Below are 87,636 nucleotides of genomic sequence, written 5' to 3'. Positions count from 1 at the left end.
TACAAGGAAGAAGTGGCGCCGGCTCTGATGAAGAAGTTCGGCTACACCAATCCGATGGAAGTGCCGAAGATCACCAAGATCACCATCAACATGGGTGTGGGTGAAGCGGCGACCAACAAGAAGATCCTGGAAAACGCCGTGGCCGACCTGGCCAAGATCAGCGGCCAGAAGCCGATCACGACCAAGTCCCGCATCTCGGTGGCTTCGTTCAAGATCCGCGACGGCTGGCCGATCGGCTGCAAGGTGACCCTGCGTCGCGCCAAGATGTATGAATTCCTGGACCGCCTGATCAACATCTCGCTGCCGCGCGTGCGTGACTTCCGCGGCGTGTCGGGCCGTTCGTTCGACGGCCGCGGCAACTACAACATGGGCGTGAAGGAACAGATCATCTTCCCGGAAATCGACTTCGACCAGGTCGACGCGCTCCGCGGCATGGATATCGCCATCACCACCACCGCCAAGAGCGACGCCGAAGCCAAGGCGCTGCTGGAAGCGTTCAAGTTCCCGTTCCGTAACTGAGTCGCAGGAAAACCACACATGGCAAAGACCTCAATGGTGAACCGCGATATCAAGCGGGCCAAGCTGGCGAAGAAGTACGCCGCCAAGCGCGAAGCACTGAAGAAGATCATCTCGGGCGTCAACGCGTCCTACGAAGAGAAGATGGAAGCAGTGACCAAGCTGCAGAAGCTGCCGCGCGATTCCTCGCCGTGCCGCGAGCGCAACCGTTGCGAGCTGTCGGGTCGTTCGCGCGGTGTCTACCGCAAGTTCGGCCTGGGTCGCAACAAGCTGCGCGAAGCCACCATGCGTGGTGACGTGCCCGGCCTGCGCAAGGCCAGCTGGTAAGAAATCCGGCCTCCCGGGCCCGTCCCGGGACGGTCAGAGACCAAGTCCGGCACATGCCGGACTTGTTGCTGTACAATTACCGGTTCCCGCGGTCCGCCGTGGAACCTGGCCCCGCTGGGGCCGCCACCTGGGGCTTCCAGGCACAACCCAAGATTTTCGCGAAAGCGGATATCGGTGCTACTCAAAAGGCAACCACTTATGAGCATGACTGATCCCATCGCCGACATGCTGGTCCGCATCAAGAATGCGGCCGCCGTCGGCAAGCAGACGGTGAAGATGCCGTCCTCCAAGATCAAGGCCTCCATCGCCAACGTCCTGAAGTCCGAAGGCTACATCGCCGACGCGCGCGTGACGAAGACCGAGAACAACAAGGCCGAGCTGGAAATCGTCCTGAAGTACTTCGAAGGCAAGCCGGTCATCGAGAAGCTGTCGCGCGTGTCCCGTTCGGGCCTGCGCCAGTACCGTGGCAAGGCTGAACTGCCGAAGGTCCTCGGCGGCCTGGGCGTCGCCATCATTTCCACCTCCAAGGGCATCATGACCGATGCGCAGGCGCGCCAGCAGGGCGTCGGCGGTGAAGTCCTGTGCTTCGTGGCCTAACGGAGTAAGCCAATGTCCCGTGTAGCCAAAAAGCCGATTGCCCTGCCCAAGGGCGTTGAAATCACCTCCCAGGCCGATGCGCTGAACGTCAAGGGCCCGAAGGGCACCCTGTCGATCGCCAAGCCGGCCGGCGTCCAGATCTCGATCGAGAATGGCGTTGCCAATCTTTCTCCGGAGACCCTGGAGCACGACGCGATCACCGGTACCATCCGCGCCATCCTCGCCAACATGGTGAAGGGCGTGTCCGAAGGGTTCGAGCGCAAGCTGGAACTGGTCGGCGTGGGTTATCGCGCCGCGATGCAGGGCAAGGACCTGAGCCTGTCGCTCGGCTTCTCGCACCCGGTCGTGTTCAAGGCGCCGGAAGGCATCACCCTCGCCACCCCGACCCAGACCGAAATCCTGGTGCAGGGCGCCGACAAGCAGCGCGTGGGCGAAGTCGCCGCCAAGATCCGCGGTTTCCGTCCGCCGGAGCCCTACAAGGGCAAGGGCGTGAAGTACTCCGACGAGACCATCATCCGTAAGGAAGCGAAGAAGGCGTAAACACGCCTTCGGCTTCGAGGAACCAGATCATGAGCATCAAGAACACCGCCCGCCTGCGCCGCGCCAAGTCGACCCGTTCGCACATCCGCGACCTGGGCGTGCCGCGCCTGTCCGTCCTGCGTACCGGCCAGCACATCTACGCCCAGCTGTTCACGTCCGATGGCGCCAGGGTCATCGCTTCGGCGAACACCCTGCAGGCCGATGTGAAGGACGGCCTGAAGAATGGCAAGAACAGCGATGCCGCTGCCCGTGTGGGCAAGATCATCGCCGAGCGCGCCAAGGCCGCAGGCATCGAGAAGGTGGCCTTCGACCGTTCCGGTTACCGCTTCCATGGCCGCATCAAGGCCCTGGCCGACGCGGCCCGCGAAGGCGGCCTGCAGTTCTAATCTTGAAAGGCATGGGGGCAACCCCATGCCTTGACCTGCCGGCGCGGGCTGCGTCGGGCGTCCCGGTCCTTATGCGACCGTCGACCGCGGTACCGAAGTACTCCACAACCATAAGTGGCCAAGCCACAAATCCACATCAACCAAGGATTCAAACATGGCAGAACAACGTGAACCGCGGGGTCGTGATCGCGACCGCAACCGCGAAGAGAAAGTCGACGACGGCATGATCGAGAAGCTGGTCGCGGTCAACCGCGTCAGCAAGACCGTCAAGGGCGGTCGCCAGTTCACCTTCACCGCGCTGACGGTGGTGGGCGACGGCGCCGGCAAGATCGGTTTCGGCTACGGCAAGGCGCGCGAAGTGCCGGTCGCCATCCAGAAGTCGATGGAGTACGCCCGCAAGAACATGGCCAATGTCGAGCTGAACAACGGCACCCTGTGGCATCCGGTCAAGGCCGGCCACGGCGCGGCGCGCGTGTTCATGCAGCCGGCCTCGGAAGGTACCGGCGTGATCGCCGGCGGCGCGATGCGCGCCGTGCTGGAAGCGGTCGGCGTCAAGAACGTGCTGGCCAAGGCCGTTGGCTCGCGCAACCCGATCAACCTGGTGCGCGCCACCCTGAAGGGCCTGAGCGACATGCAGTCGCCTTCGCGCATCGCTGCCAAGCGCGGCAAGAAGGTGGAGGAACTCCTCAATGGCTAACGAGTCCAACAAGACCGTCAAGGTGCGCCTGGTGCGTGGCCTGCGTGGTTCCCAGTCCCGCCACCGCCTGTCGGTGAAGGCGCTGGGCCTGAACAAGCTGAACGATGTGCGTGAACTCAAGGACAGCCCGCAGGTTCGCGGCCTGATCGCCAAGGTCCACTACCTCGTCAAGGTCGAGGAGTAATCAACATGCGTCTGAATACGTTGAAGCCCGCCGAGGGCGCCCGCACCGAACGCACCCGCGTCGGCCGCGGTATCGGTTCCGGCCTGGGCAAGACCGCGGGTCGCGGTCACAAGGGTTCGTTCGCCCGCGCGGGCAAGGGCAAGATCAAGGCGAAGTTCGAAGGCGGCCAGATGCCGCTGATCAAGCGTCTGCCGAAGGTCGGTTTCCGCTCCAAGCTCAAGCAGGACACCGCCGAAGTGCTGTCCTACCAGCTGGACAAGCTGGAGGCCGGTGAGATCGATTTCGCCGCGCTGCGCGCCGCCAAGCTGGTTCCCAGCACCGCCAAGCGCGCCAAGATCGTCAAGAAGGGCGAACTGACCAAGAAGTTCGTGCTGAAGGGCGTGCTGGCCACCGCAGGTGCCAAGGCGGCTATCGAAGCCGCCGGCGGCAGCGTGCAGGAGTAAGTGACGCATGGCGCAGGGTAATGCCGCCAGCGCGCTGGCAGGCGCAGGCAAGTTCACCGAACTCCGCCAGCGCCTGCTGTTCGTGCTGGGTGCCTTGATCGTCTATCGCATCGGCTGCTATGTGCCGGTGCCGGGCGTCAATCCCGACGCCATGCTGGCGCTGATGCAGAACCAGGGCGGCATCGTGGACATGTTCAACATGTTCTCCGGTGGCGCCCTGCATCGCTTCAGCATCTTCGCGCTGAACGTCATGCCGTACATCTCGGCATCGATCGTGATGCAGCTGGGCGTGCACATCTTCCCCAGCCTGAAGGCGCTGCAGAAAGAAGGCGAATCCGGTCGTCGCAAGATCACCCAGTACTCGCGCATCGGCGCGGTGCTGCTGGCGGTGGTGCAGGGCGGCAGCATCGCCGTCGCGCTGCAGAACCAGGTGGCTCCGGGTGGCCTGCCGGTGGTGTATTCGCCCGGCGTCGGCTTCGTCCTGACCGCCGTGGTCGCACTGACCGCGGGCACCATCTTCCTGATGTGGCTGGGCGAGCAGGTGACCGAGCGCGGTGTCGGCAACGGTGTGTCGCTGATCATCTTCGCGGGTATCGTCGCGGGCCTGCCGGGCGCCGTGCTGACCACCCTGGAAGCCTTCAACGCCGGTACGCTCAACGCCATCTCGCTGATCATCATCGTGCTGGTGGTGTTCGGTTTCACCTTCTTCGTGGTGTTCGTGGAACGCGGCCAGCGCCGCATTACCGTGAACTACGCACGTCGCCAGGGTGGCCGCAGCGCGTACATGAACCAGACCTCGTTCCTGCCGCTGAAGCTCAACATGTCGGGCGTCATCCCGCCGATCTTCGCGTCCAGCATCCTGGCCTTCCCGGCCACGCTGGCGATGTGGTCGGGCCAGAACGGTGCGACGACCTGGCTGCAGCGCATCACCCAGGCGCTGGCTCCGGGCGAGCCGCTGCACATGATCGTGTTCGCGGCGATGATCATCGGCTTCGCGTTCTTCTACACGGCGCTGGTGTTCAACTCGCAGGAAACCGCCGAGAACCTGAAGAAGTCGGGCGCGCTGATTCCGGGCATCCGTCCGGGCAAGGCCACGGCCGACTATGTCGACGGCGTGCTGACCCGCCTGACCGCGGCCGGCTCGCTGTACCTGGTGGCGGTCTGCCTGCTGCCGGAAGTGATGCGGACGCAGCTGGGTACCTCGTTCTACTTCGGCGGCACCTCGCTGCTGATCGTGGTGGTGGTGGTCATGGACTTCATCGCGCAGGTCCAGGCGCACCTGATGTCCCACCAGTACGAGAGCCTGTTGAAGAAGGCCAATCTGAAGGGTGGTTCCCGCGGCGGCCTTTCGCGCGGATAATCACCTCCCTCGCGCGGAAGCCTTCCGCGCGGCCGGCCCTACCGGGCCGGACCAACCAAAAGGGCGGCCCGGGCGGCGATCTCGCGCACGGGTGTGAAGCAGCCGGTCCTGCGCCAGAGTAGCGCGGGCGGGGCAGGGCGCCGGGGGAAACCCCGAGGCCCGGCACCAGGCGGCTTCCGGCGCCGGAGCATGGGCACACTCCCCATGCCGGGCTTCGTGCCGACCCCAGGGTCGTCGCGGGCTTCCCAGTAACCCGAGATCTTGCTAAAATTTCCAGTTCACTCCGTCCGTCTGCCCGTTTTCCCAGCCGGGAAGCGGCCTGCCGGGCCATCAAACACAGTTGGAGACCGCGTCATGGCGCGTATTGCAGGTGTCAACCTGCCTGCCCAGAAGCATGTCTGGGTCGGTTTGCAAAGCATCTACGGCATTGGCCGTACCCGTTCCAAAAAGGTCTGCGAAGCCGCTGGCGTCGCCGTGACCACCAAGATCCGCGACCTGTCGGAGCCGGAAGTCGAGCGTCTGCGCGCCGAAGTCGGCAAGTACGTGGTCGAGGGCGACCTGCGCCGTGAAGTCGGCATCGCGATCAAGCGCCTGATGGACCTGGGCTGCTATCGCGGCCTGCGCCATCGCCGCGGTCTGCCGCTGCGCGGCCAGCGCACCCGCACCAACGCCCGTACCCGCAAGGGTCCGCGCAAAGCCATCAAGAAGTAAGGGGCGACCATCATGGCCAAGCCAGCTGCTGCCAAAGTCAAGAAGAAGATCAAGCGCGTCATCACCGACGGCGTCGCCCACGTCCACGCTTCTTTCAACAACACCATCGTCACCATCACCGATCGCCAGGGCAATGCGCTTTCCTGGGCGACCTCCGGTGGTGCCGGTTTCCGCGGCTCGCGCAAGTCGACGCCGTTCGCCGCGCAGGTCGCCGCCGAAAAGGCCGGTCGTGCTGCGCTGGACTACGGCGTGAAGTCGCTGGAAGTCCGCATCAAGGGCCCGGGTCCGGGCCGTGAGTCTGCCGTTCGTTCGTTGAACAACGTCGGCTACAAGATCACCAACATCATCGACGTGACGCCTATCCCGCACAACGGGTGCCGTCCGCCGAAGAAGCGTCGCGTCTAAGGGGGCGATAAGAAATGGCTCGTTATATCGGTCCTACCTGTAAGCTCGCGCGCCGCGAAGGCGCCGACCTGTCCCTGAAGAGCCCGGCCCGCGCGCTGGACTCCAAGTGCAAGCTGGAGCAGAAGCCCGGCCAGCACGGTGCCGCCCGCAAGGGCAAGCTGTCCGACTACGCCACCCAGCTGCGCGAGAAGCAGAAGGTCAAGCGTATCTACGGTCTACTGGAGCGCCAGTTCCGCAACTACTACAAGAAGGCCTCGACCAAGAAGGGCAACACCGGCGAGAACCTGCTGCAGTTGCTGGAAACCCGCCTGGACAACGTGATCTACCGCATGGGCTTCGCCGTGACCCGTCCGGCCGCCCGCCAGCTGGTCTCGCACCGTGGCGTGCTGGTCAATGGCAAGCCGGTCAACCTGCCGTCATACCAGGTCAAGGCCGGTGACGCGATTGCCCTGTCCGAGCGTGCCCAGAAGCAGCTGCGCGTGCAGGAGTCGCTGACCCTGTCTGAACAGCTCGACCTGAGCCCGTCCTGGATCGAAGTCGACGCGAAGAAGTTCAGCGGCGTGTTCAAGGCCGTGCCGGAACGTTCCGACCTGCCTGCGGACATCAACGAAGCGCTGATCGTCGAGTTGTACTCGAAGTAATTCATTCACGCACCCCCGATGCCCCCGTCGGGGGTTTGCAGGAGACAAAGCAACATGACGGGTATCACTCAGCAAGTGCTGCGCCCCCGCGGCCCGCAGATCGAGCGTCTGACCGAAAACCGCGCCAAAGTGGTCATCGAACCGCTGGAGCGTGGTTACGGCCATACGCTTGGAAATGCGCTGCGCCGCGTGCTGCTCTCGTCCATCCCGGGCTTCGCGATCACCGAAGTCGAGATCGACGGCGTGCTGCACGAATACAGCACCATCGAAGGTCTGCAGGAGGACGTGCTGGAAGTCCTGCTGAACCTCAAGGATGTGGCCATCCGCATCCACACCGGTGACTCCTCGACCCTGACCCTGAGCAAGCAGGGCCCGGGCGTGGTGACCGCCGCGGACATCAAGACCGATCACAACGTCGAGATCCTCAATCCGGACCTGGTCATCTGCAATCTGACCAAGGACACCGCGATCAACATGCGCCTGAAGATCGAGCGTGGTTTCGGCTATCAGCCGGCCGCGGCCCGTCGCCGTCCGGATGAAGAAACCCGCAGCATCGGCCGCCTGGTGCTGGACGCTTCGTTCTCGCCGGTCCGCCGTGTCGCCTACGCCGTGGAAGCCGCGCGCGTGGAGCAGCGTACCGACCTGGACAAGCTGGTCCTGGACATCGAAACCAACGGCACGATCGACGCCGAGGAAGCCGTGCGCACCGCCGCCGACATCCTGAGCGATCAGCTGTCGGTGTTCGGTGACTTCACCCACCGCGACCGCGGCGCGGCCAAGCCGGCCAGCAGCGGCGTGGATCCGGTGCTGCTGCGCCCGATCGACGATCTGGAGCTGACCGTGCGTTCGGCCAACTGCCTGAAGGCCGAGAGCATCTACTACATCGGCGACCTGATCCAGAAGACCGAAGTCGAACTGCTCAAGACCCCGAACCTCGGCAAAAAGTCGCTGACCGAGATCAAGGAAGTTCTGGCGCAGCGCGGCCTGTCCCTGGGCATGAAGCTGGAGAACTGGCCGCCGGCCGGCGTCGCCCAGCACGGCATGCTCGGCTGATACGCCACACGCAGGATCGCAGTACCCCGCGCTTCCGGGCGCGGGGCGCAACAAGGCAGCAACGTCGACGGGCCTGAAGGCCCGCGACGGTTTCCGGCCAGGGAGCACAGGCCGGTTCGGACCATCCGCAGTCCAAGTTTCAACGCCAGGATGGCGACAACGACGTCCAACAGTTTCAACATTCATCAGGAATCAGACCCATGCGCCACCAGAAATCCGGCCGCAAGTTCAGCCGCACCAGTGCCCATCGCGAAGCGATGTTCAGCAACATGGCTGCCTCGCTGATCAAGCACGGCCTCATCCGCACCACCCTGCCGAAAGCCAAGGAACTGCGCCGCGTCGCCGAGCCGCTGATCACCCTGGCCAAGGTCGATGGCGTCGCCAACCGCCGCCTCGCCTTCTCGCGCCTGCGCGACAAGGAAGCCGTGGGCACGCTGTTCACCACCCTCGGCCCGCGTTACCAGTCCCGTCCGGGCGGCTACCTGCGCATCCTCAAGTGCGGTTTCCGCGCTGGCGACAACGCGCCGATGGCCTACGTCGAACTCGTGGACCGTCCGGAAGCCGCCGAGTAATCAGGCGCCTCCGACGAATCGCAGAAAACCCCGGCCTCGCCGGGGTTTTTTGTTTTCCGGACATCCGCCACGCCACAGGACGAACCGGGAAGGGCGCGGCACACGCCAGGGGGAAGGTGGAGCCGCGCCTGCGCCGCTCCGCGCCGAACCCGTCGCGGAATGCGCCGGCCCGCGGACATGCTCCTCCCGTCGGCGGTCGAGAGAATCCGGAATTTGTTTTTGCCCTTCACACGGTGATAATGCGGCCTGCCCCTTCGCCGTGAGCCTTCATGAACCCGTTCCGCTGGTCGTTCCGTGCGCAGTTCCTCCTCGGCTTCGCTATTTGCGCGGGCCTGCTCGCTTACGCGCTGTACCTGGAGCACGTCCAGGGGCTGATTCCCTGTCCGCTGTGCACCTTCCAGCGCGGCGCCTTCGCCCTGCTGGGACTGGTGTTCCTGCTGGGTGGCCTGCATTCGCCGAAGGCCTCCGGCGGCCGGGGCTTCTACGGCATCCTGGGACTGGCGGCCGCCGGCCTGGGCATCGGCATCGCCGGCCGGCACGTCTGGCTGCAGCATCTGCCGCCGGACCAGGTGCCCGCCTGCGGCCCCGACCTGGCCTACATGATGGAAGCCTTCCCGATGGGCGACGTGCTCCGGCAGGTGCTGACCGGCTCCGGAGAATGCGCCAAGGTCGACTGGTCCTTCCTTGGCCTGTCGATGCCGGGCTGGGCGCTGGTGTGGTTCGTGCTGCTGGCCCTATGGGCGCTGCTGGCCGCCTTCAAGCGTCGCAAGTCGCGCTATTACTGAGATTTGACGCGGCGCATCATTCTGTCACCATGGTGGGCCGCACGAGGAATCCCCCATGAGTACCGATCGCAATCTCCGCGCCGTCAGCCTGCCCGCGAACTGGGCGCCGGACAGCTGGCGCGACAGGCCGGCGGTGCAGATGCCGACCTACCCGGACTCGGCGGGCCTGGCGTCCGCGCTGGCGGAACTTCGCCAGTTGCCGCCGTTGGTGACCTCATGGGAAATCTTCGCGCTCAAGAAGCAACTGGCGGAGGCGCAGGAGGGCAAGCGCTTCCTGCTGCAGGGCGGTGATTGCGCGGAAAGCTTCAGCGACTGCGAATCCGGGTTGATTTCCAACCGCCTGAAAGTGCTGCTGCAGATGAGTCTGGTGCTGGTTCATGGGCTGCGCCTGCCGGTGGTGCGGGTGGGCCGTTTCGCCGGCCAGTACGCCAAGCCGCGTTCGGCCGACACCGAGACCCGCGATGGCGTGACCCTGCCCAGCTACCGGGGCGATCTGGTCAACCAGCCCGAGTTCACCGCCGAGGCGCGGGTGCCGGATCCTCGCCGCATGATCAAGGCGCACGCGCGCTCGGCGATGACCATGAATTTCGTGCGCGCGCTGATCGACGGCGGTTTCGCCGACCTGCATCACCCGGAGTACTGGAACCTGAGCTGGGTCGGGTATTCGCCGCTGTCGGCGGAGTACCAGGACATGGTGCGCTCGATCGGCGATGCGGTGCGCTTCATGGAAACCCTGTCCGGTTCCGAGGTGCACAACCTCAATCGCATCGATTTCTATACGTCGCATGAGGCCCTCCTGCTGCCCTACGAAGAGGCGCTGACCCGCGAAGTGCCGCGCCAGTGGGGCTGGTTCAACCTGAGCACCCATTTCCCGTGGATCGGCATGCGCACCGCCGCCGTCGATGGCGCGCACGTGGAGTATCTGCGCGGAGTACGCAATCCCATCGCGATCAAGGTCGGTCCTTCGGTTTCGCCGGATCAACTGCTGCGCCTGATCGACGTGCTGAATCCGGAAGACGAGCCGGGCCGGCTGACCTTCATCCATCGCATGGGCGCGGCCCAGATCGCCGACAAGCTGCCGGCCTTGCTGGAAGCGGTGCGCCGGGATGGCAGGCGCGTGCTGTGGGTCTGCGACCCCATGCACGGCAACACCGAAAGCACCTCCAACGGTTACAAGACCCGCCGCTTCGACAACATCCGCAGCGAGGTCGAGCAATCGTTCGATCTGCATGCCGCGGCCGGCACCCGCCTGGGGGGCGTGCATCTGGAGCTGACCGGCGAGGATGTCACCGAATGCACCGGAGGCGCGCGTGAACTCACCGACGCCGATCTGGAGCGCGCTTACCGGTCCACCGTGGACCCGCGCTTGAACTACGAGCAGTCGCTGGAAATCGCGATGTCGATCGTGCGCAAGCAGAACCAGCTGGCGTCGCCGGCGGGACGCTGAGCCCGGGGGGTCCTCAGGACCAGTGCGCGTGCATGCCACGCGCCGGTTGCGGGATGAACCATGAAGGCTCGCCCGCGAACATGCGGGCGAATTCGGAAGCGGGAATGGGCGGACTGAACAGGTTGCCCTGCAGTTCATCGCAGCCATTGGCGACCAGCCAGGCCAATTGCGCCTGGGTCTCCACGCCTTCGGCCACCGTGCGGCACTGCAGCTGGCCGGCAAGTCCAATGATGGCGCGGGTGATGGCGCCCTGGTTCGGCTCGGTGACGTCGCGCACGAACGACTGATCGATCTTGAGCACGTTGAAGCCGTAGTTGCCCAGGTAGCTCAGGCTGGAGAAGCCGGTCCCGAAATCGTCGATGGCGATGCGCACACCCAGCGCCTTGAGCGCGCGCAGGATGCGATCGGTGCGCTGCACGTCGCGCATCAGGGTGGTTTCGGTGACTTCCAGTTCCAGCAGTTCGGCGGCCAGCCCGCTTTCCTCCAGCGCCGAGACGACGGTGTCCAGCAGCGTGTCGGTGTCGAAGTTGGCGGCGGCCACGTTCACCGACACCCGGATCGGCGGCAGCCCGGCCTGCTGCCACTGCCGGCTCTGGCGGCAGGCGGCGCGGATGGCCCATTGATCGAGGTCGACGATGAGGTTGGTTTCCTCGGCGATGGGCAGGAACTCGCCAGGCAGCATCAGGCGATCACCACGCTTCCAGCGCACCAGTCCTTCCACGCCGACGATGCGCCCGCTCAGGCGATCGATCTGCGGCTGGTAGTAGAGCGTCAGGTCGCCGTTGCGCAGGCTGCGGCGCAGGCTGCTTTCCAGTTCAATCCGCGCGTCCACGCTCGACGCCAGTTCGCGGGTATAGAAGCGGAACGCGTTGCGGCCGTTGCGCTTGGCCAGGTACATGGCCGCATCGGAGCGCATCATCAGCGTGGGCGCGTCGTAGCCGTCCTCGGGGAACAGGCTGACGCCGATGCTGAAGGCCTGGTGCAGTTCGTGCGATGCGACCGTGTAGGGCGTACCGCCAATGGCCAGCAGCCGCTCGGCCACCAGGGCGACGCCGTCGCGGGTGACCACGTTGTCCAGCAGCACCACGAACTCGTCGCCGCCGGTCCGGTAGACCGTGCCGAGGTTGCCGATGTTGCGCTGGATGCGCTTGGCGACCTGCTGCAGCAGCTGATCGCCGATGTGATGGCCGAGGGCGTCATTGACGTGCTTGAACAGGTCCAGGTCGATGAACAGGACGGCGACGCTGGTGCCGCGATGGGTCGCGTTGGCGATCGACTGCGCCAGCGCTTCGTTGAGCTGCAGACGGTTGGGCAGGGTGGTGAGGGAATCGTGGTGGGCCAGATAGGCCATGCGCGCGTTGAGCGTGCGTTCCTCGGTGATGTCGCGCAGCACCATGACCGAGCCCATGACGTTGTCGTCGTGGTCGTACAACGGCGAGTGCGAGCGCTTCACCAGCATCCTGCGGCCATCGCGGCGCACCAGTTCCAGATCGCCGGGCATCGAGGCCGAGGGAGCGGAGCCGTCGGTTTCGTCGGATTCGACGGCCTGTTGCAACGGCAGCACCTTTGCCAGCGGCAGGCCGATGGCTTCGGACAGCGTCCAGCCACTGATCGCTTCGGCCGCCGGATTCGCGTAGGTGACGCGCCCGTCGGTGTCGGTGGTGACGACCGCTTCGCTGATCGAGGACAGGGTGACTTCGGCGCGTTCGGTGGCGTCGTGCAGCGCGTTCTCCAGCCGGACCTTGTCGGAGATGTCGATCGCCATCACCAGGAAGCCATTCACATCGCCGTCGTTGCCGATGTCGGGCTTGTAGTAGACATGCATCCGGCGCGGGCCGGAGGGCAGGGTGAACGAGGTTTCGAAGTCGACGTCGCGCCCCGACAGCACCGCGTCGATGTAGGGCCTGCGCCGCGCGTAGTGCTCTTCGCCCAGCATTTCGCGGATCGGTATGCCCGGTGAATAAGCGCGATGCCAGAACGGCAGTTCCTGGCAGGCGCGGTTGAAGAACACCGTGCGTTCCTCGCGATCGTACTGGGCGATCATCGCCGGCAGCTTGTCGGTGATGCGCTGGAGGTGATCGCGTGCCAGCGAGATCTCGCGCTGCGCGCGTTTCTGTTCGCTGGTGTCGGTGGCCATCAGGTACCAGCCGGCGATGGCGCCGTCCGGACCCGCGTCCGGGACCAGATAGGCCTGGACCGGGCGTTCCGGATGACCGAGCCGGGTCTCCCACACGGCGCCGTGATCGGGCGTGCTTTCGTCCATCGCCCGACGCAGATCGTCCAGGAACGCGGGATTGCCGGCGTGCACGTCCTCGACCGAGCGGTCCGTCCACGGCGCGCCGCCGCCGAACCAGTCCCGGGTGGCACGATTGGTGAAGCCATAGCGGCGATCGCGGCCGACGTAGGCGATGAGCGCGGGCAGGTGATCGGCCACCGCGTCGAGCAGGGCGCGGCTGCGGTGTTCGGCCCGCGCGAGGCTGCGCAGCAGGAAGAACATCAGCACGCCGAAGGCCAGCCCGCACAGGGTCAGCGCGGCGATGGGAACCAGGCCGGGGATGGCGACTCGCGCGGGAGGCGAGATGAGGGTCAGTTCCCAGCCGCCGCCGAGGAAATCCAGGTTGCGCACGTACCGGAATGCCGGCCGCATGCCCGCGCCGTAGCGCTCGCGCAGGCCGCTGCGCTCGAACACCACCACCGGAGCCGCGCCACCCCCGCGCGCCAGCAGGCGCAGGTCGATGGGATCATCGCCGGCCTCGCCGGCCACTTCCTGCATGACCTGCGCCCAACCGAAGCCCGCGGTTGCGAATCCGCGCAGATGGCGGTGTCGCAATCCCGCGTCGGCGATCAGCGGCATGGCGGTGTCGTAGACCGGCGAGTACAGCAGGAAGCCGGACAGGCCGCTGTCGCCGCGCGAGGTATCGGTCAGCGAGACCAGCGGCGCGATGCTGAGCTGGCCGGTGTCGCCGGCGCGCTGCATGGCGGCGCGTCGCGCGGGTTCGACGAACACATCCTTGCCCAGGAGAAGCCGCATGCCCTCCTGTTCCGGATAGATCAGGTCGATCACGACGTGTTCGTCGCGCGCGCCACCCGGATGCAGTTGGAAACCGGCGCCGTGGATTTCGCGCTGGCGGGCGAGATAGGCGGGCAGGTCGGCGGCGGTGACCCGGCGGGCGAAACCGAGGCCATGCACGCCGGCCGGCTGGTTGGGAATGCGCAAGCGGCGCGCGAACGTCTGGAAGCCGGCCGGATCGAGGCCGGGCTGTGCCTCCAGCACCGCCGCGGCCGCGCGCACGGTGTCCTCGTAGGCGTTCATGTGGGTGGCCAGGGCGGTGGCCACGGCGTCGGCGCGGGCATTGAAACGGGCGCTCGCGCCGGCTTCGGCCTGGCGCCAGGCCATGACGCCGAACCACAGCGACAGCAGGAAGGACAGGACCAGGACGCCCCAGGCCAGCGAGTCCAGGCGCCGCCGGCGTTCGGCGGCGGCGAAGCGTGAACTGCCCAGGGCGCGCAGTTCCGAGGCGCGTTGCGGATCAAGCTCCATCAGCGGTCTGGCCTGGTGGCGGCGCGAGCGGGTCCGGCGGCCATGCTACGCCGCACCCATGGCGCCCGCCAGAACCCTGGAAATGCGCACGGCCCGGTCAGCGCCGCGCCGCGCCGGACTTGCGGGTGTCCAGGGTCGGCCAGTATTCGGGAGGATTGCGGGCGCGGGTCAGCTGCTCGTAGGCGTAGCCCAGTTCGATCAGGCGCCCCTCGCTCCACGCGGTGCCCATGAAGACGATGCCCAGCGGCAGGCCGTCGCTGTGTCCCATGGGCACGGTCAGGCTCGGATAGCCCGCCACCGCGGCGGCCCCGTAGCCACCTCCGGGGAAGTGATCGCCGGCCTTGTGATCGGTCAACCAGGCCGGGCCGGTCGCGGGCGCGATCAGCGCGTCCAGCTGCTGCGCCTTCAGCGCGGCGTCGATGCCTTCGGGACCGGCCAGGCGGCGGGCGAGGCTGCGCGCGCGGATGTAGGCGCTGTCGCCCAAGCCACCCTTGGCGTTGGCCATCTCGAACAGCTCCTGGCCGAAGTAGGGCATTTCCGAGACGCGGTACTGCTGGTTGTAGCCAATCAGCTGGGTCAGGGTCTTCACCGGCGCGTCGTGACGGGCCAGATAGCGTTCCAGCCCGGCCTTGAACTCATACAGCATGAGTTCCAGCTCGGCCTCGTCCCACTGGCCGTCGGTGGGAATCTCGGCATCGACGATCGTGGCGCCGGCTTCGCGCATCACCTTGATCGCGCCTTCCATCGCGGCGGCGGCGTCCGGGTGGATGGCGAGCTTGCTGCGCAGCACGCCGATGCGCGCACCCTTCAGGCCATCGGGCTTGAGGCGCGCGTGATAGTCGAGGGTGACGTTCCAGGCCGCATTGGCGGTGGCGGGATCCGCGCTGTCGCGGCCGGCCAGGGCGGTCAGCAGCAGGGCCGCGTCGGACACGCTGCGGGTCATCGGGCCGGCCGTGTCCTGGCTGAACGAAATCGGGATGATGCCGTCGCGGCTGACCAGGCCCACCGTGGGCTTCAGGCCGACCAGGCCGCTGACCGCGGCCGGGCAGATGATGCTGCCGTCGGTTTCGGTGCCGATGCCGGCGGCGGCGAGATTGGCCGATACCGCGACCGCGCTGCCGGAACTGGAGCCGCAGGGATTGCGATCCAGCACGTAGGGATTGCGGGTCTGGCCGCCGCGCGCGCTCCAGCCGGAGGACGAACGGGTGGAACGGAAGTTCGCCCATTCGCTCAGGTTGGTCTTGCCAAGGATGACCGCGCCGGCTTCGCGCAGGCGCCGCACCAGGAAGGCGTCGGTGGCCGGCCGGAAATCCTTCAGCGCCAGCGAGCCGGCCGAGTTCACCATCGGGGTGGCGTCGATGTTGTCCTTGAGCAGGATCGGGATGCCGTGCAGCGCGCCGCGCACGGCGTTGTTCTTGCGCTCCACGTCGCGCAGGGCGGCTTCCTTCATCGCGTCGGGATTGATTTCGATGACCGAATTCAGTTGCGGTCCGGCCTTGTCGATCGCGGCGATGCGGTCCAGGTAGGCGCGGGTCAGGGTGCGGCTGTCGAGCTCGCCGCGCTGCATGCGCCCCTGCAGATCGTCGATGTCCAGTTCGGCGTAGGCGAAATCCGTCGGGGCGTCGGCGGGCGCGTTGGTGACGGCGGCGGGCTGGCGCTGGCAGGCGGCCAGCATCAGGGCGGCTGAAAGCAGCAGCGTTCGCGAACGCATGTGTTGGATTCCCCCGGTGAGCTTGCGTGAGGCTAGCAGGCCGGGAGGTGCTTTCAAACCCTGCGACGCCTGCGCAGGTCGCGACCGAGAATGTAGACCACGGCCAGATTGACCAGCAGCACCGCCCAGGTGTGCCAGCCGGGATGGTGGTACAGCGCGTACAGATCCAGCGGCAGGTACAGGGCCGAGCCGATGCAGCCCAGCCAGGAGGCCCAGGCGCGCGCGCGCCACAGGCCCCAGGCCTCGGCCAGCCGCATGATCGCGTACAGCACGACCACCAGGACCGCGAGGTGGACCGCTTCGGGATTGATCGCGTTGAGCACGGACGGCAGCGCGCCGTGCCGGGTGTCCAGGTGGAAGCGGGCGATCATCGCTTCCACCCAGTGACGCAGCGGCTGCGGACCCAGCAGCACCAGCCCGGTCGCGGCGGCCAGGGCCAGCACACCCTTCAATCCCTCGAACAGGGCGATGATGTGCAGGCCCGGATGCGCCTTGGGATCCGGGTTATAGGCAGCGTCGGTCATCCGTCGCCGATCAGGCGGCGCGCGAGGCGCGCTTGCGATCGCTTTCGGTCAGCATCTTCTTGCGCAGGCGGATTTCCTTCGGGGTGACTTCGACCAGCTCGTCGTCCTCGATGAAATCCAGTGCCTGCTCAAGCGTGTACTTGATGGCCGGGGTCAGCTTGATCGCGTCGTCCTTGCCCGAGGCGCGCATGTTGGTCAGCGGCTTGGGCTTGATCACGTTGACGGTCAGATCGTTGTCCTTGGAATGGATGCCGACCAGCTGGCCTTCGTAGACGTTGTCGCCTTCGGCGGCGAACAGGCGGCCACGCTCTTCCAGCGGTCCCAGCGAATAGGCCGGGGTGACGCCGGGGGCGTTGGCGATCATCACGCCGTTCTGGCGCTTGGCGATCGGGCCGGTTTCCTTCGGGCCGTAGTGGTCGAACACGTGGAACAGCAGGCCCGAACCCTGGGTCAGGGTGCGGAACTCGTTCTGGAAGCCGATCAGGCCACGCGCCGGAATCATGTAGTCCAGGCGCACGCGGCCCTTGCCGTCCGATTCCATGTTCTTCAGCTGCGCCTTGCGGGTGCCCAGCTTTTCCATCACGCCACCCTGGTGCACTTCCTCGATGTCCACCACCAGTTGCTCGACCGGCTCCATCAGCTGGCCGTCGATTTCCTTGATGATGACTTCCGGACGCGACACGGCAAGTTCGAAGCCCTCGCGGCGCATCGTCTCGATCAGCACGGACAGGTGCAGTTCGCCACGGCCGGAGACCAGGAACTTGTCGGCGTCGCCGGTCTCCTCGACCTTCAGGGCGACGTTGTGCAGGGTCTCGCGCTCCAGGCGCTCGCGGATCTGGCGGCTGGTGATGAACTTGCCGCCGCTGTGTTCCTTGCTGCCGGCGAACGGCGAGTTGTTGACCTGAAAGGTCATGCTGATGGTCGGCTCGTCCACGGTCAGCGCGGGCAGCGCTTCCGGGGTGTCCAGCGCGCACACGGTGTCGGAAATGCTCAGGTCCTGGATGCCGGCGATGGCGACGATGTCACCGGCCTCGGCCTCCTCGACCTCGATGCGCTCCAGGCCCATGAAGCCCAGCACCTGCACGATCTTGCCCTGGCGCTTCTTGCCTTCGCGATCGACCACGCTGACCGGCTGGTTCTTCTTGACCTTGCCGCGCTGGATGCGGCCGATGCCGATCAGGCCGACGAAATTGTTGTAGTCCAGCTGGCTGATGCGCATCTGGAACGCGCCTTCCGGATCCACGGACGGGGCGGGAACGTGCTTCATGATCGCTTCGTACAGCGGGGTCATGTCGCCGTCGCGCGCGGCATCGTCCAGGCTGGCGTAGCCATGCAGCGCCGAGGCGTAGACGATCGGGAAGTCCAGCTGCTCGTTGGTGGCGCCGAGCTTGTCGAACAGGTCGAACACCTGGTCGATGACCCAGTCCGGACGCGCGCCGGGACGGTCGATCTTGTTGACCACCACGATCGGCTTGAAGCCCATCGCGAACGCCTTCTGGGTGACGAAGCGGGTCTGCGGCATCGGGCCGTCCATCGCGTCGACCAGGATCAGCACCGAGTCGACCATCGACAGCACGCGCTCGACCTCGCCGCCGAAGTCGGCGTGTCCGGGGGTGTCGACGATGTTGATGCGGTTGCCCTGCCAGGTGATGGCGGTGTTCTTGGCCAGGATGGTGATGCCGCGTTCCTTTTCCTGGTCGTTGCTGTCCATCACCCGCTCGGCAAGCACCGTGCGCTCGGACAGGGTGCCGGACTGCTTCAGCAGGCAGTCGACGAGGGTGGTCTTGCCGTGGTCGACGTGGGCAACGATGGCGATATTGCGGAGATTCTGGATGGACATGCGGAAAAGCGCGCCAGGGCGCGCACGAAGTCTGTGGAGGAATGAGGCGTATTATAACGGGTTACGTCCTCACAATTTACGTCCGGGGGGCGTCCTGGCTGAATGCCGCCGGGGCTGGAAACGGTGCCGACGGCCCCCAGATCCGGGGCCGACCCGGTTTTCCAACCTCCGGACCCCCCTCAACCCCTGTCCTGCACCTGGAGTTTCCGATGTCCCTCATCGCCACCTTCGACACCTCCCGCGGCCCGATCAAGGTCGAGCTGTACCCCGACAAGGCCCCGCTGACGGTCGCCAATTTCGTCAACCTGGCCAAGCGCGGCTTCTATGACGGCCTGAATTTCCACCGGGTCATCGCCGATTTCATGATCCAGGGCGGTTGCCCGGAGGGCTCCGGCCGCGGCGGCCCGGGCTACCGGTTCGAGGACGAGACCAACAACGGCGTGCGCCATGAGCGCGGCGTGCTGTCGATGGCCAACGCCGGCCCCAACACCAACGGCAGCCAGTTCTTCATCACCCATGTCCCGACCCCCTGGCTGGACGGCAAGCACACCGTGTTCGGCAAGGTCCTGGAAGGCCTGGACGTGGTCGACGCGGTCCAGCAGGGCGACCTGATCAACCGCCTGACCATCGAGGGCGACGCCGAGGCCGTGCTGGCCGCCAAGGCCGACCGCGTGGCCGAGTGGAACCGTTACCTGAGCGCCTGAACCGTGCGCCATCGCGTGTCTCCCCCGTCGGGGGAGCACGCGGCTACGACCATTGGCGGAGGCCGGGCCGTCCGGATCACCCCGGCCGCGCCGGGACGGCGTGGTAAAATTCCGCGCCGCAAAAAACGGCGCACGCACGTTCCCCTGCGATACGTCTCCTGCGAGGTAATGCAATGCCCCAGCTTGCCCGGCGCACCGGTCGCGCCAAGCCCAGCGCGATCATGGCGGTCGCGGAGAAGGCGAAGAAGCTCAAGGCCGAAGGCCGCGACATCATCAGTTTCTCGATCGGCGTTCCCAACTTCCTGCCCGGCGAGCACGTCTACGAGGCCGCCCGCAAATCGCTGGACAAGGACTCGGGCCAGTACGGTTCCAACCGGGGCACCGACGCCCTGCTGGATGCCTTCCTGCATCACCTGGAAGGCAATGGCCTGAGCGGATACACCCGCCGCAACATCGTCGCCGGCGTCGGCGCCAAGCACGTGCTGTACAACCTGGCCGAGGCGCTGCTGGACGAGGGCGACACCATCGCCTATCCGACCCCGTACTGGACCACCTACCAGGACATCGCCGACATCGTCGGCGCGGTGTCGCTGAAGCTGCCGTGCCCGCCGGAGCAGAACTACAAGCTCACCCCGGAACAACTGGACGCGGCGCTGGCGCGCAAGCCCAAGGTGTTCCTGTTCAACAATCCGTCCAACCCGACGGGCATGGTCTACTCGAAGGACGAGGTGGCCGCGCTGGCCGAGGTGGTGGCGCGCCATCCGGACACCTGGATCCTGCTCGACGACATCTACAACCGGCTGGTGTTCGACGGTGTGGGCTACCACAACTTCCTGCATTTCCGTCCGGAACTGCGCGAGCGCACCGTCGTCATCGACTCGCTGTCCAAGACCTACGGCATGCCGGGCTGGCGCGTGGGCCTGATCGCCGCGCCGGAGAACGTGGCCCAGGCGTTGGTGGCGCTCAACTCCAACCACATCACCAACCTGCCTGAAGTGGTCACCGCCGCGGCGGTGGCCGCGCTGACCGGTCCGCAGGACATCCCGGAACGCAAGCGCGTCGAGTTCGCCGCCAAGCGGGACCGCGTGCTGGCCGCGCTGGCGAAGATTCCCGGCGTCGTCTGCCCGCGTCCGGAAGGCGCGTTCTACGCGTTCCCGGACATCTCGGTCGCGTTCGGGAAAACCCATGACGGCGTGGTCATCCACAACGACGTGGATGTCTGCAACGCCCTGCTGGAAGCCAAGGGCGTGGCCTGCGTGCCGGGCTCGGCGTTCGGCGAGCCGCGCGCGCTGCGCATTTCCTACACCTGTGCCGACGACCAGCTGGATGAAGGCCTGTCGCGCATCCAGGCCTTCTTCGCCGAGCTCGCCTGAGCCCCGGCTTTCCTTTCCCTCGGAGACAACCCCATGAAGACCCCCGTCCGTGTTGCAGTCACCGGCGCCGCCGGCCAGATCGGTTACGCCCTGCTGTTCCGCATCGCCTCCGGCGAAATGCTCGGCAAGGATCAGCCGGTCATCCTGCAGCTGCTGGAACTGCCGATCGACAAGGCCCAGGCCGCGCTGAAGGGCGTGATGATGGAGCTGGAAGACTGCGCGTTCCCGCTGCTGGCCGGCATGGTCGGCACCGATGACCCGGAAGTGGCGTTCAAGGATGCCGACGTCGCCCTGCTGGTCGGCGCGCGTCCGCGCGGACCCGGCATGGAGCGCAAGGACCTGCTGCTGGAGAACGCCAAGATCTTCACCGCCCAGGGCGCCGCGCTGAACAAGGTCGCCAGCCGCGACGTCAAGGTGCTGGTGGTCGGCAACCCGGCCAACACCAACGCCTACATCGCCATGAAGTCGGCTCCGGATCTGCCGGCGAAGAATTTCACCGCGATGCTGCGCCTGGATCACAACCGCGCGCTGAGCCAGCTCGCCAACAAGGCCGGCGTGGCCGTGGGCGACATCGAGAAGCTGGTGGTGTGGGGCAACCACAGCCCGACCATGTATCCGGACTACCGCTTCGCCACCGCCAACGGCGTGTCGCTGAAGGACAAGATCAACGACGCCGACTGGAACGCCAACACCTTCATCCCGCAGGTCGGCAAGCGCGGCGCCGCCATCATCGAGGCGCGCGGCCTGTCCTCGGCCGCTTCCGCCGCCAACGCCGCCATCGACCATATCCGTGACTGGGTGCTGGGCAGCAACGGCAAGTGGGTGACCATGGGCGTGCCGTCCGACGGCAGCTACGGCATCCCGGAAGGCGTCATCTACGGCGTGCCGGTGATCACCGCCAACGGGGAATACACCCGCGTGGAAGGGCTGGAAGTGGACGCGTTCAGCCGCGCCGCGATGGACAAGACCCTGGCCGAGCTCGAAGAAGAGCGCGCCGGTGTGGCGCACCTGCTGGGCTGAGTCTTTCCGCCCCAGGTCTGCAACGGAAACGCCGGGCCATGCCCGGCGTTTTTCGTTTGGCCTGCGACCAAGGTCGGAAGGCCCGCGTGCCGCGAGCGGACTATGCTGGCGACAGCCAATCGCGAAGCCGGGAGGGCGGCATGGGATACGAAGACGTCTATCGCCGGTCGGTCGACGAACCGGAAGCGTTCTGGGGGGAAGAGGCGAAGGCGATCCACTGGCATGTGCCGCCCCGGCAGGTGCTCGATTATTCGCGACCGCCGTTCCGGCGCTGGTTCGTCGGCGGGCAGACCAATCTCTGCTACAACGCGGTGGATCGGCACCTGGCCGAACGCGCCGATCAGCTGGCGCTGGTGGCGGTGTCGACCGAAACCAACGTCACCCGCGAAATCAGCTACCGCGAACTGCATCGCGAGGTGAATGCCTTCGCCGCCATTCTCCAGCGCCTCGGGGTTGGGCGCGGCGATCGGGTGGTCATCTACATGCCGAACATGGCCGAAGCGGTGTTCGCGATGCTCGCCTGCGCGCGCATCGGTGCGATTCACTCGGTGGTGTTCGGCGGTTTCGCCGCGCACAACCTGGCGCTGCGCATCGATGACGCCAAACCCGGACTGCTGATCACCGCCGACGCCGGCATGCGCGGCGGCAAGGTCATTCCGTACAAGCCGCTGGTCGACGAGGCCTGCGCCAAGGCCAGCACGCCGCCGCCGAAAGTGCTGATCGTCTCGCGCGGACTGGATCCGGCCGAGCCGAAAGTGGCCGGACGCGACGAGGATTACGCGATGCTGCGCGAGGCCGTCGGCGAGGCGCAGGTGGACGTGGCATGGCTGGAATCCAACGAGCCCAGCTACCTGCTTTACACCTCCGGCACCACCGGCAAGCCCAAGGGCGTGCAGCGCGACGTCGGCGGCTACGCGGTCGCGCTGGCGCTGTCGATGCGCACCGTGTTCGATGTCGCGCCGGGGCAAGTGATGTTCTCCACCTCCGACGTGGGCTGGGCGGTCGGCCATTCGTACAACGTGTACGGACCGCTGATCGTCGGCGCCACCTCGGTGCTGTACGAGGGCCTGCCGTTCCATCCGGACGCCGGCATCTGGTGGTCGCTGTGCGAGAAGTACGGCGTGCGCACCCTGTTCTCCTCGCCGACCGCGATCCGCGTGCTGAAGAAGCACGATGTGGATTTCATCCGCCGCCACGATCTGTCGAAGCTGCATTACCTGTTTCTCGCGGGCGAGCCGCTGGACGAGCCCACCGCGCACTGGATCAACGATGCGCTGGGCAAGCCGGTCATCGACAACTACTGGCAGACCGAAACCGGCTGGCCCGCGTTGACGCTGCTGCCGGGCCTGGACATGAAGCCGGTGAAGTTCGGTTCTCCCGGCTTTCCCAACCTCGGCTACCGGATGAAGGTGATCGACGAGAACACCGGCGCGGAGGTCGGACCGGGCGAGAAGGGCGTGCTGGTCATCCAGCCGCCGCTGCCGCCCGGCTGCATGACCACACTCTGGAACGACGACGCCCGCTTCCTGTCCAGCTATTTCAGCCACTTCAAGGAACTGCTGTACAGCTCGCTGGACTGGGCCATCCGCGACGAGCAGGGCTACACCTTCATCCTCGGCCGCACCGACGATGTCATCAACGTCGCCGGCCATCGCCTGGGCACCCGCGAGATCGAGGAATCGGTGTCCGGCTTCCCCGCGGTCGCGGAAGCCGCCGTGATCGGCGTCAGCGACGAACTGAAAGGGCAGGTGCCGGTGGTGTTCGCCACCTTGCGCCAGGCCACCGAGGAACCGCACGAGCGCGTGCACGCCGCCGAAGGCATGCGCCGCACCGTCGAGCAGAGCCTGGGCGCGGTGGCGCGGCCGGCGCGCGTCTACATCGTCAACGCGTTGCCCAAGACCCGATCCGGCAAGCTGCTGCGCCGTTCCCTGCAGGCGTTGGCACAGGGCGCGGATCCGGGCGACCTTTCCACCCTGGACGATCCCAACGCGCTGGAGGAAGTGAAGAAGGCCCTGCAGCGCGGACCGGAAGCCGGCAACTGATTCGGGCTCACTCCGCCGTGGCCGGCGGCACGCCGGCGTAGCTGGCGCGGGGGCGGATCAGGCGTCCCTGCGCCTGCTGTTCCAGGGCATGCGCCAGCCAGCCGGCCAGTCGCGCGGCCGCGAACATCACCAGCGCCGGCGAGGCGGGCAGGGCGTTGACGTGGCAGATGGCCGCCAGGGTGAAATCGACATTGGGGTGCAATCCGTTGATGTCCCCGGTGGCGCTGATCACCGCTTCCATCCGCTGCATCACCGGGGTGTCGGCGTGCCGCAGGCGCAGATGCGCCAACAACTCGGCGGCGCGTGGATCGCCATGCGGATACAGGGCGTGGCCGAAGCCCGGCAGATCCTCGCCCTGCTGCCAGCGCGCGGCGATGAAATCGCGTGGCGATTCCGCCGCGCAGGCCGCTTCTATCAGCGCGTAGGCGCGCGCGGTGGCGCCGCCATGGCGCGGACCGGACAGCGCGGCCAGGCCGCTGCAGACGGTCGCGTGCAGGTGCGCGCCGGTCGAGGCGACCACCCGCGCGGCGAACGCGGACACGTTGAGCTCGTGCTCGGCGCACAGCACCAGGGCCGCGCGCACGGTGTCGGCGAAGCCTTCGTCGTCCGGTTTCCATGCCTGCGCCAGCAACTGGTGGACCGGTCCCGCGGAAGGCGGGCGTGCCACCAGCAGCGCCGCGTTGTGGCGCAGCAGGGTGGCGGCGATTTCATGGCGGACGAGCGCGGTGGAACCCGTGGCCTGGCGCACGTCCAGCGCCAGCAGCGGAATCGCCGACATCGCGCGCGCAAGCGGCGGCAGCGCGGTGTCGCCGGCGATGGGTTCGACGTGCGCGGGCCAATGCGCGTCGAGGTCCGCCGCGAAGGGATCCTGCTCGCCGCAATCCCACAGCAGCCGCGCGGCGTCCTCCAGGGTGGCGCCCTCGCGCACCGCGGCGACCGCCGAACGTCCCCGGTAGTAGGGACCGTCCGGCCGGATCAGGGAAATCCGCGTCTCCAGCACCGGCAGGCCGCGATCCAGGCTCTGGGCCGCGCCCCGGGCGGCGCCGCGGCCGGCGCGCTTGCGCTGCGCCAGCCGGTCCACGTCCCGGCGCAGGTACAGCCGGCTGCGATGGTCGGGGCCTGGCCGCGATTCGATCAGCCCGCGGCTGACGTAGGCATACAGGGTCGCCTGGCTGATGCCGAGCAGGCGGCAGGTGTCCTGGGCGGAGAGCAGGTCGGTGTCCATGGCGGATAGATTGATTGATTTGATCAAGATTGATCAACCCGAGCGATGGTGCCAGATTGTGCGCCGCCGGTGCGCGTACCCTTTGCGCACCCCCGGCCCGCTCCGCCGAGGAACGGGCGCCATCCGCTTCCGCAGGAGACATGCATGAGCAACGCATCCGCCGGCGCGCGCTTCCGCGCCGCGATCGCCGAGGAATCCCCGCTGCAGGTGATGGGCGCCATCACCGCCTACGCCGGCCTGATGGCCCGCCGCGTGGGTTACAAGGCGCTGTACCTGTCCGGCGGCGGCGTCGCCGCCAACTCGCTGGGCATGCCCGATCTGGGCATCAGCACGATGGAGGACGTGCTCACCGACGCGCGCCGCATCGTCGACGCCACCGGCCTGCCGCTGCTGGTCGACATCGATACCGGGTGGGGCGGCGCGTTCAACATCGCGCGCACCATCCGCTCGTTCGAGCGCGTCGGCGTGGCCGCCGTGCACATGGAGGACCAGGTGGGCCAGAAGCGCTGCGGCCACCGTCCCGGCAAGGAAGTCGTATCGAAGGACGAGATGGTCGATCGGGTCAAAGCGGCGGTCGACGCGCGCGGCGATGACGGCTTCGTGATCATGGCGCGCACCGACGCGGCCGCCGTCGAGGGCATCGACGCGGCCATCGAGCGCGCGGTGGCCTACGTGGAGGCCGGCGCCGACATGATCTTCCCCGAAGCGATGAAGACGCTGGACGACTACCGCCGCTTCAAGGCGGCGGTGAAGGTGCCGATCCTGGCCAACCTGACCGAATTCGGCTCCACCCCGTTCTTCACCGTCGACGATCTGCGCAGCGCCGACGTGGACATCGCGCTGTACTGCTGCGGCGCCTATCGCGCGATGAACAAGGCGGCGTTGAATTTCTACGAGACCGTGCGCCGGGAAGGCACCCAGAAGAACATCATCGACACCCTGCAGACGCGCGCGGAACTGTACGACTACCTGGGCTACCACGCCTACGAGGACAAGCTCGACGCGCTGTTCGCGAAGAAGGGCGAGGCCTGAACCTGCCGGGGGGCGCGCCGGCCGCGCCCCATGGCTTCCGCAAGACCGTGGAGCGCGCCGCGCTCCTTCGCATGATCAAGACATCGGGAGGCAGCAATGAGTGAATCCACCCCAGCCACCGGCTTCAAGCCGAAGAAGTCCGTCGCCCTGAGCGGCACCGCCGCCGGCAACACCGCGCTGTGCACGGTCGGCCGCAGCGGCAACGACCTGCACTACCGCGGCTACGACATCCTGGACATCGCCACCACCAGCGAATTCGAGGAAGTCGCCTACCTGCTGGTCCACGGCAAGCTGCCGAACCGCGCCGAACTGGCCGGCTACAAGACCAAGCTGAAGTCGCTGCGCGGCATCCCGGCCTCGGTGAAGACCGCGCTGGAGCAACTGCCGCCGTCGGCGCATCCGATGGACGTGATGCGCACCGGCGTGTCGGTGCTCGGCTGCGTGTCGCCGGAAAAGGATGATCACAATCACCCGGGCGCGCGCGACATCGCCGACAAGCTGATGGCGTCGCTGGGTTCCATGCTGCTGTACTGGTACCACTACAGCCACAACGGCAAGCGCATCGACGTGGAGACCGATGACGATTCCATCGGCGGCCACTTCCTGCACCTGCTGCACGGCGAGAAGCCGCGCGACTCGTGGGTGCGGGCGATGCACACCTCGCTCATCCTGTACGCCGAGCACGAGTTCAACGCCTCCACCTTCACCGCGCGCGTCATCGCCGGCACCGGCAGCGACATGCATTCCTGCATCACCGGCGCCATCGGCGCGCTGCGCGGGCCCAAGCACGGCGGCGCCAACGAGGTCGCGTTCGAAGTGCAGAAGCGCTACGAGACCCCGGACGAGGCCGAGGCCGACATCAAGGCGCGGGTCGAACGCAAGGAAGTGGTCATCGGCTTCGGCCACCCGGTCTACACCGTCGGCGACCCGCGCAACGACGTGATCAAGCAGGTGGCGAAGGAACTGTCCGAGGAACAGCGCAGCACCAAGATGTACGCCATCGCCGAACGCCTGGAAGCGGTGATGTGGGACATCAAGAAGATGTTCCCCAACCTGGACTGGTTCAGCGCGGTGAGCTACCACATGATGGGCGTGCCGACCGCGATGTTCACCCCGCTGTTCGTGATCGCCCGCACCAGCGGCTGGAGCGCGCACGTCATCGAGCAGCGCATCGACGGCAAGATCATCCGCCCCAGCGCCAACTACACCGGTCCCGAGAACCTGGCGTTCGTGCCGATCGACCAGCGTTGACCCCAGCGGCGCCCGCGTTTCCCGGCTGGACCGGGAAAGGCGGGCGTCCCCGATCCCGACCGCCGCCAGCCACGCCGACGCGAAGCCATGAACACCGAATACCGCAAAGCCCTGCCGGGCACCTCCCTGGACTACTTCGACGCGCGCGCCGCGGTCGACGCCATCGCGCCCGGCGCCTATGACCGGTTGCCGTACACCTCGCGGGTGCTGGCGGAGAACCTGGTGCGCCGCTGCGATCCGGCGACCCTGGTCGATTCGCTCAAGCAGCTGATCGAACGCAGGCGCGATCTCGATTTCCCGTGGTTCCCGGCGCGCGTGGTCTGCCACGACATCCTCGGCCAGACCGCGCTGGTCGACCTGGCCGGCCTGCGCGACGCCATCGCCGACAAGGGCGGGGATCCGGCCAAGGTCAATCCGGTGGTGCCGGTGCAGTTGATCGTCGATCACTCGCTGGCGGTGGAATGCGGTGGCTACGACCCGGATGCGTTCGCCAAGAACCGCGCCATCGAGGACCGCCGCAACGAGGATCGCTTCCACTTCATCGACTGGACCAAGCAGGCGTTCCGCAACGTCGACGTGATCCCGCCGGGCAACGGCATCATGCACCAGATCAACCTGGAGAAGATGTCGCCGGTGATCCAGGCGCGCGACGGCGTGGCCTTCCCCGACACCTGCGTGGGCACCGACAGCCACACGCCGCACGTCGACGCCCTCGGCGTGATCGCCATCGGCGTCGGTGGCCTGGAAGCGGAGAACGTGATGCTGGGCCGCGCATCGTGGATGCGCCTGCCGGACATCGTCGGCGTCGAACTGACCGGACGCCCGCAGCCGGGCATCACCGCCACCGACGTGGTGCTGGCGTTGACCGAATTCCTGCGCAAGCAGAAGGTGGTGGGCGCCTACCTGGAGTTCCGCGGCGAAGGCGCGGCGGCGCTCACGCTGGGCGACCGGGCGACGATTTCCAACATGGCGCCGGAGTATGGCGCCACCGCGGCGATGTTCTTCATCGACGCGCAGACCATCGATTACCTGACCCTGACCGGGCGCGAGGAAGCGCAGGTCCGGTTGGTCGAGACCTATGCGAAGACCGCCGGCCTGTGGGCCGACAGCCTGAAGGACGCCGAGTACGAGCGCGTGCTGCATTTCGATCTGTCCAGCGTGGTGCGCAACATGGCCGGTCCGTCCAATCCGCACGCGCGGGTGGCGACCGCCGATCTGGCCGAGCGCGGCATCGCGGTGGGCCTGGAGCAGGCGCGGGCGCAGGAGGCGCAGGGCCTGATGCCGGATGGCGCGGTGATCATCGCGGCGATCACCAGCTGCACCAACACCAGCAATCCGCGCAACGTCATCGCCGCCGCGCTGCTGGCGCGCAATGCCAACCGCGTGGGGCTGACGCGCAAGCCGTGGGTGAAGTCCTCGCTGGCGCCCGGCTCCAAGGCGGTCGCGCTGTATCTGGACGAGGCCGGATTGACGCCGGAACTGGAGAAGCTGGGCTTCGGCGTGGTCGCCTTCGCCTGCACCACCTGCAACGGCATGTCCGGCGCGCTGGATCCGGCGATCCAGCAGGAAATCATCGACCGCGATCTGTACGCGACGGCGGTGCTCTCGGGCAACCGCAACTTCGACGGCCGCATCCATCCCTACGCCAAGCAGGCTTTTCTGGCCTCGCCGCCGCTGGTGGTGGCCTACGCGATCGCCGGCACGGTCCGCTTCGACATCGAGAAGGATGTATTGGGTGTTTTCGAGGGACGCGAGATCCGTCTGAAGGACATCTGGCCGGGCGACGCGGAAATCGATGCGGTGGTGCGCGCGGCGGTGAAGCCGGAACAGTTCCGGCGCGTCTACAACCCGATGTTCAACGTGCGGGTGGAAAACGGCGAGCGGGTCAGTCCGCTGTACGACTGGCGTCCGATGAGCACCTACATCCGCCGCCCACCCTACTGGGAAGGCGCGCTGGCCGGCGAGCGTACCCTGCGCGGCATGCGCCCGCTGGCGGTGCTGCCGGACAACATCACCACCGATCATCTGTCGCCGTCCAACGCGATCCTGCTGGACAGCGCGGCCGGCGAATACCTGGCGAAGATGGGCCTGCCGGAGGAGGACTTCAATTCCTACGCCACCCACCGCGGCGATCACCTGACCGCGCAGCGCGCGACCTTCGCCAATCCGAAGCTGTTCAACGAGATGGTGCGCAACCCGGACGGCAGCGTGAGGCAGGGTTCGCTGGCGCGGGTCGAGCCGGAAGGCCGGGTGATGCGCATGTGGGAAGCGATCGAGACCTACATGGAGCGCAAGCAGCCGCTGATCATCATCGCCGGCGCCGACTACGGCCAAGGGTCGTCGCGCGACTGGGCGGCCAAGGGCGTGCGCCTGGCGGGCGTGGAAGCGATCGTGGCCGAGGGCTTCGAGCGCATCCACCGCACCAACCTGATCGGCATGGGCGTGCTGCCGCTGGAGTTCAGGCCCGGCACCACCCGACTGACCCTGGGCATCGACGGCACCGAGACCTTCGACGTGATCGGCGAGCGCCGGCCGCGGGCGACGCTCACCCTGGTGATCCACCGCCGCGACGGCGGGCGCGTGGAAGTGCCGGTGACCTGCCGGCTGGACAGCGACGAGGAGGTCTCCATCTACGAGGCCGGCGGCGTGCTCCAGCGCTTCGCCCAGGACTTCCTGGAGTCGGCGCAGGCGGCGTGACGCGCCCTTGCGCCAGGCGCGCTAGATTGGACCCACCATCCCCGAGAGGCCAATGATCATGTCGAACGAGACCGGAACCGTCCGCCTGCACCGCGTCCTGCGCGCGCCCCCCGAGCGCGTCTACCGCGCCTTCCTGGATCCCGAGGCGATGGTGAAGTGGCTGCCGCCGCATGGCTTCACCGGCAAGGTCCATCACATCGATCCCGTGGTGGGCGGGACCTACCGGATGTCGTTCACCAATTTCGGCACCGGTTCCAGCCACGCCTTCGGCGGCACCTACCGTGAACTGGTGCCGGGCGAGCGCATCCGCTACGACGATCAGTTCGAGAATCCGGCGCTGCCGGGCACGATGCAGGTCAGCGTGTCGCTCAAGGCGGTGGCCTGCGGCACCGAGATCAGCATCGTGCAGGAAGGCATTCCCGCGATGATTCCAGTGGAGTTCTGTTACCTCGGCTGGCAGGAGTCGCTGGGCCTGCTGGCCAACGTGGTCGAACCCCAGATTCCCGACAGCCCCTGACAACACACAGGTTCCTGCATGCCACACGCACCCCAGATCCGCATCCCCGCCACCTACATGCGCGGAGGCACCAGCAAGGGCGTGTTCTTCCGCCTGCAGGACCTGCCCGAACCCGCGCGCGTGGCGGGCGCGGCGCGCGATGCGCTGATGCTGCGGGTGATCGGCAGCCCGGATCCCTACGGCAAGCAGATCGACGGCATGGGCGGGGCGACCTCGAGCACCAGCAAGACGGTGATCCTGGCGAAGAGCGAGCGGCCGGATCACGACGTGGATTACCTGTTCGGCCAGGTCTCCATCGACACCGCCTTCGTCGACTGGAGCGGCAACTGCGGCAACCTGTCGGCGGCGGTGGGCTCGTTCGCGATCGCGGGTGGACTGGTCGATGCCGCGCGCATCCCGCGCGACGGCATCTGCACGGTGCGGATCTGGCAGGCCAATATCGGCAAGACCATCGTGGCGCACGTGCCGATCAGCGGCGGTCAGGTGCAGGAGACCGGCGACTTCGAGCTGGACGGGGTGACCTTTCCGGCCGCGGAGGTGCAACTGGAGTTCCTGGATCCGGCCGACGAGGGCGAAGGCGAGGGCGGCGGGGCGATGTTCCCCACCGGCCACCTGGTCGACGAACTGGACGTGCCGGGCGTGGGCAGGTTCCCCGCCACGCTGATCAACGCGGGCATCCCGACCATCTTCGTCAACGCCGCCGACATCGGCTACACCGGCACGGAACTGCAGGACGCCATCAACGGCGATGCGAAGGCGCTGGCGATGTTCGAGACCCTGCGCGCGCATGGCGCGGTGCGGATGGGCCTCATCGACGACGTGTCGGAGGCCGCGCGCCGCCAGCACACGCCGAAGGTGGCGTTCGTGGCGCCGGCGAAGGACTACCTCACGTCCAGCGGCAAGCAGGTGGCGGCGGGTGATGTCGACCTGCTGGTCCGCGCGATGTCGATGGGCAAACTGCACCACGCGATGATGGGCACGGCCGCGGTCGCCATCGGCACCGCCGCGGCGGTGCCGGGCACGCTGGTCAATCTGGCGGCCGGTGGCGGCGCGCGCAGCGCGGTGCGCTTCGGCCATCCTTCCGGCACCCTGCGCGTCGGCGCCGAAGCCCGGCAGGAAAACGGCGAGTGGAAAGTCGCCAAGGCGATCATGAGCCGCAGCGCGCGCATCCTGATGGAAGGCTGGGTCCGCGTTCCCGGCGACGCCTTCTGAGCGGTCCGGAGCGCTCCGGCCGCCATCAATGAAAAAAGGGCGGGCCCGGGCCCGCCCGTTTGTCTTGCTCAATGCAGGCCTTCGGCCTTGAGCGCGGCCTGCACGCCCGGATCGGCTTCCATCCGCTGGCGGAACGCCGCCAGGTTGTCGAGGCCGCTCAGATCCACGCCGACGTTGCCGGCCCAGCGCAGGGTGATGTAGAGGTAGGGGTCGGCGAAGCTGCGGAAACCGGCCAGCCAGTCACGACCTTGCAGGCGCTGGTTGGCGCTCTCGAACAGGCCGCGCAGGCGCTTGCGGGCGGCGGCCTTGATCGCATCGAACTCGGACTCGTCGGCGATGAACTTGCCCGGCGCGAACAGCGGGGTGAAGGCCGGATGCACGTCCGAATTGACGAAGGACAGCCAGCGCGCGGCCTCGGCGCGCTGCCGCGCGGAGCCGTCGCCACCCAGGCCGGCCTGCGGGAAGCTGTCGGCGATGTAACCCATGATGGCGGCGTTCTGGGTCAGGACGAAATCGCCATCGACGATGGCCGGCACCGCGCCGGTCGGATTGATGGCCAGGTATTCCGGCGTCTTCATTTCCGCGGCGGTCATCACCTTCACCTCGAAGGGCTGGCCGGTCCATTGCAGGGCGATGTGGTCGGCGGTGGAGCACGCGCCGGGCTTGGTGTACAGCTTCATGGGTGGACTCCGGTACAAAAAAAGCGAGCCGGGGACTTTCCCAGACCCGCCCGGTGTCCACAAGCCCGATGGCGCAACGGACCGTCATGGACGGTCCGCTTGCCGGCACGCTGGAATTACGAGCGCGGGGGCTGCGGCTGCGGTTTCAGCGACTGCACGCGCAGGAAGGTGTGATCGCCGATGGTGGCCACGCGGTACGCGTTGCGCCAGCTCGGGTTGGCGATCTGGTGGGCCATGAAGTGGCTCGCGCCGGGCACGATTTCCTTGCGCTGGCCGGGCGGCAGGGCCCAGTTGCGCTCGGCGTTCAGGGCCACGTTGACCGACTTGGCCCAGGCATCCGCATTCTGCAGGCGGGTGCCGGGGGCGACGATGGTGGGGGCGAACTGCTTGCGGGCGGTCACCACTTCGCAGACCGAATCGCCCCACAGGCCGCTGTCGCGGCGGCGCAGGGCGACCTCGGCGACGGCTTGCTGGCCGCGCAGGGTCTGGTCGCGGGCTTCCAGGTATACGGTGGTGCTCAGGCACAGCGAATCGGCGGCCGGCTGCGGCAACATCTGCGACAGCCAGAGAATCCAGGCCAGTTTCATGGGAACTCCTTGCTCCGTCTTTGCCGGTCCCGACCGTTCCGATCCATTGGAAACGGCGGGGGAGGGACGCGGCAGGGCGTCATGGGGAGGCAGCCTTCACACGGGCTGCCCGGGGTCCCGGCTGAATGGATGAGGGCGCCGGGGTGGCCTGCCGGAACTGGGGGGCGGGCCGAAAAGTTGGCGCAAGGTACGGGCGAAAACCGGAACCCGCCCTGAACACGCCGGGTTGACAGCTCTACTAAGTATTTGATTGGAAATGCTTGTTGGTGAAAACGGCGTCAAGGTCGAGGCGGCTTCGCGGAAGACCGGCCGCCGCGCGAAGCGAGCGCGCGGCGGCATCGCGAAAACGCGCGCAGCCGCATCGCCACGCGCGTTCGCCCCGCTTGGGGGATGACGCCACGCCGCGATTTCTGTGATGTGCGTCGCTCACTTCATCGGCGCGCATCGCGTGCCGCCCGTCGGTTCAGAGCGTCGCGGCCAGCCGGCTGCCCTGGGCGATGGCGCGCTTGGCGTCGAGCTCGGCGGCGATGTCGGCGCCCCCGATCAGGTGCGGGGATCGGCCGGCGGCGAGCAGCGACGCCTGCAGATCCCGGCGCGGTTCCTGGCCGGCGCAGATCACCACATGGTCGACCGGCAGGACCTGCTCGGCGCCATCGACGCGAATCCGCAGGCCGGCGTCGTCCACGCCCAGATACTCGACGCCGCCCAGCATCTTGACCTGCTTGGCCTTGAGCGTGGCCCGGTGGACCCAGCCGCTGGTCTTGCCCAGCCGCGCGCCCGGTTTGCCGGCGCTGCGCTGGAGCAGCCAGACCTCGCGGGCCGGTGGTTCCGGCTGCGGCCGGGCCAGGCTGCCGCGGCTCTGGAAGGTGCCGTCCACGCCCCATTCGGCCATCCAGCGGGCCGGGTCCAGGCTGGGCGAGGGCCCTTCCTGGACCAGGAACTCGGCCACGTCGAAACCGATGCCGCCGGCGCCGATCAGCGCCGCGCGGGCGCCGACCGTGACCCGGCCCGACAGCACGTCGGTGTAACTGACCACCTTGGGATGATCGGCGCCGGGGAAGTCGACCCGGCGCGGGGTGATGCCGGTCGCCAGCACCACCTCGTCGAAGCCGGCGAGCGCGGCCGCGTCGGCCCGGGTCGAGAGCTTCAGCTCGACGCCGGTCTCTTCCAGCCGATGGCGGAAATAGCGCAGGGTCTCGTGGAACTCCTCCTTGCCGGGAATCCGCTTGGCGAAATTGAACTGCCCGCCGATTTCCGGTTCGGCGTCGAACAGGGTGACCCGGTGCCCGCGCCCGGCGGCGACCGTCGCGCAGGCCAGCCCCGCCGGACCGGCCCCGACCACCGCGATCCGCCTGGCCGCGAAGGTCTTCGGATAGGTCAGCTCGGTTTCCGCGCAGGCGCGCGGATTGACCAGGCAACTGGCGGTCTTGTTCTCGAACACGTGATCCAGGCAGGCCTGGTTGCAGGCGATGCAGGTGTTGATGGCGTGGGCGCGTCCGCTGCGCGCCTTCTCCGGCCATTGCGGATCGGCCAGCAGCGGCCGCGCCAGCGAGACCATGTCGGCCTTGCCCGCGGCCAGGATGCCCTCGGCCACATCGGGCATGTTGATCCGGTTGGTGGCCACCAGCGGCACCGACACATGCGGTTTGAGCTTGGCGGTGACGTCGACGAAGGCCGCGCGCGGCACCGAGGTGACGATGGTCGGCACCCGCGCCTCGTGCCAGCCGATGCCGGAATTGATGAGGGTCGCTCCCGCGGCTTCGACCGCGCGGGCCTGGGCGACGATTTCGTCCCACTGGTTGCCGTCCTCCACCAGGTCCAGCAGCGACAGCCGATAGATGATGATGAAGTCCGGCCCGCAGGCCTCGCGGATGCGGCGGACGATCTCCACCGCGAAGCGCATGCGCTTTTCCGGGGTGCCGCCCCAGGCGTCGTTGCGGCGGTTGGTGCGCGGCGCGGTGAATTCGTTGATCAGATAGCCTTCCGAGCCCATCACCTCGACCCCGTCGTAACCGGCGTCGCGGGCGCGCCTGGCCGCCGCCGCATAGGCATTGATCTGGGACTGGACCGCGCGCGCGGACATCGCCCTCGGGGTGAACGGATTGATCGGCGCCTTCAGCTTCGACGGCGCGACCGACAGCGGGTGGTAGGCGTAGCGGCCGGCATGCAGCAGCTGCAGGCAGATCAGCGCGCCATGCTCGTGGGCGGCACGGGTGACGAATTTGTGCGGGCGCACTTCCCAGGGCCAGGACAGCTTGCCGCCGAAGGGCTTCAGCCAGCCCACCAGGTTGGGCGAGAAGCCGCCGGTGACCATCAACCCGACGCCGCCGGCGGCGCGCTCGGCGAAATAGGCCGCCAGGCGCGGGAAGTCGCGGGCGCGATCCTCCAGCCCGGTGTGCATCGAGCCCATCAGGATGCGGTTGCGGACCCGGGTGAATCCCAGATCCAGCGGCGCGAACAGGTGCGGATAGGGCTCGGCGGAGGCGGGGGTTGCGGCGGCGGCGCTGGACGTCATGCGGGCGATGGATACGCTTGCGTATGGAGGCGACACGATGCCCCGGCCCGAGCATCGGCGCAAGTGCTGGCGGAGCACGGCGCCGGGGACGGAAGCACGGCACAGAACGCGCCCGCTTGGCAAGAGTTGTCGCGTCCGCCCGCCTCGGGGACCATAGGGGACCAAGGCTTTCGGGACGTCATGGACGCCGCAACACCTCCCCTGCACGACTACCTGCGCGATGGCATCGCCGCCGCGGATCTGCCGGACCTCCACCCCCTGCTCGCCGCCCGCGATCAACTGCGGGCCTTCTCGACCCTGTTCCACGGGGGCGAGGAGAACGTCATGGTGCGCCTGCTGGTGCTGCGCACGATCGGCGAGCGCGGACAGGCGCCGGACTGGACCCCGCAGGAACTGCGCGATCAGTTCGCCTACCTGGATCCGGTCAAGTTCGACACCGTGCTCGGGCGCCTGCGCGAGAACGGCCTGCTGCTGTGGGAAACGCACAGCCAGCGCTACCGCATTAGTCCGGTCGGGCGCCAGGCGCTGGCGGCGATCGGCATGCTGCTGCAGTTCAACCGCGAAGGCGACGAACTGGCCTACGTCACCGCCCAGCTCGCCGCCGGACAGGCGGTGGGCCGGGTGGGCGCCGACGATCTGCAGCACCTGCTGTCGCGGCTCAACGAACTGCGCGAGGACTTCGACCAGGCCGTGCTCAGCGGTTCGGAGCACCGCATCCAGCGCGCCGCCGACACCCTGCAGTCGGTCTGGCAATGGGTGGAAAAGGGCACCGAACTGATCCGCGACATCGCCGCCGATGGCGATCTGGATACCGCCACCCACCGGGTGGCGCAGCAGATCGGCCGCGCGCAGAGCGCGCTGCTGCGGCAGGCTTCGGTGTTCCAGCGCGCGCTGAACCAGCTCGATCGCCATCGCGTGCATCTGGGCGCCAGCGGCCTGTCGTCCTCCGACGTCAATCGTTTCCTGCGCGCCCGCGACATCGACGCGCTGGCCGCGCTGGCCGACGACTTGCTGGTGCGCACGCCGATGCCGGCCTTCGTGCTGGGGCCGATCGCCCTGGACGTGGCCGAGTACGAACTGGTCGAACGCGAACGCGAGGGCCAGGAAAGCACCGCGCTGCCGCCGGCGCGGGATGCGCCCAGCGATACCCAGGCGCCGGCCGCGCAGAACGACTACGCGCACGCCGAACAGTGGCTGGATCAGCTCAGCGGACTCGAGCAGGAAGCCCCGCTGGCCGACTGGGTGCCGCAGGAGAGTTTCGCGCTCAGCGCCTACCGCCTGTCGCTGCTCGGCCTGATCGGCGATGCCGGCGCGGAAAACCGGCAGGGCGTCAGCGCTTCGCTGGCGCAGTTGCCGATGCAATGGCGGGTCGAACCGGTGTTCGAGACCGTCCAGCGCGCGGGCGTGGCCTACATGAGCCGCGGCCGGCTGTTGCCGCAATCCGGCGAGGCGCGGACCGCTCCCGCCGCCGCTTCACGCAAGCAAGACAAGCAGAAGAAACGGAAGACCCAGACCGCATGAGTGATCCCATCGCCTCCCTGATCGCGCGCCTGCTGGCCGAACGCTGGCTGCCGCGCGAAGACCGCGCCGTGCGCCAGGTCCTGGTCGACGCCGAACTGCGCGACGACCTCGACCGCCGCCTCGCCGCCGCCGGCCTGCGCCTGCTCGAACATCCCTATGCCGCGCACGTCGCGATCGGGGTGGCGCGCGCGCAGGAAAACGACGTGTTCGGCAACGCCGAAGCCTGGGCGGCGAGCAACCTGTCGCTGGGCCGCGACGCGCTGGCGCTGCTGGTGGTGCTGTGGGCGCTGCTGGTGCTGCCCAAGCGCCAGCGCCAGATCGCCCGCCAGGAAGGCGAGCGCGCGCAGGAGCAGGAACAGATGTTCGCCGAACTCAAGCCGGTGCCGGTGGGCGCGGAAGTGATCGAACCGATCAACGAGCGCACCCTGCTGGCCGACTTTAGCGACAAGCTCGGCGGCAAGGGCCGCCTGCAGATGAACCTGGGTGCGTTGCAGCGGCAGGGTTTCATCGTCCGCCGCCGCGAACGCATCCATGAAGGGCCACTGCTGGATCTGGCTTTCGACTACGAACGCATCGCCAGCCGGGTGATGGATGGCGCGCTGTCGCAGGTCATTGAGGAAGCGCGGCAGTCGCAGGCCGCCGCCCGCGAGCGTGGCGAGGAGGAGGGCGTGGACGCGCCCGATGAAGTGCCGGAGGACGAGGAGATGCAGGCCGATGTTTGAGTTCCGTCAGCTGGAAGTCGTCCACTGGGACTACTGGCAGCGCTACACGCTGCCGCTGGATGCTTCCATCATCACCGTCGTCGGCCCCAACGGTTCCGGCAAGACCACCCTGCTGGACGCGCTGCGCACCCTGCTGGCCATCGACGATCGCGACATGGCGCGCGACTACAAGACCTACCTGCGCCACAACGGAAAACCGTTCGCGTGGTTGCGCGCGGTGGTCAGCAATCCGGCCGATCGCAGGGGCAAGCGCGCGTTCTTTCCGTACATGGACGAGCAGGTCACCATCGCCTGCCGGGTGCGCAAGCGCGGCGGCGACTGGTCGCGCGACTACCAGATCGTCCCTGGCGACGTGCCCATCGAAACGCTGGAGCAAGGCGGTGAATGGCTGGGCGTGCGCGATTACCGCGTGCGCCTGGCCGGCGCCGGCCTGAGCCGGGCGATCTGCCGCGTGCTGACCCTGGAGCAGGGCGCCACCGACAAACTCTGCCAGCTCACTCCACGCGAACTGCTGCAACTGGTGTTCGACGTGTTCGAGGACAAGGCGGTGCTGGACGACTACCAGCGCGCGCGCAGCGAACAGTTCGATGTGGAAAAGGAAATCGGACAACTGCAGCAGGGACTGGCGGAACTGCACCTGCGGCTGGAATCCGCGCGCGCCGACGTGCGTTCGTTCGAGGATGGCCTGTCGCTGCGCAGCCAGCGCAATCGCCTGCACACCGAAATCGCACCCAAGGTGGAACTGGCGGACCTGCGCGCGACCATCGAAGGCGCGCGCCCGCGCCTGACCGGCCTGCGGCGCGCGCTTCGCGAGCGCAGCCAGGCGCATGCCGCGCTGCTGGCGCAGGAAGCCGCGGCCTCGGGGCAGCGCAGCCAGCTCCAGCAGGCAATGGCCGAAGTGCGCCAGCGCCAGGCCGAGGCGGAGGCCGCGTTCACCCATGCGCGCGACCACGCCCGCGACGCCGAGATGCTGGTCAAGCGCCGCGACGATCTGGACCGCCTGCAGGGCGGTCGCAAGGGCGCCGACGTCAAGGCGCTCAGCCGCGAGGTCGAGGAAGGCCGGCGTCGCCAGGCCGAACTGAAACTGGAAGGCCAGCGGGACCGCCAGCGCGCGGCCGAAATCACCGCGCAGGTGGCGGCGCTCAGCGGCGGCGGCCGGGTCTCCGAGCCGTTCGAGCGCGACTTCCGCGCCGCGCTCGATGCCAAGGGCATCGGCCACAAGGTGCTGACCGAGCTGGTGGAGATCGCCGATTCGGATTGGGCCACCGCGGTCGAAGCGGTGCTGGCGCCCTATCGCCACCTGCTGGTGCTGGATTCGCCGAAGGATGCCGCCACGGCATGGCAGCTGGGCGAACAGATGCAGTATCGCCACTTCCTCGTCGCCGATCGCGCGCCGGCCGACAAGCCGACCCGCGGATCGCTGCTGGAAGTGGTGCGCTTCCTGGACGATCCGCCGGCATGGTTGCCGCGCCAGCTGGATCGCATCCAGCGGGTTGAGGATGTGCAGGCGGGCCATCGCCTGCCCAAGGGACAGGATTGGATCACCGCCAAGGGCTATCTGCGCGAACAGCGCGGCGGCCGCCAGATCGGCGGTGGCGCGCACCACTTCGGCGCCGGCGCGCGCCAGGCGCAACTGGCCGGACTGCGCGCGGAGCTGACCGCGCTCCAGCAGCGCGCCCACGCGCGCGAGGAAGAACTGGCCCGGCTGGGCCAGCAGGTCGACGCCAGCCAGGCGCGCCTGCTCGGACTGGGCGCGGGCAACGAACTGGTCACGCGCGCGGCCGAGTTCGCCGACGCCGCCGAGCGCCTGCCGGAACTGGCCGAGGCCGCGCAGCAGGCGGCGGCCGCGCTGCTGGAAGTCCGCACCGAATTCGATCGCCTGGCCGCCGAGGACAAGGCCGAGAGCATCGCCGCCGCCAGCCGGACCGGCGAACTGAAGGCGCTGGAGAACGAACTGCGCGAGCGCGGGCAGCAGATTTCGCAGGAACGGCTGGCGCTGGTGCAGCGAATCCTGGACTTCCGCCGCCGCCGCGCGCAGATGCCGGTGGAATGGCGCGGCGCCGCCGCCCTGCGGGCCGCGCGCGACGAGTACGAAAGCGCCAACGCGGTGCGTCGCGAAGTCGAGCGCATCGACGAGCGGCTGGCCCGGGGCGCCTATATGGAGGACGACGGCTGCGTCGCCCTGCGCGACAAGTTCGCCGCCGATCACGCGGGACTGGAAGCGGCCATCGGCAAGCGCGAGGCGCATCTGCATCGCGCGCGCAAGCTCACCGAGGAAGCGCGCGGCGCCTATATCAACGTGCTGCGCGCCACCGTCCGCCGCTATCGCAAGAACCTGGTCGCGCTGGGCGAGTTGTCCGGCATCGGCGTTGACGTGGAGATGCCGGAACTGGTGAACGAGGACACCGCGCTCGCGCAGGCGGGCCTGACCGTGCGTTTCGATTTCGATCGCAAGGGCTGGATCGGGCTGGACGACGGCGAAGCCTCCGGCGGTCAGCAGGTGATGAAGTCGCTGCTGCTGCTGGTGGCGCTGCTGCGCGACGAGGAGCAGCCCGGCGGCTTCGTCTTCATCGACGAGCCATTCGCGCACCTGGACGTGGCGAACATCGAGAAGGTGGGCCGGTTCCTGCGCTCGACCGACGCGCAGTACATCCTGACCACGCCGATCACGCACAACGTCAACGTGTTCGAACCTTCGGACCTGGTACTGGCGACCAGCAAGCGGCGAGCGGGCAGCAGCTGGGCCGAGCCGGTGGCGGTGCTCAAGCGTGACCGCGCCGAGGACGCCGCCGCGGCCTGAGGCGGCGTCCGGATGTCAGGCGGCCTGCCGGCGCAGACCCAGCAGGCCCAGGCCCAGCCCGATGAAGAGCGCGCCGCTGGCGCGCTGCCACCAACGTCCCCGCGCCTCGCCCAGCCAGCGGCGCAGATGGCGCGCGGCGGCGACGTAACAGAGGTGCGAGAGCACCGTGCAGGCGGCGAAGGTCGCGGCCAGCAGCAGTCCCTGCCGCCAGAACGGGGACTGCGGTTGCATGAACTGCGGCAGCAGCGCGGTGAAGAAGAGAATGCTTTTGGGATTGGTCGCCGCGACCAGCACGCCTTGGCCAAACAATCGCCACGCATCGCCGTCGGCGGATATCGACGGCGCCTTCAAAGCGAATCGCGCGGGGCTGCGCCATTGACGGATGCCCAGGTGGACCAGATACACCGCGCCCCCGACCTTGAGCACGGTGAACGCCGTGGCCGAAGCCTGCAGCAGCGCGCCGAGTCCAAGCAGGGCGGTGATCGCCACCACGAACACGCCCGCCGCGTTGCCCGCCGAACTCAGCAGCGCCCGTCGCGCGCCGAGGGTGGCGGCGTTGGAGACCGCCAGCAATACCGCCGGCCCCGGCGTGAAGGCCGTGACCAGCGACAGCGCGCAGAACAGGCTCCACGCCGCGGGTGTCACGCCGTCATTCCCAGCCGGCCAGCACCAGCTTGCCGATGGTCGCGCCGGACTCCAGCCGGCGATGCGCCTCGCGCAGGTTGGCAGCGTTGATCGGTCCCAGCGTCTCGCGGTAATTGGTGCGCAGCTCACCGGCGTCGATCAGGCTGGCCGCGCGGCTGAGCAGCCGGTGCTGCTCGATCAGATCCGGGGTCTGGAAGCGCGGGCGCGCGAACATCATCTCCCAGTGGATGCCGACCGACTTGGCCTTGTACGGATCGCCGATGCGCAGCTCTCCCTTCGGTTCCACGATCAGGCCGACATGGCCGAGCGGGGCGATGATCTCGCCGATGGCGGCCCAATAACGATCGGTGTCGGCCAGGTTGAGCACGGCGTCGACCTGCGGGAATCCGGCGGCCGCCAGCTGCGGCGCCAGCTCCTGCCGGTGATCGATGACGTGATGCGCACCAAGCGATCGGCACCATTCAACCGTTTCCGGACGCGACGCGGTGGCGATGACGGTGAAGCCGGCGCGGCGCGCCAACTGGATCGCCATCGAGCCCACGCCGCCGGCGCCGGCGATGACCAGAAGGCTGCGGCGGTTGCATTCGTTGTCGATCGAATAGGGCATGCGATGGAACAGCAGTTCCCAGGCGGTGATGGTGGTCAGCGGAAGCGCGGCCGCCTGGGCGAAATCCAGCGTGGTCGGCTTGCGGCCGACGATGCGCTCGTCGACCAGCTGGAACTGGGCGTTGCTGCCGGCGCGGGTGATGTCGCCGGCGTAGTAGACCTCGTCGCCGGGCGCGAACAGGGTGACCTGGTCGCCCACCGCTTCGACCACGCCCGCCGCGTCGTAGCCGAGCACGCGCGGCGGGTTTTCCTGTTGCGGCTTGGGAGCGCGCACCTTGGTGTCGACCGGATTGACCGAGACGGCTTCCACCCGCACCAGGATGTCGTGGCCGGTGGGGTCGGGCTTGGGCAGTTCGATGTCCAGCAGCGATTGCGGATCGTCGATGGGCAGGTAGCGGGTGAGGCCGACGGCTTTCATGGGGGACTCCGGTGTTGGCGGACGATTTCGGACGGGGGGTTCAGACGGGAAGCGGGCTGCGTTCGGAGAACTGCCCGCGCCAGTAGGGATAGTACGGGTAGGGCGTTTCGGTCGCGCTCGCCGCATCCAGGCGGGCGATCTGATCGGCGCCGAGCTGCCAGCCGATCGCGCCCAGGTTCTGCTTCAGCTGTTCCTCGTTGCGCGCGCCGATCAGCACGGTCGACACGGTCGGGCGCTGCAGCAGCCAGTTGATGGCGATCTGCGGAATCGCCTTGCCGGTCTCGGCGGCAATCTCGTCGAGGACGTCGACGATGCGGTACAGGCGCTCGGTGTCCACGGCGGGGCCAATCGCGGCGGTGTCGTGCAGGCGACTGGTTTCCGGCAAGGGTTGGCCGCGCCGGATCTTGCCGGTCAACCGGCCCCAGCCCAGCGGACTCCACACCACCGCGCCGACGCCCTGGTCGATGCCCAGCGGCATCAGTTCCCATTCGTAGTCGCGCCCGATCAGCGAGTAGTAGGCCTGGTTGGCGACGTAGCGGCTCCAGCCGTGGCGCTCGGCGATGCCCAGCGATTTCATCAGTTGCCAGCCGGAGAAGTTGGAGACGCCGAGGTAGCGCACCTTGCCGGCGCGGACCAGATCATCGAGCGTCGAGAGCGTTTCCTCGATCGGCGTCATCGCGTCGAAGGCATGCAGCTGGAGCAGATCCAGATAATCGGTGTCCAGCCGCTTGAGCGAGGCGTCCACCGCCTTCAGCAGGCGCAGGCGCGAGGTGCCCGCGTCGTTGGCGCCATCGCCCAGGCGCAATCCGGTCTTGCTGGACAGGATCACCTGATCGCGGCGGCCGCGCAGGGCCTGGCCCAGGATGGATTCGGAGGCGCCGTCGGAATAGACGTCGGCGGTATCGAAGAAATTGAGCCCGGCGTCCAGGCTCAGGTCGATCATGCGGCGCGCCTCGGCGACATCGGTGTTGCCCCAGGCGGAGAACAGCGGACCCTTGCCGCCGAAGGTGCCGGCGCCGAAGCCGAGCGCGGAGACCTTGAGGCCGGAACGGCCCAGAAAACGGGTTTCCATGGAAAGTCCTTGAAAGGGGGAGGGGAGAAAGAAACGGAGGATGTCGTCAGGCGCATTCACCGGCGCGCAGCGCCAGCGAGGACGCATTGCGGTTCTGCCGGCGCTCCAGCGCGATGCTCCACAGCGCGACGGCGAACGCGGACAGCGGCACCAGCGCGCCGATCCAGGTCAGCGCGGTCAGTCCCGCGCCATGCGCGATGACCAGGCCGCCCAGCCAGGCGCCCATCGCGTTGCCGAGATTGAACGCGCCGATGTTGAGACTGGACGCCAGGCTCTGCGCGGCGCCGGCCTTCTGCAGCACCCAAAGCTGCAGCGGCGAGACGGTGGCGAACGCGGCCGCGCCGAGCAGGCCGGTGAACAGCACCATCGCCCAGCGGCTGTGCAGCGCGAAACTCATCAGTCCCATCACCAGCGCCAGCGCGAGCAGCGTGCCCAGCAGGGCCGGTTGCAGGCGCTTGTCGGCGAAACGGCCACCCAACAGGTTGCCGACGATCATGCCCACGCCGAACACCAGCAGGATGGGCGACACCGCGGCATCGGCGAAACCGGTGATCCGGGTCAGCAGCGGCTGGATGTAGGTGTAGACGGTGAACATGCCGCCGAAACCCAGCACCGTCATCAACAGGCCAAGCAGGACCTGCGGCTGCGCGATCGATTTCATTTCCTCGCGGAACGCGACCGGGGTGGCGTCGCCGCGGTCGGACGGCACCAGCGTGGCGATCACCACTGTGGCGATCACGCCGATGGCGGTCACCGCCCAGAACGTCGCGCGCCAGCCGAACTGCAGGCCCAGCCACGCGCCGGCGGGCACGCCGAGCAGGGTGGCGACGGTCAGGCCGGTGAACATGATCGAGATCGCCGACGCCTTGCGATCCTCGGCGACCAGTCCGGTGGCGACCACCGCGCCGACGCCGAAGAAGGTGCCGTGCGCCAGCGAGGTGATCACGCGGGCGATCATCAGGGTGGTGTAGTCCGGCGCGATCGCGCAGGCGAGATTGCCAAGGGTGAAGATGACCATCAGCGCCACCAGCACCGCCTTGCGCGGCATCCGGCTGGTCGCGGCGGTCAGCAGCGGGGCGCCGGCGAACACGCCGAGCGCGTAGCCGGAAATCAACAGGCCGGCGGCGGCGATGGAGACCTTCAGGTCGGTGGCGACCTGCATCAGCAGGCCCATGATGACGAATTCGGTGGTGCCGATGCCGAACGCCCCGGCGGTCAGGGCGTACAGCGCGATCGGCATGCGCGGGCGGGAGGCGGCGGTCACGGCGTGCATCCAGTGGTGGAGAGAAGGCGCACTCTGGTCCTTTCCATGACCGCGAAAAACCGCGAATATGCCGAATCACTATCAATGATTGATTGATAATCATGGATCGCGTCGGCGACTTGACCCTGTTTCTCCGCGTCCTCGACCTGGGCTCGATTACCGCGGCCGCCCACAGCCTGGACCTGTCCGTGGCGGTGGCCAGCCAGCGGCTGAAGCGGCTGGAGCGCGAACTGGGCGTGCGCCTGCTGCACCGGACCACCCGCCGCCTGCATCCCACCCCCGAGGGCGCGGCGCTGGCCCAGCAGGGGCGGGTGCTGGTCGAAGACCTGGAATCGCTGGGGGCGGGCCTGCGCGAGGCGGCCACCGAGGTGGCGGGGACGCTGCGGGTGACGCTGTCGGCCACGTTCGGTCGCCAGTACGTCTCGCCGCTGCTGCCGGAATTCCTGGCCGCCCATCCCAAGCTGCGGATGGCCGTGCATCTGAGCGACCAGGTGGTCGATCTGGTCAGCGAGGGCTTCGACCTGGCGATCCGGATCGGCGCGCTGGAGGATTCGGCCCTGGTCGCACGCCGCATCGCCCCCAACCGGCGGGTGCTGTGCGCCTCGCCGGACTACCTGCGGCGGCGTGGACGTCCCCTGCATCCGGAACAACTGGCGCAGCACGAATGCCTGCTGCTGGTCGGCAGCCAGGGTCGGCAGGACATCTGGCGATTGCAGGATCCGCAGGACAAGGAAGTGTCGGTGCGGGTCAACGGTCGCTACGAGAGCAACTTCGGCGAACTGCTGCGTGACGCGGCGGTCGCGGGCGAGGGCATCGCCATGCATTCACTCTGGCATGTCGCCGAGGATCTGCGCGCGGGTCGCCTGGAGGTCGTGCTGCCGATGTATCCGCCCGCCACCACCGCCATCAGCGCGGTGATGCCGCAGCGGCGGCTGGTGCCGCCACGGGTGCGCGCGTTCGTCGATCTGATGGCGGCGCGCTTCGGCGAGAATCCGCCCTGGGAGCGGGGGCTGTCGTTGCCCGGCGGCTGAGCCGAACGTGTCGGATGGACGACGCGCTCAGGTCCAGGTATCGAAGGCGAAAGCGTCCAGCGCCAGTCCGGCCATCTCCACGTCGCGATGCAGCAGCCGCGCGTGCGCGCCCTCGCCGCCCGCGCCGAGGGCGACGTACAGCGGATACAGATGCTCCTGGGTGGGATGATTGCGCAGCGCCTCGGGCAGTGCGCGCCAGTCCAGCGCGCCGGCGACATCGCCGGCTTCCAGCCTGGTGCGCAGCGCGTCGGTGAAGGCGGCGACCCAGGGAAATTCGGTGGCGTCGGGATGGCGCCAGTCGAGTGCGCGCAGGTTGTGCGAGAAGCCCCCGGAACCCACCACCAGCACGCCATCGGCGCGCAACGGCGCCAGCGCCCGACCGATGCGGTAATGCGCCTCGGCGTCGCCATCGGGATTCACCGACAGCGCGATCACCGGGATGTCGGCCTGCGGATACATCCGCCGCAACGGCACCCATACGCCATGGTCGATGCCGTGCTGATCGTCCTGGCCTGCCGTGATGCCGGCATCGCGCAGCAGTTCGATCACGGTGCCCGCCAGCGCGGGCGAGCCCTGCGCCGGATAGCGGATTTCGTACAGCGGCGCCGGAAAACCGCCGAAGTCATGGATGGTGCGGGGCGCCGTGGTCGCGGTGACGGTCGTGGTCGGCGCCATGAAATGCGCCGAGGCCACGATGATCGCGCGCGGACGCGGTAGCAGTTCGCCCAGCCGATCCAGGAAGCGGCCGGTGGGCGAATCCTCGATTGCCAGCATCGGCGAACCATGGGACAGGAAGACGGCGGGCAGGGCGGCGGGGGTATCCATGTCGCGCAGCATGGGCCCGCCGCGGACGCGCGCCAATAGGCGTCGGCACACCGATGTGTTGCGGCGTCGGAACAGCCCGGTCTCTTCAGCCATGTCTCTCTGGCAAGATGGACCGGTCGCCATCGCAGGAGGCCGCATGGGCCAGGACGATATCCGCTCGGCGCAACGCCCCGACCCCGATCCGCCGATGGTCGACGTGGCCGACTACGTGGTCGATTACCGCATCGATTCCGCCGAGGCCTATGACACCGCCCGCCTGGTCCTGCTGGATTCGCTGGCCTGCGCGATGCTGGCCATGAAGTTTCCCGAATGCGTCCGCCATCTGGGGCCGGTGGTGCCGGGCGCCGACATGGCGGGCGGCGTGCGGATACCGGGCACGGCGCACGAACTGGATCCGGTCCAGGCGGCATTCGCGATCGGCGCCCAGATCCGCTGGCTGGATTTCAACGACACCTGGCTGGCGGCCGAGTGGGGGCATCCTTCCGACAACCTGGGAACGCTGCTGTCGCTGGGCGATTACCTGAGCCGCCTGGCCCGCCGCGAGGGACGCACGCCGCTGACGGTGCGCGACCTGCTGGGATTCGCCATCAAGGCGCATGAAATCCAAGGGGGCTATGCGTTGTTGAACGCCTTCAACCGGGTCGGCCTGGACCACGTCATCCTGGTCCGGCTGGCCTCCACCGCGCTGGCCACCCACATGCTCGGCGGCAACCGCGCGCAGATCATCAACGCCATTTCCAACAGCTGGATCGACAACGGCGCGTTGCGCGCCTACCGCCATGCGCCCAACACCGGGCCGCGCAAGAGCTGGGCGGCGGGCGACGCCTGCCGTCGTGCGGTCATCCACGCGCTGGACGCGGTGCGGGGCGAAACCGGTTATCCCGGCGCGCTCAGCGCCCGGACGTGGGGTTTCTACGAGGTCGCTTTCGGCGGCCAGCCGTTCCGGTTCGAGCGACCGTTCGGCAGCTACGTGATGGAGAACATCCTGTTCAAGATCAGCCATCCGGCCGAATTCCACGCCCAGACCGCGGTCGAGTGCGCGCTGCGCCTGCATCCCCAGGTCGCTCCCCGGCTGGAGCAGGTGGAGCGGGTGGTGATCGAGACCCAACAGGCCGGCCAGCGCATCATCGACAAGACCGGGCCGCTGGCCAACTACGCCGATCGCGACCATTGCCTGCAGTACATGGTCGCGGTCCCGTTGATCTTCGGCCGTTTGGAGGCCGCGGACTATGGCGATGCCCGGGCCGCTGATCCCCGCATCGACAGGCTGCGTAACCTAATGATCGTGAAGGAGAATCCCGACTTCACCCGGGACTATCTGGATCCCGGGCGGCGTTTCATCGGCAATGCGGTGCAGGTATTCTTCGGCGACGGAAGCCGGTCCGACCGGATCGCGATCGACTATCCTGTCGGGCACCGGCGCCGGCGGAAGGAGGGCGCACCGCTGCTGATGGCCAAGTACGAGGCCGCTTTGCGGGGGCATCTGCCGGCCGGCCAGGCCGACCGCCTGCTGGCGCTGGCGGCCGCCCCGGAACGCCTGGATGCGCTGGCGGTGGACGAACTGATGGGGCTCTGCCAGGTGGCATGAATTGCCTGCACGGATGAGCCGATTTCCTTTGCGGGGCGGACTTGTTATGGTACCGTTAACGCTGTCTTCACTTCCGTCCGCATAATCTGTTCAGGATGGCGCGCGTTGACAGCCGTCCGCACAACGATAAGAAAGCTGGAAAAAACGCGAGTTAAGCACTTCGGTTTTTCTACAACTGCTGATTTAGACAAGGAGCTGCAAATGAACAAGAAACTGCTTTGTGCCGCGCTGCTGAGCGGTCTGAGCCTGGCGCAAGCCGCTTCCGCCCAGGAGTTCGATGACCGTTGGTACCTGACCGGTTCCGCTGGCATCAACGTCCAGGACAACGACCGCAACACCGACGATGCTCCGTTCGGTGCCATCGGTCTGGGCAAGTTCATCAGCCCGAACTGGTCGCTGGATGGTGAAATCAACTACCAGAACACCCAGTTCAACAAAGACGTCAACCTGAACTGGAGCCAGTACGGCATCTCGCTGGATCTGCGCCGCCACTTCTGGCTGTCGGACCGCAACTGGCACCCGTACCTGCTGGCCGGCCTGGGCCTGCAGCGCTCGGAAGAAGAGTTCGACGCATTCCCGAACTCGAACTCGCCGGGTGAGCGCAAGGACAACAACTTCGCCGCCAAGCTGGGTGGCGGTATCCAGGCCAAGCTGGGCCGCGTCGGCGTCCGCACCGAACTCGCCTACCGCATCGATTTCGACGATCAGGCCATCGGCCCGTCGTACGACGGTTCGCGCGATGACGGTGACGACTTCGCCGATCTGCTGGCTTCGGTCGGCATCATCATCCCGCTGGGTCCGGAAGCGGCTGCCCCGGCTCCCCCGGCGCCGGCCCCGGCTCCGAGCTGCGCCGACCTGGATGACGACGGCGACGGCGTCAACAACTGCGACGACAAGTGCCCCGGTTCGCAGGCTGGCCAGACCATCGGTCCGGACGGCTGCCCGGTGCCGGTGTCGATCGACCTGAAGGGCGTGAACTTTGACTTCGACAAGTCGGTGCTGCGTCCGGATGCGGTCGCCATCCTGGGCGAAGCCGTCGAAATCCTGAAGCGCTACCCCGACCTGAAGGTCGAAGTCGCCGGTCACACCGACTCCGTCGGTACCGACGCCTACAACCAGAAGCTGTCGGAGCGTCGCGCCAAGGCCGTGTACGACTACCTGACCAGCAATGGTGTTGACGCTTCGCGTCTGATTGGTCCGAACGGTTACGGCGAGAGCCGTCCGATCGACACCAACGACACCAAGGAAGGCCGTGCGCGCAACCGTCGTACGGAACTGAACGTCCAGAACTAATCGGACGCTCTTCCTGCAGTACACAAAGCCCGGCCTCGTGCCGGGCTTTGTTTTTTGTGGCCGCGTGATCGAGGAAAACGGCTTGCGACGGCGGGATCGTGCGCGCAGCCACAGAAGCGTCAACCACTTGGCGGGAACAGGTAAGGCTTTCCTTGATATCGCCGACGGTGCTTCTTACACTGCGGCTTCGTTCGATTGCCGGGATATCCGCATGCGCCATCTTCTTCTTGCCGGTCTGGCCGGCCTTGTCGCCATCCCCGCCGCGAACGCCGCCCAGAATTGCAGTGGCAGCCTGGTGCAGCCTCCCCTGCCGGTGCGTGCGACGGTGCTGGAGCCGGTGGCGTCCGAATTCACGCCGACGGTCTCCCAGCTCGGCGCCCCCAGTGGCGTGCTTACCCAGGCGCTGGACGAGGCGCTGTCGGTGGATCGCGTGCTGATGCGCCTGCGCATCGAGGGTTGCCAGAACGTCGCCAAGGCGATGCCGGCGCCCGCCGCGGTCGCCAACGCCAACGATCCTTCGGGTTACAAGCCGAAGACCCAGTACGACAACACGCCGTGGCGCTTCGACATGAACCAGAACGGCAAGCGCATGACCGCCGAGGAGTTCGACGCCTGGATGAAGGCGCGTGGCGTGCGCGTAGCCAAGGGTGCCGGCGGTGCCGCGGCTCCCGCGCCGGCGGCTCCCGCCGCGCCGGCGCCTGAAACCAAGAAGTAATCTCCGCACTTCCGCGCCGCGGCCGTGGCTCGTCCCGTCCAAGGCGCGCGCGCGCGATCGCGCACGGCGACCGGCCATTCCACCACCGGCACGGGTTTACCGCCGCGCCACGGAGTGGCGCGCGTGCTCTCCAAGCTCGGTGTCTGTTCCCGCAGTGAAGCGGCGCGCTGGGTACTGGCCGGCCGGGTTGGCGTGGATGGACGGATCGTCCGGGACCCCGAGTTTCCGGTGGTGCAAGGCAAGCATCGAATCAGCGTCGACGGCAATCCGGTCGGCGTCGGCGAACGCCTCTACCTGATGCTCAACAAGCCGCGTGGCCTGCTGACCACGACCAGCGACGAACAGGGACGCGACACGGTCTATCGCTGCTTCGACGGTGCCGGCCTGCCGTGGCTGGGGCCGGTGGGGCGCCTGGACAAGGCCAGCGAAGGCCTGTTGCTGTTCACCAATGATCCGGAATGGGCCGCGGCGATCACCGATCCCGAGCGTGGTCCGGACAAGACCTATCACGTCCAGATCGACTGCATTCCCGATGAGGCACGATTGGCGAGCCTGCGGCGCGGTGTGATGTCCGACGGCACGTTCCTGCGTGCGAAGTCGGCGGCGCTGCTGCGCGCCGGCGAGAAGAACGCCTGGCTGGAAATCGAACTGGACGAAGGCCGCAACCGGCAGATCCGGCGGCTGCTGGAAGCCTTCGACATCCGCGTGCTTCGGCTGGTCAGGGTGGCGATCGGCCCGTTGGCGCTGGGCGATCTGGCCAAGGGCGCGTGGCGTCCGCTGACCCGGGACGAAATCGCCGCGCTGTCGTAGCGCGCAGCCTGCCCGCTCCGCCGCGGTTGCAGGGTACGCAAGACCGGCGATCGATGGCGCCAGGGGATGCGGCAAGACGGATCTTGTCGCGCCCGGGACGTGTTGAGTCGGACAAGTCTGGTCCGACGCGAAAGGAAAAACACGAGCCGGGCGAACCCGGCTCCTGCGGGACAAGCGGGTGAAGCAAATCCGGCGATGCCTGCTTCAGGCTTTCAGCACGCCCAGTTCGTGGCCGATGCGGGTGAAGGCATCGATCGCGCGATCGAGATGTTCGCGCGTATGCGCGGCACTCATCTGGGTGCGGATGCGGGCCTGGCCCTTGCCGACCACGGGGAAGAAGAAGCCGATTGCGTAGATGCCTTCTTCCAGCAGGCGGGCGGCGAAGCGCTGCGCCAGCGGCGCGTCGTACAGCATCACCGGGCAGATCGGATGCACGCCGGGCTTGATGTCGAAGCCGGCCGCGCCCATGCGTTCGCGGAAGTAGCGGGTGTTCTCCTGCAGCTGTTCGCGCAGATCGCCGGCCGAGGACAGCATCTCGAACGCCTTGATGCCGGCGGCCACCACGTGCGGCGGCAACGAGTTCGAGAACAGGTAGGGGCGCGAGCGCTGGCGCAGCAGTTCGATCACTTCCTTCTTGGCGGTGGTGAAACCGCCGAGCGCACCGCCCATCGCCTTGCCCAGGGTGCCGGTGAAGATGTCGATGCGATCCAGCACGCCCTTCACTTCGGCCGAGCCGCGACCGGTCGCGCCGAGAAAGCCGGTGGCATGGCATTCGTCGATGTGCACCAGTGCGTTGTACTTCTTCGCCAGCGCGGTGATTTCATCGAGCGGGGCGATGAAGCCGTCCATCGAGAACACCCCGTCGGTGGTGATCAGCTTGGTCCGGCAGCCCGCGGCATCGGCGGCCTGCAACTGCGCTTCCAGATCCGCCATGTCGCAGTTGGCGTAGCGGAAGCGCTTGGCCTTGCACAGGCGTACGCCATCGATGATCGAAGCATGGTTGAGCGCATCCGAGATGATCGCGTCGTTCTCGTCCAGCAGCGGCTCGAACAGACCGCCGTTGGCGTCGAAGCACGCCGCGTAGAGGATGGTGTCCTCGGTGCCGAAGAAATCGGCGATGGTCTTTTCCAGTTGCTTGTGCAGATCCTGGGTGCCGCAGATGAAGCGCACCGAGGCCATGCCGAAGCCATGGCTGTCGAGGGCCTGCTTGGCCGCCGCGATCACGTCGGGATGATCGGCCAGTCCGAGGTAATTGTTGGCGCAGAAGTTCAGCACCGGGCGTCCATCGGCCAGGGTGATCTCGGCCGACTGCGGGCTGGTGATGATGCGCTCGGACTTGAACAGGCCCTGCGCCTGCAGGTTCTCCAGCTCGGTGGCGTAGCGCGCGGTCAGCGATTCGGACATGGACGGCTCGGGGAGGGAGGAAGGCGATCATTTTAACGGTCCCGGCCCCGCCCATGCCCGCGTCATGCCGATGCGGCATAAGGCCCGGCCCTCAAGTCATTTCCCGGCGGCCATGTGCATCCGCAGCATCACCGGTTCCGGTCGAAAGACCATCCATGGGGAATCTTGCGATGCGCGGACACGGGCAGGCGGTGCGGACGAACAGGCGGCTCACGCGGTTGGCAGCCGCGCTGCTGTGTTCGCTGGCGCTGCCGGCAGCCGCGCAGCACAAGCCTACGGTGGAGGAACTGCAGCAGCGTCTGGAGGCGCTGGAACGCCGTCTGGGCGGCGGCACCGCCACGAGCGAGGTCGGCGAAGGCGGTGGCGAGGTCGGCCTGGCGGATCTGGACCAGCGCCTGCGGGTGCTGGAGCGACGCCTCGAGCTGCAGCAGGAGGAGCAGGTGGCCAAGGCCAAGGAGGCGCCGGTCATCGCGGTCAACGACAAGGGCGCTTCGTTCAAGTCGGCCGGCGGGGACTACGAGATCCGCCTGCGTGGACTGGTCCAGGGCGATGGCCGGTTCTTCCTCGACGACCATGCGCCGGCGCAGAACGACACCTTCCTCCTGCGCACGGCACGACCGACGATTGAAGGTTCGCTGGGCAAGCTGGTGGGATTCCGGCTGACGCCCGAGTTCGCCGGCGACAACGCCAGCATCGTCGATGCCTACGTTGATCTGCGCTTCAGTCCCGCATATACGCTGCGGGTGGGCAAGTTCACCTCGCCGGTGGGCCTGGAACGGCTGCAATCGTCTTCGGCGCTGTCGGCGGTGGAACGTTCGCTGCCCAGCGAACTCGCGCCCAACCGCGACATCGGTGTGCAGCTGCAGGGCGATCTGGCCGACGGCCGTTTCAGCTATGCACTGGGTGTATTCAACGGCACCGTCGACGGGCGCGACGCCGTCACCAGCAATCCGGACAACGAGTTCGAGTATGCGGGCCGGGTGTTCTTCGAGCCGTTCCGCAACGACGCCGGCGCGCTGTCCGGGCTGGGCTTCGGACTGGGCGCGAGCATCGGCGACAAACGCGGCGCGGGCAACAATTTCCTGCCGCGCTACCGCACCCCGGGACAGGCGCAGTTTTTCGCCTATCGCTCGGCGGTGAACGCCGACGGCGAGCATTTCCGGTGGTCGCCGCAGGCGTACTACTACCGGGGGCGTTTCGGCGTGCTGGGCGAGTACATCCAGTCGCGCCAGGAAGTGGTGATCTCCAGCGGCGCGAACGCCGGACGGCGCGACAAGCTGGAGAACACGGCCTGGCAGGCCACCGCGCAGTGGGTGCTGACCGGTGAGGACGCGGGCTATCGCGGCGTGGTCAAGCCGTCGCGCCCGTTCCGGCCGGGCGAGGAAGGCTGGGGTGCGTTCGAACTGATCGCCCGCTATGGCGCCCTCGACATCGACGACGACGCCTTTCCGCTGTTCGCCGACCGGGCGACGTCCGCGCGCCAGGCACGCAACTGGACGCTGGGCCTGAACTGGTACCTCACCAGCAACCTCAAGCTCGTCTTCAACTACCTGGACACGACCTTCAGGGGCGGCGCCGGCAACGCCGCCGATCGCGAGGACGAGAAGGCTATCTTCTCGCGCCTGCAGGTCGCCTTCTGATTCCGGAGATTCCCATGACTTCCTCTTCCCTGCGACGCCACCTGCGCACCCTGTTGATTGCCTTCGGCCTGACCGTGGCCGCCGCCGCCGGTGCGCGCGACCTGAAACTGCTGAATGTTTCCTACGATCCCACCCGCGAGTTCTATCGCGAGTTCAATGCCGCCTTCGCCAAGGACTGGCAGGAAAAGAAGGGCCAGAAGGTCGAGATCGAGACCTCGCATGGCGGTTCCGGCAAGCAGGCGCGCGCGGTCATCGATGGCCTGGAGGCCGACGTGGTCACGCTGGCACTGGCCTACGACGTGGATTCCATCGCCCAGCGCGCGCGCCTGTTCCCGGCCAACTGGCAGTCGCGCCTGCCGGAGAACAGCGCGCCGTACACGTCGACCATCGTGTTCCTGGTGCGCAAGGGCAACCCGAGGAAGATCAAGGACTGGGTGGATCTGGTGAAGCCGGGCACCTCGGTGATCACCCCGAATCCCAAGACCTCGGGCGGCGCGCGCTGGAACTATCTGGCGGCGTGGGCCTACGGCCTGAAAATCTTCAAGGGTGACGAGGCCAAGACCCGCAATTTCGTGCGCGCGCTGTTCCGCAACGTGCCGGTGCTGGACACCGGTGCGCGCGGAGCCACCACCACCTTCGTCCAGCGCGGTATCGGCGACGTGCTGCTGGCCTGGGAGAACGAGGCATTCCTGTCGATCGAGGAACTGGGGCCGGACAAGTTCGACATCGTGGTCCCATCGCTGTCGATCCTGGCCGAGCCGCCGGTGGCGCTGGTCGACAAGAACGTCGACAAGCACGGCACCCGCGAGGTGGCGCAGGCCTATCTGCAGTTCCTGTATTCGCCCACCGGGCAGCGGCTGGCGGCCAAGCACTACTACCGCCCGCGCTACCCGCAGTACGCGGCGCCGGCCGACGTGGCGCGGTTTCCGAAGCTGGAACTGGTGACCATCGACAAGGTGTTCGGCTCCTGGGCCAAGGCCCAGGCCACGCATTTCGCCGACGGCGGCGTGTTCGATCAGATCCAGGCGAAGTGACGATGCGCGATCAATCACGCACCCGCTCATCCCGCGCGTGGAGCAGTGAATGGCCGCGGTGATTGGCGCGCGGCCCGTGGCTGGACGCCGTCGCCGGATCCTGCCCGGCTTCGGGATCAGTCTCGGCTACACGCTGGCCTGGCTGGGCCTGATCGTGCTGATTCCGCTGGTGGGCGTGTTCGTCAAGGCGAGCGGGCTGGGGCTGGATGGACTATGGCGGATCTGGACCGAGCCGCGCGTGCTGTCGGCGCTGTGGGTGAGCTTCGGAACGGCGCTGGCGGCAGCGGCCTTCAACGCCGTGATGGGGACCTGGGTGGCCTGGGTATTCGTGCGCTACCGGTTCCCGGGCAAGCGCCTGTTCGACGCGATGATCGATCTGCCGTTCGCGCTGCCGACCGCGGTGGCAGGCATCGCGCTGACCGCGCTGTACGGACCCACCGGCTGGCTGGGACGCTGGCTGGAAGCAGCGGGGTTGAAAGTGGCCTACACGCCGTTGGGCATCACCGTGGCGCTGGTGTTCATCGGCCTGCCGTTCGTGGTGCGGGTGGTGCAGCCGGTGCTGGCTGAAACCGAACGTGAGCTCGAGGAGGCGGCTGCGACACTGGGCGCGAACCGCTGGCAGACCATCCGCCGCGTCGTGCTGCCGGGCCTGTGGCCGGCGGTGCTGGCCGGCTTCGCGCTGGCGTTCGCGCGCGGCGTGGGCGAGTACGGCTCGGTGATCTTCATCGCCGGCAACCTGCCCGGCGTGTCCGAGATCGCGCCACTGCTGATCACCATCAAGCTGGAAGAATTCGATTATGCCGGCGCGACCGCGGTCGCCGCGGCGATGCTGCTGCTGTCATTCGTGCTGTTGCTGGCCATCAACAGCCTGCAATCCCGCCTGGCGCGGACCGCACGGAGCAAGGGATGAGCGAGGCCATATCCGCCGTGATACCGCTGCCGCACGATTCCCTGGCCGAGATTTCCGCCGACCGCGCGCCACGCCGCGCGCGTCCGGCCACGACCGAACCGGGCTGGGCACGGGCGCTGCTGATCCTCGGCGCGCTGGCTTTTCTGCTGGCGTTCCTGCTGTTGCCGCTGGTACTGGTGTTCGTCGAGGCGCTGCGCGGTGGTTGGGCTGCGTTCCTCACCGCGATCCGCGAGCCCGACGCGCTGGCGGCGATCCGCCTCACCCTGCTGGTCACCGCGATCGTGGTGCCGCTCAACCTTGTGTTCGGCGTGGCCGCGGCCTGGGCGGTCAGCAAGCACGAGTTCCCGGGCAAGCGCTGGCTGGTGACCTTGATCGATCTGCCGTTCGCGGTGTCGCCGGTGGTGGCGGGACTGATCTTCGTGCTGATCTTCGGCGCGCAGGGATGGGCCTGGCCGATCATCGACGAGGGCTGGCGCGTCTCGCTGCCCTTGCTGGGCGAAGTGACCCTGCAACTGCCGAAGATCATCTTCGCGCTGCCGGGCATCGTGCTGGCGACGATCTTCGTCACGTTCCCCTTCATCGCCCGCGAGCTCATGCCCTTGATGGAGCAGCAGGGCACCGACGAGGAACTGGCCGCGCTCAGCCTGGGCGCCAGTGGCTGGCAGACGTTCTGGCGGGTGACCCTGCCCAACATCCGCTGGGCGCTGCTGTACGGCGTGCTGCTGTGCAGCGCGCGCGCGTTGGGCGAGTTCGGTGCGGTGTCGGTGGTGTCCGGGCACATCCGCGGACGCACCAACACGCTGCCGCTGCATGTGGAGATCCTCTACAACGAATACGCCTACAGCGCCGCGTTCGCCGCCGCTTCGCTGCTGGCGCTGTCCGCGCTGCTGACGCTGGCGCTGAAGTCGTATCTGGAATGGCGCCACGGCGAGGCGCTGGCCGCCAATCACCGGCACTGAGGCAGGAACATGGGCATCACCATCGAACACGTGGGCAAGCAGTTCGGCAACTACGCCGCGCTTGAGGACATCCAGTTGGACGTCCGGCAGGGCGAACTGCTGGCATTGCTGGGACCCTCCGGATCCGGCAAGACCACGCTGCTGCGGATCATCGCCGGACTGGAACACGCCGACCGCGGACGGGTGCTGCTGGACGGCGAGGACACGGCTGGCCTGAGCGTGCAGGCGCGCCGGGCCGGTTTCGTGTTCCAGCACTACGCGCTGTTCCGCCACCTCGACGTCGCCGGCAACATCGCCTTCGGCCTGCGCGTGCGGCGCGGCGCGCAGCGCTGGCCGGAATCGCGCATCCGCGCCCGCGTGGAGGAACTGCTTGCGCTGGTGCAATTGGAAGGGCTGGGCGGACGCTATCCGGCGCAGTTGTCCGGCGGCCAGCGGCAACGGGTGGCGCTGGCGCGCGCATTGGCGATCGAACCGCGCGTGCTGCTGCTGGATGAACCCTTCGGTGCGCTCGATGCGCAGGTCCGCCGTGATCTGCGCCGCTGGCTGCGCGAACTGCACGATCGCACCGGCCTGACCACGCTGTTCGTCACCCACGACCAGGAAGAAGCGCTGGAGCTGGCCGACCGGGTGGCGATTCTCAACGCCGGCCGGCTGGAGCAGGTCGGCACGCCCGCCGAGGTCTACGACGCGCCGGCGTCGCCCTTCATCTATTCCTTCGTCGGCGCGGTGAACCGGTTGCCGGCGCGTTGGCGGGAGGGACAATTGCATGCGGAAGGCGCGGCGTTGCCGGTCGCCGGACGCACGCGCGGCGATGGCGCGGCGGAACTGTTCGTGCGACCGGAGGATCTGCGCATCGATCCGACCGGCCTTGGCTGGCCGGCCACCGTGCTGTCGGGACAGCGCAACGGACCGCGCCTGCGCCTGCGCGCGCAACTGGCCGGTTCCCGCCATGAAGTGGAGGTGGAACTGCCGGCCCATGAAACGGCCCACCCGGCCGGACAGCAGGTGCATCTGGTCCCGGCGCGGTTCGGCTGGTTCCCGGCCCCGGCGGGCTGGGGGGAGGGCGCTTCGGGCACTTGACGGCGGCGATTGTTGCATCGCAATATCCGGGCGACGGTTAAAAAACCGTAAACACGTGGCTTGCCGCACGTGTTCAAGGTCGGAGTGGGACCGGCCTGCGCGATCAACACGCCGATACCAACCTGGAGAGAGCCCGGATGAAGCCAATCAAGTTGTGCACCGCCCTTGCCGTCGCCCTGCTGGCGGCGGTTCCGTTCGTTTCGTTTGCGCAGGAGGCCGCGGCCGAAGCCGAGGCCGAACCCGAATCCCCGGTCACCTGGTCGGTCGCCGCGACCACCGACTACGTCTTCCGCGGCGTGTCCCAGACCGATGAAGGCCCGGCGTTCCAGGCCGGCCTGACCTACACCGCGCCGTTCGGCCTGTACGTGGGCGTGTGGGGCTCCAATGTCGACTTCGGCGACCCGGATCCGGAAGCCGGCCTGCGCGGCCCGAACTTCGAGCTCGACGGCTTCGTCGGCTACAGCTACGACTTCAACGACCGCTGGAACCTCGACGTCAGCGCGGTGCGCTATTCCTATCACGGCGCCAGCTCGGGCGTGCCGAGCGGTGACTACAACGAATTCATCGCCAAGGTCACCTGGGCCGGCCCGGTGGAAATCTCCGGCATGCTCGCCTACGCGCCGGACTACGGCGACCTGACCCCGAAGGCCAAGGAAAGCTACGCCAACCTCGCCGCCGCCTACGACATCGGCGACAGCGGTTTCTCGGTGGGCGCGTCGGTCGGTTACACCTCGGTCGACTATGGCGAGGAGTGGAGCGAGGGTGAGCGCATCAATCTTGGCGTCTCCGACTACTTCGACGGCGCTCTGACCTTGAACAAGACCTTCGGTCCGGCCACCGCGACCCTGGGTTACTACACCACGTTCGGTTCCGACGCCGGCGATCTGAAGGCCGACGGCGATATCTACGACAACCGGGTCGCGCTGACCATCAGCATCGGCAACTGAGTTCGTCGGACATCGGCAAAAAAGAAGGGCGCCGCGAGGCGCCCTTTTTTCTGCTATCGGCTGCTGCAAAGCAACTTCAGTGCTCGCCCCCATCCGACCTCGGCACCCCGCATCGGGTACGGGGCAGGCTCGTCCCCCGCTCGCGGGGGAAGGAACAAGGACTCAGGTCCAGCTCAACACGACCTTGCCGGCCTTGCCGGCTTCCATCAGGTCGAAGCCCTTCTGGAAATCGTTGATCGGCAACTGGTGGGTCAGCACCTTGCCCAGCGGGAAGCCGGACAGCACCAGCTGGGTCATCTTGTACCAGGTCTCGTACATCTTGCGGCCGTAGATGCCCTGCACGGTCAGGCCCTTGAAGATGATCCGATCCCAGTCCACGCCGGCGCCCTTGGGCAGGATGCCGAGCAGGGCGATCTTGCCGCCGTGGTACATGCAGTCGAGCATGTCGTTGAACGCGCGCGGATTGCCGCTCATTTCCAGGCCCACGTCGAAGCCTTCCATGTGCAGATCGGCCATCACGTCCTTGAGCGAGGTGTTGGCGACGTTGACCACGCGGGTGGCGCCCATGTCGGCGGCCAGTTTCAGCCGGTAGTCGTTGACGTCGGTGACCACCACGTTGCGGGCGCCGATGTGCTTGCAGATGCCGGCGGCGATGATGCCGATCGGACCGGCGCCGGTGATCAGCACGTCTTCGCCGATGACGTCGAATTCGAGCGCGCAGTGCGCGGCGTTGCCGTAGGGATCGAAGAACGCGGCCAGCTCGCTGGGGATCTGATCCGGAATCGGCCACAGGTTGCTGGCCGGCATCACCATGTACTCGGCGAAGGCGCCGTCGCGGTTGACGCCGATGCCGACGGTGTTCGGGCACAGATGCGGGCGGCCGCCGCGGCAGTTGCGGCAGTGGCCGCAGACGATGTGGCCTTCGGCCGAGACCCGCTGGCCGACGGTGTAGCCGGTGACGCCGGGACCGATCTGGGCGATGCGGCCGACGAACTCATGGCCGATCACCAGGCCCGGGCGGATGGTGCGCTGGCTCCATTCGTCCCACAGGTAGATGTGCAGATCGGTGCCGCAGATGGCGGTCTTCTCGAGCTTGATCAGCACCTCGTTGGGGCCGGGTTGCGGCACCGGCACGTCTTCCAGCCAGATGCCCTTGGCCGCTTCGCGCTTGACCAGCGCCTTCATCATTTGCGTCATGGAATGTGTTCCGGGACCGGGACGGTGAGGGCGCGGATTATACGCGGGCGGCCGGAACCGTATGGTAAGGCGCGGCCCGCGCCGGCTTTCGTTCCGGTAGGGCGGGATGGATGGCCCTCGGGGCATGCGTCTAGGCCGAAAGTCATGGTCGGCCCAACAGCCTGGACCGTTACAATCTAACGTTCATTTTTCCGAGGGGATGTACCCATGCGCCTTAACCTGCTTGCTGCTTCACTCGCCGTGGCCTGCCTCGCGCCGTCCGGCCTCGCCCATGCCGGAGAGGGCATGTGGGTGCCGCAGCAGCTGCCGGAGATCGCCGGTCCGCTGAAGAAGGCCGGCCTCAAGCTGTCGCCGGAACAGTTGTCCAACCTGACCGGCGACCCGATGGGCGCGGTGGTCGCGCTGGGTGGCTGCACCGCCAGCTTCGTCTCGCCGCAGGGCCTGGTGGTGACCAACCACCATTGCGCGTATGGCGCCATCCAGCTCAATTCGACCGCCGAGAAGAACCTGATCAAGGACGGGTTCAACGCCCCGACCCTGGCCGATGAAGTCAGCGCCGGCCCGAACGCGCGCGTCTATGTGCTGGACGACATCCAGGACGTCACCGCCGAAGCGAAGGCCGCGATCGCCGCCGCCGGCAACGATCCGCTGGCGCGCACCCAGGCGCTGGAAGCGTTCGACAAGAAACTGGTCGCCGACTGCGAAGCCGAAGCCGGTTTCCGCTGCCGCCTGTACAGCTTCTCCGGTGGCAACACCTATCGCCTGTTCAAGAACCTGGAAATCAAGGACGTGCGCTTGGCGTACGCGCCTCCGGGCAGCGTCGGCAAGTTCGGCGGCGACATCGACAACTGGATGTGGCCGCGCCATACCGGCGACTTCTCGTTCTACCGCGCTTACGTGGGCAAGGACGGCAAGCCGGCCGCGTTCTCCAAGGACAACGTGCCCTACCAGCCCAGGCATTGGCTGAAGTTCGCCGACCAGCCGCTGGGCGCGGGCGACTTCGTGATGGTGGCCGGTTATCCGGGTTCCACCAACCGTTACGCCCTGGCCACCGAGTTCGACAACACCGCCAGCTGGACCTATCCGACCGTCGCGCGCCATTACAAGGCGCTGATCGAGATGGTCAAGGCGGCCGGCAAGACCAATCCGGACATCGCGGTGAAGTACGCCAGCAGCATGGCCGGCTGGAACAACACCAGCAAGAATTTCGAAGGCCAGCTGGAAGGCTTCAAGCGCATCGACGCCGCCGGCCAGAAGCACGCCGAGGAATCCGCGGTGCTCAACTGGCTCAAGGGCCAGGGCGGCAAGGGCAAGGCGGCGCTGGACGCGCACGCCCGGTTGGTGGCGCTGGCCGAGCAGGCCAAGACCACGCGCGATCGCGATCTGGTGGTCGGCCAGTTCGGCAACAGCGGCGTGATCGGCGTGGCCACCACGCTGTATCGCCTGTCGATCGAGAACGAAAAGCCCAACACCGGGCGTGAAGCCGGTTATCAGGAACGCGATCTGCCCGGCATCGAAGGTTCGATGAAGCAGATGGAACGCCGCTACGTGCCGGCGATGGATCGGCAGATCCAGCAGTACTGGCTCAACGAGTACGTCAAGCTGCCGGCGGCCCAGCACGTGGCCGCGGTCGACGCCTGGCTGGGTGGCAACGACGCCGCCGCGGTCAATCGCGCGCTGGACAAGCTGGCCGGCACGCAGCTGGGCAACACCGAGGAACGCCTGAAGTGGCTGAAGGCCGATCGCAAGGCGTTCGAAGCCAGCAACGATCCGGCCATCCAGTACGCGGTGGCGGTGATGCCGACCCTGTTGAAGCTGGAACAGGAGCGCAAGACCCGCATGGGCGAATCGCTGGTCGCGCGCCCGGTGTTCCTGCAGGCGCTGGCCGACTACAAGAAGAGCCAGGGCGAGTTCGTGTATCCGGACGCCAACCTCTCGCTGCGCATCACCTTCGGCAACGTGATGGGCTACGAGCCCAAGGACGGCGTGGCCTACACCCCGTTCACCACCTTGGAAGGCGTGGTCGCCAAGGAAACCGGGCAGGATCCGTTCGATTCGCCGAAGGCGCTGCTCGATGCGGTCAAGGCCAAGCGCTACGGCGGCCTGGAAGACAAGCGCATCGGTTCGGTGCCGGTGAACTACCTGTCGGATCTCGACATCACCGGCGGCAACTCCGGCTCGCCGGTGCTGGACGCGAACGGCAAGCTGGTCGGCCTGGCCTTCGACGGCAATTGGGAATCGGTCAGCTCCAACTGGGTGTTCGATCCCAAGATGACCCGCATGATCGCGGTGGATGGCCGCTACCTGCGCTGGATCATGCAGGAGGTCTATCCGGCGCCGCAGCTGCTGAAGGAAATGAACGTTCCGGCGGCGAAGTAAGCGGTCGGCAAATGGTCTGACCCACCGAAAAAGGGCGGAACCGGGCAACGGGAGCGGTATGATCCGCTCCCGTTGCCGTTTCCGGGGTTGGAAACGGCGCTTCCCCCAGCCGGAATCCCCCACGCATGCGCATCCTGCTTGCCCGCCATGGCGAAACGCCGTGGAACGCCGAAGGCCGCTACCAGGGCCAGATCGACATTCCCCTCTCGCCCATCGGCGAATCACAGGCGCAGGCGCTGGGCCAGCGGTTGCAGGAACTTCCGATTACCCGCGCGGTGGCTTCGCCGTTGACCCGTGCAGCGACGACGGCGCGCTTCGCGCTGGGCCCGTCGCGCGCCGACATGCTGACCACTGACGAGGATCTGCAGGAAATCGCCCACGGCGAGTGGGAAGGCCTGCTGGCCAGCGAAATCCACGAGAAGGATCCGGCCCGTCTGCAAGCCTGGCGCGAAGAACCCGACACCGTGCTGATGCCGGGCGGAGAATCGCTGCGGCAGGTGCTGGATCGCTCCTGGCGCGGGCTGGTGCGCGCGACCGAGGGACTGGGCGATGGCGACACCCTGCTGGTGGTCGCCCACGACGCGGTCAACCGGGTCATCCTGTGCCGCATCCTCGGCCTGCCCATCGCCAAGCTGTGGACCTTCCGCCAGGCGCCGACCACGCTCAACCTGCTGGAAGGACCGGATGTGGAGCGGCTGGAAGTGGTGCGCCTGAACGACTGCGCGCACCACACGCCGTTCTTCGGCGAAGCCAAGCACCGCGCGCTGTAACCGCGTCGCGCGGGCATCCGGCATGGGCTGGAAGCAGACCGTGTTCGGCAGCGAACGGCCGGCCCGCGAACAATGGGTCGGCACGCTGGTGGCGCTGGCGGTTCTGGCGCTGGTGATGACGGGCATGTTCGTGGACTTCGCGCCGGCACCGGTGTTGCGGGGCGTCCACATGGCGGTGATCTTCCTGATCGTGGGCGTGATCGAAACCGCGCTGCTGTTCGCGCATGCCAGCCGCAAGGGGCGCATGGGCACACTGGTCGACAAGGGGTTCCTGAAGTTCCTGTTCCTGCTGGTGGCGATTCCCTGCATGCTCGGCTTCGTTTCCTGGTTGATCGCCATCAAGACGCTGCCGTGGAGCATCACCCGCGTGTTCGGCAGCGAAGTGCGCGAAAGCCACGTGATGGCAACCCGTTACACCCGCAGCCGGCGCGCCTGCGACTACCGGTTGTCCGGTGGCCCGATGGAAGGCGCGTTTCCTTCCTACCTGTGCATCCGCGAAGCGTTCTACCATCGCCACCCGGACCAGCAGGTCGAAGTGGTGCTGGCCGGCCGGCGAACCGTGCTGGGTTTCAGCATCCAGCATGTCTACTCCCAGGAATGATCATGGCGTCCCTCCCGCAAACCCTCGACGACTGGCTGGCCTACATCGAGCAACAGCATCCGAAGTCCATCGACATGGGCCTGGAACGCGTGCGCGCGGTGGCGGACGCGCTCGGACTGGGGCGGCCTGCCAGCCAGGTCATCACCGTCGGCGGCACCAACGGCAAGGGTTCGACGGTCGCCTTCATCGAAGCGATCGGCCGCGCGGCCGGCTGGCGGGTGGCGGCGTACACCTCGCCGCACCTGCTGCGCTACAACGAGCGCGTGCGCATCGACGGCGACGACGCCGGCGATGAACAACTGATCGCCGCCTTCGCGGTGGTCGAACAGGCGCGCGGCGACGTCCCGCTGACCTATTTCGAATTCGGAACACTGGCGGCGCTGTGGCTGTTCCAGCAGGCGCAGCTGGATCTGGCGGTGCTGGAAGTGGGGCTGGGCGGCCGCCTGGACGCGGTCAACCTGGTGGATCCGGACGTCGCGGTGATCACCACCGTCGACATCGATCATGTCGACTGGCTGGGCCCGGATCGCGAGAGCATCGGCCAGGAGAAGGCCGGCATCGCGCGTGCGTGGAAGCCGCTGGTGCTGGGCGAGATCGATTCGCCATCCAGCGTGCTCCGTCACGCCTACGCGATTGGCGCCAACGCGCTGCGGCTGGGCAGCGACTTCTTCCAGGAAGCCATCGACGAACATCGCTGGCGCTGGCGCGAAGTCGGCGCCGAACTCGAACTGCCGAATCCGCCGCTGGCCGCGCCGGTCCAGCGCAACAACGCCGCCGCCGCGATCGCCGCGCTGCGCGCGCTGGAGACGCCACCGCCGGATACCGCCTTCGCCGAGGGCATCGCCGCGGCGCGGCTGCCGGGACGGTTGCAACTGCTGGTCCGCGACGGCGTGGACATCGTGGTCGACGTCGGCCACAACCCGCAGGCCGCGCGCGAACTGGCGGCCTGGCTGCGCGCGCAGCCGCCCGCGCCGACGCAACTGGTGTACGCGGCGCTGGCGGACAAGGACGCGGCCGGCGTGGTCGCCGCGTTCGACGGCCTGGACGTGCGCTGGCACCTGGCCGGACTGGAGCCGGATACGCCGCGGGGGCAGGACGTGGCGGCGCTGGCCGGACGGCTCGCCGATACCGGTGCGGCGTCCGGCCAACCGCACGCCACGGTCGCCGACGCGCTGGCCTCGGCGCGCGGCGAGGCGACGAAGGGTTCGCGCATCCTGGTGTTTGGCTCCTTCCACACCGCCGCCGAAGCACTGCGCGCCCTGCGTTCATCCGAATGACGGGAAGCCCGGAACGGGCACCGTATAATCGCGGCATTCTCGCCGCGGCGTAGCGTGGGTTCTGATGGATACTGCTCTGAAACAGCGTCTGATCGGCGCGATCGTCCTGGTCGCGCTGGCGGTCATCTTCCTGCCGATGCTGGTCAAGGGACCGGCGCCCGACAGCGGCGTCTCGGATGTGCCGCTGAAGGTGCCCGACGCCCCCGAAGGGCAGTACGAAACCCGTGAATTGCCGCTGGTCACGCCGGACGGCGCGCCCGCCACCGGCGCGGTCGGCTTGCCGGCCGCCACGCCGGCGGCCTCTCCCGATGCCGCGGCGCCGGCCGACGCCGGCCTGATGCCTGCGGCCACCGGCGGCGGCAACTATGCGGTGAGTTTCGGCGCCTACGCCACCGCCGCCGACGCCGACGCGGTCATCGCCCGCCTGAAGCAGGGCGGTCTGCCCGGCTACCGCGAAGCCGCGACCATCAATGGCCGCAGCGCCTACCGCGTGCGCATCGGACCCTATCCGGATCGCGCCATCGCCGAATCCCGGCGCTTGGACGCGGTGAAGATCCGCAGCGACGTGAAGGCCCAGGTGGTGGTGCTCGATGCCGCCGCCGAAACCACCGCGTCCCCGGCCGCCGCCGCCACGCCTTCCGTGGCCCAGGCCGCCGCGCCGTCCCCGACGGTCACCACCCAGGCGCTGCCCCCGGAACCGGCGAAACCCGCGCCGGCCAAGCCCGTGCCGGCGCCGGCCACGACCGCCGCGGCGACACCGCCCAAGCCCGCGACCGCGCCGGCGGAGAAGCCGGCCGCCAAGCCCGAACCGCCGAAGACGGCGGCCAGCAGCGTCGGCTTCGCCGTGCAGTTGGGCGCGTTCTCCAAGGCCGAAGAGGCCAACGCCCTGCGCGACAAGGTGCGTGCGGCCGGCTTCAGCGCGTTCGTCGAGCAGGTCCGCACCGACAAGGGCACCCTCAGCCGGGTGCGGGTGGGGCCGGTGGCCAGCCGCGCCGACGCCGATCAGCTGAAGGCGCAGGTGGCGGCCAAGTTCGGCATCAGCGGCATGGTCCGTCCGCATCCCTGACGCCTGACGGATGCCGATGATCGACCTCGTGCTGGCCGCCGTCATCGGCGCGTCGGCGCTGTTCGGCCTGCTGCGCGGCTTCATCGGCGCATTGGCCTCGCTGCTGGCCTGGCTGCTGGCCGGCTGGGTGGCATTCCACTACGGCGCGGAAGTCGCGGGCATCCTCGCCGAAGGCGGCACGCCGGGCGCCACCGAGCTGTTCGGCGGCTACGCGCTGAGTTTCATCGCGGTGATGATCGTGGTCGGCCTGATCGGCTGGCTGGTCCGCCTGCTGGTGAAGGCGATCGGTCTCTCGACGCTGGATCGGATGCTGGGACTGGCGCTGGGGCTGGCGCGCGGCGCGCTGGTGGCCTGCATTCTGGTCCTGCTCGCCGGCTTCACCGATCTGCCGCGCGAGCCGTCCTGGGCGCAGTCAAGGCTGGTGCCGGTGCTGCTGCCGGGCGCGCGGTGGCTGAGCCGCTGGCTGCCGGAATGGACCGTATCGGAACTGGATTTGGGCTTCGGCCCTCCGGCAGGCGATAATGGCGTCCTTCCCGCCTTGCCTCCGCCGCTGGACGAAACCGGCGCGCAGCAAGCTCCAGATTCCCCGCCAGCTTCGAACTGATCGAACCGGAGAGCGTCATCCATGTGCGGTATCGTCGGCATCGTCGGCCACCAGAATGTTGCCGGCCAGCTCTATGACGGGCTGACCGTCCTCCAGCACCGAGGGCAGGACGCCGCCGGCATCGCCACCGCCGACGGCACGCGCCTGCGCGTGCACAAGGACAACGGCCTGGTCCGCGACGTGTTCAACGCCAAGGCGATGAGCGTGCTGGAAGGCCGCGTGGGCATCGCCCACTGCCGCTATCCGACCGCCGGCTCCGAGGGCATGGACGAGGCGCAGCCGTTCTACGTCAATTCGCCCTACGGCATCGCGCTTGCGCACAACGGCAACCTGATCAACACCGAGGCGCTGCGCCAGGAAGTGTTCGCCCAGGATCGCCGCAACATCAACACCGAGTCCGACAGCGAAGTGCTGCTGAACGTGTTCGCGCACGAACTGGACCTGCAGCGCACCCTGTCGCCGGAAACGGCCATCCGCGCGGTCGCCGGCGTGCATCGCCGCGTGCGCGGCGGCTATGCCGTGGTCAGCGTGGTGCTGGGCCTGGGCCTGGTGGCGTTCCGCGATCCCAACGGCATCCGTCCGCTGGTGCTGGGCAAGCGCGAGCACAACGAGGGCGTCGAATACATCGTGGCCTCCGAATCGGCCGCGCTGGACATCCTCGGTTTCCAGCGCGTGCGCGACGTGCTGCCGGGCGAGGCGCTGGTGATCACCGCGCGCGGCGAGCTGTTCTCCGAAATCTGCGCCGAGCCGAAGCAGCACGCGCCGTGCATCTTCGAATACGTCTATTTCGCCCGTCCCGATTCGATGATCGACAACGTGTCGGTGCACAAGGCGCGCATGCGCATGGGCGTGAAGCTGGGCGAGAAGATCCTGCGCCTGCGCCCGGATCACGACATCGACACCATCATCCCGATTCCGGACACCTCGCGCGACGCCGCGCTGGAAATTTCCAACGTGCTGGGCGTGAAGTACCGCGAGGGGTTCATCAAGAACCGTTATGTCGGCCGTACCTTCATCATGCCGGGCCAGAGCGAGCGGGTGAAATCGGTGCGCCGCAAGCTCAACCCGATCCACCTGGAATTCCGCAACCGGGTGGTGCTGCTGGTCGACGACTCGATCGTGCGCGGCACCACCTCGCAGCAGATCGTGCAGATGGCGCGCGATGCGGGCGCGCGCAAGGTCTACCTGGCCTCGGCCGCGCCGCCGGTGCGCCACCCGAACATCTACGGCATCGACATGCCGGCGGTGGACGAACTGGTCGCGCACGATCGCAGCGTCGAGGAAATCGAGAAGCTGCTGGGCTGCGACTGGCTGGTCTACCAGGATCTGGAAGATCTGGAAGCGGCGGTGCGCGAAGGCAATCCGCAGCTGACCCGGTTCGATTCGTCCTGCTTCGATGGCGAATACGTCACCGGCATCGAGCCCGGCTACTTCGAGCGCATCCAGCAGGCCCGCTCTGACGAGGCCAAGCGCAAGCGCCGGGTGTCTTGAGGGCGGGGATTGGGGATCAGGGATTCGGGATTGGCGAAAGCTGAGGCCGGATTGCCTGAAACCGCCACACTTGTCATGAGCGCATTGCCGGGCAATCTGTTCGAGGCCGCGCGCATCTGCCTGGATGCCGCGATGGTCGACGACAAGGTCGCGCTGACCCAGCGATACGCCGATGCCTTCCGGCGCGGTGAACTCGCGCTTCCGGCGGAAGCGCCGGCGCCCGCGCCCATCCGCATGCCGGGCCGTCCCCCGCGACCGACGCTGGTGCATCCGCGCGAGCTGCCACGCCGCGGCCTCGGCAATCCGCAGGGCAGGGCGGCCTTCATTCACGCCATCGCCCATATCGAACTCAATGCCATCGACCTGGCCTGGGACGCGGTGTACCGCTTCCGCGGACTGCCGGAGGCGTTCTATGCCGACTGGGTGAACGTGGCGGACGATGAATCACGGCATTTCGTGCTGCTGCGGGATCGCCTGCGCGAGTACGGCCACGAGTACGGCGATTTCGACGCCCACAACGGCCTGTGGGAAATGACCGAGAAAACCGCGCACGATGGCCTGGCGCGGATGGCGCTGGTGCCGCGCGTGCTGGAAGCGCGAGGTCTGGACGTCACTCCCGGCATGATCGTCAAGCTGCGCGAGCTGGGTGACGACGCCACCGCCGACATCCTGGAAATCATCCTGCGCGAGGAAGTCGCCCACGTCGCCGCCGGATCCCGCTGGTACCGCTGGTACTGCGAGCGCGCGGGCATCGAACCGCGCCAGCGTTTCCGCGAATTGCTGAAAGCGTACGCGGGCGGTTACCTGCACGGTCCGTTCAACCTGCAGGCGCGCCTGCTGGCCGGTTTCGACGAGGACGAACTGCTCGCGCTGCAGGCCGAAGCGCCGCGCTGAGCCAGCGCCTTGGGCGCGACGGCGCGGGTTGCGGCGCGTCAGGCGGAGAAGGGCAGGGATTCCAGGGTCACGCCGGTCGCATCCACCCGCAGCACCGAACCCTGCTCGTACCAGTCGCCCAGCACGATGCGCCGGCAGGCGCGTCCATCGAGGTCGAATTCGTGGACGGCGGGACGGTGGGTGTGGCCATGGATCAGCGTGTCCACGCCGAAGCGGCGCAGGCTGGCATCCACGGTGGCCGGGGTCACGTCGGTGACGGTTTCAAACTGCGTGCGATCGGCCTGGATCATGCCCTGCTGGCGGGCCTGGCTGGCCGCGCGGGCCTGGGCGGCGAACGCCAGGCGGGCCGCCAGTGGCTGGCCCAGGAACTGCTGCTGCCAGGCGGGATCGCGGGTCTGCGCGCGGAACTGCTGGTAGGCGACATCGTCGGTGCACAGCAGATCGCCATGCATCAGCAGGACAGGACGTCCGTACAGCGTCACCACCGCCGGGTCCGGCAGGATGCGCATGCCGGCGCGCCGGGCGAAGGCGTCGCCGACCAGGAAATCGCGGTTGCCGCGGATGAAGTACACCGGCACGCCCAGCTCGACCACTTCGCGGATGCGATCGGCCACATAGGCGCCGGTCTCCGAAGGATCGTCATCACCCACCCAGGCCTCGAACAGATCGCCCAGGATGTAGACCGCCTCGGCCTCACGGCCCTCGCGATGCATGAAGGCGCCGAACAGCTCGGTGATGGCCGGGCGCTCGGCGTCCAGGTGCAGGTCGGAGATGAAGAGCGTGGTCATGCGGGAATGATACGGCCCGGAGGGAGAGTTCGGGATTGATGATCGGGGGACAGGCTGTTTCCCCGAGGAAACCGAAGGCCACGGCGTTGGCTTCCTGACGATCGCGCGGCGCTGCTCCGATCCCCAATCCCGAATCCCCCATCCCGGCCTTCAGGTAAAATCGCCCCATTCAGTTTGCCGAGTCCGTCCATGACCTGCCGTACCCGTTTCGCCCCCAGTCCCACTGGCTACCTGCACATCGGCGGCGCGCGCACCGCGCTGTATTGCTGGCTGGAAGCGCGGCATCGTGGCGGCGACTTCATCCTGCGCATCGAGGACACCGATCGCGAGCGCAGCACCCAGGCCGCCATCGACGCGATCCTGGAAGCGATGGACTGGCTGGGCCTGGACTACGACGAGGGCCCGATCTACCAGACCCACCGCATCGAGCGCTATCGCCAGGTTGCCGAGCAACTGGTGGCCGATGGCAAGGCGTACTACGCCTACGAGAGCAAGGAAGAACTCGACGCCATGCGCGAGGCGGCGATGGCCGCCCAGCAGAAGCCACGCTACGACGGTCGCGCGCGGGATCTGAACCTGCCGTATCGCGAGGATCCCAACCGGGTGATCCGCTTCAAGAACCCCACCGAAGGCAGCGTGGTGTTCGACGACCGCATCAAGGGCCGCATCGAGATCAGCAACAGCGAGCTCGACGACATGGTGATCTTCCGGCCGGACGGTTTCCCCACCTACAACTTCGCGGTGGTGGTCGACGACTGGGACATGCGCATCACCGACGTCATCCGCGGCGATGACCACATCAACAACACCCCGCGCCAGATCAACATCTACGAAGCGCTGGGCGTGCCGGTGCCGAAGTTCGCCCACATGCCGATGATCCTGGACGAGCAGGGCGCCAAGCTGTCCAAGCGCACCGGCGCGGCCGACGTGATGCAGTACAAGGACGCCGGCTACCTGCCGCATGCGCTGATCAACTACCTGGCGCGGCTGGGCTGGTCGCACGGCGACCAGGAGATCTTCAGCCGCCGGGAACTGATCGATCTGTTCTCGGTGGAGGACGTCAACTCCAAGGCCGCGCGCCTGGACATGGCCAAGTTGGGCTGGGTCAACCAGCACTACCTGAAGTCGGACGAGCCGGAGAGCATCGCGCCGCACCTGGCATACCAGCTGCGCAAGCTGGGCCTGGATGTCGACCAGGGTCCGCGCCCGGCCGACGTGGTGGTGGCGATGCGCGACCGTGTGCAGACCCTGAAGGAAATGGCCGAACGCGCCGCCGTCTGGTATCTGCCGCTGGAGAGCTACGACGAAGCCGCGGTCGCCAAGCATCTGGTGCCGGCCGCGCATGCGCCGCTGGCCAAGGCGCGCGAGCTGCTGGCGCAGGCCGCGGAATGGACCGTGGAATCGGTATCCGCCGCGCTGCACGACACCGCCGCCGCGCTGGAAATCGGCATGGGCAAGGTCGCCCAGCCGATGCGGGTGGCGATCACCGGCACCCAGGTCAGCCCGGACATATCCCAGACGGTCTATCTGGCCGGGCGCGAGCAGGCCTTGAAACGCATCGACGCAGCGCTTATCAAGACAGGCGGAGCAGCCTGAAACGAGGGACCCCATGCCCAGGACGCACAGTTGTACGGATCCGAAGCACCACGTCAGCGACGCGCGCGGTTTCGTGCGCGCGGTCGAGCACGCCTGCCAGGAACGCGGCCTGCGGCTGACCCCGATCCGTGCGCGCGTGCTTGAGCTCATCGCCGATGCCGGCAAGCCGGTGAAGGCGTATGAGCTGCTGGACTGGGTGCGCGCGACCAAGGGCGTGGGCGCGGATGCGCCGCCCACGGTGTACCGCGCGCTGGATTTCCTGATGGCGAACGGATTCGTCCACAAACTGGAATCGGTCAACGCCTTCGTCGCCTGCCATCACCCCAACAGCGCGCAGCACTCGGTGCCGTTCCTGATCTGCGATCGCTGCCACAGCGCGGTGGAGCTGGAGGATCGCGAGGTGGTCGGCCAACTGGAACAGCGCGCCAAGGCGCTGGGTTTCCAGCCGCAGGCGCAGACCCTGGAAGTGCACGGCCTGTGCGCCCGCTGCGCGGACGCCGCAAGCGCGGATTGAACGGGAAGCTGTAGGAGCGACGTCAGTCGCGACCTGAAATTGCGGCTACCCGGAACCTTGATTTCCAATGCGGCGTCAACGCGACTCCGGGCGATGGCGGTCGCGGCTTACGCCGCTTCTACAGGCGCATGAAGCATCAGGCCGTCGCCAGCTTGAGGCGCGGGGCGGCTTCCCGGATCGGCAGGTTGGCCGCGGCCGCCAGCAGCGCCAGCGCCATGTCGCCGTACCACATCAGCGAATAGTCGCCGAAGCGTTCCATCACCACGCCGCCCAGCCAGGCGCCGAAGAAGCCGCCCAACTGGTGCGACAGCAGGGTCAGGCCGAACAGGGTGCCCAGGTAGCGCGGGCCGAACAGCTTGCCGACCAAACCGGCGGTCGGCGGAACGGTCGCCAGCCAGGTGAAGCCGAGCGCGGCGGCGAACACATAGAAAGTCAGCGGCGTTGGTGGCGACACCAGATAGATCGCGATCATCAGCGCGCGGCTGGCATACATCACCGCGAGGATCCATTTCATCCGGTAGCGCTGGCCCAGCGCGCCCGCCGCGAGGCTGCCGGCGACGTTGAACAGGCCGATCAGCGCGATGGACGCGGCGGAGACGCTGGCCGGCAAGCCGCACAGCGCGATTTCGCCGGGCAGGTGGGTGACCAGGAAGGCGATGTGGACGCCGCAGGTGAAGAAACCCAGGTGCAGCATCCAGTAGCTGCGATCCCGCAGCGCGATGCGCAACTGCCCACCCAGCGAGATCTCGCTCGCCACGGCGGTCGCGGCGGCGTCGGAAGCGACCGCCGGGCGCCGGCGCAGCGGCCACGCCAGCGGAATCGCGACCAGCGAAGCCAGCGCCAGGCCATACATCGCGGTGGCCCAGCCTGCGACGCTGATCATCATCTGCACCAGCGGCGCGAACACGAACTGCCCCATCGAACCGCCGGCGTTGATGAAACCGGCGGCGAAGGAGCGCTTTTCCGGGGCCATCTGCTGTGCGGTGGCGCCGATGAGAATCGAGAAACTGCCTGCTCCCGCGCCCGCCGCGGTCAGCAGGCCGAGTGTGAACATCAGGCCCCACTGGGACTTCATCCAGGGGGTGAGCGCCAGGCCGACGGCCAGCAATACCGCGCCCAATACCAGTACCCCGGTCGAACCGCGCTTGTCGGCGATCGCGCCGAACACCGGTTGCACCGCGCCCCAGGTGAACTGGCCGACCGCCAGCGCGAAGCTGATCGCGGCGATGCCGACGCCGGTGCTTTCGTGGATCGGCGCGACGAACAGGCCGGTGGTCTGGCGCGCGCCCATCGTGACCATCAAGGTCGCGGCGGCGGCCAGCAGCAATGCCCAGGGCATGCGCGAGGTCGTGGTCATTCGGCGGTCTCCGGCATGTGCAGGCGTTCGGTGAGGGTTTCCAGATCGGCATGCAGGCGGGCGACGGCGTCGCTGCCGAAGGCTTCGTCGATGAACCGTTGCGCGCGCCGCCAGTGTGGGCGCGCCGCTTCCAGCCGCGCGCGGCCGGCGTCGCCCAGCTGCAACAGGCGCTGGCGTGCATCCTCGCCACGCGTTTCGACCAGCAGGCCGGCGGCCAGCAGCGGCTTGAGGTTGCGGGTGAGGGTGGTGCGGTCCATGCCGAGTTCGTCGGCCAGGCTGCCCAGGGTGCGCGGCGATTCGCCGGCCCGGCGCAGGATGCTGTACTGGTTCAGGCTCAGATCCACCGCGGCCAGTTCGTGGTCATAGATCTGGGTGACCCGGCGGGTCGCCCGGCGCAGGTGGAAACAGGTGCAGGGACTGCGGAACGTGGACATGGGAGACGCGCGCCGGAGCGGGGAGATGATTATATGTGTATATACACATATATCAACCCGCCAGGGGCCGCACCGGAGCGGGAACCGGGGCCGGAAAAAAAAACGGCCATCCTCGCGGATGGCCGTTCTTCACGCGGGCGGAGAGAAGCCCGTCAGAAGTAGGCGCGGACGCCGAACGCGACGCCGCGGCCCGGTAGCGGCGAGAAGTCGCGCAGCAGCGAGGTATGCGGGCGCGCTTCCTGGTCGGTGAGGTTGCTGCCGTCCAGGAACACCTCCCAGCTCGTCTCCGGACGTTCCCAGCGGTAGGCCAGGTGGGCGTCGACCAGCGTATAACCCGGGCTGGGTTCCTCGTTGCGGGCGACGTCATCCTGCTTCGCGTAACGGACCGCGCCGACCGACGCGCGCCAACCACCCAGCGACCAGTCGAGATCCGCGCCGACGCGGGTCGGGGCGATGCGCGGCAGGTTGCCGCCCTGGGCCAGGTCCACCGCGTAGTGGTGCGAGTGGTCGCCGTGCGGAACGTCGAACTGCACGCTGCGCGTTCCACTGCCGTCGAGCTCGGCGCGCACGGTGTCGCCGAACAGGCGCAGATTCCACGCGCCCGCCGCATCGGAATCGACCAGCTTGATGCGCGCCTCGGCTTCCACACCCTTGAACTTCGCATCCTGCTGCGTCCACAGGCGCACCGGCAGGCCTTCCTCGATACCGGTGTCGGCGAGGTAGATGAAGTCCTTGAAGTCGGTCTGGTAGACGGCCAGCTTGAACTCGACCCGGTCGGTGTGCGCGTGCAGGCCGATTTCCGCACGGCGGCTGCGTTCCTTGTCGAGATTGGCATCGCCGATTTCCACCGATTGGGTGGCGACATGGGTGCCGGCGGCGAACAGTTCCTCGTTGGTCGGCGCACGCTCGGCGCTGTCCAGCCCGAAGCGCAGATCGAACACCGGATTGATGCGCCAGATCGCCGCGCCGGACAGACTGGTCACGTTGAAGTCGCGCTTCGCGTGGCCTTCCGGATCCAGCTTGACCTGATCATGGCGGCCACCCAGTTCCAGTTTCCAGGGACCGAAATCCTTCTCCTGCACCACGAACGCACCCAACGTATCGGTGAGGGTGCCGGGGACGAAGGCTTCCTCGCCGATCGCGCCGAAATCGCTGCGGCCGTATTGCAGGCCGAACGCGCCGCGCCAACCGGCGAGTTCCTTCTGCACGGCTTCGATGCGGAGTTCGCGGCCGCGATTGGTGAAGCGGGTGGCGGGCTGGCCGCCCTCCAGTTCGACGTGCTCGTAATCGTTGTACGCGCCGCGCAGGTTGATGGCCTGCAGGAACGAGAAGGGATCGTAGACACCGGCCTTCACGTCGACGCGGTTCTGCACCATGTCGATGCGGACCTGGCCTTCCTCCTTGTGCGCTTCCTCTTCCTCGCCTTCGTGTCCATGGCCGTCGTCATGCACGTGCGCACCGGCGGGAATGCCGTAGTTGTTGCGGTAGGTGCTGGCGGCCAGGCCGAAGTAGGCCTTCTCGCCGAGCCAGGTGGCGCCGACCGCGCCGGCGCGCGTGCGCACCGAACTGTTGGGCAGCGTGCCCTTGGGCTGGGCTTCCTCGTGCGCGTGATCCTCATCGCCCTCGTCATGGTGTTCGAGGATGGCGTAGCCGGGGATGTCGTAGTCGTCGGTGTTGCGGACCAGTCCGTCCACATGCAGCACCCAGTTGCCGTTGACCCCATCCAGCCGGAACATGCCGCTGCGCTCGTCGTTGACCGTGTTGCCGCGCACTTCCACCCGGCCGCTGAGGGGATCCTCGGGCAGCGCGTCGGGCAGGCGGCCATCAACCACGTTGACCGCGCCGCCGATCGCGCCGCTGCCGAACAGCAGGGTCGCCGGTCCCTTCAGCACCTCGATCTGGTCGGCGAGAAACGGTTCGATGGTCACCGCGTGGTCGGCGCTGACCGTGGAGGCGTCCATCGAGCCGATGCCGCCGGACAGCACCTGCACGCGCGGGCCTTCCTGTCCGCGGATGATCGGACGCCCCACGCCGGGGCCGAAGAACGTGGTCTGTACGCCTGGCAACTTGGAAACGGTGTCTCCCAGCGTCGCCGACTTGCTGCGGTCCAGTTCCTCGCCGACCAGCACGTCCACCGGCTTGGCCAGCGACTCGGCGCTGCCCCTGAGCGGCGAAGCGGTCACCACCACGGCATCCAGGTCGCGCGGTTGCCGCGAGGTGTCCGCGTCGGCGTCGGCGGCCACGACCGCGCCGGCGGGCGCGAGGACGGCAAGGGCCAGGGCGCTGGCGAGCAGGTGGCGACGGGGCAGGGAACGGGATGGCTTCATGGGGGAGGCGGTCCGGTGTGAGTGGAAGGGGCTTGACGAATGTTATAATATACCAATATCGAAAAGGCACCCCTCCCGGAAGTCATACTTGCCGCCATGAACGAACGTTTCCGCCGCCTGCTGGACCGCTTTGGCGCCACCGGTTCCATGATCTGCGCCATCCACTGCGCGCTCACCCCGTTCCTGCTCGCGGCGATCCCGTCGCTGGGCCTGTCGGCGTGGCTGGGCGACGGGTTCGAGCGTGCGTTCGTGGTGTTCGTGACCGTGCTGGGCTTGTTCAGCCTGCTCTGGGGCTATCGTCGCCATCGCGCGTTCCGGGCGCTCGGACTGCTGGTCATCGGCCTGCTCACGCTGTGGGCAGGCGTGCTGTATCCGCCGCTGCACGAGCCGGTGGTGGTCCACGCGATCGTCATGACCCTGGGCGGCACCCTGGTCGGATTGGCCCATCTGGTGAACCTGCGGCTGAACCACTGGCACATCCACGACGCCAGCTGCGCGCACTGAGACACGCGGGCCAAGGCTTTCAGGCGCCGCTGTGATAGGCTTTGCGCCCTCGCGCACGGCCCCACCGGGCTGTTCCGCCAGCGCGGCAATTCAATGAATCAGGAGAACGACGATGGGCAAGGGTGACCGCAAGACCGCCAAGGGCAAGCGCTACGTGTCCAGCTATGGCAACGCGCGCAAGAGCACCGTGGCCAAGGCTGGCGTCGCCGCCACCGCGACCGCCAAGAAGACCGTGGTGAAGGCCCCGGCCAAGAAGGCCGTGGCCAAAAAGGCCGTCGCCAAGGCGTAAGCCTCCCGCGCCGGGTCCATGGATCCCGGCCGCAGGAACAGAAAACCCCGGCTCGCGCCGGGGTTTTTCTTTGCGCCCGTCTCGACGCCGGGACGAGGGCGCATCACCCCCAGGCTCACTCAGCGCCGGCTTTCGACCAGCATGCGCGCGGCCAGACCGGCCAGGACCGTACCCATCAGCCAGCGCTGCGCGACCTGCCACAACGGGCGCTGCCCCAGAAACAGCGCCATCGAGCCGGCCATCAGGACGATCAGCGCGTTGACGCTGACGCTGATCGAGATCTGCGTGAACCCCAGCAGCAGCGACTGCGTGAGCACGCTGCCGTGCGCCGGCGCGATGAATTGCGGCAGCAGCGACAGATACATCACCGCGACTTTCGGATTGAGCAGGGTGGTGGCGAACCCCATCGCGAACAATTTGCGCGGGCCGTCCGTGGGGAGATCACGGACCTGGAACGGCGAGCGCCCGCCCGGCCGGATGGCCTGCCACGCGAGATGGAGCAGGTACAGCGCTCCGCCGACACGCAGGGCGTCGTAGGCGTAGGGGACCGCCATCATCAGCGCGGTGATGCCGAAGGCCGCGCACAGGACGTAGAACACGAATCCGAGCGCGACTCCGCCCAGCGAGACGAGGCCCGCCATCCGTCCCTGCGAGATCGAGCGGGACACGAGGTAGATCATGTTCGGTCCTGGCGTCAGCACCATGCCCAGGCAGATGAGGGCGAATGCGATCAGGTTGGACGGTTCCGGCACGGGAGTGATTCCAGGAAAGAAAAGCGCGGCGTTCGCAGGGAGGGATGCCGATGCTCGATGAGCAGGCACAGGATCTTCAGCGCACCCGCCGCCCACCCGCGTAGACGCCCGCCACCAGTTCGCCGCCCAACCAGTAGCTCAGCTGCGCCGGCTGGGCGATGTTCCAGAGCACGAAATCCGCGCGCCGTCCCACCGCCAGGCTGCCGCGATCGGCCAGTCCCAACGCGCGCGCGCCCTGCACGGTGGCGCCGCGCAGCGCCTCCTCCGGGGTCAGGCGGAAATGCGTGCAGGCCAGCGACATCGCCAGTCGCAGCGATTGCAGCGGCGCGGTGCCGGGGTTGCAGTCGGTGGCGACCGCCATCGGCACGCCATGGGCGCGGAACGCGTCCAGCGGCGGCAGCCTGGTCTCGCGCAGCACGTGGAAGGCGCCGGGCAGCAAGACCGCCACGGTGCCGTGCTCGGCCATCGCGCGGACGCTGTCCTCGGAGGTGTATTCGACATGGTCCGCGGACAGGCCATCGAACTCGGCGACCAGCGCCGCGCCGTGCCCGTCGCTGAGCTGATCCGCATGCAGCTTGACCGGCAGGCCGAGCGCGCGCGCCGCCTCGAACACCCGGCGCGTCTGCGCGGCATCGAAGGCGATGCGCTCGCAGAACGCATCCACCGCGTCGACCAGTCCTTCCGCATGCAGTTGCGGCAGCCAGTCGCAGACCGCGTCGATGTAGGCGTGTGCGCGCCCGCTGTACTCCGGCGGCAGCGCGTGCGCGCCGAGGAAGGTGGTGCGCACGGTGATGCCCAGCTGCTCGCCGATCCGGCGCGCGACCCGCAGCATCTTGCGTTCGTTGGCGAGATCGAGGCCGTAGCCGGACTTGATCTCCAGCGTGGTCACGCCATCGGCGAGCAGCGCGCGCGCGCGCGGCAGCGACTGCGCGAGCAGCTCGTCCTCGCTGGCGTCGCGGGTGGCGCGCACGGTCGAGACGATGCCGCCGCCGGCCCGCGCGATGTCCTCATAGCTGACGCCCTGCAGGCGCTGTTCGAATTCGCCGGCGCGATCGCCGGCGAACACCGTATGCGTGTGGCTGTCGATCAGGCCGGGCGTGATCCATAGGCCTTCGGCAACGGTCGATGGGCGCGCGTCGTCCGGAGCGTGTCGTTCCCAGTCGGCGCGGCTGCCGACAAAATCCAGCACGCCGTCATGCCAGGCCAGTACGCCGTGCTCGATGACGCCGTAGCCGGCATCGCCATCCAGGGTGATCAGGTTCGCGTCCAGCAGGACGCCGTCGGAAGCAGGCAGGGACGAGGCGGTCATGCGGCCATTCTAGAACGCCACGGTGCTCAGCCGAACAGATCACCGTTTGACAATGCGCCCTCGAGCGTCAGCAGGTACTGCTTGGTCGGCAGGCCGCCGCCGAATCCGGTCAGGCTGCCGTCGGCGCCAATCACGCGATGGCAGGGCAGCACGATCGGCAGTGGATTGCGTCCGTTGGCGGCGCCGACCGCGCGGGTGGCGGTCGGCTTGTCCACGCGCCGCGCCAGTTCCGCGTAGCTGATCGTCTGGCCGTAGGGAATGTCGGCCAGGGTGTGCCAGACCGTGCGCTGGAAATCGGTGCCTTGCGGGGCGAGCGGCAGATCGAATTCGCGACGCTCGCCACGGAAGTACTGGGCCAGCTGGCGCGCGGCTTCGCGCATCACCGCGTTGTCGCCCGGCCGCCATTCCGGCGAGCGCTTGTACGGATGGCGCGGGTTGTCGAATTCGATCACGCGCAGCGCCTGGTCGTCGGCGACCAGCAGCAGCGGACCGACCGGACTGTCGATATGGCGATGGAGCAGGGGCGTGTTCATGGCGAGGCGGGAACGGGCAGGGGTTTGGGAGCGGGCATGCTGTCGCGCCACAACTGGATCACCGCATAGGCGCGCCATGGACGCCAGCCTTCGGCGCGCGCGGTCAGCGCCTTGGCGGTCATGCGACTGCCATCGGTGGGCACGGCCTTCTGCAGGACGAGATCGTCGGCGGGAAACGCGTCGGGATGTCCCAACGCGCGCATGGCCATGTAGTTCGCGGTCCAGGGACCGATGCCGGGCAACGCGACCCAGCGCGCGGTGAAATCCTCCAGCGTGCGTTCGCCGCGGAAGTCCACGCGGCCCTCCAGCAGCGCGCGCGCCATCGCGTTGATGGTGGCGGCGCGCGCGCGGGTCAGGCCGATCGCGGTGAGATCGACGTCCACCAATGCCTCGGCGGTCGGGAACAGGTGCGCGAGGCCAGGACCGAACGGCGTCGCCAATGGCGTGCCGTGCTGTTGCGCCAGGCGCGCGGTCAGCGTGCGCGCGGCGGCCACGCTGACCTGCTGGCCGATGATCGCGCGCACCGCGATCTCGAATCCGTCCCAGCCGCTGGGCAGGCGCAAACCCGGGCGCCTGCGCAGCAGCGGACGCAGGCGCGGATCGGATCCGAGCGCGCGCGCGATCGCCTGTGGATCCGCGTCCAGATCGAACATGCGGCGGATCCGGCTGACGATGGCGAGCAACTGCGCGGGGGCGGCGCCATGCAGTTCCAGCCGGAGTGCGTGCTCGTCAGGCTTGCCGCTCCAGCGGCTGACCCGCAGCCAACCCGGCGCGTCGGCGTTGCCGATGACCCGCGCGTAGCTGTGCGCATCGACGTATTCGACGCCGGGCAGCGCGCGGCCGCGCAGGAAGTCCAGCATCGCCTCGAAGTCATACGGGGGCCGGTAGCCCAGGCGCAGGGCGACGCCCTCGTCGTCCACCGCCGATTCGCGCTTGCGCAGATCGCGCGGCGCCATCCGGTAGGCCTCGCGGAAGCTGGTGTTGAAACGGGTCAGGCTGCCGAATCCCGCCGCGAGCGCGACCTGGGTGATCGGCAGGCGGGTTTCGGTGAGCAGTTGCTTGGCGAACAGCAGCCGGCGGGTGCCGTGCACGCCGATCGGGCTGGCGCCCAACCGGTCGTTGAACAGGCGCCGCAACTGGCGTTCGCCCAGCCCCAGCGTATCCGCCAGATCCGCCAGCGGGCGGTCGGCCAGCACGCCCTGGTCGATCAGCTTCAACGCGCGCGCGACGGTTTCGTCACCGCGCCGCCATGCGCCGTCGCCCGGCGACAGTTCGGGCCGGCAGCGCAGGCAGGGGCGGAAGCCGTCGGCCTCCGCGGCGGCGGCGTTCGGATAGTAGGTGACGTTGACCGGCTTGGGCGCGGGCGCCGGACAGACCGGACGGCAATAGATGCGGGTGCTGGTGACGGCGGTGAAGAACAGGCCGTCGAAGCGCGGATCCCGGCTCAGCCGCGCCTGTTCGCAGACGCGGTGATCGGGCAGGCCGGCGGGGTGGGGCGCGGTGGACATGCGAGCAGGCTAGCACCGCCCCTGGCCACCGACTCACCGTTTTCGGACATCAATGCGAAGACGCCGGGGCGGCCTCGGCGGGGTTCAGGATCGGCAACAGGGTCTGCGGATTGCCGTCGTTCGGCGCGGGCGCGATACCCAGCAGGCGCGCCAGCAGCGGATAGACATCCACGTTGTCGAAGCCGGGCACGGTGACGCCGCGCCGGAATGCCGGTCCGCGGGCCAGGAAGATGGCCCGCATCGACGGCGCGGCCGGGTCGTAACCGTGCGAACCGCCGCCCTTCCAGCCGTTGCGGCGCCAGCGCTCGACCGCCTCGCGCTTCACCAGCAGCCAGCCTTCGTCGGCCTGGCAGACGATCGCCGGCACGCGCGGATGGGTGCCGTAGTGCCAGCGCGCCGGCATGTCCTGCTTGCGCCAGCATTCGGCGTGATCGCGACGGCCTAGCAGTTGCCGTTCGGCGGCGGCCTCACGACCGGGGCGGGGATTGAAACCGACCACCTGGCCCACGGTGACGGCCTGCGCGTCGTCCGGCGACACCCGGTCCTCGACGGTCACCACGCGTTCGGGCGAAGTCGCGGCCATACCGTGATCGGACACCACGATGAGGTTCACGCGATCACGCTCGCCGCGGGCGTCGATACCGTCCAGGAGCTGGCCGATGGCGGTGTCGATCGCCTTCAGCGTGTCTTCGACATTGCGTGATTCCGGACCGTTGTCGTGGCCGGCGGTGTCGACATGCTCGAAATACAGGGTGATCAGGCGTGGCCGTTCGGCGGCCGGCAGATCCAGCCACGCCTGCACCTGGCGCACGCGATCGTCGATGGCGAAGGCCTTGTCGAACGGGAACCACTGGCTGGGGCGAACGCCCTGCACGGCGGCTTCGGATCCGGGCCAGAACATGGTCGCGGTGCGCAGGCCGGCCTTCTCGGCACCCACCCAGATCGGCTCGCCGCTCCACCAGCGCGCATCGCCGACGGCCTCGCGATCGCTCAGCGAGAATCCGCCCAGGTGCTCGTCGGTCATCGTGTTGTTGATGATGCCGTGATGATCCGGGCGCAGGCCGGTGACCAGGGTGTAGTGGTTGGGGAAGGTCAGCGAAGGGTAGGACGGGTTCATCCATTCGGCGTGCACGCCGTCGCGGGCCAATTGCGCGAGGTGGGGGGTGATGCCGCGCTGCAGGTACTCGGCGCGGACGCCGTCGAGCGAGATCAGCAGGAGGGTGGCCGGTTCCCGGGGCGGGGTGGAGACGGTGTGCGGAGCGCGGGTCGCGCAGCCGGCCGACAGCAGCAATGCGGCGGCCAGCCACGCGGCCCTGACGAATGGCAGGCGCATGGAAGGACGGAAAGGGAATGGAATGCCGCGAAGCTTGGCAGGTTTCGGAGAACTTCGCATGACAGCAGGTCTACGACTTTCGTGGTTGCCGCTGCTCGCGGTCCTGGCGACGGGAGCCCGGGCCGCCGAGACGCCAGCCGCTCCGGCGGCGGCGGGCGACGCCGCCCGTTGCGCGGTGTGGGCCCGGGAACTGGGCTTCGCCGACGCCCTGGCCCGGCATGACGCCGAGGCGTTCGCGGGCTTTCTCCATGCCGACGCGGTGTTCGGGGTCGGGCACCAGCCAACCCGCGGCCGCGCCGCGATCCTGGCCGACTGGATGCCGCTGATCGAAGGCAAGGCGCTGGAACTGCGCTGGTACCCGGAGCGGGTGTCGGTGGGCGGCGATGGCCGGACCGCGTATTCCAGCGGCCCGGCGCTGTACCGGAACCCGAAGGACGGCAGTTACCGGCTGGGCCGGTTCGGGTCGGTGTGGCAGCAGGATGCCGACGGCCAGTGGCGGGTGATCTTCGACGACGGCGTCCGCCCGGCGCCCGTCGATGAAGCCGGGGTCAAGGCGTTCGAAGCCGGACGGCGCGACGCCTGCCCGGCGAGCTGATTCGGCGGTCGGCGGCCTGCCCGGTCACATGGCGCAGGCCACCTTCGAGATGGCGCAGGAAAACGCCGTCCGCGTACAACGCCGCGTCGTGTCCCAGGCGGTATGCCAGGCGCGGCCGGCGTCGACGCGATGGCATCGGGCGATCGGTTGATCACGACCCGGGGTGCCGCCCGGGTAGTCGCGCTCGTCCACGGTCGCGATCACCTCGACCCGTCCACGCGGATTGCGCCGGTAGTGGTGGATCTCGTCGGTGACACGCCATTCGCGGCCCCCCACCGGTGCCATCCACGGCGAACGCACCCGCGTGGTGGGTGGATGGCGGAGAACCAGGCGCCGACCAGTTCGCCGTAGCATGGCCGGTCGTACTGGGTGTCGGCCGCGGCATGCACGCCCATGAAACCGCCGCCTGCGCGGATGAAACCCTCCAGTGCCTGCTGCTGTTCGGGATCGAGGATGTCCCCGGTGGTGTTGACGAAGATCACCGCGCGATAGCCGCGCAGCCGTTCCGGGGAGAACGCCTCGGCATCCTCGCCGGCCTTCGCGCGCAGCGATTGCACTTGCGCGATGCCGCGCAGTTTTTCCACCGCCACGGGAATGGACTTATGCCGGTAGCCGGCGGTCTTGCTGAGATCAGGATGCGCGTTGGCGTCGCAAGTGCGGCCCGGCACGCCGCACAGAACGAACGCGAGGAACAGGGTGAATCGTCGGGACGTCATCGCGCGGGTCTGCCACGCTGCGTTCGTTGCAGGCGCAACGATGCTGCACTGCGGTTTTGCCGACGCGGGACGATGACCTAGGCTGGGTGCCAGGAGTTTCTCCCACGCCGGACGCGTCTCTCTCCCAAGAGGTCATCCATGCGCCATTGGCCAATCCGCGCCAGGTGTTTCCTGGTCGGATGCTTCCTGTCATTGCCGACCCTGTCGGCATTCTCCGCGCAATCGCAACCCGGCGCAGATGCGCTGCCCGTCTGGTCGATCGGACAGCCGAAGGAGAACCGCTACGTGTCCGCGCATGGCCTGCGCGCATTCGCGGGCGGCTACTCGGAGGACGGGCTGGAGATATGGACGTTTCCGTTGCAACTGGCATCGGACTATCGCCTCGTCTTCGTCATCGATGGCCGGAGCGAAGACGCCCTGGCGTACCTGGCATCGGCGGACGTGGATCCGCTGGGCGCGACCCGCCACTATGCCGGCCCCGGTTTCACGGTGCGCGAGCGCATCGAGACGCGCGGCCGGCATCCTGGCGTGATCATCCGCTACCAGGTGGAAGGAAAGCCGGTCGACCTGCGCGCGCGTTTCCGCCCGTCGCTCAACCTGATGTGGCCGGCGGCGGTCGGTGGACAGGAGCTGGCGTGGGATGCGCAGGCGAAGGGATTTCTTGTCGGCGAGCCCCGCAGGCAATTCCGCGCGCTGGTGGCTTCGCCGCAGGCCACGGCGCACTCCGAACCGAACAACGATCGGCGCGGCAGCGAGTTCGGCCTGCCGCTATTCCTGCAACTGGCGCCACAACCCTGTGGCGCACGGCGCTGCGCCGAACTGATGTTCGCCGGCCAGAGCGAGCGGGACGAGGACGTGCATGCCACCGTGGCCGCGTTGCGGCACGCCCCGAGCGAAGAGGATGCCGCGCGCTTCCGGCCCGCCGGGCAACTGCGCATCACCACCCCGGATGCGGACGCCAACCGCGCGTTGCAGTGGGCGCAGATCGCGCTGGAACAGGCCTGGACCTGCAATGCGCGGCTGGGCTGCGGACTGGTGGCCGGATACGGGCCTTCGCATGGCGCGCGCCGGCCGCAATACGCATGGTACTTCGCCGGCGACGGACTGGTCGGCGCGCGCGCATTGATCCACGAAGGGCGCTTCGAACGGGCGGCGGAGGAACTGGCCTTCATCCTGCGCTACCAACATCCGGACAACGGGATGATCTGGCACGAGATGTCGCAGAGCGCCGGTTTCCTGGACTGGGCCGGCGACTATCCGTACATGTACGTGCATGTGGATATCGCGTTCGATTTCATCAGCGTGCTGGGCGAGTACCTGCGCGCCAGCGGCGATCATGCCTTCCTGCACCGGCATTGGCCGGTCATCCTCAAAGCCTATCGCTATTGTGTGTCCACGCTGGATCCGGACGATGGACTGCCGCGCGTGCCGGCGGACAAGATGAGCGCGAACGAGCAGGATCGCCTGACCGACGAGCTGACCCTGTCGGCGGCCTGGGTCGAGGCCGCGTCGGCGATGTCGGGGCTGGCCGAGGCATACGGGGACGCGGGGCTGGCCCGCGCGGCCGACAAAGCCGCCGGGCGCGCGCGCAAGAGCCTGCGCGCGCGCTATCGCGACGAGGCCGGCCAGCGCTGGGTCAGCGGCTTCACCCATGCCGGCAAGGCCGCTGAAAGCACGTCACCCGCCGACCTGGCGGCGATTCGTTCCGGGGCGGCGACCGCGGCGGAGGCCGAAGCCACGCTGCGGCAGCTGTCCAGTCCGGCCTACCTCACCGCGTGGGGACTCCGCAGCCGGCCCGAGACGGCGGCGGACTACGATCCCGAAGCCTATTCGCGCGGCAGCGTCTGGGGCCTGGGCACCGCGATGGCGGCGGAGACCCTGTGGCGCGAGGGTCGGGCGGAACAGGCCGCTACGCTGTGGCGCAGCCTGGTGTCGTGGGCGGACGCGGATTCACCCGGCCACCTGCATGAAGTCATGCGCGGCGATCGGCCGGAGCCGCAGCGCGAATCAGTGCCGGAACAGACCTGGTCCTCGGCGGCGTTCCTGTCGGCCGCCATCCACGGCATGCTCGGCCTGGACGCGGATGCGCGGGCGAAGCGGCTGCGATTCGCGCCGCGACCGCCCGCCGGGTGGAATCACCTGGATGTCGACAATGTCCGGCTGGGCGACGGCCGAATCGATCTCCATTGGCGCAGGCATGCGGATCGCGTGGACCTGGAGATCGAGAATCGCGGCGCGCCTTTCCTGCTGATCTGGGAGCAGCGCGGCGGCGGGGACGCCGCGCCGATGGTGATCGAACACCAGGTGGGCGCCGGTAGAACCCGACTGGGCACGCCCTGAGCCGAGGCGTCGAGCGGCCCGTCCCGCAGCGCGGATGCAACCGGCGCCGCCATGTGGCGCCGGAGCAGCGGAGCAGCGGAGCAGGCTCCGCTCTCCGTACTGAATCCAGGCGAGGGCCGGACTACTTCAGATCCACCACCGGGGCGAAGCCGCCGAAGATCATCCGCTTGCCATCGAAAGGCATGGGGTTGGCGGCATCCATGCGCGGATCCTCCATCATCTTCTTCATGCCGATGTCGCGGGTCGGCTTGTCCGGCCATTCGACCCAGGAGAACACCACGGCCTCCTCGTCGGTGGCCTTCACCGCGCGGCGGAAATCGGTGACCTGGCCGTCGGGCACGTCATCCCCCCAGCATTCGATGACGCGAATGGCGCCGAGCTCCAGGAAAATCGGATCGAATTCCCGGGCATGGGCGATGAACTTCTCCTTGTTGGCGTTCGGCACGGCGATGACGAAACCGTCGATGTAGGACATGGTGGAGCTCCTGGTCTTGAGAGGGATGAAAGGTCCGCGATGCGGGCCTTCACCGTTTCGACGAACGGGCGGGGCGGAAATCGACAGGGCCCGACGCCCTGTTCAGCTGACCGTTCCGGGCAGGCCGACGCGCGCTTCGGCCATGGGCGCAGCGACACGGTTAACATGGGTGGACGCCGGGATGCGTGAAGGCGCATCGCCGCGAACGAAAACGCATGGCCGCACGACGATGACTGCCGAAATCCCCGCACGACGCGTCCAGGACGCACTCGACAATCCGTTCTGGTCCTCGCTGCGGAGCCTGCACCGCGGCATCGCGTTGCAGGCGGGCGACGTGAGCCGCTACCCGGCCGAATACGCGCCGTTCCTGGGCGTGGCGGAGGAAGGGCAGCGGGTCGAGGCGGAGCTGGAGGCGCTGGTCGCGCCCGCCGAATCGGTATACCTGATCGGCGTCGCGCCCGAGCCACCGCCCGGATGGCGGCTGGATGCCTTCAGGCCGCTGGCGCAGATGATCCGCGCCACGCCGCTGCCGGTGGCCGACGGCCCGGAGATCCTGCCGCTGGGCGAGGCGCACCGCGCCGACGTACTGGCGCTGACGGCGCTGGTGTATCCGCACTACTTCCGCGCGCGCACGATGGACATGGGGCGCTACTTCGGCATCTACCAGGACGGCCGCCTCGCCGCGATGATCGGCGAGCGCCTGGGCACCGGCGAATGCCGCGAGATGAGCGCCATCTGCACCCATCCCGATTTCCACGGTCGCGGCTACGCCGGCCGGCTCACCGCCATGCTCACCAACGACACCCTGGCGCGCGGCGCGTTGCCGTTCCTGCATGTCAGCCACGAGAACCCGCGCGCGCTCGGGCTGTACGAGCGGCTGGGTTTCCGGCATCGCCGCGACATCGGTTTCTGGTCCCTGCGCAGGGGGTGACGCGGGGGCCACGCCGCTGTCCGGCGATCCCCGCGACACCTGGACGGCGGCGCTGTCATGTTCCTGTCATTTCACCGAAGCAGGATCTTCACGAAACCGTAAAGCGCGCCCATCGCGGACGCGCCGGGCAAGGGCGGACGCATGAAGATCAAGGCTTGGCTGCTGGCGGGACTGGCGATGGCGTGGATGTCGGCGGCGTTCGCCCAGCAGGCGCCGCACGTCAACATCGAACAGCGGCTCACGCCCGAACAGATGCGGGCCACCGGCCTGGACCAGCTCAGCCCGGCGCAGCTGGAACTGCTCAACCGGCTGTTGTCCGAACAGGTGGAAGCACGCGCGCAGGAACGCGCCGAAGTCATCGCCCGCAGCCAGCCGCCGGCGCGTCCGCGCGACGAGGGCTCGCTGATCGGCCTGAACGACGAACCCATACGCGCGCGCCTGAAGGGCACCGTGACGGGATGGGAGCCGGGCACGGTGTTCGAACTCGACAACGGCCAGCAGTGGAAGGTACTGAAGGGCAGGATGAAGCTGTCGCGCCCGCTGGAATCGCCGGACATCGTGGTCGTGCCGGGCGTGGCCGGGCGCTGGTTCCTGCAGGTCGAGGAAGACACGCCGAAAGCGCGCGTCTATCGCATCG

General features: G+C 67.9%; 82 protein-coding genes (1 of these 82 cut by a window edge). 55 read left to right on the top strand and 27 right to left on the bottom strand.

Annotation, left to right across the window (positions count from 1 at the left end):
- The 16 genes from rplE to ACTHN1_RS11155 form a co-directional block, all read left to right on the top strand.
- On the top strand, positions 1-519 hold a 519-nt coding region (gene rplE, locus ACTHN1_RS11230), incomplete at its 5' end, for a 50S ribosomal protein L5 (RefSeq protein ID WP_440471028.1).
- Between the two features lie 18 nt (positions 520-537).
- Positions 538-843: a 30S ribosomal protein S14 gene (gene rpsN, locus ACTHN1_RS11225; protein WP_141455890.1), complete on the top strand. Its 306-nt coding sequence runs from the start codon at positions 538-540 to the stop codon at positions 841-843.
- Between the two features lie 198 nt (positions 844-1,041).
- Complete coding sequence (rpsH, locus tag ACTHN1_RS11220; RefSeq protein WP_141455891.1) at positions 1,042-1,440, top strand: 30S ribosomal protein S8; 399 nt, start codon at positions 1,042-1,044, stop codon at positions 1,438-1,440.
- Between the two features lie 12 nt (positions 1,441-1,452).
- A complete protein-coding gene (gene rplF, locus ACTHN1_RS11215) occupies positions 1,453-1,980 on the top strand; it encodes a 50S ribosomal protein L6 (RefSeq protein WP_440471027.1) in 528 nt (175 codons plus the stop codon).
- 29 nt (positions 1,981-2,009) lie between these two features.
- The gene (rplR, locus tag ACTHN1_RS11210) at positions 2,010-2,366 is read left to right on the top strand and encodes a 50S ribosomal protein L18 (RefSeq protein WP_440471026.1); all 357 of its coding nucleotides are present in this window, start codon (positions 2,010-2,012) and stop codon (positions 2,364-2,366) included.
- A 154-nt stretch (positions 2,367-2,520) separates the two neighbouring features.
- Positions 2,521-3,063, top strand: coding sequence for a 30S ribosomal protein S5 (gene rpsE, locus ACTHN1_RS11205; protein WP_440471025.1), 543 nt, complete (start codon positions 2,521-2,523; stop codon positions 3,061-3,063).
- Positions 3,056-3,247, top strand: a complete 192-nt coding sequence (rpmD, locus tag ACTHN1_RS11200; RefSeq protein ID WP_055941302.1) for a 50S ribosomal protein L30 — start codon at positions 3,056-3,058, stop codon at positions 3,245-3,247. Before rpsE ends, rpmD begins: the two co-directional genes overlap by 8 nt.
- A complete protein-coding gene (gene rplO, locus ACTHN1_RS11195) occupies positions 3,247-3,690 on the top strand; it encodes a 50S ribosomal protein L15 (protein WP_440471030.1) in 444 nt (147 codons plus the stop codon). The genes rpmD and rplO overlap by 1 nt, the downstream gene beginning before the upstream one ends.
- Positions 3,691-3,697: 7 nt before the next feature.
- Positions 3,698-5,050 (top strand): preprotein translocase subunit SecY, encoded by a 1,353-nt coding sequence (gene secY, locus ACTHN1_RS11190; protein WP_440471024.1) that lies wholly within the window; start codon positions 3,698-3,700, stop codon positions 5,048-5,050.
- A gap of 354 nt (positions 5,051-5,404) precedes the next feature.
- Positions 5,405-5,761, top strand: a complete 357-nt coding sequence (rpsM, locus tag ACTHN1_RS11185; protein WP_295376291.1) for a 30S ribosomal protein S13 — start codon at positions 5,405-5,407, stop codon at positions 5,759-5,761.
- Between the two features lie 12 nt (positions 5,762-5,773).
- The gene (gene rpsK / locus ACTHN1_RS11180; protein ID WP_055941307.1) at positions 5,774-6,166 is read left to right on the top strand and encodes a 30S ribosomal protein S11; all 393 of its coding nucleotides are present in this window, start codon (positions 5,774-5,776) and stop codon (positions 6,164-6,166) included.
- 14 nt (positions 6,167-6,180) lie between these two features.
- Positions 6,181-6,807, top strand: a complete 627-nt coding sequence (gene rpsD, locus ACTHN1_RS11175) for a 30S ribosomal protein S4 (protein ID WP_141455897.1) — start codon at positions 6,181-6,183, stop codon at positions 6,805-6,807.
- Positions 6,808-6,861: 54 nt separating this feature from the next.
- A complete protein-coding gene (locus ACTHN1_RS11170; RefSeq protein ID WP_440471023.1) occupies positions 6,862-7,860 on the top strand; it encodes a DNA-directed RNA polymerase subunit alpha in 999 nt (332 codons plus the stop codon).
- A 200-nt stretch (positions 7,861-8,060) separates the two neighbouring features.
- The gene (rplQ, locus tag ACTHN1_RS11165; protein ID WP_440471022.1) at positions 8,061-8,432 is read left to right on the top strand and encodes a 50S ribosomal protein L17; all 372 of its coding nucleotides are present in this window, start codon (positions 8,061-8,063) and stop codon (positions 8,430-8,432) included.
- A 269-nt stretch (positions 8,433-8,701) separates the two neighbouring features.
- The gene (locus tag ACTHN1_RS11160) at positions 8,702-9,217 is read left to right on the top strand and encodes a disulfide bond formation protein B (protein ID WP_440471021.1); all 516 of its coding nucleotides are present in this window, start codon (positions 8,702-8,704) and stop codon (positions 9,215-9,217) included.
- 55 nt (positions 9,218-9,272) lie between these two features.
- A complete protein-coding gene (locus tag ACTHN1_RS11155) occupies positions 9,273-10,664 on the top strand; it encodes a class II 3-deoxy-7-phosphoheptulonate synthase (protein WP_440471020.1) in 1,392 nt (463 codons plus the stop codon).
- 13 nt (positions 10,665-10,677) lie between these two features.
- On the opposite strand, the gene ACTHN1_RS11150 is transcribed toward ACTHN1_RS11155, so the two are convergent.
- From ACTHN1_RS11150 to typA, 4 genes are all read right to left on the bottom strand, one after another.
- Positions 10,678-14,205, bottom strand: coding sequence for a bifunctional diguanylate cyclase/phosphodiesterase (locus ACTHN1_RS11150; RefSeq protein WP_440471019.1), 3,528 nt, complete (start codon positions 14,203-14,205; stop codon positions 10,678-10,680).
- Between the two features lie 97 nt (positions 14,206-14,302).
- Positions 14,303-15,916, bottom strand: coding sequence for an amidase (locus ACTHN1_RS11145; protein WP_440471018.1), 1,614 nt, complete (start codon positions 15,914-15,916; stop codon positions 14,303-14,305).
- A 53-nt stretch (positions 15,917-15,969) separates the two neighbouring features.
- Positions 15,970-16,440: a DUF2127 domain-containing protein gene (locus tag ACTHN1_RS11140; protein WP_440471017.1), complete on the bottom strand. Its 471-nt coding sequence runs from the start codon at positions 16,438-16,440 to the stop codon at positions 15,970-15,972.
- A gap of 10 nt (positions 16,441-16,450) precedes the next feature.
- Complete coding sequence (gene typA / locus ACTHN1_RS11135) at positions 16,451-18,280, bottom strand: translational GTPase TypA (RefSeq protein WP_440471016.1); 1,830 nt, start codon at positions 18,278-18,280, stop codon at positions 16,451-16,453.
- A gap of 209 nt (positions 18,281-18,489) precedes the next feature.
- Here typA and ACTHN1_RS11130 point away from each other — a divergent pair, with 209 nt between their 5' ends.
- From ACTHN1_RS11130 to prpE, 4 genes are all read left to right on the top strand, one after another.
- Positions 18,490-18,984 carry a peptidylprolyl isomerase gene (locus ACTHN1_RS11130; RefSeq protein ID WP_440471015.1) on the top strand — a complete coding sequence of 165 codons (495 nt, stop codon included), beginning with the start codon at positions 18,490-18,492 and terminating at the stop codon, positions 18,982-18,984.
- Positions 18,985-19,157: 173 nt separating this feature from the next.
- Complete coding sequence (locus ACTHN1_RS11125) at positions 19,158-20,357, top strand: pyridoxal phosphate-dependent aminotransferase (protein WP_440471014.1); 1,200 nt, start codon at positions 19,158-19,160, stop codon at positions 20,355-20,357.
- A gap of 33 nt (positions 20,358-20,390) precedes the next feature.
- Complete coding sequence (locus ACTHN1_RS11120) at positions 20,391-21,377, top strand: malate dehydrogenase (RefSeq protein WP_440471013.1); 987 nt, start codon at positions 20,391-20,393, stop codon at positions 21,375-21,377.
- A 140-nt stretch (positions 21,378-21,517) separates the two neighbouring features.
- Positions 21,518-23,419 carry a propionate--CoA ligase gene (gene prpE, locus ACTHN1_RS11115; protein ID WP_440471012.1) on the top strand — a complete coding sequence of 634 codons (1,902 nt, stop codon included), beginning with the start codon at positions 21,518-21,520 and terminating at the stop codon, positions 23,417-23,419.
- Between the two features lie 7 nt (positions 23,420-23,426).
- On the opposite strand, the gene ACTHN1_RS11110 is transcribed toward prpE, so the two are convergent.
- A complete protein-coding gene (locus tag ACTHN1_RS11110) occupies positions 23,427-24,644 on the bottom strand; it encodes a citrate synthase family protein (protein WP_440471011.1) in 1,218 nt (405 codons plus the stop codon).
- A 144-nt stretch (positions 24,645-24,788) separates the two neighbouring features.
- Between ACTHN1_RS11110 and prpB the strand changes: the two genes are divergently transcribed.
- The 5 genes from prpB to prpF all read left to right on the top strand — a co-directional run bounded on the left by prpB (position 24,789) and on the right by prpF (position 31,353).
- Positions 24,789-25,676, top strand: coding sequence for a methylisocitrate lyase (gene prpB, locus ACTHN1_RS11105; RefSeq protein WP_440471010.1), 888 nt, complete (start codon positions 24,789-24,791; stop codon positions 25,674-25,676).
- Between the two features lie 96 nt (positions 25,677-25,772).
- On the top strand, positions 25,773-26,927 hold the full coding sequence (gene prpC / locus ACTHN1_RS11100) for a bifunctional 2-methylcitrate synthase/citrate synthase (protein WP_440471009.1): 1,155 nt from the start codon (positions 25,773-25,775) through the stop codon (positions 26,925-26,927).
- 87 nt (positions 26,928-27,014) lie between these two features.
- The gene (gene acnD / locus ACTHN1_RS11095) at positions 27,015-29,624 is read left to right on the top strand and encodes a Fe/S-dependent 2-methylisocitrate dehydratase AcnD (RefSeq protein WP_440471008.1); all 2,610 of its coding nucleotides are present in this window, start codon (positions 27,015-27,017) and stop codon (positions 29,622-29,624) included.
- Between the two features lie 58 nt (positions 29,625-29,682).
- Positions 29,683-30,141: an SRPBCC family protein gene (locus tag ACTHN1_RS11090; protein ID WP_440471007.1), complete on the top strand. Its 459-nt coding sequence runs from the start codon at positions 29,683-29,685 to the stop codon at positions 30,139-30,141.
- Between the two features lie 18 nt (positions 30,142-30,159).
- Positions 30,160-31,353, top strand: coding sequence for a 2-methylaconitate cis-trans isomerase PrpF (prpF, locus tag ACTHN1_RS11085; protein WP_440471006.1), 1,194 nt, complete (start codon positions 30,160-30,162; stop codon positions 31,351-31,353).
- Positions 31,354-31,421: 68 nt separating this feature from the next.
- On the opposite strand, the gene ACTHN1_RS11080 is transcribed toward prpF, so the two are convergent.
- The 3 genes from ACTHN1_RS11080 to ACTHN1_RS11070 all read right to left on the bottom strand — a co-directional run bounded on the left by ACTHN1_RS11080 (position 31,422) and on the right by ACTHN1_RS11070 (position 35,135).
- Positions 31,422-32,033 carry a glutathione S-transferase N-terminal domain-containing protein gene (locus ACTHN1_RS11080; RefSeq protein ID WP_440471005.1) on the bottom strand — a complete coding sequence of 204 codons (612 nt, stop codon included), beginning with the start codon at positions 32,031-32,033 and terminating at the stop codon, positions 31,422-31,424.
- Between the two features lie 116 nt (positions 32,034-32,149).
- Positions 32,150-32,620: a cell wall hydrolase gene (locus tag ACTHN1_RS11075; RefSeq protein ID WP_440471004.1), complete on the bottom strand. Its 471-nt coding sequence runs from the start codon at positions 32,618-32,620 to the stop codon at positions 32,150-32,152.
- 463 nt (positions 32,621-33,083) lie between these two features.
- A complete protein-coding gene (locus ACTHN1_RS11070) occupies positions 33,084-35,135 on the bottom strand; it encodes an oxidoreductase (RefSeq protein WP_440471003.1) in 2,052 nt (683 codons plus the stop codon).
- Between the two features lie 180 nt (positions 35,136-35,315).
- Here ACTHN1_RS11070 and ACTHN1_RS11065 point away from each other — a divergent pair, with 180 nt between their 5' ends.
- The 3 genes from ACTHN1_RS11065 to ACTHN1_RS11055 are packed head-to-tail and all read left to right on the top strand — an operon-like array spanning position 35,316 to position 40,178.
- A complete protein-coding gene (locus ACTHN1_RS11065; RefSeq protein WP_440471002.1) occupies positions 35,316-36,656 on the top strand; it encodes a hypothetical protein in 1,341 nt (446 codons plus the stop codon).
- Positions 36,653-37,378, top strand: a complete 726-nt coding sequence (locus ACTHN1_RS11060) for a hypothetical protein (RefSeq protein ID WP_440471001.1) — start codon at positions 36,653-36,655, stop codon at positions 37,376-37,378. Before ACTHN1_RS11065 ends, ACTHN1_RS11060 begins: the two co-directional genes overlap by 4 nt.
- Entirely contained in the window at positions 37,371-40,178 is a 2,808-nt protein-coding gene (locus ACTHN1_RS11055; protein ID WP_440471000.1) for an ATP-binding protein, read from the top strand. The genes ACTHN1_RS11060 and ACTHN1_RS11055 overlap by 8 nt, the downstream gene beginning before the upstream one ends.
- 15 nt (positions 40,179-40,193) lie before the next feature.
- Here the strand turns inward: ACTHN1_RS11055 and ACTHN1_RS11050 are convergent, their stop codons facing one another.
- Genes ACTHN1_RS11050 through ACTHN1_RS11035 form a run of 4 tightly spaced genes read right to left on the bottom strand, consistent with a single transcriptional unit; the run spans position 40,194 to position 44,192 of the window.
- A complete protein-coding gene (locus tag ACTHN1_RS11050) occupies positions 40,194-40,823 on the bottom strand; it encodes a LysE family translocator (RefSeq protein ID WP_440470999.1) in 630 nt (209 codons plus the stop codon).
- A 4-nt stretch (positions 40,824-40,827) separates the two neighbouring features.
- A complete protein-coding gene (locus ACTHN1_RS11045) occupies positions 40,828-41,847 on the bottom strand; it encodes a zinc-binding alcohol dehydrogenase family protein (protein WP_440470998.1) in 1,020 nt (339 codons plus the stop codon).
- A gap of 40 nt (positions 41,848-41,887) precedes the next feature.
- Positions 41,888-42,919, bottom strand: a complete 1,032-nt coding sequence (locus ACTHN1_RS11040) for an aldo/keto reductase (protein WP_440470997.1) — start codon at positions 42,917-42,919, stop codon at positions 41,888-41,890.
- Between the two features lie 46 nt (positions 42,920-42,965).
- Positions 42,966-44,192 carry an MFS transporter gene (locus ACTHN1_RS11035; RefSeq protein WP_440470996.1) on the bottom strand — a complete coding sequence of 409 codons (1,227 nt, stop codon included), beginning with the start codon at positions 44,190-44,192 and terminating at the stop codon, positions 42,966-42,968.
- Between the two features lie 92 nt (positions 44,193-44,284).
- Here ACTHN1_RS11035 and ACTHN1_RS11030 point away from each other — a divergent pair, with 92 nt between their 5' ends.
- Positions 44,285-45,214 carry a LysR family transcriptional regulator gene (locus tag ACTHN1_RS11030; RefSeq protein ID WP_440470995.1) on the top strand — a complete coding sequence of 310 codons (930 nt, stop codon included), beginning with the start codon at positions 44,285-44,287 and terminating at the stop codon, positions 45,212-45,214.
- 27 nt (positions 45,215-45,241) lie between these two features.
- Here the strand turns inward: ACTHN1_RS11030 and ACTHN1_RS11025 are convergent, their stop codons facing one another.
- Entirely contained in the window at positions 45,242-46,051 is an 810-nt protein-coding gene (locus tag ACTHN1_RS11025; RefSeq protein WP_440470994.1) for a DODA-type extradiol aromatic ring-opening family dioxygenase, read from the bottom strand.
- Between the two features lie 124 nt (positions 46,052-46,175).
- Between ACTHN1_RS11025 and ACTHN1_RS11020 the strand changes: the two genes are divergently transcribed.
- The 4 genes from ACTHN1_RS11020 to ACTHN1_RS11005 all read left to right on the top strand — a co-directional run bounded on the left by ACTHN1_RS11020 (position 46,176) and on the right by ACTHN1_RS11005 (position 50,445).
- Positions 46,176-47,627 carry a bifunctional 2-methylcitrate dehydratase/aconitate hydratase gene (locus ACTHN1_RS11020; protein WP_440470993.1) on the top strand — a complete coding sequence of 484 codons (1,452 nt, stop codon included), beginning with the start codon at positions 46,176-46,178 and terminating at the stop codon, positions 47,625-47,627.
- A gap of 201 nt (positions 47,628-47,828) precedes the next feature.
- On the top strand, positions 47,829-48,920 hold the full coding sequence (locus tag ACTHN1_RS11015; protein ID WP_440470992.1) for an OmpA family protein: 1,092 nt from the start codon (positions 47,829-47,831) through the stop codon (positions 48,918-48,920).
- A 211-nt stretch (positions 48,921-49,131) separates the two neighbouring features.
- Complete coding sequence (locus tag ACTHN1_RS11010; RefSeq protein WP_440470991.1) at positions 49,132-49,635, top strand: hypothetical protein; 504 nt, start codon at positions 49,132-49,134, stop codon at positions 49,633-49,635.
- Between the two features lie 24 nt (positions 49,636-49,659).
- On the top strand, positions 49,660-50,445 hold the full coding sequence (locus ACTHN1_RS11005; RefSeq protein WP_440470990.1) for a pseudouridine synthase: 786 nt from the start codon (positions 49,660-49,662) through the stop codon (positions 50,443-50,445).
- Between the two features lie 204 nt (positions 50,446-50,649).
- Here the strand turns inward: ACTHN1_RS11005 and kbl are convergent, their stop codons facing one another.
- Positions 50,650-51,849, bottom strand: a complete 1,200-nt coding sequence (kbl, locus tag ACTHN1_RS11000) for a glycine C-acetyltransferase (protein ID WP_440470989.1) — start codon at positions 51,847-51,849, stop codon at positions 50,650-50,652.
- Between the two features lie 218 nt (positions 51,850-52,067).
- Here kbl and ACTHN1_RS10995 point away from each other — a divergent pair, with 218 nt between their 5' ends.
- From ACTHN1_RS10995 to ACTHN1_RS10970, 6 genes are all read left to right on the top strand, one after another.
- On the top strand, positions 52,068-53,489 hold the full coding sequence (locus ACTHN1_RS10995) for an OprO/OprP family phosphate-selective porin (RefSeq protein ID WP_440470988.1): 1,422 nt from the start codon (positions 52,068-52,070) through the stop codon (positions 53,487-53,489).
- Between the two features lie 14 nt (positions 53,490-53,503).
- Complete coding sequence (locus ACTHN1_RS10990) at positions 53,504-54,523, top strand: sulfate ABC transporter substrate-binding protein (RefSeq protein ID WP_440470987.1); 1,020 nt, start codon at positions 53,504-53,506, stop codon at positions 54,521-54,523.
- A gap of 49 nt (positions 54,524-54,572) precedes the next feature.
- Complete coding sequence (gene cysT, locus ACTHN1_RS10985; RefSeq protein ID WP_440470986.1) at positions 54,573-55,433, top strand: sulfate ABC transporter permease subunit CysT; 861 nt, start codon at positions 54,573-54,575, stop codon at positions 55,431-55,433.
- Entirely contained in the window at positions 55,430-56,392 is a 963-nt protein-coding gene (gene cysW, locus ACTHN1_RS10980; protein ID WP_440470985.1) for a sulfate ABC transporter permease subunit CysW, read from the top strand. Before cysT ends, cysW begins: the two co-directional genes overlap by 4 nt.
- A 9-nt stretch (positions 56,393-56,401) precedes the next feature.
- On the top strand, positions 56,402-57,472 hold the full coding sequence (locus ACTHN1_RS10975) for a sulfate/molybdate ABC transporter ATP-binding protein (RefSeq protein ID WP_440470984.1): 1,071 nt from the start codon (positions 56,402-56,404) through the stop codon (positions 57,470-57,472).
- 137 nt (positions 57,473-57,609) lie between these two features.
- Positions 57,610-58,419 carry a TorF family putative porin gene (locus tag ACTHN1_RS10970; RefSeq protein WP_440470983.1) on the top strand — a complete coding sequence of 270 codons (810 nt, stop codon included), beginning with the start codon at positions 57,610-57,612 and terminating at the stop codon, positions 58,417-58,419.
- A gap of 162 nt (positions 58,420-58,581) precedes the next feature.
- On the opposite strand, the gene tdh is transcribed toward ACTHN1_RS10970, so the two are convergent.
- Positions 58,582-59,616, bottom strand: a complete 1,035-nt coding sequence (tdh, locus tag ACTHN1_RS10965) for an L-threonine 3-dehydrogenase (RefSeq protein ID WP_440470982.1) — start codon at positions 59,614-59,616, stop codon at positions 58,582-58,584.
- A gap of 207 nt (positions 59,617-59,823) precedes the next feature.
- Here tdh and ACTHN1_RS10960 point away from each other — a divergent pair, with 207 nt between their 5' ends.
- The 8 genes from ACTHN1_RS10960 to ACTHN1_RS10925 all read left to right on the top strand — a co-directional run bounded on the left by ACTHN1_RS10960 (position 59,824) and on the right by ACTHN1_RS10925 (position 68,698).
- On the top strand, positions 59,824-61,995 hold the full coding sequence (locus tag ACTHN1_RS10960; RefSeq protein ID WP_440470981.1) for a S46 family peptidase: 2,172 nt from the start codon (positions 59,824-59,826) through the stop codon (positions 61,993-61,995).
- 125 nt (positions 61,996-62,120) lie between these two features.
- Positions 62,121-62,765, top strand: coding sequence for a histidine phosphatase family protein (locus ACTHN1_RS10955; protein WP_440470980.1), 645 nt, complete (start codon positions 62,121-62,123; stop codon positions 62,763-62,765).
- A gap of 22 nt (positions 62,766-62,787) precedes the next feature.
- Positions 62,788-63,366 (top strand): hypothetical protein, encoded by a 579-nt coding sequence (locus ACTHN1_RS10950; protein ID WP_440470979.1) that lies wholly within the window; start codon positions 62,788-62,790, stop codon positions 63,364-63,366.
- A gap of 2 nt (positions 63,367-63,368) precedes the next feature.
- Complete coding sequence (gene folC, locus ACTHN1_RS10945) at positions 63,369-64,643, top strand: bifunctional tetrahydrofolate synthase/dihydrofolate synthase (RefSeq protein WP_440470978.1); 1,275 nt, start codon at positions 63,369-63,371, stop codon at positions 64,641-64,643.
- Between the two features lie 64 nt (positions 64,644-64,707).
- Positions 64,708-65,709: an SPOR domain-containing protein gene (locus tag ACTHN1_RS10940; RefSeq protein WP_440470977.1), complete on the top strand. Its 1,002-nt coding sequence runs from the start codon at positions 64,708-64,710 to the stop codon at positions 65,707-65,709.
- Between the two features lie 16 nt (positions 65,710-65,725).
- A complete protein-coding gene (locus ACTHN1_RS10935; RefSeq protein WP_440470976.1) occupies positions 65,726-66,313 on the top strand; it encodes a CvpA family protein in 588 nt (195 codons plus the stop codon).
- A gap of 21 nt (positions 66,314-66,334) precedes the next feature.
- A complete protein-coding gene (gene purF, locus ACTHN1_RS10930) occupies positions 66,335-67,804 on the top strand; it encodes an amidophosphoribosyltransferase (protein WP_440470975.1) in 1,470 nt (489 codons plus the stop codon).
- 75 nt (positions 67,805-67,879) lie between these two features.
- A complete protein-coding gene (locus tag ACTHN1_RS10925; RefSeq protein WP_440470974.1) occupies positions 67,880-68,698 on the top strand; it encodes a ferritin-like domain-containing protein in 819 nt (272 codons plus the stop codon).
- Between the two features lie 38 nt (positions 68,699-68,736).
- On the opposite strand, the gene lpxH is transcribed toward ACTHN1_RS10925, so the two are convergent.
- Complete coding sequence (lpxH, locus tag ACTHN1_RS10920) at positions 68,737-69,486, bottom strand: UDP-2,3-diacylglucosamine diphosphatase (RefSeq protein ID WP_440470973.1); 750 nt, start codon at positions 69,484-69,486, stop codon at positions 68,737-68,739.
- A 189-nt stretch (positions 69,487-69,675) separates the two neighbouring features.
- Here lpxH and gltX point away from each other — a divergent pair, with 189 nt between their 5' ends.
- Both gltX and ACTHN1_RS10910 read left to right on the top strand, forming a co-directional pair.
- Positions 69,676-71,082: a glutamate--tRNA ligase gene (gene gltX, locus ACTHN1_RS10915; RefSeq protein ID WP_440470972.1), complete on the top strand. Its 1,407-nt coding sequence runs from the start codon at positions 69,676-69,678 to the stop codon at positions 71,080-71,082.
- A gap of 13 nt (positions 71,083-71,095) precedes the next feature.
- Positions 71,096-71,596: a transcriptional repressor gene (locus ACTHN1_RS10910; protein WP_440470971.1), complete on the top strand. Its 501-nt coding sequence runs from the start codon at positions 71,096-71,098 to the stop codon at positions 71,594-71,596.
- Between the two features lie 136 nt (positions 71,597-71,732).
- Here ACTHN1_RS10910 and ACTHN1_RS10905 read toward each other — a convergent pair whose 3' ends face one another.
- The 3 genes from ACTHN1_RS10905 to ACTHN1_RS10895 all read right to left on the bottom strand — a co-directional run bounded on the left by ACTHN1_RS10905 (position 71,733) and on the right by ACTHN1_RS10895 (position 75,714).
- Positions 71,733-72,953, bottom strand: coding sequence for an MFS transporter (locus ACTHN1_RS10905; protein WP_440470970.1), 1,221 nt, complete (start codon positions 72,951-72,953; stop codon positions 71,733-71,735).
- Positions 72,950-73,387 (bottom strand): MarR family winged helix-turn-helix transcriptional regulator, encoded by a 438-nt coding sequence (locus ACTHN1_RS10900; RefSeq protein WP_440470969.1) that lies wholly within the window; start codon positions 73,385-73,387, stop codon positions 72,950-72,952. The genes ACTHN1_RS10905 and ACTHN1_RS10900 overlap by 4 nt, the downstream gene beginning before the upstream one ends.
- 152 nt (positions 73,388-73,539) lie before the next feature.
- Entirely contained in the window at positions 73,540-75,714 is a 2,175-nt protein-coding gene (locus ACTHN1_RS10895) for a TonB-dependent receptor (protein WP_440470968.1), read from the bottom strand.
- A 96-nt stretch (positions 75,715-75,810) separates the two neighbouring features.
- Between ACTHN1_RS10895 and ACTHN1_RS10890 the strand changes: the two genes are divergently transcribed.
- Together ACTHN1_RS10890 and ACTHN1_RS10885 are read left to right on the top strand one after the other, a co-directional pair.
- Positions 75,811-76,218, top strand: a complete 408-nt coding sequence (locus tag ACTHN1_RS10890; RefSeq protein ID WP_440470967.1) for a MerC domain-containing protein — start codon at positions 75,811-75,813, stop codon at positions 76,216-76,218.
- A gap of 112 nt (positions 76,219-76,330) precedes the next feature.
- Entirely contained in the window at positions 76,331-76,507 is a 177-nt protein-coding gene (locus tag ACTHN1_RS10885) for a 30S ribosomal protein THX (RefSeq protein WP_440470966.1), read from the top strand.
- Between the two features lie 119 nt (positions 76,508-76,626).
- Here the strand turns inward: ACTHN1_RS10885 and ACTHN1_RS10880 are convergent, their stop codons facing one another.
- From ACTHN1_RS10880 to ACTHN1_RS10860, 5 genes are all read right to left on the bottom strand, one after another.
- Positions 76,627-77,259, bottom strand: coding sequence for a LysE family translocator (locus ACTHN1_RS10880; protein ID WP_440470965.1), 633 nt, complete (start codon positions 77,257-77,259; stop codon positions 76,627-76,629).
- 76 nt (positions 77,260-77,335) lie between these two features.
- Entirely contained in the window at positions 77,336-78,568 is a 1,233-nt protein-coding gene (gene hutI, locus ACTHN1_RS10875) for an imidazolonepropionase (RefSeq protein ID WP_440470964.1), read from the bottom strand.
- 26 nt (positions 78,569-78,594) lie between these two features.
- Positions 78,595-79,101, bottom strand: a complete 507-nt coding sequence (locus ACTHN1_RS10870; protein ID WP_440470963.1) for a methylated-DNA--[protein]-cysteine S-methyltransferase — start codon at positions 79,099-79,101, stop codon at positions 78,595-78,597.
- Complete coding sequence (locus tag ACTHN1_RS10865; RefSeq protein WP_440470962.1) at positions 79,098-80,609, bottom strand: AlkA N-terminal domain-containing protein; 1,512 nt, start codon at positions 80,607-80,609, stop codon at positions 79,098-79,100. Before ACTHN1_RS10865 ends, ACTHN1_RS10870 begins: the two co-directional genes overlap by 4 nt.
- Before the next feature lie 49 nt (positions 80,610-80,658).
- Positions 80,659-81,942, bottom strand: a complete 1,284-nt coding sequence (locus tag ACTHN1_RS10860; protein ID WP_440470961.1) for an alkaline phosphatase family protein — start codon at positions 81,940-81,942, stop codon at positions 80,659-80,661.
- Positions 81,943-82,000: 58 nt separating this feature from the next.
- Between ACTHN1_RS10860 and ACTHN1_RS10855 the strand changes: the two genes are divergently transcribed.
- The gene (locus tag ACTHN1_RS10855) at positions 82,001-82,537 is read left to right on the top strand and encodes a YybH family protein (protein ID WP_440470960.1); all 537 of its coding nucleotides are present in this window, start codon (positions 82,001-82,003) and stop codon (positions 82,535-82,537) included.
- 24 nt (positions 82,538-82,561) lie between these two features.
- Here the strand turns inward: ACTHN1_RS10855 and ACTHN1_RS10850 are convergent, their stop codons facing one another.
- Entirely contained in the window at positions 82,562-82,822 is a 261-nt protein-coding gene (locus tag ACTHN1_RS10850) for a ThuA domain-containing protein (protein ID WP_440470959.1), read from the bottom strand.
- Positions 82,738-83,253 carry a ThuA domain-containing protein gene (locus tag ACTHN1_RS10845; RefSeq protein WP_440470958.1) on the bottom strand — a complete coding sequence of 172 codons (516 nt, stop codon included), beginning with the start codon at positions 83,251-83,253 and terminating at the stop codon, positions 82,738-82,740. The genes ACTHN1_RS10850 and ACTHN1_RS10845 overlap by 85 nt, the downstream gene beginning before the upstream one ends.
- Positions 83,254-83,391: 138 nt before the next feature.
- Here ACTHN1_RS10845 and ACTHN1_RS10840 point away from each other — a divergent pair, with 138 nt between their 5' ends.
- A complete protein-coding gene (locus tag ACTHN1_RS10840; protein ID WP_440470957.1) occupies positions 83,392-85,593 on the top strand; it encodes an amylo-alpha-1,6-glucosidase in 2,202 nt (733 codons plus the stop codon).
- A gap of 121 nt (positions 85,594-85,714) precedes the next feature.
- On the opposite strand, the gene ACTHN1_RS10835 is transcribed toward ACTHN1_RS10840, so the two are convergent.
- Positions 85,715-86,068 (bottom strand): DUF1428 domain-containing protein, encoded by a 354-nt coding sequence (locus ACTHN1_RS10835; protein ID WP_440470956.1) that lies wholly within the window; start codon positions 86,066-86,068, stop codon positions 85,715-85,717.
- A 229-nt stretch (positions 86,069-86,297) separates the two neighbouring features.
- Between ACTHN1_RS10835 and ACTHN1_RS10830 the strand changes: the two genes are divergently transcribed.
- Together ACTHN1_RS10830 and ACTHN1_RS10825 are read left to right on the top strand one after the other, a co-directional pair.
- The gene (locus ACTHN1_RS10830) at positions 86,298-86,999 is read left to right on the top strand and encodes a GNAT family N-acetyltransferase (protein ID WP_440470955.1); all 702 of its coding nucleotides are present in this window, start codon (positions 86,298-86,300) and stop codon (positions 86,997-86,999) included.
- A 141-nt stretch (positions 87,000-87,140) separates the two neighbouring features.
- Positions 87,141-87,636 carry the 5' portion of a hypothetical protein gene (locus ACTHN1_RS10825; RefSeq protein ID WP_440470954.1) on the top strand. The gene runs 5 nt beyond the window's last position, so only the first 496 of its 501 coding nucleotides appear in the window; the start codon lies at positions 87,141-87,143; the stop codon falls past the right edge of the window.

The organism is Pseudoxanthomonas sp. (assembly GCF_051953815.1).
Lineage (GTDB): Bacteria > Pseudomonadota > Gammaproteobacteria > Xanthomonadales > Xanthomonadaceae > Pseudoxanthomonas_A.
The sequence above is the reverse complement of the archived record's forward strand: the minus strand, read 5'-3'. Positions and strand labels throughout refer to the sequence as shown.

Excerpts from the sequence above, each read along its gene's own strand:
- tdh (WP_440470982.1), bottom strand. The coding sequence starts at position 59,616 with ATGACGCAAATGATGAAGGCGCTGGTCAAGCGCGAAGCGGCCAAGGGC.
- ACTHN1_RS10955 (WP_440470980.1), top strand. The coding sequence starts at position 62,121 with ATGCGCATCCTGCTTGCCCGCCATGGCGAAACGCCGTGGAACGCCGAA.
- folC (WP_440470978.1), top strand. The coding sequence starts at position 63,369 with ATGGCGTCCCTCCCGCAAACCCTCGACGACTGGCTGGCCTACATCGAG.
- prpB (WP_440471010.1), top strand. The coding sequence starts at position 24,789 with ATGAGCAACGCATCCGCCGGCGCGCGCTTCCGCGCCGCGATCGCCGAG.
- ACTHN1_RS11020 (WP_440470993.1), top strand. The coding sequence starts at position 46,176 with ATGGGCCAGGACGATATCCGCTCGGCGCAACGCCCCGACCCCGATCCG.
- ACTHN1_RS11030 (WP_440470995.1), top strand. The coding sequence starts at position 44,285 with ATGGATCGCGTCGGCGACTTGACCCTGTTTCTCCGCGTCCTCGACCTG.
- ACTHN1_RS10895 (WP_440470968.1), bottom strand. The coding sequence starts at position 75,714 with ATGAAGCCATCCCGTTCCCTGCCCCGTCGCCACCTGCTCGCCAGCGCC.
- rpsH (WP_141455891.1), top strand. The coding sequence starts at position 1,042 with ATGAGCATGACTGATCCCATCGCCGACATGCTGGTCCGCATCAAGAAT.
- ACTHN1_RS10855 (WP_440470960.1), top strand. The coding sequence starts at position 82,001 with ATGACAGCAGGTCTACGACTTTCGTGGTTGCCGCTGCTCGCGGTCCTG.
- cysT (WP_440470986.1), top strand. The coding sequence starts at position 54,573 with ATGGCCGCGGTGATTGGCGCGCGGCCCGTGGCTGGACGCCGTCGCCGG.
- ACTHN1_RS11125 (WP_440471014.1), top strand. The coding sequence starts at position 19,158 with ATGCCCCAGCTTGCCCGGCGCACCGGTCGCGCCAAGCCCAGCGCGATC.
- typA (WP_440471016.1), bottom strand. The coding sequence starts at position 18,280 with ATGTCCATCCAGAATCTCCGCAATATCGCCATCGTTGCCCACGTCGAC.
- hutI (WP_440470964.1), bottom strand. The coding sequence starts at position 78,568 with ATGACCGCCTCGTCCCTGCCTGCTTCCGACGGCGTCCTGCTGGACGCG.
- ACTHN1_RS11065 (WP_440471002.1), top strand. The coding sequence starts at position 35,316 with ATGGACGCCGCAACACCTCCCCTGCACGACTACCTGCGCGATGGCATC.
- ACTHN1_RS10870 (WP_440470963.1), bottom strand. The coding sequence starts at position 79,101 with ATGAACACGCCCCTGCTCCATCGCCATATCGACAGTCCGGTCGGTCCG.
- prpE (WP_440471012.1), top strand. The coding sequence starts at position 21,518 with ATGGGATACGAAGACGTCTATCGCCGGTCGGTCGACGAACCGGAAGCG.
- ACTHN1_RS10835 (WP_440470956.1), bottom strand. The coding sequence starts at position 86,068 with ATGTCCTACATCGACGGTTTCGTCATCGCCGTGCCGAACGCCAACAAG.
- ACTHN1_RS10890 (WP_440470967.1), top strand. The coding sequence starts at position 75,811 with ATGAACGAACGTTTCCGCCGCCTGCTGGACCGCTTTGGCGCCACCGGT.
- rplR (WP_440471026.1), top strand. The coding sequence starts at position 2,010 with ATGAGCATCAAGAACACCGCCCGCCTGCGCCGCGCCAAGTCGACCCGT.
- ACTHN1_RS11010 (WP_440470991.1), top strand. The coding sequence starts at position 49,132 with ATGCGCCATCTTCTTCTTGCCGGTCTGGCCGGCCTTGTCGCCATCCCC.
- ACTHN1_RS11140 (WP_440471017.1), bottom strand. The coding sequence starts at position 16,440 with ATGACCGACGCTGCCTATAACCCGGATCCCAAGGCGCATCCGGGCCTG.
- rplF (WP_440471027.1), top strand. The coding sequence starts at position 1,453 with ATGTCCCGTGTAGCCAAAAAGCCGATTGCCCTGCCCAAGGGCGTTGAA.
- ACTHN1_RS11120 (WP_440471013.1), top strand. The coding sequence starts at position 20,391 with ATGAAGACCCCCGTCCGTGTTGCAGTCACCGGCGCCGCCGGCCAGATC.
- ACTHN1_RS11080 (WP_440471005.1), bottom strand. The coding sequence starts at position 32,033 with ATGAAGCTGTACACCAAGCCCGGCGCGTGCTCCACCGCCGACCACATC.
- ACTHN1_RS10830 (WP_440470955.1), top strand. The coding sequence starts at position 86,298 with ATGACTGCCGAAATCCCCGCACGACGCGTCCAGGACGCACTCGACAAT.
- ACTHN1_RS11090 (WP_440471007.1), top strand. The coding sequence starts at position 29,683 with ATGTCGAACGAGACCGGAACCGTCCGCCTGCACCGCGTCCTGCGCGCG.
- purF (WP_440470975.1), top strand. The coding sequence starts at position 66,335 with ATGTGCGGTATCGTCGGCATCGTCGGCCACCAGAATGTTGCCGGCCAG.
- prpC (WP_440471009.1), top strand. The coding sequence starts at position 25,773 with ATGAGTGAATCCACCCCAGCCACCGGCTTCAAGCCGAAGAAGTCCGTC.
- ACTHN1_RS11025 (WP_440470994.1), bottom strand. The coding sequence starts at position 46,051 with ATGCTGCGCGACATGGATACCCCCGCCGCCCTGCCCGCCGTCTTCCTG.
- ACTHN1_RS11145 (WP_440471018.1), bottom strand. The coding sequence starts at position 15,916 with ATGCGTTCGCGAACGCTGCTGCTTTCAGCCGCCCTGATGCTGGCCGCC.
- ACTHN1_RS10975 (WP_440470984.1), top strand. The coding sequence starts at position 56,402 with ATGGGCATCACCATCGAACACGTGGGCAAGCAGTTCGGCAACTACGCC.
- rpsK (WP_055941307.1), top strand. The coding sequence starts at position 5,774 with ATGGCCAAGCCAGCTGCTGCCAAAGTCAAGAAGAAGATCAAGCGCGTC.
- ACTHN1_RS11130 (WP_440471015.1), top strand. The coding sequence starts at position 18,490 with ATGTCCCTCATCGCCACCTTCGACACCTCCCGCGGCCCGATCAAGGTC.
- acnD (WP_440471008.1), top strand. The coding sequence starts at position 27,015 with ATGAACACCGAATACCGCAAAGCCCTGCCGGGCACCTCCCTGGACTAC.
- ACTHN1_RS10845 (WP_440470958.1), bottom strand. The coding sequence starts at position 83,253 with ATGACGTCCCGACGATTCACCCTGTTCCTCGCGTTCGTTCTGTGCGGC.
- ACTHN1_RS10970 (WP_440470983.1), top strand. The coding sequence starts at position 57,610 with ATGAAGCCAATCAAGTTGTGCACCGCCCTTGCCGTCGCCCTGCTGGCG.
- ACTHN1_RS10935 (WP_440470976.1), top strand. The coding sequence starts at position 65,726 with ATGATCGACCTCGTGCTGGCCGCCGTCATCGGCGCGTCGGCGCTGTTC.
- rpsE (WP_440471025.1), top strand. The coding sequence starts at position 2,521 with ATGGCAGAACAACGTGAACCGCGGGGTCGTGATCGCGACCGCAACCGC.
- ACTHN1_RS10960 (WP_440470981.1), top strand. The coding sequence starts at position 59,824 with ATGCGCCTTAACCTGCTTGCTGCTTCACTCGCCGTGGCCTGCCTCGCG.
- ACTHN1_RS11040 (WP_440470997.1), bottom strand. The coding sequence starts at position 42,919 with ATGGAAACCCGTTTTCTGGGCCGTTCCGGCCTCAAGGTCTCCGCGCTC.
- rpsN (WP_141455890.1), top strand. The coding sequence starts at position 538 with ATGGCAAAGACCTCAATGGTGAACCGCGATATCAAGCGGGCCAAGCTG.
- ACTHN1_RS11110 (WP_440471011.1), bottom strand. The coding sequence starts at position 24,644 with ATGGACACCGACCTGCTCTCCGCCCAGGACACCTGCCGCCTGCTCGGC.
- gltX (WP_440470972.1), top strand. The coding sequence starts at position 69,676 with ATGACCTGCCGTACCCGTTTCGCCCCCAGTCCCACTGGCTACCTGCAC.
- ACTHN1_RS11155 (WP_440471020.1), top strand. The coding sequence starts at position 9,273 with ATGAGTACCGATCGCAATCTCCGCGCCGTCAGCCTGCCCGCGAACTGG.
- ACTHN1_RS11160 (WP_440471021.1), top strand. The coding sequence starts at position 8,702 with ATGAACCCGTTCCGCTGGTCGTTCCGTGCGCAGTTCCTCCTCGGCTTC.
- rpsM (WP_295376291.1), top strand. The coding sequence starts at position 5,405 with ATGGCGCGTATTGCAGGTGTCAACCTGCCTGCCCAGAAGCATGTCTGG.
- ACTHN1_RS11170 (WP_440471023.1), top strand. The coding sequence starts at position 6,862 with ATGACGGGTATCACTCAGCAAGTGCTGCGCCCCCGCGGCCCGCAGATC.
- ACTHN1_RS11055 (WP_440471000.1), top strand. The coding sequence starts at position 37,371 with ATGTTTGAGTTCCGTCAGCTGGAAGTCGTCCACTGGGACTACTGGCAG.
- ACTHN1_RS10940 (WP_440470977.1), top strand. The coding sequence starts at position 64,708 with ATGGATACTGCTCTGAAACAGCGTCTGATCGGCGCGATCGTCCTGGTC.
- lpxH (WP_440470973.1), bottom strand. The coding sequence starts at position 69,486 with ATGACCACGCTCTTCATCTCCGACCTGCACCTGGACGCCGAGCGCCCG.
- ACTHN1_RS11035 (WP_440470996.1), bottom strand. The coding sequence starts at position 44,192 with ATGCACGCCGTGACCGCCGCCTCCCGCCCGCGCATGCCGATCGCGCTG.
- ACTHN1_RS11015 (WP_440470992.1), top strand. The coding sequence starts at position 47,829 with ATGAACAAGAAACTGCTTTGTGCCGCGCTGCTGAGCGGTCTGAGCCTG.
- secY (WP_440471024.1), top strand. The coding sequence starts at position 3,698 with ATGGCGCAGGGTAATGCCGCCAGCGCGCTGGCAGGCGCAGGCAAGTTC.
- ACTHN1_RS10950 (WP_440470979.1), top strand. The coding sequence starts at position 62,788 with ATGGGCTGGAAGCAGACCGTGTTCGGCAGCGAACGGCCGGCCCGCGAA.
- ACTHN1_RS10885 (WP_440470966.1), top strand. The coding sequence starts at position 76,331 with ATGGGCAAGGGTGACCGCAAGACCGCCAAGGGCAAGCGCTACGTGTCC.
- kbl (WP_440470989.1), bottom strand. The coding sequence starts at position 51,849 with ATGTCCGAATCGCTGACCGCGCGCTACGCCACCGAGCTGGAGAACCTG.
- ACTHN1_RS11150 (WP_440471019.1), bottom strand. The coding sequence starts at position 14,205 with ATGGAGCTTGATCCGCAACGCGCCTCGGAACTGCGCGCCCTGGGCAGT.
- ACTHN1_RS10990 (WP_440470987.1), top strand. The coding sequence starts at position 53,504 with ATGACTTCCTCTTCCCTGCGACGCCACCTGCGCACCCTGTTGATTGCC.
- prpF (WP_440471006.1), top strand. The coding sequence starts at position 30,160 with ATGCCACACGCACCCCAGATCCGCATCCCCGCCACCTACATGCGCGGA.
- cysW (WP_440470985.1), top strand. The coding sequence starts at position 55,430 with ATGAGCGAGGCCATATCCGCCGTGATACCGCTGCCGCACGATTCCCTG.
- ACTHN1_RS11045 (WP_440470998.1), bottom strand. The coding sequence starts at position 41,847 with ATGAAAGCCGTCGGCCTCACCCGCTACCTGCCCATCGACGATCCGCAA.
- ACTHN1_RS11075 (WP_440471004.1), bottom strand. The coding sequence starts at position 32,620 with ATGAAACTGGCCTGGATTCTCTGGCTGTCGCAGATGTTGCCGCAGCCG.
- ACTHN1_RS10910 (WP_440470971.1), top strand. The coding sequence starts at position 71,096 with ATGCCCAGGACGCACAGTTGTACGGATCCGAAGCACCACGTCAGCGAC.
- ACTHN1_RS10865 (WP_440470962.1), bottom strand. The coding sequence starts at position 80,609 with ATGTCCACCGCGCCCCACCCCGCCGGCCTGCCCGATCACCGCGTCTGC.
- rplQ (WP_440471022.1), top strand. The coding sequence starts at position 8,061 with ATGCGCCACCAGAAATCCGGCCGCAAGTTCAGCCGCACCAGTGCCCAT.
- ACTHN1_RS10925 (WP_440470974.1), top strand. The coding sequence starts at position 67,880 with ATGAGCGCATTGCCGGGCAATCTGTTCGAGGCCGCGCGCATCTGCCTG.
- ACTHN1_RS11060 (WP_440471001.1), top strand. The coding sequence starts at position 36,653 with ATGAGTGATCCCATCGCCTCCCTGATCGCGCGCCTGCTGGCCGAACGC.
- rpsD (WP_141455897.1), top strand. The coding sequence starts at position 6,181 with ATGGCTCGTTATATCGGTCCTACCTGTAAGCTCGCGCGCCGCGAAGGC.
- rpmD (WP_055941302.1), top strand. The coding sequence starts at position 3,056 with ATGGCTAACGAGTCCAACAAGACCGTCAAGGTGCGCCTGGTGCGTGGC.
- ACTHN1_RS10850 (WP_440470959.1), bottom strand. The coding sequence starts at position 82,822 with ATGGCACCGGTGGGGGGCCGCGAATGGCGTGTCACCGACGAGATCCAC.
- ACTHN1_RS10840 (WP_440470957.1), top strand. The coding sequence starts at position 83,392 with ATGCGCCATTGGCCAATCCGCGCCAGGTGTTTCCTGGTCGGATGCTTC.
- ACTHN1_RS10905 (WP_440470970.1), bottom strand. The coding sequence starts at position 72,953 with ATGACCACGACCTCGCGCATGCCCTGGGCATTGCTGCTGGCCGCCGCC.
- ACTHN1_RS11070 (WP_440471003.1), bottom strand. The coding sequence starts at position 35,135 with ATGACGTCCAGCGCCGCCGCCGCAACCCCCGCCTCCGCCGAGCCCTAT.
- ACTHN1_RS10900 (WP_440470969.1), bottom strand. The coding sequence starts at position 73,387 with ATGTCCACGTTCCGCAGTCCCTGCACCTGTTTCCACCTGCGCCGGGCG.
- ACTHN1_RS10860 (WP_440470961.1), bottom strand. The coding sequence starts at position 81,942 with ATGCGCCTGCCATTCGTCAGGGCCGCGTGGCTGGCCGCCGCATTGCTG.